This is a genomic window from Rathayibacter sp. VKM Ac-2803 (assembly GCF_009807175.1).
Taxonomy (GTDB): domain Bacteria; phylum Actinomycetota; class Actinomycetes; order Actinomycetales; family Microbacteriaceae; genus Rathayibacter.
The window spans coordinates 1-113,713 of sequence record NZ_WUCD01000001.1 but is presented as its reverse complement, the minus strand read 5'-3'; the positions used below and the strand labels follow the sequence as shown (position 1 = coordinate 113,713).

The window sequence follows — 113,713 nt, the reverse complement described above, 5'->3', positions numbered from 1 at the left end:
GAGACCACCAGGGGGACCCCGGCTTCGAGCGCACCGCCGAGCAGCAGGCGGCGTTCGAGGCGCTGATCGACTCGGCCGAGGTGCTCTACGGAGTCCCCGACGAGACCCCGTCCGCCCTCGCCCGCGCCGTCGCCGCCAACTCCGGGCTGCGCTGGGTGCAGACGATGCCCGCGGGCGGCGGCGGCCAGGTGAAGGCGGCGGGGCTCGACTCCGAGCAGCTCGAGCGGGTCGCGTTCTCGACGTCGGCCGGCGTGCACGCCACGCCGCTCGCCGAGTTCTCGGTCTTCGGCCTCCTCGCCGGAGCCAAGACGCTGCCCCGGCTGCAGTCGCTCCAGAGCGACCGCGTCTGGGGATCGCGCTGGACGATGGGGCTGCTCTCGCAGCAGACGATCCTCGTCGTCGGCCTCGGCAGCATCGGCCGCGAGACCGCCCGCCTCCTCGCGCAGTTCGGCGCCCGCGTGATCGGCACGAGCCGCCACGAGACCTCCCTCGAGCACGTCGACGAGATCGTCCAGCCCTCTGCGATCGCCGAGGTGGCGGGGCGCGTCGACGGAGTCGTGGTGACGCTGCCCGGGACCAGCGCGACCGAGAAGCTGGTCGGCTCCGACTTCTTCGCGGCGCTGAAGCCCGGGGCGACGCTCGTCAGCGTCGGCCGCGGCACGGTGATCGACGAGGAGGCGATGATCGCCGCCCTCGAGGACGGCCGCGTCGGCTTCGCCGCGCTCGATGTCGTGGCCGAGGAGCCGCTCTCCTCCGACAGCCCGCTCTGGGCGCACCCGAACGTGCTGATCAGCCCGCACACCGCTGCCCTCAACGCCGCGGAGGACCGCCTGATCGCCGAGCTCTTCGCCGGCAACGCGACGCGGTTCCTCGACGGCGAGCCGCTGATCAACCGCGTCGACACGGTCGAGTTCTACTGAGCGAGGGGTCGAATCCACCCCGAAGGCCCTGTTTCTGCGGTAAGAGGGCCACGGACGCCCTACCGTGGGACGATGGCGACCACCGATACACCTTCTTCCGCCCCCGAGAGCGACACCGCTCCGGTGGCGGCAACCACTCCCGAGGCCGATTCCGCCCCCTCGCAGACCTTCTCCGACCTCGGCCTGAGCGACCCCGTGCTCAAGGCGCTCAAGGAGGTCGGCTACGAGATCCCCTCGGCGATCCAGGCCGCGACGATCCCCTCCCTGCTCTCCGGCCGCGACGTCCTCGGCGTCGCGCAGACCGGAACCGGCAAGACGGCCGCGTTCGCGCTGCCGATCCTGTCGCGCCTCGACCTCTCGCAGAAGACCCCGCAGGCCCTCGTCCTCGCGCCCACGCGCGAGCTCGCGCTGCAGGTCTGCGAGGCGTTCGAGCGCTACGCGTCGGGCCTGCGCGGCGTCCACGTGCTCCCCGTCTACGGCGGCCAGGGCTACGGCACGCAGCTCTCCGCGCTCCGCCGCGGCGTCCACGTCGTCGTCGGCACGCCCGGCCGCATCATGGACCACCTCGAGAAGGGCACGCTCGACCTCTCGCAGCTCAAGTTCCTGGTGCTCGACGAGGCCGACGAGATGCTGAAGATGGGCTTCGCGGAGGACGTCGAGACGATCCTCGCCGACACTCCGATCGAGAAGCAGATCGCGCTGTTCTCGGCGACGATGCCCGCTCAGATCCGCCGCATCTCGGGCAAGTACCTCAAGGAGCCCGAGGAGATCACGGTCAAGAACAAGACCACGACCTCCGTCAACACCACGCAGCGCTACCTGATGGTGTCGTACCCGCAGAAGGTCGACGCCCTCACGCGCATCCTCGAGGTCGAGAACTTCGAGGGCATGATCGTGTTCGTCCGCACCAAGAGCGAGACGGAGTCGCTGGCCGAGAAGCTGCGCGCCCGCGGCTACACCGCCGCCGCGATCAGCGGAGACGTGCAGCAGGCCCAGCGCGAGCGCACCGTCGAGCAGCTGAAGTCGGGCAAGCTCGACATCCTCGTCGCGACCGACGTGGCCGCCCGCGGTCTCGACGTCGAGCGGATCAGCCACGTCGTCAACTACGACATCCCGATCGACACCGAGTCGTACGTGCACCGCATCGGCCGCACGGGCCGTGCCGGGCGCAGCGGCGCGGCGATCAGCTTCGTCACGCCGCGCGAGCGCCGACTCCTCGTCGCGATCGAGAAGGCCACCCGCCAGCCGCTCACCGAGATGCGGATGCCGAGCGTCGAGGACGTCAACGTCACCCGCCTCTCGCGCTTCGACGACGCGATCACGGAGGCGCTCGCCGACCGCGAGCGGCTCGACCGGTTCCGCGAGATCATCGGCCACTACGTCGAGCACCACGACGTGGTCGAGTCGGACGTCGCCGCCGCGCTGGCGATCGTGGCGCAGGGCGAGGAGCCCCTGCTGCTCTCGCCCGACGACCCGCGCTTCGCCCGTCGCGAGCGCGACGATCGCAGCGACAGCCGCCCGGACCGCGGCGACGACCGGGGCGAGCGCCCCGAGCGCCGTCAGCGCTCGTCGAACAGCAACCTCGCGTCGTACCGTATCGAGGTCGGCCGCCGCCAGCGCGTCGAGCCCCGCCAGATCGTGGGCGCGCTCGCGAACGAGGGCGGCCTCAACCGCGGCGACTTCGGGCACATCGACATCCGCCCGCACTTCTCGATCGTCGAGCTGCCCGCGAACCTCCCGCAGGACGTGCTCGACCGCCTCGCCGACACCCGGATCAGCGGTCAGCTCATCGAGCTGAAGCCCGACCGTCGCCCGAGCCGCGCCGGTGCCGACCGCGGCGGCCGCCCCTCGGGCCCGTCGCGCTCCACCGACCGCCCGGAGCGCAAGCCGCGCTACTGACGCGAGAGAGGCCGGACGCCACGGGTTCCCCCGAGGCGTCCGGCCTTCTGCGTGCGCTCAGCGGCGCAGTACGCGGCGGGCCAGCACGTTGCCGAGCAGCTGCACGACCTGCACGATCACGATGATGACGAGCACGGCCGCCCACGTCACCACGGGCTCGAACTGGCGGTAGCCGTACTGGATCGCGAACGTGCCCAGCCCGCCGGCGCCGATGTACCCGGCGACGGCCGACATGTCGACGATCGCGACGAAGACGAACGTGTAGCCGAGGATCAGCGGCCCGAGCGCCTCGGGCAGCAGCACCGTGCGCACGATCCGGAGTCGGCTCGCGCCGACCGAGCGTGCGGCCTCGATCACGCCGGGCCCGACGGTGAGCAGGTTCTGCTCGACGATCCGTCCGATGCCGAAGGCCGCGGCGAGCGACAGCGTGAACACGATCGCGTCGGTGCCGATGCCCGAGCCGACGACGAGGCGCGCGAGGGGCTGCGCCGCCGCGATGAAGATGATGAACGGGATCGGCCGGAAGACGTTCACGATCACGTTCAGCAGCCCGTGCACGAAGCGGTTCGCGAAGAGCGCACCGCCGCGGGTGAGCGCGAGGCCGAGCCCGATCAGCAGGCCGCCGAGCCCGCCGAACAGGAGACTCAGCGCGACGATGTAGAGCGTCTGACCGGTCGCCTCGCCGAGCTTGGGCAGCAGGGGGATCAGCGCGTCCATCGGGGCACCTCCGTGACGGTGATGCGGCCGCCGAGGCGGGCCAGCAGGGGCTCGACGGTGTCGTCGGGGGCGTCGAGCGCGACCGTGAGGTGGCCGAAGGCGCGACCGCGGACGTCCGTGATGCCTCCGTAGACCAGCTCGAGCGGCACGCCGGCGCGCGCGATCTCGGCGAAGACGTCGCCCTGCGAGGCGGAGTCGTCCGAGAACGACAGCGTGACCAGCCGGCCGCGGTGCCGCTCGCGCAGCACCGCGGCCTCGGCAGCGGACGGGATCGAGCGGACCACGGTGGAGACGAACCGCTGGGTGACGGGCTGCTGCGGGGCCGAGAAGACGTCGAAGACGGGGCCGCGCTCGACGATGCGGCCCGCCTCCATCACGGCGACCTTCGTCGCGAGCTGCTGCACCACGTCCATCTCGTGCGTGATGACGACGATGGTGACGCCGAGCTCCTCGTTGATGCGTCTGAGCAGCGCCAACACCTCGCCCGTCGTGTCGGGGTCGAGGGCGCTGGTCGCCTCATCGGCGAGGAGGATGCGCGGCGACGCCGCGAGGGCGCGCGCGATGCCGACGCGCTGCTTCTGGCCGCCCGAGAGCTGCTCCGGGTGGCTGCGCGCCTTCTCCGTGAGACCGACGAACGCCAGCATCTCGTCGACCCGGGCGCGCAGCTCGGCCCGCGGCGTGCCGGCGACCTGCAGCGGGTAGGCGACGTTCTGCCAGACGGTCTTGGAGCCGAAGAGGTTGAACTGCTGGAAGATCATGCCGATCCCCAGGCGCAGGCGCCGCAGCTCGCGCTCGGGGAGGCCCACGATCTCGCGACCGTCGATCTCGATGCTGCCGCTCGTCGCGGGCTCCAGGGCGTTGACGAGGCGCGCGAGCGTGCTCTTGCCGGCGCCCGAGTAGCCGATGACGCCGTAGACGTCGCCCGCCTCGATGTCGAGACTGACGCCGTCCACGGCGACGGCGCTCGCGCCGCCGCGCGACGTCGGCGGGTAGGTCTTGCTCACGTCGGTGAGCCTGATGAGGGCCACGGCGCTCAGCCGGCCTGGGCGGCGGTGTCCTTCTCGACGGTCTCGAGAGTCGACTGCAGCTCGTCGGCCGGAGTCGTCACGAAGATCGCGGTGCCGCCTGACTGCTCGGAGACTCCGTCGAGCACCGCCTGCGTCGTCTGGTAGATGTCGACGAGCTTCTCGTACGTCTCGTCGTCCGCATCCTCGGAGCGCGCCGCGAAGACGTTGACGTAGGGGATCGCGTTCGGGTCGCTCGGGTCGTCCTCGGCGATCGCGTCGGAGGCGGCGAGTCCGGCGCCCTCGAGGTAGTCGTTGTTGACGATCGCGGCGGCCACGTCGGGCAGCGAGGTGGCCGTCAGCGCGGCGTCGAGCGCCGTGACCTCGACCTTCGACTCGGCGGTGTCGACGTCGTCGATGCTCGAGAGGATGCTTCCGCCGTCCTTCAGCTCGACCAGCCCGGCCGACTGGAGCACGAGGAGTCCGCGCGCCTGGTTGCTCTCGTCGTCGGGCACGGCGACGGTGGCGCCCTCGGGGATGTCGTCGACGCTGTCGTACTGCGTCGAGTAGAGGCCGAGCGGGTAGATCGCCGTCGCGCCGATCGGCACGAGGTCGGCGTCGGCCGAGGTGTTGTACTGCGACAGGTAGACCAGGTGCTGGAACTGGTTCAGGTCGATCTCGCCCTCGCTCAGCGCCGGGTTGGGCTGGTTGTAGTCGGTGAAGTCGACGATCTCGACGTCGATGCCGGCGTCTTCCGCAGCCTTCTCGTAGGTGGCCCAGTAGGGGTCGCTCGCGCCGACGACGCCGATGCGGACGGTGTCGTCGGCGCCGGACGCGGCGGACGAGCAGCCGGCGAGGAGGAGAGCCGAAGCGGTGATCGCGGTGGTCGCGAGGAGGGTGCTGCGCAGGGACATGCTGTGGTGGATCCTTCCGTGGAGAGGATCCGTGCGTCACCCGGGCGGTCATCGGTCACCGCCGGCGCTGCGACCGGCCTCCGGTCGCACGTCGCCGCGACTGCGCGGATCCCGGAGGCCAACCTACGCAGGCGCGCGACGGCGCACGAAACATGCCCGTAACACGGCGACTCGGAGGGTCAGCCGGCGAGCGACTCCGCCGCGGCCTCGTGGCGCGCGAGACGCGTCGCGATCGCGTCGCGCTCGGCGCGGAGCGAGGCGATGGTCGGCGGATCCAGGCGCGGGTCGGCGATGTCGGCGAGCGGACTGGCCGTGCCGGTGCGGGCGGAGACGAGGGCGGAGTAGGCCTTCGCCGCGCTGCGCAGGTCGGCGGCGGCCCGCTCGACCTTCCGCTGGCTCGCCTCCTTGTCGGTGACGAGAGCGGCGTGCTTGTCGAGTGCCGTTATCAGTGCGCGGTGGGCGGCGTCAATCTTCTTGCTCATAGGCGCATTATGACGCAGGCCCGCCTCAGCAGGCGAGTGCCCGATCAGGGGGACCACCACCGGGTGGCGGTGATCCCCGTTCGGTGACCGCTAGGCGCGGCGGCGGCGGGTGACCAGCAGAGCCAGGCCGCCCAGGATGCCGAAGGCGGCCAGGGCGAGCGGGCCGCTCGGCGAGACGCCGGTCGCGGCGAGAGCGGGTGCGTCGCCCCCGACCGTGGCGGCTCCTCCGCGTGCCGCTGCCGCCTCGGCGGCGGAGCAGTCGGCGGTCTCGGCGATCTGGTCGTCCTCGGTCAGCGAGTAGTCGTACGAGGTGCTGGCCGTGCGACCGCTCGACTCGCCGAGCGCGACGACGCAGTAGACCTCGGCGCGCGGGTCGGCGAGCGGGTAGGCGCCGATCGCGATCGTGCTCCAGCCGACCGCGTCGGCGGCGTAGCGGAGGCGGGTGCCGCCGTCGGCGAGGCGCTGGCGCACTCCGTCGACCGAGTAGACGCTGACGGCGACGGACTCGCTCGCGCCGAAGCCCCAGACGGCGCCTCCGCTGGTGGGCTGGCCGTCGGCGGGAGCCGCCTCGGGGTAGGCGCCGACCGGCCAGATGCGCATGCCGGGGTCGGTGCGGACCTGGACGAGCGACGAGGTCGCCGTCCGACCGCTGGACGAGCCGACGGCGGTCACCGTGAAGGTGCCGAACTGGTCGGCCATCGTGCTCTCGTCCAGGCGCACGGAGGTCTCTCCGTAGAGCGGCTGGGGGTTCGCGGCGGGCGGTGACGAGACCGAGCCGTCGGGAGCCGTGAGGGTGATCGCGACCGCCTCGTCGCGGTCGAAGCCCTGGAGGACGGCGACGACTCCGAAGACCCGGAAGCCGGCGACGCCGACCTCTGCGCCGGCGGGGATCTCGGAGGCGTCCTCGGCCACGAGGAACGCCGCCGACGCGTCGGGCTGGGCGATGGCCAGCGGGACCGCGTTCGAGACGATCGGAGCGCCCGCGGCGTCGATGCCGTCGGCGACGACGGTGATCTGCTCGCCGGACCGGGGGAGGTGCGGGTCGATGTTCGTGCCGGCCGACGGGCCGTCGAGGAACAGCGGCAGCCAGTCGGTGAGCGTCGCCTCGCCGGTGGCGGACGCGACGACGGTGGTCCGGGCCTCCGCGGCCGGGCCGTCCATCATCGTGAAGACGACGACGGTGCCGGGAGCGAACCCGGTGGCGACGGCGTCGATGCCGCCGCCCCACCCCTCGGGGTTCCGGGCGGTGAGGGTTCCCGCGACGAAGGCGGTGCGCGGCAGGGACAGGACCGGGGCCGCGGCGGCGGGCGCAGCGGCGGGCGCCGGCTCGGGAGTCGCGGTGGGGGTCGCGGTCGGAGCCGGTGTGTCGGTCGGAGTCGCGGTCGGCGTCGGTGTCGGCGTCGCGGTCTCGGTCGGCGTCGGCGTCGGCGTCACGGTCTCGGTCGGCGTCGCGGTCGGTGCGTGTGTGGCGGTGGCGGTGGCTGTCGGCTCCGCGACGGTGGCCGCGGTGAGCTCGGTCGCGGTCGCGGCTGACGGGAACGCGAGTGCTCCCAGCAGTGCGGCGGTGGTGATGACGGTGGCGCTGCGGCGCCGTCGCGCTGTACGCACGAGTCCTACTCTCTCCGGGGCGCTGCACGCGCGCCCGGCTTCCCCCTGGATCGGGGGCGATGCGCCCCCCAGTGCTGATCCTGGCGGAAGCCGGGCACGCCGCGGCGGCGGCAGTGCAACGAATTCATCTCGGAAGCTCCACAACTGTCGAGAAGGCACTCGGAGAGGGGGTCGCCGCCGCCGATCGCGGCATGCTGGAGGGATGACGACCACCGACGCACCCCGACCCTCCGAGCGCCGAGCGCGCAGCCAGCACGTCCTCACGGTGCTCGAGACCGAGCGGCTCACCGAGCACCTCGTGCGCGTGCACCTCGGCGGCGACGGCTTCGACGCCTTCGTGGCCGAGGCCGACCCGGCGCGCCTCGCCGCGACCGACCGCTACGTGAAGCTCCTCCTCCCGCAGCCGGGCACGGGACTCGAGCCGCCGTTCGACCTCGACGCCCTGCGCGGCAGCGTCCCGCCAGAGGAGCTGCCGGTGCGCCGCACCTACACGGTGCGCTCGATCGGCGAGCGGAGCATCGCCGTCGACTTCGTCGTGCACGGGGACGAGGGGGTCGCCGGTCCGTGGGCCGCGGCCGCCCGGCCCGGCGACCGTCTCGCGATGTCGGCGCCCGGAGGCGCGTGGGCGCCGCGCACGGACCCGGCGGTCGCGCACCTCCTCCTCGGCGACGACTCGGCACTGCCGGCGATCGCCTCGGCCCTGGAGGCGATGCCCGCCGCGGCCCGCGGGCTCGCGCTGATCGAGGTCGGCGGGGCGGCGGACGAGGTACCGCTTCCGTCGGCGGCGGGCATCGAGATCCGCTGGCTGCATCGCGGGGGCCTCGACGCGGGTCGTGCGCTTGTGGCGGCGGTGCGTGCGGAGGCTCGTCCCGAGGGGCCCGTCGAGGTCTTCGCGCACGGGGAGCGGACGGCCATGAAGGAGCTGCGGGCGATCCTCCAGGACGACTGGGGGATCGAGCGCTCGGCGCTCTCGCTGTCGGCCTACTGGGCTCGGGGACGCGCGGAGGACCGCTTCCAGGCCGAGAAGCGCGAGCCGGTCGGGGCGATCTTCGCGGACTGACACGACGCAGGCCCGCCACCCCTCGGGGCGGCGGGCCTGCGTCGTGCCGGATCAGACGCGCTTGATCGAGATCGTCGCGCTGGTCCCGGTGTTGCCGGCCGCGTCGACGGCCTTGGCGGTCACCGGGTAGGTGCCCGCGGCGAAGCCCGAGGTGTTCATCGTGAACAGCCAGCTGCCGTCGGCCGCGGGGCCCGCCTCACCGAGCTTCGTCGTGCCGACCCAGTAGCTGACTCCGGTGACGCCGACGTTGTCCGAGGCGCGGGTCACGAAGGTGACGGTGCCCGAGACGGAGGCGCCGGAGACCGGCGAGACGATCGCGACGGTCGGCCGGGTCGTGTCGGCCGGGGCCGGAGTGGCCGTCGGGGTCGGGGTCGCGGTGGGGGTCGGAGTCGCGGTGGGGGTGGCGGTCGGAGTCGCGGTGGGCGTAGCCGTGGGGGTGGCGGTCGGCGTCGGCGCGGGCGTCGCGGTCGGCGTCGCCGTGGGTGTCGCCGTGGGCGTCGGGGTCGGTGCGGTCACTCCGCCGAACTGGTCGGCGCCCGCGGTGCGGCTGCCCATGGTCTGGCCGTCGATGTCGGTCCGGGCGCCGGTGGTCGAGCCCCATCCGGCGATCTGCGTCTGCGCCGCGTTCAGCACGTGCAGATCACCGGTCGCCGCGGAGACGAGGGCCGGCGCGCCCTGCACGTTGCCCTGCTGGTTGAGCAGCGAGGGGGTCTTGCAGAGCTTGACGTTCCAGTTCTCGACGATCGTGTTCGTCATCGGGCTGGTGCACGAGGAGAGGTAGCTGACGATGTTGCGGTCGAAGACGGTGTTCTTCGCCCCGCCGACGCGCAGCGCCCCGCTCTCGAACGTGTTGTTGCGGATGTAGATGCCGTCGGCCGACGCCTCGCGGAAGTCGGCGGACGAGCCTCCGCGGCAGTCGTCCGTGATCACGATGCAGCCCGACACGAAGTTCGACTCGACCGTGATGTCGCTCATCCCGTCGCCGCCGCCCGGCGAGAAGATGATGCCCGCGTTGTAGCAGTTGCTCAGGCTGTTGCCGCGGAGCGTGACGTCGTTGCTCTCGAAGACCTGGATGCAGTCGGCGTGCAGGCCGTTGTCGAGGTTCTGGTCGAAGTTCCGCACGACGTTGCCCTCGATCAGCCCGTTGTCCGTGCCGCCGACCTGGATGCCGTCGATCGACGAGCCGTTCTCGAAGAGGGAGTCGCGGACCACGACGTTCGCGCTGCGCACGAAGATCCCGGAGCCGTCGATGTGCATCCGGTTGACCGTGATGCCCGAACCGTAGGTGTAGAAGGTGCTCTTCGAGAAGATGTCGTTCCAGACCGTGTTGGGCGTATAGACCTTCGTCGAGCCGAGCACGGGCGAGGCGCCCGGGGCCGGCTGCACGGTGACCGGTGCGGCGACGGTGGCCCTGCCGCCCTTGAGGTCGACCTTGGGGTAGGTGCCCGAGGTGAGGAGCACGGTGTCACCGGCGGCCGCGCTCTGCACGGCGGTGGCGAGGGAGCACGGGGCGGCCGAGCTGCAGAGCGTTCCGGTGCCGGTCGGGGAGGCGTAGCGGTTCGCGGCCGCGAAGCTGGGGGCCGCCGTGAAGAAGGCGGCGATCACCACCAGCAGGGCGGCGAGAGTCGCGCTGAGCGTTCGAGTCATGGGCGTGGGTCCAATCGGGGAAGGTGTGAGCGGGGACTCAGGAGTGGGAGAGGGGGATCTGGGGGCGGCGGTGCCGGGCCTTCGGGTGACGGTTCCGTACACTGGGCGCGCATGCCCCGCGGCGGCGACCGGCCGCAGCGGACAACGACGAGGACGGCTCCGACACGGGGCCGAGGACGGTGTCGCAGTGAGCGGAACGGTTTCGCGTGTTCGGACGATGCTCGGAGGGCTGCGCAAGCGCACGGCCCCGATGCTGAAGAGCCCGGCGGTGCTCTCGCTCGGTGCACGAGCGGTGTTCGTCGACGCGCCCCGGCTGCGCGGCGCGCGGAAGTCCGGAGCCTCGACGGGACGCGCGATCCTCATCGCGCCCCCCGGAGCCGGCAACATCGGCGACGCGGCGCTCGTCGGCGCGTTCCTCGAGAACGTCGCCGGTCCGATCACGGTCATCACGCGCTACCCGGGCGACATCCGCATCCCGGCCGACCAGGCCGACCGCGTCGAGATCGTCTCGCTGGGCACCCTGCTCTACGGCGGGCTGCCGAGCTTCGTCCGCGACCTGCGCCGCTTCCGTGCGATGCTCCCCGGTGCCGCCTCGGTGTCGATCGTCGGCGCCGACATCATGGACGGCGCCTACAACTTCCGCGCCTCGACCAGCCGCGCCGTGGTCGCCCGAAGCGCCGCCTCGGCCGGAGTGGACACCCGCGTCCTCGGCTTCAGCTGGAACGGGAAGGCGCACCCCGCGGCCCTCTCTCAGCTGCGCGAGGCCGATCGCGCCGGCGCGACGCTGTTCCTCCGCGACCCGCTCTCGGTCGAGCGCGCCCGCCGCGACGGACTCGACGCGCAGGCGTCCGCCGACATCGTCTTCTCGGCCCGCTCGATCGACTCTCAGCGCGCGCAGACCGAGCTCGACGCCCTCGACACCGCCGGCGGCGTCGCGATCGTGAACGTCTCCGGTCTGATCGACACAGACCAGACCGGCGCCTACGTCGAGATCATCGGCGGGCTGCGCGAGCGCGGCTTCGCGATCGTCCTGCTGCCGCACGTGATCAAGAACGGACCCGACGACCTCGCGGCCTGCCGCAAGGTCTACGCCGCGCTGCCCGACACCGCGCAGGTCGCCTTCGTCGAGGACGTCCTGACCCCGGCCGAGGTCCGCGGCTTCACCGAGCGCGCGACCGTGACCGTCACCGGCCGGATGCACCTCGCGATCATGTCGCTGATGAAGGGCGTCCCCGCGATCACCCTCGCCACGCAGGGCAAGGTCGAGGGCCTGATGGCGATGTTCGAGCTGCCCTACCTCTGCGTCGAGCCCGGCGCCGGGCTCGCGGGCCGCGTCGGCGACGCGCTCGAGCGGGTGCTGTCGGACCGCGAGGCCGTCTCGGCCGCGATCCGCGCGAAGCTGCCCGCCGTGCAGGAGCTCAGCGCCGCCAACTTCCGCGGCCTGCCGCGCGCCTGAGCGCCGGCGGGGCTTCGCGGCGGTCAGCGGCACGGGGCGTCCTTCGGGGGCGTCGGGGTCTGGGGCGCAACCCTCACGCGACCGCGCCTCCGCGAGGAGCCGGGTCGCCTGGGCGACGGCCGGAGAGGACCCCGGCGTTCTCCGAGCGACACTATGTGCGGACCTCGAACACGCGTTCGTGATGAGGGTTCCTCCGCCCGGGTGCGCCCCATGCCGGGGCGAGGACCGGGTACGCCGCGCCGTGCACCCGCCCGAACGCGACTCGGGCGCCTCGAACGCACCTCTGAGGTGCGTCAGCGGGCGCGCTCAGACCAGGCGGCGGCCGCTGAAGCGGTCGATCGGGGCGTCGCGGCGCATGGCGCGCTCGTACATGCGGTGCAGCGGCTCCGTCAGCACGCCGTTCGTGCGGTCGAGCGAGTCCTGCCAGGCGACGATCTCGCCGAGCTGCGCGGCGAGGTCGGCCCGGAGCGCCGCCTCGTCGACCGTGGTCGAGCGCCCGCCCGCCACGACGATCCGCCCGGCCACGATCACCGCGTCGATCGACGAGCCGTTCTCGGAGTACACCAGCTGGTTCTCGAGTCGCTGGCGCGGAGTGAAGTTCAGCGTCTCGAGGTCGAAGACCACGAGGTCGGCCTGCTTGCCGACCTCGATGCTGCCGGTGACGCTGTCGAGCACGGCGCTGCGCGCGCCTCCGATCGTCCCCGCGGTGAGCACCTCCGCCACCGTCGGCCACGTCGCGATGCCGGGGTCGGTCACCTTGTGCAGCAGCGCCGCGGCCTTCACCACGTCGAGCATCCGCGGGGAGTCGCTGCTCGAGCAGCCGTCGGTGCCCAGGCCCAGGTTCACGCCCGCGTCGTGCAGCGCCCGCCACGGCGCGATGCCCGAGCCGAGCTTGAGGTTCGAGATCGGGTTGTGCGAGATCGAGGTGCCGGCCGCCGCCACGCGGTCCATGTCGGAGTCGGTCAGCCAGATCCCGTGCGCGAACGTCGTGTTGGTCGAGAGCGCGCCGATCCGCTCCATGTACTCGACCAGGGTCGAGCCGTGGAACTCCTCGCCCGTCACCAGCTGCGTCTTGGTCTCGAGCACGTGGATGTGGCACTCGGCGCCGTGCTCGAGCGCGAGCTCGGTCGCCCCGGTCAGCAGCTCGGGCCCGCAGCGCTGGGGCGCCGAGGGAGCGACCATGTAGCGGAGCCGCCCGCCGGCGCGACCGTGCTGGGTCGCGAACGCCTCGCGGCTGAACGCGAGGTACCCCTCCGTCGTCGGTCGCGCGGCCGAGCGCACAGAGTCGAGGATCTCGGCGGGCAGGTACTCCTCGACGAACGGCATCGTCTCGTAGAACGGCTTGCTGATCACGTGCCCCGAGATGTTCGCCCGGATCCCGATCTCGTCGTACGCGTCGAAGACCGCCGCGAGCTGCTCCGCGTCCTGGTCCGGGTTCTCGAGCACGTCGTCGACGAGCGTCGTGACCCCGGCCTTCAGCGACTCCAGCGCGAACAGCGACGACCGCAGCTTCACGAGATCCGGAGCGACGCGGCTGTTCCCGAGGATCGGGTACGACAGCAGCATCCACAGCTCCAGGGGCAGGTTGTCGTAGCGCCCCTTGTAGAGGTACTCCCACGAGTGGGTGTGCGCGTTGACGAAGCCGGGAGTCACCAGCCGGTCGCGGCCGTCGATGATCTCGTCGCCCGGCTCGGGCGAGAGGCCCGGGCCGATCGCGGTGATGACGTCGTCGACGATGCGGATGCTCGCCGTGATCGGGACGGCGCCCGAGACCGGGTCCATGGTGATGACGGAGGCGTCGGTGATGAGGAGGGGCATGGCGGTTCCGTTCGTGGTGCGCGGGTGCTGGGGTGCGGCGGTGAGGAGGTGCGGTCAGCGGCGGGCGGGCTCGGGCTGCGCGGCGGGCGCGGCGGCCTCCCGGCGCTCGACCCAGGCGGCGGCGTCGCCGCGCCCGAGGAGGAGGTAGGCGACTCCGGCCGACACGCCGCCGGCGAGCCACGACACGTCGATGCCGCCGAGAGCCGTCGCCGCGGGGCCCTGGAGGGCCGGCACCGAGCCGTTCATGAACAGCCAGGTCAGCGTCGCGCCGATCGCGAACGAGAGCAGCGCGCGCCAGCGGACATCCGGCAGCAGCGGCGAGCCGACCGGGGCGAAGAGGTGCCCGAACGAGCGCACGCGCGGCTCGAACACCGCGTAGTGCACGAGCACGATCGCGCCCCACGGAGCGACCCAGCCGACCAGGCCCACGAGCCAGGCGTCGAGGGTCGTCGCCAGGTCGTCCTGGAAGATGAAGAAGACCGCCGCGATGAAGGCGAGCACGCCGACGATCAGGCTCAGCGCGCGCCGGCCGAGCCGGATGTCGAGGGCCTGGGTGGCCATGCCGAACGAGTAGATGTTGAGCACGTTCGTCGCGATCGGGCCGTGCACCACGAGCAGCAGCACCGGGATCGCGAGGGCGCCGAAGTTCTCGACGATCAGCTGGCCGGGGTCGACCGAGCCGTTCTTGGTGGCGAGGGTCGCGCCGAGCACGCCCAGCCAGACGACGGGGATGAACTGGCCGAGGACGCTGGCGAAGTAGAGCTTGCGCTTCGAGGCCGTGGGGCTGACGAAGCGGGAGTAGTCGCCGGCGTAGGCCAGCCAGGTGAGGCCCCAGCCGATGCCGATCGCGGTCATGACGATCGACATGGCGGCGAGGCGGTCGCCTCCGGTCAGGGCGCCCTCTGCGGGGCCGGCGTACGACCAGTCGATGTCGAGGAAGAACCAGGCCACGATCGACATGAGCGCGAGCACCAGGAGGGTCGGCGGCACGGTCCAGCGCTCGAACGCCGCGATCGCGCGGTAGCCGAGGAACGAGATCGCGACCTGGATCGCCATGATCACGGCGGCGACGGCGATCTTCCAGCCAATGTTCGCGTCCTCCGGATCGACGATCCCGACGGAGCCGAGCAGCGCGATCACCAGGTCGAGGACGATCCAGGTGTTGATCGCGCACCAGCCGATGACGACGACGGCCTGGATGGCGGCGGGCGCGTAGTTGCCGCGGCGCCCGAAGACGGAGCGGCCGACCAGCATGCCGGTCGCTCCGGTGCGCTGGCCGAGCAGGACGAAGAAGCCGAAGACGGCCATGCCGACGACGTTGCCGAGGACCAGGACGGTGATCGTGTCCCACAGGCCGAGGCCCATGTTGACGCCGAGCGCGCCGAGCACCCAGTTGATCGGGGCGATGTTGGCGCCCGCCCAGATCCAGAACTGGCCGTCGAGGCGGGCGGTGCGGCGGGAGTCGGGGAGCGGCGTGAGCGCGTCCTCGGTGTCGTGCAGGGCGTCGGTGCTCATGGCGGTTCCTCTCGAAGGGGCGTGAGGTGGGGGCGGCGGGGGTGCGGGTCCACTCTCGTTCCGCACCGTTTCGCCGGGCGCGCCACCGTGTAAATTCGCGGTGACGCGAGAGGACGTTCTGTATGGCCTACCTGCTCGCGGACGCGCTCCGCGACCCCCTCCTCTCGGCCTCGCTGCCCGAGGTCGTCGCCGGGGGCGCCTCGGCCGATCGGGCGCTGATCCGCTGGGCGCACGCGAGCGAGCAGCTCGACATCGCCCCCCTCCTCCTGGGTGGCGAGCTGCTGCTGATGGAGGGCGCGCTCCTCTCGACCGACCAGGACCCCGCGGAGTGCCGGCGCTACGTGGAATCCCTGGTCGAGGCTCGCGTCGGGGCGCTCGCCGTCGAGCTCTCGCCGCGACTGCCCGCAGTGCCGGCGCCGATCGTGGCCGCCGCCGACGAGCGGGGCCTCCCGGTGATCGCCCTCTCGCGCCGGGTGCCGTTCGTGCAGGTCTGCGAGAGCATCAACACGCACCTCACCGAGCAGAAGTTCCGGAGCCTCCGGCTGGCGGACAGACTGTCCGCCCTGCTCAGCGACGCAGCCGCCGCCGACGCGGGCATCGGCGAGCTGCTCCGCGTGGTCTCGACCGCGACCGGCGCCTCCGCCTCGCTGGTCTCGCTCACGGGGGAGGAGATCGCGCGCGCCTCGCCGGGGCGCGGGGTCGACGACGCGCCGACGGCCGGCACCTTCTCGAACGTGCTGCGGTCGGGCGACTCGCTGCTCGGGACGCTGCACCTGCGCGCCCACGAGGCCGCCGATCTGCACTCGGTCGCCGTCGCGCTCGATCGCGCGCCGGACGTGCTGGCGATCGCGCTGCTGCGGCACCGTCCGCCGTCGGTCACCGAGCGGCTCACCGCGCAGCTGTTCACCGTCGCGACGGCCGAGCAGTCGCGGGCGGAGGCTGCGGCCGACCTGCAGATCGACGCCTTCCTGGGCAGGCTGGGTGCCTCCTCGCGCGAGCGCTACCTCGGGGTGTGGGCCGACACCGGGCACGACGACCGCGTGCTCCGCGCCCTCCGCGAGCTGCTCGGGGGCGTCGGAGCCGACCCCGGGCCGGTGCTCTGCGTGGTCGGCGCCGAGGTCCTGGCGCTGCTGCCGTTCGGCGGGGCGGCCGCGATGGAGGAGGGGCGCGCGACCCTCCTCGACCGCGGGGCGGCGCTCGGCGGCGGGTCCGGTGCCCTGGTCTGCGTCGGCAGCGGGCTCGGCGACCAGCGGCGGGTCCAGCGCGAGCTGTCGGAGGTGCGGGGCGTCCGCGACTGGGCGCCGGCGGGCGGCGGAGTGGTCGACTCCCGCCAGCACCGCCTGGCGCGCTTCGCGAGCTCGCTGCACGGAGACGTCGAGGCCGACGACCTGATCGAGGAGGTGCTCGGGGCGCTGCGGGACGACCAGCTCGTCACCCTCGAGGCGTTCGCCTCGCACTGGGGGAGCAAGACCGCGACCGCCGCCGCTCTCGGCATCGGCCGCCAGACGCTCTACGACCGCCTCGACCGGATCGAGTCGCTGATCGGCCCGCTCGACTCGTCCCCGGCGCGCACCCGCGTCGTCATGACCGCGGTCTTCCTGGACCAAGCCCGCGCGGCGCTGCCCCCGACCGCGCCGGCGCCCCGCCGCGCGTTCCCGCCGCCGTCTTCCCTACCCACCACTCAAAAGTTGCGGTAGTCGAGCGCGAGTACCGCAACTTTCGGAGTGTGGAAGGTTTCACCTGCGCGAGGTCAGGGTGAGGCGCGTCGAGACGCCAGAAGTCGTCGTAGTCGGTGCTCGAGCACGACGACTTCTGCGGAGTGATCCGGCGGTTCCGGCCAGGGCGCCCCATTCCTCAGAAGTTGCGGTAGTCGAGCGCGACTACCGCAACTTCTGGAGGGTGGGAGGTCTCGGTCAGGCCTCGTCGGCGGTGAGCTCGGTGTCGGTCTCGTCGGCGCGGTCGCGCAGGGCGTCGGCCATGGCGCCCGCGCCCTCGGAGCCGTGGTCCTGGTCGACCTGCTCGATGAGGCCGCTCAGCTTCTCGTCGTTGCTCGCGTCGTCGGCGCCGTCCATGACGGGCTGGTCCTGCTCGGGCTGGTTCTTCTCGCTCTGGCTCATCGTCGCCTCTCCGTGCGCCGGAGATCGGCCGCACGTCTCCGACGCTACGGATCGCGGGCGCCGGGCGCCGGAGGTTGACGCCGCGGCGATCACTCCTGCTTGATCAGCGTGACCGTCACCGGCGTGCTGTTCGCGGTGTTGCCGGCGGCGTCCGTCGCCCGGGCCGTCAGCGGGAACGTCCCGACGATTCCGACCGTGCTGGCGGTCAGCGACCAGGTCGACTCACCGGTCTGCACGGCGTCGCCGACCTTGAGCGTGCCCACGTAGAACGCGACGGCCGTCACTCCGGTGTCGTCGGTCGCCTCGACGCTCGCGGTCGTGATGCCCTTGATCACGGCGCCGTCGAGCGGCGAGGTGATCTCGACCGACGGTGCGGTCGTGTCCTCCTCGGGCGCCTCCGGCTGCGCCGGGCCGGTGGAGGTCGGAGTCGGCACGGGCGTCGTCGCGGTCGGCTTCGGCGTCGGAGTCGCGCTGGGCTCCTCGGTCGGCTCCGCAGTGGGCTCCGCCGTCGGGACGGCCGTGGGGGTGGTCGTCGCCGTCGTCGTCGGAGCAGGGGTCGGGGTGCCCGAGGAGCCGGCCGAGTCGGCGCCCGCGGTGGTCTTCGCGAAGGCCTGCCCGTCGATGTCCCTCGCGGCGGGAGCGCTCGAGCCCCAGCCGGCGATGACGGCGTCGTTCCCGCTGACGAGGTGCAGGTCGCCGCCGTCCTCGTCCACGAAGCGCGGCGAGCCCTGCACGTTGCCCTGCTGGTTCAGCAGCGCGGGAGCGGCGCACATCTTGGTGTTCCAGGTCGCGACGATCGTGTTGGTCATCGGGCTGTCGCACGCGGCGAGGTAGCTGACGATGTTGCGGTCGAAGGTCGTGTTCGCGGCCCCGCCGACGCGCAGCGAGCCGTCGACGAAGGTGTTGTTGCGGATCAGCAGGTCGCTGGCCGACGGCTCGCGGAAGTCGGCGGCCGAGCCTCCGCGGCACTGCGCCGTCTTGACGATGCAGCTCTGCACGAAGTTGGACTCGACGGTGATGTCGCTCATGCCGTCGCCCGCGCCCGGCGAGAAGATGATGCCCGCGTTGTAGCAGTTCGAGAGGTGGTTGCCGCGGATGGTGACGCCGTTGCTCTCGAAGACCTGCACGCAGTCGGCGTGCAGCCCGTTGTTCTTGTCCTGGTCGTAGTCGCGCACCGTGTTGTTCTCGATGAGCACGTCGGACGCGCCGCCGACCTGGATGCCGTCGATCGACGAGCCGTTCCGGAACGACGAGTCGCGGACGACCGCGCCGTCGTTGCGGACGAAGAGGCCGCCGCCGTCGAAGCTCGAGGACTCGACGGTCTGGTCGGCGCCGTAGAGGTAGAACGTCACCGCGACCGAGATCCTCGACCAGACCACGTGGGACACGTAGCTCTTGACCCGGTCGAACACCGGCGAGGCGCCGGGGGCGGGGGTCACGAGCAGGGGAGCGGCGGTCGTGGCCCTGCCGCCCTTGAGGTTCACGTCGGGGTAGGTGCCCGAGGTCAGCAGGACGGTGCTGCCGGCCGGCGCGTCCTGCACGCCGACGGCGAGGGTGCAGGGGGCGCTCTGGGTGCAGGTGGTCCCCGAGCCGGTGGGGGAGGTCCAGCGGTCGGCTCCGGCGGCGTTCGCCGCGGGGGCGACGAACAGCGTCGCGAGGAGGACGGAGAGCGCGAGGAGGACGGCACTCAGGGATCGGTGCGGCGAGAGTCTCGGGGGGAGGGCTCGGGACATGGCGGGGGATTCCGTTCGACTCGTGCTGGCGAGGGAGTCGCCCGGAGTCGGCAGGCCGCCCGGGGCCGGCCTCTCCTGAGGGAGGCGGCCCCGGGCGCGTACGGCGTTCCGGGCGGGCGGTGCGTCTGGTGGTCGTCGTGCGCTGCGGGCGATGCGGTGCCGTGGTCGCGGTCAGTCGGTGGCGGAGGAGATCAGTTCTTGATGACCAGGGTGATCGACGCGCTGGTGCCGATGTTGCCGGCGGCGTCGGTCGCCTTGGCGACGACGACGTAGGTCGCGTTGGGCCAGGTCTTGCTGTTGGCCGTCAGCGTCCAGGTGCCGTCGGCCTGCTTCACCGCGTTGCCGAGCTTGGTCGAGCCCGACCAGAAGGCGACCGAGGAGACCCCGACGTTGTCGCTGGCGTTGGCCACGAGGGTCACGGTGCCGGTGACGGTCGTCTGGCTGGCGGGTGAGACGATCTGCGCCTGCGGCTTGACGGTGTCGGTCCCCGCGGTGGGGGTCGCGGTGGCGGTCGGAGTGGCCGTCGGCTTGGGCGTCGCGGTCGCGGTGGGCGTCGGCGTCGCGGTGGGCGTCGGGGTCGCGGTGGGCGTCGGCGTCGCGGTCGGCTTCGGGGTCGCGGTAGCGGTCGGCGTGGCCGTGGGGGTCGCGGTGGGCGTGGCCGTGGCGGTGGGCGTGGCCGTCGGGGTGGGTGTCGGTGCGGTGACCGTGCCGGCCGGGACGGTGCTCACGCCGTAGCCGTAGTAGCGGCCGGAGACGGGCCTGGTCGGGTCGCCGGCGAAGGTGCGGCCGCGGTCGACCGTGGCCGACTTGGCCTGGGCGATCACCGTGCTGATGACCTGCGCGGGGGCCTTGCCGACGCAGGCTCCGCCGGAGGCGAGGCAGTCGAGGACGACACCGGAGGCGGCGGCCGTCGACATGCTCGTGCCGGTCTGGATGTAGGCGTAGGTGTTGCCCTTCTTCGTCGTGTACGGGCACGTGCCGGGGGCGGCGATGGTGTGCGCGGCGTCGGCGGTCGAGGCGAAGTTGCTGTTGATCGTGTAGTTGTCGTCCTTCGTCGTCACTCCGGAGCAGGGCACGGCTGCGAGCGAGCCGGGCTTGCCGTCGTAGTTGGCGAAGTTGGTGACGGCGAGCACCTCGTCGTAGGCGGCGGGGATGTAGCCCGCGAGGTCGGCGGTCGAGTTGCCGGCGGCGGACACGATGGTCACGCCCTTCGCGGCCAGGTCGCAGACCGACTGGTGGATCGCGTCGCCGTTCGTGCGGCCGCAGTTCTTGTCGTCGGCGCCGTTCGTGGCGAGCGACATGTTGACGACCTTGATGTTGTAGGTCGCGGCGTTCTGCGACACCCAGTCGAGGGCGCACATCAGGGTCGAGATCGTGCCCTTGTTGTTCGCGTCGAGGGCGCGGACCGAGTAGACCGGAGCACCGGGGGCGACGCCCACGGTCCCCGAGCCGTTGTCGAGAGCGGCCATGTAGCCGGACACGCCGGTGCCGTGGCCGTTGGCGTCGTCGGCGGTACCGGAGCCGAAGCAGTTGACCTGCTTGGCCAGGTTGTAGTCGGAGTGGCTGCTCACGCCGGAGTCGATGACCGCGACGGCGGGGCCGTTCCACGAGGTGACGCCGTCGCCGGCGAGCACGGGGGCCTTGTCGGCCTCGGCCGTGAGCACGTGCGAGGGGGTGGTCTGCGCAGCGCCGTCGACGACCTGGTCGGCGGGCGACAGTGCGAGGACGCGGCTGTCGGCGGCGAGGACCGCGTGCTGGCGGGCGGTGAGCGTCGCGGTGAACCCGGCGACGCCTCCGCCGTAGGACTGGTCGAGCGTGATGCCCAGTGCGCGCACGAGGCTGGTCGAGACCGCGCTGGAGTCGACGGTGACGACGTAGCGTCCGGCGTCGGCCGCCTGCGCGGGAGCGGCGGTGGCCAGCACTCCCGAGGCGATCAGTGCTGTCACAGCGGTGGCGGTCAGGAGGCGGCGCAGCCGTCCGGCGGGACGGAGCGACGAGGTGGAGCGAGAGGTCACGGAGGCCTGTGTGTTTCTGTGCGGCGGGGTGGGGCGATGGAGCGGAGCGGAGGCGCCGGGCAGGGGTGACCGACGACCGGCCGGCGCGGGGAGGCGCCGAGCGGAGGGCAAAAGGGGGTGGTAATTGCTCAAACTAGCGGGAGGAAGGTTTCCCGCGCATTACGTTTCCGAGAATTCAGGAAACGACACGCGGACGATCTGCCCCCAGAACGAGGCGGTAGACGTCGATCGTCGCTCGTGCGATGGCGTCCCACTCGAGCGCCGAGAGGTCGGCGCGGCGGTCGGAGTCGAGGCCGTCGACCCACTCGAGCGCCTCGTCGAGCACGGCGCCGTCGAAGCCGCCGTCGTAGAGCCGCACCCAGTCGGAGCCCACCAGCGCCGCCAGCTCGTGCATCGCGCCGAGATCGGGCACCAGCACGGGGCGGTCGGCCGACACCGCGAGGATCGCCGATCCGGAGTTCTGGATCGCGGAGTAGGGGAGCACCACGAGATCGCTCGCCCGCAGCCAGAGCGCCATCCGCTCGTCGCTGAGGAACGAGAGCTCGAGCCGGATGCGCTCGTCGCCGGCCGCCGCCTCCTCGATCACTCCGCGCAGCGGACCGCGGGCCGGGTTGCCGGCGACCGCGAGCTGCGTGCCGTCGTCGGCGCGGGCGCGGAACTGCTCGACCAGCGTCGGGATGTTCTTGTAGGGGCGGATCTGCCCGACCGAGACGACCAGGCGGGCGTCGGCGTCGAGCCCGAGCTCGGCCCGGGCCTCGGCCCGGCTCGGCGAGAAGTCGTAGTCGTGCCGGTAGTGGCCGTGCGGAGTCACGTAGGCGGGCACCGCGGCGAGCTCGGGGTAGGAGCGGCGCATCGCGGTCACTCCCTCCTGCGAGAGGCAGATGATCGCGTCGAGGTTCTCGGTCAGCACACGGCGGTACCAGTTGCGGAGGAACGGCGTCGCCCGCTCCTCGTGCGACGCGACGTTGTGCGCGGTCCAGATCAGCCGGGTGCCCCGGAGCCGCGCGATGCGCAGGAAGGCGAAGAAGAAGACCAGCCGCGCCACGATCCGGTAGCGGCGCACACCGCTGAGGAAGGTGAGGTCGGGCCAGTGCAGGTGCACGACGTCGACCTTCGAGACCAGCAGGCGCAGCCACGACAGGTCGCGCACCAGCACGCCCTCGGCGGTCATCGCCGTGTACAGACGGGCGTTGTACGGGTTCGCGTAGCGCGTGCGGAACGCGGGCTCCGCCTCGACCCGCAGGTGCCGGCTCACGGCGCTCTCGCCCGACAGCAGCGTGCGCAGCCGCGTGGCCAGGCGCGTGCGCAGGGTGCGCGTGCCGCCCGCGATCATCGGGCCGCCTCCGTCGACGCACCGGAGCCGGGGACGCGGCCGAAGAGGGTGCGCTCGGCCTCGGGGTAGCCGACCCGCCAGTCGCGGCGCTTCTGCCAGACCTCGGTCCAGGCGCGGCGCTTGCGGCGGGTGGCGGTCTCGAGTCCGGCGCGGACGAGGGCGCCGGCCTGCAGCAGCGCGATGCCGGCGCGGGCGGGCAGCGGCTTCCACGACAGGCGGATCATCGTGACCTTCCCGGCCATCACCATCGTCATCTTGCGCCCGGAGTTGCCCTCGGTGGCCGCGTCCCGCGTCGAGGCGCCGACGTCGTGCACGATCACCGCGGAGGGGACGATCACCGGGTGCAGGCCCGCGCGGGCGGCGCGGATCGAGAACTCCGCGTCCTCGCCGTAGAGGAAGAACCGCTCGTCGAGGCGGCCGACCCGCTCGTACTCGGCGCGCTCCATCAGCAGCAGGCAGCCGGTGATGATCGGCACCTCGCGCACGGTGTCGCGCTGCCAGCCTCCGAGCGACTCGGGGTCGAGCAGCGGGTTGCCCCGGAACACGGTCGAGAGCATCGTCGCGTAGGTCAGCAGCGACCAGAGCGTGGGCGCTCCCCAGCACGACGACGGGTCGACGGTGCCGTCGGGTCGGAGGGTGCGCCCGCCGTAGACGCCGTAGCGCGGGTTCGCGACGGCGAACTCGAGCAGCGCGCGGAACGAGCCGTCGAGCACGAGCGTGTCGGGGTTGAGCAGCAGCACGTAGCGCTCGGTCGCGGCGGCCACTCCGCGGTTCACGCCGCGCGCGAAGCCGAGGTTGTCGCCCGCCTCGATCACGGTCGCCTCGGGGTGGGCCGCGCGGATCGCCTCCGCGCTGCCGTCGGCCGAGCCGTTGTCGACCACGATCACGTGCGGCGGAGTCGGGGCGTCGCCGCGCGGGATCGAGTCGAGGCAGGCGAGGGTCTTCTCGCGGGTGTTGTAGCTGACGACGACGATCGCGAGGCCGGTGTCCGTGGTCTCAGGCACCGGGGGCCTCCGGACGCTGCCCGATGACCTTGGCGGGCACGCCGCCGGCGATGCAGTTCGCGGGGAGGTCCTTCGTGACGACCGCTCCGGCGCCGACGATCGCGCCGTCGCCGATCGTGACTCCGGCGACCACCACGACGTTCGCGCCCAGCCAGACGTCGCGGCCGATCACGATGTCGCGCTCGATCTTCGCCTGGTCCATCACCGGCGTGCCCTGGACGATCCCGTAGTTCGACGCGGTGACGGTGACGTTCGGCGCCAGCAGGCACTTCTCGCCGAAGGTGATGCGGCCGCTCGTGTTGCCGGCCCAGACGATCGAGTTCTCGCCGATGTGCGTGCCGGCGCCGAGGGTGATCCGCTCGGCGTTCCTGAAGGACACGTTCGGCGCGAAGGAGACGTCTGCTCCGCGGGTCAGCCTCGGCACCTGGTCGGCGTGGCTGTACGCGTGGAAGTGCAGCAGGCGCACGGCCTGCAGGTAGGTGCGCACCTTGGTGAGGGTGCGCAGCGGTCCGCCGCCCTGGCTCATCGGGTAGTCCCGTTCTGGTCGTCGTCGGAGTTGTGGTCGTCGTCGGAGTTGTGGTCGTCGTCGGAGTCCTGGTCGGCGGACGCGGCCGCGCCGGCGCGCCGCGAGAGGGGGTCGATCACGGGGGCGCCGATCTCGGCGAGCGACTCGGTGATCGAGTCGAGGAAGAGCGTCGTGTCGAGGTCGGAGCGGATCGAGATCGCGATGTCGAGGCGCTTGAGGAACGAGCTGGCGAACACCGCCGCCTCGTCGTCCGGCTCCGTCACGGGCCAGAGCGTCATCGAGTCCATCTCGGCCGTGCCGAACCAGCGACGGCGGAGGAAGACGGGCAGGTAGGAGGCGTAGCCCAGCCAGTCCTTCACCCCGCGGGTGATCCCGCTCTCGCCCGAGTCCACGGCGGACTGCACCTGCGCGCGCACGCTCGCGACCGTCTCGGCGATGCCGAGCGACACCGGGACGGCGACCCGCACCATCGAGACGTGGTTGCGCTTCACCGCGTTCTTCTCGCGCCGCGGCGAGACGGGGACCAGCGTCGCGATCTCGGTCCGCTCCGGGTGCAGCGCCGCGAAGGCGTGCAGCGCGAGGGCGACGGTCAGATCGGCGACCGAGCCGCCCGCGGCCCGGGCCGCCGACTTGGCGGTGGGCAGGTCGACGGTCAGGATCGCGGCATCGCGCGGCTTGATGCTGCGCTCCAGCATCCCCGAGCGGCGGATGTACGCGTCCCGCAGCGAGCGGATGTTGCGGCCGCCGACGCGGGTGATCCGCTTCTTCAGCGGCTTGCGCTTCCACTCGGCCCACTCGTCCGCCAGGGAGGCGTGCCCCGAGGCGATCTGCCGCCGCGCGGCGAGGGTGAGCGAGAGCGGGCCGCGTGGCGCGCGCGGATCCTCAGGGAACCGCATCGGCGCCCGGGTGTAGGGCTCGAACTCGACCGGAGCGTCCGAGGAGAACGCCTGGATCAGCAGGAGCCCGAACATGCCGTCGCCCAGGGCGTGGTGGATCCGCACCGCGAACCCGAGCTGACCGGTCGAGAGCTCGACCACGAGGATGTCCCAGAGGGGACCCTTGGGGTCCATCGGACCGTTGAACGCTCCCGTGAGCAGCTCGACGTGGCGCGGATCCCACTCGACGACTCCGGGGTGGAAGCGCACGTGATCGCGCACGTCGATCTCGTCGACCGACACCCACGACGGCGTGAACAGCCCGAGCGGGGCCCGGGCGAGCCGCTGCCTGACGGAGGGGGACTTGCGGATGAACTCCTCCCACGCCGAGTAGACGAGATCGCGGTCGAGCGACCCGTCCGCGCGGCGGTACGGGGTGCCGTCGACGATCATCGAGCCGGTCGGCCGGGCGACCTCGTAGACGATGGCGTTCGAGACGAACTTCTCGTCGAGGGTGCGCAGCGGCTCGGCGTGCGGGCGGCCGGAGCGGCGGGGGGGACGGGTCATGGTTGCTCCCTGCGGGCGGGTCGGGGGCGGAAGAGACGGGAGCGGGAGGGGGCGGGAGCGCTCACTCGGCGACGGGCGCGGGCGACAGCCGGATCGGCGTCGGCGGGTACTCGTCGACGAAGGTCGAGCCCGAGAGCCGCAGGTGCCGTGAGCGGAGGTAGCCGCGGAGGATCCCCTCGACCATCGCGAGCTCGTCGCGCGCTCCGCGACCCCGCTTCTTGGCCGAGCGCACGAGACGGCGGCCGCTGCGGACGGCGAGCGTCGCGGTCATCCTGCCGCCGACCAGCGGCGACATCCGCCACCACTTGCCGACCAGCGCGCCGAGCCCGAGCCCGTAGCCCCGCATCAGACGCCGATAGGCGGTGGGATTGCGCGTGTTGACGTGCAGCACGACGCTGTCGGGGACGAAGACCGCGGTGCCGCCGGCGGCGAGGGCCCGGCAGAAGATGTCGAGGTCCTCGGCTCCGGCGAGGTAGCGGCCGGCGCCGAGCGTGTCGTCGAAGCCGCCGAGCGTCTGCACGGTGGAGCGGCGGAACGCCATCACGGCGCCGTGTCCGGCGTCGAGGCCCTGCACGGTCGACCGGTAGGTGATCCGGTCGGTCGGCGGCACGTCGGTGTCGACGAGCGTGTGGTCGAGCATCCGCCCCGTGGCCACGGCGACCCGCTCGTCGGCGAAGGCGTCGAGGAGCGCCTCGATCCAGCCCGGAGTGGGGGAGCAGTCGTCATCGGTGTAGACCACGACCGGCCGGGTGCTCGAGTCGAGACCGAGGTTCCGCGCGATCGAGAGCCCCTTGGTGTCGGTGCGCACGTAGCGGACGCCGGCGGCCTCGGCCACTTCGCGGGTGCGCGAGTCGGTCGACGCGGAGTCGACGACGATCACCTCGACGGCCGGGTCGGTCCCCGCGGCGATCGCGGCGAGGGCGCCCCGCAGCATGTCGGGCCGCTCGCGGGTGCAGAGGATGATCGAGACGTCACTGAGGCTCAGGGCGCTGGGGTTCACGGGCGATGGGTCCTCGACGGGTCGGCGGCGACGGCCGGGGTGCCGACCATCCGCATGGCGGCGCGGTAGGCGGCGACGAGATCGACGCCCGCCCGCGTCCAGGTGAGCTCGCTCCGGTTGGCGAGGGCCGCCCGGCGCAGTCGTGCCAGCAGCTCCCGGTCGGAGCAGACGAGGTCGAGGTGCGCGGTCAGCGTCTCGACGTCGCGGGGCTCGTGCACGAGACCCTGCACGCCGTCCTCGAGGTTCGCGCCGGCCGCCGAGGAGACGAGCGGGACGCAGCCCGCGGCCTGCGCCTCGGAGGTGACCAGCGCGCTGCCCTCCTCGATCGTCGGCAGGATCAGCACGTCGGCCGCCTGGAAGACGGAGGTGACGTCGCTGGTGAACCCGCGCAGCTCGACGCTGGGCTGCTCGAGGAGGCCTGCGAGGCGCTCGCGGTAGCCCGGGGTGAAGTCGCCGTAGACCAGGAACCGGCCGCAGCCGCTGGCCCGCGACGCCTGCCACGCCTGCAGGGCGTAGAGCAGGCCCTTGCGGGGCTCGATCCGGCCCACGAAGACGGCGGTGAACACGTGGTCGGGGTCGTCGCGCGGATCGGGATCGATCACGTGCGCGGTGTCGACCTGGGCGCCGTAGCGGTGGCGGAGCAGCTTCTCGGGCGAGAAGCCCTTCTCGAGGAAGGTCCGCTCGACCGAGGCGGAGGGCACCAGGATCGCGGTCGCGGAGGCCCACTCCCGCTCCTCGCGCTGCAGCCGCACCGCGTTGTACGTGTGCGGGGAGCCGGGCGGCGGGGTGATGCCGAGGCGCTCGTACTCCTCGGCGACGACCTCGAAGGCGTGCGCGGTGTGCGTGTTCGGCGCCTCGCGGACCGACGGGACGCCCTGGCGGGCGGCCTCGTCGAAGGTGCGGGCCGATCCCCACGGCCAGCCGTGGACGACGTCGTAGTCGCCCTCGGCGAGGATCCGCGCGGTCACGCGGTCGTGGTGCGCGATCGAGCGGCTGCGCCCGAAGAGGCGGTGCGGAAGGCGGATGCCGCCGACCGTCAGAGTCGTCACCGCGCGGGCGACGGGCCCGAGCGGCTGGGCGATCGAGGCGGCGACGACGGTCACCCGGTGGCCTGCCTCGGTCAGCGCGCGCACCTGGTGCAGCGCGGTCCAGCCGATGCCGGGCGAGCCGATCGCGTGCGGGAAGGAGTAGAGGACCGACAGCGGAGCGTCATCGCTCGCCGAGGGCGCGACGGTGGGCGCGAGCGTCGTCAGACGGTCGTCGTGGTCGTCGTCGTGCGGGGCCGACTCGGGGTCGGCGGGGCGGTCGGGTGGGTCGGTGGCAGTGGTGGAGCACTGGTGCTCATCATCCATGCGTCTCCTGTCGTGAGGGCGGCGCGCTCAGGAATGAACAAGGACTACCATCCTCGTCCATCTGAGAGGAATGCAAGTGCGCGTCCTGCTGGGCGGGTCGGACACCCAGGAGACTTAACACACCCGCAATACTTCCGGCATCCGCATGCCGTGGGTTATGGTCACAATGAGTGTGTCGGGGCACCGCACTCGTGGGGTCCCGGTTCTCTGCCCGTTCCGACCCCCTGGCCGCAAGCCCGGAGGCGGCGCGGACGCAGCGACAGCACGTTCGACACCGCACTACGCACCAGGCTCCGTCCTCGTCCTCCGACGTCGACCGCCACACCACCCGTTCCGCCATTACCCGCCGTGATGGACGGAGGCGTTGCTCCATCGTCTGCAGCAGCATTGCATCCTCCGAGCACGCGGCGAGTCGCCCGAGGTACCACACCTCGCCGTCTGGAAGTCGAGACCGAGATGTCCGTCCCCCTTTACCTTCGAGTGCTCTGGAGCTACAAGTGGCTCCTCGCCGTGGGCCTCATCGTCTCCGTGCTGGCCGCCCTGGTCGCCGGATACACCGTCAAGGACGGGGAGATCGTCTCGCGCGCTGAGTCCGCGTACCGCTCCGACACGACGATCCTGCTGGGCGGTGGCCCCCAGAACCCGTTCCAGGCCGTCGACCCCGGTCAGACCATCACCGAGGGCACCACCGAGGCGCAGCAGAACGACCTCACGAACACCGCGGTCATCTACGCCTACCTCGTCAGCGGCTCCCAGATCCGCGCGCAGGTCGAGGCGGCCATGGGCCCCCTCACCGACACCGAGGCGCTGAGCGCGGTGCGCCGCACCACGCAGCCCGCCGGCACCGAGCAGAACCCGGGCCGCTTCAGCCTCCCGATCCTCTCGATCGTCGGTGAGTCGACCGATCCCGAGCGCGCCGTCCTCATCTCCGAGACCGCGTCGACGGTCTTCCAGAACTACGTCGCCGCCCAGCAGGACGCCTCCGGTGTCGCCCCCGAGCTGCGCGTGACCCTCGCGGTCACCGACCAGGGCACCGCCGTCGAGCAGGAGGGGTCGAACCCCATCATCCCGATCGCCATCACCGGCCTCGGCGTGTTCCTCGCCTTCATCGCCCTCGCGTTCATCCTCTACAACGTCCGCATCTCGCGGGAGCGCGTCACCGCTAACCGCAACAACGCCCGCCCGCGCGGCGAGTCCTTCCGCCGCGGCCCGGCCATCACCGGCACCGCGGGCGAGGGCCAGCGTCCCGCCGCACTGGGCACCGCCTCCGAGAACCCCGCCGCGGCGGGTGAGCTCGCCTCCTCCGGGAAGCGCAGCGCCACCTGAGGCGGGGTCCCGACATGAGCACGCAGACCGTCAAGGGACTCCCGATCCCTGTTCCCGGCAACGACGACCCGTACGCGGGCGAGATCCTCGTCCGCCGGACCTTCGGGATCCGCTCGGCCCTGGCGACCGTCCTGCTCTCGGGCGTCGCTCTGGCAGCGGTCTACTACCTCAACCCGCTCTACGCAGGGGCGGTCCTCTTCGGGATCTCGTTCCTCTACCTCACGCGCAAGCTGGTCTTCAACTGGACCGGCGCGTTCATGGTCCTGCTGCTCGTGATCATGTTCATCCCGGTGCGCTACTACGCGCTCCCGATCCCGATCGGCTTCGCTCTCGAGCCCTACCGGCTCGTGATCGTGCTGATGGTGATCTCGGGGATCGTCGCCCTGATGATCGACCCGAAGTTCGTCTGGCGCCCCGCGGCGTTCGGCTGGCCGCTCGGGATCTGGGTGGCGTCGAGCCTGCTCTCCATCGCGGCGAACGTGCAGTTCATCTCGGAGGGCGGCCTCGGCAGCGGTGTCGCCGGCGCGATCATCAACGACCTGCTGATGCTCTCCGTCTTCTACATCGCCCGTCTGATGATGCGCAGCGAGCGCATCGTCGAGGCCGTGCTGACCACGCTGGTCTGGACGGCCGTCGTGGTCGCGGTCTTCGCGGTCCTCGAGCGCGCGACGCAGCAGAACGTGTTCACCATGCTCGACAAGTTCCTCCCGCTCGAGCGCCTCGGCGCCGAGCAGGAGGCCTACCGGGCCGGCGGCTACCGCTCGTTCGGGTCGGCGCAGCACCCCATCGCCCTCGCGGTGATGTTCACGATGATGATCCCCATCGCGATCTACCTCTCGAAGTACGCCCGCTGGCCGTTCAACGAGATCAACCGCCGCATCATCTACTACGGCGTGGTCCTCGCGATGCTCCTGGGCGTCGTGACCGCGGTGTCGCGCACCGCGATCGTCACGCTGGGCGTGATGTTCCTCGTGACGCTGATCCTGCGTCCGAAGATCGGCGGATACCTCCTGCTGGGGATGATCCCCGTCCTCGGGCTCGGCTTCCTCGTCATCCCGAAGATCCTGACCGACATGATCGGCTCGTTCCTCGACCCCGAGGAGCTCATCGCGTCGCAGTACACCTCGGCGGGCATGGCCGGAGCAGGGCGTCTCGCCGACCTCGAGCCGGCGATGGCCATCGTGCGCGAGCATCCGTTCTTCGGAACGGGCATCGGCAGCCGGATCGTCGTCGGTGACGACAAGAACGCGTTCATCCTCGACAACCAGTGGCTCGGCACCCTGATGGACGGCGGCGCCGTCGGTGTCATCGGCCTCGCCGTGCTGTTCCTGGTGCCGATCGTGATGCTGCTGCGCTACTCGTTCAAGAGCACGACCACCCCGCAGTACGCGAGCCTCGCGTTCTCGATCGCGGTCCTGCTCGTCGGCTACACGATCGCCGCCTACTTCTACGACGCCTTCGGTTTCTTCCAGGCCTTCATGCTCTTCTGGGTCTTCCTGGGGATCGGCGCCTGGGTGCTCACCGAGGCACCGCGCAAGTCGGCTCGACGCCGGCTGTCGCCGGAGGACGCGGGCTACGTCTCGGCGTTCACCCGCGGCTCGGCGGGCGCTCCCGGACACGGGCCCGCCCTCGGCTCGCACGTCGGCGCCCACTCCCGGGATCACGTCGTCCGCAAGCCGGCTCCGATCGAGTCGTGAGCGTCCGCGTCAGCGTCGTCATCCCCGCGCACGACGAGGCGGCGGTGATCGGCCGGCTCCTCCGCGCGCTCGTCGACGGCGACCCGGAGGGCCGGTTCGAGATCGTCGTCGGCGCGAACGGCTGCACCGACGACACCGTCGCGGTCGCCCGCGCCGTTGATCCGCGGATCCTGGTCGCCGAGACGGAGCGCGCCTCCAAGATCGCCGGCCTCAACGCGGCCGACGCGATCGCCACGGTGCTGCCGCGGATCTACGTGGACGCCGACGTGAGCGTCTCGGCCGAGACGCTCCTCGCCCTCGGTGACGAGCTGGTCCGCCCCGGCGGCCCGCTCGTCGCCGCTCCCGAGTTCCACGTCGACACGCGCGGCGCCTCCTGGGCCGTCCGCGCGCACTACTCGATCTGGGAGCTGTCCGACTACCGCGTCAGCGGCCTGGTCGGCTCCGGGATCTACGGCCTGTCGGCCGAGGGGAGGCGCCGCTTCGGCGCGTTCCCCGAGATCATCGCCGACGACCGCTTCGTGCAGCAGCTCTTCGCACCCGAGGAGCGCGCGACCCTGCGGGGGCACACCTTCTCGGTGAAGGCCCCGCGGCGGATGCGCAACCAGCTCAAGCGCACCGTGCGGATCGCCATCGGCAACGTCCAGCTGAAGGAGTCGGGCCTCGTCCCCGACCGCCCGCAGCCCGCGGGAGCCGGACTCGTGCCCCTGCTGAAGCGGGTCCTCCGGCGGCCGTCCCTGTGGCCGGCCTTCCCCATCTACTGCTACGGCTATCTGCGACCCCGCCTCACGGCCCGGTCGATCATCGCTCGAGGAGGCGTACCCGAATGGAACCGCGACGAGACGACGCGCGCGTGACGGGGCCGACCACGTCCGGCGGCTCCTCGAGCGCGTCCCGCACCACCGACGAGCAGATCGAGGCGGCGATGGACGACACCGCCCACACCACCGAGACGCTCGCGACCGACGCGATCGCTCAGTCGCCGACGGTGGGCGACGGACCGAACCTGCCGCCCCGCTCCGACCTCGGCCACAAGGCCAGCCGCGGAGTCATCCAGACCCTCGGCGGGCTCTGGGGCAAGACGGCCATCCAGCTGATCTCGACCGTCGTGCTCGCCCGCCTGCTGTCGCCGTCGGACTTCGGTCTGCTGGCGGCCGTCACGGCCATCGTCGGAGTCGCCGACCTGGTCCGCGACTTCGGCCTCACCGGCGCGATCATCCAGTCGAAGAAGCTCAGCGACGCGGTCTGGCGCTCGGTGCTGTGGCTGTCGGTCGCGCTCGGCGTGGCGGGCACGATCGTGATCGCCGCCTCCGCCTGGCTGATCGCCGGCCTCTACCAGGAAGAGGCCCTGATCGTCCTGACCCTCGCGGTCGCTCCGACGCTGTTCCTCAACAGCCTCTGCATGCCGCTCCAGGCGCGCGTGCAGAAGGAGATGCGCTTCGGCCTGATGGCGCAGATCGACGTCGTCTCGATGCTCGTCGGCGTCGTCGGCTCGATCATCGCCGCGCTCCTCGGCTGGGGCGTCTGGTCGCTCGTCGTGCTGCAGGGCGGCGCGCTGGTCTACCGGCTGATCGCCCTCTGGGTCGCCGCCCGCCCGAAGTTCGGCCCGCCGCGGATCTCGCGCGAGGTCATCCCGCTGGTCACCACCGGCGGCAGCATCTTCGGCGTCCAGCTGCTCAACTACTTCGCCCGCAACGTCGACAACGTCCTCATCGGCGCGCAGCTCGGCGCGAACGCGCTGGGCCAGTACTCGCGGGCCTACTCGCTCTTCCTGCTCCCGCTGCAGCAGCTCAACGGGCCCCTCGGCCGCGTGGCGCTGCCGGTGCTCAGCTCGCTGCAGGACGACGGCGAGCGCTACCGCCGCTACGTCCGCGGGGCGCTGCTGGTCATCGGCTACCTGACGCTGCCGACCTTCGGAGTCCTCGCGGCCCTGTCCGGCCCGCTGGTCGAGCTGCTGCTCGGCTCGCAGTGGTCCTCGTCGGCCGTGATCCTGTCGCTGCTCTCGATCGCCGGCATCGCCCAGGGCATCGGCAACGTGCAGGGCTGGATCTACATCTCGCTCGGACGCGTCCACCGTCAGCTGGCCTACTACGTGGTCACGCGTCCGATCGTGATCGCCTCGTTCTTCGTCGGCCTGTGGTGGAACGGCGTCGAGGGCCTCGCGCTGCTCTACGGACTCACCACCCTCGCCCTGCTCGTGCCCGGCTTCTGGCTCGCCATCCGCGGCACGTTCCTCCGCGGCTCCGACATCATCGTGCCGGTCCTGCGCCCCGCGATCGTCGTGCCGTTCATGTTCGGCGCCGCCTGGGCCGTCGGGGAGTACACCGACCTCCTGCCGATCGTGCACCTGATCGTCGGCGGTCTCGCCTCCCTGGTGCCGCTCGCCCTGGCGATGGTGCTGCCGGTCTACCGCCGCGACATGAACCAGATCCTCGCCTTCGTGAAGCAGGTCAGGAAGCCCAAGCCGAAGGGGCCGAAGCCGCCCGCGGCCGTCCCCGCCACCGAAGGAGGAGCGGCATGATCCGCCGTGCCGGAGCGATCGCCGCTCTTCTGCTGTCCGCCGCTCTGCTGGCCGGGTGCACCTCCGCACCGGCTCCCGCCGAGACCACCGAGCCCGCCGCGGGCGGCCTGCCGTTCGAGGCCGGCGTCATCGCCGCGATGGGCGACTCGATCTCGGTCGGCGTCGCCGCGTGCGGGCAGAACAAGCCCTGCCCGAGCGCCTCGTGGACCACCGGCGAGGATGAGACCGTCGACTCCGTCGCCCGTCGCGCCGGCGAGGCCGTCGGCGCGGTGCCGACCATCGAGAACGTCGCCGCCAAGGGCGCCACCTCGGCCGAGCTGCCGCGCCAGGCCGAGAAGGCCGTGGCGGTCTCGCCCGACCTGGTCACCGTGCTGATCGGCGCGAACGACGTCTGCCGCAAGAACAGCAGCGACATCACGACTCCCGACGCCTTCCGCACCAGTGTCACGACGAGTCTCGCGACGCTGTCGACGGGGGCCCCGGACGCGACGATCTTCGTCTCCTCCGTGCCCAACCTGCTCGACTTCTTCGAGACCGAGCGCACCGACTCCGAGGCCGTCTCGCGCTGGTCCGGCAGCTCGAACTGCAACTCGCTGCTCTACGAGCCGACCTCGGACGCGGCGGACTCGGTCGCCCGCCGCACGAACGTGAGCGACACGATCGACGCCTACAACGCGATCCTCGCGGAGGCCTGCGGGGCCGTCGCGAACTGCGTCTACGACGGAGGCGCGCTGCACGACTTCGACGTCACCTCCGACGACATCTCGGACGTCGACCACTTCCACCCGTCGATCGCGGGCCAGGCGAAGCTCGCCGACATCGCGTGGACGGCGCTGATGGCGGGGGTCTCCTGACCCTCTGAGCCCGTCGGTGTGCACAACCGAGGGTGAGAGCGGTCATCGCGCCCCATCGGGCGACTCGGCGCCTCTGAGCCTCGATAGTGCACGCGTGAGCGCTCCGTCCGGCGGGTGACGCTCCTCCACAGGCGCTTCTGGGGCCTCGGTCGTCCCGATTCCGGACTCAGGGCCGCACGTCGTGACGGCGGCGACGCCACCCTCGGGGCATGGAACGAGTGCTGCACCTCCTGACTGCCTGGGGAGGCGTCGCGTCGGCGTCGCAGTTCGCCGGAGCGGGTGTCACGCGCCGCGCGCTCGGCGCCGCCCTGGAGTCGGGAGCCGTCGAGCGGCTGCGCCGCGGGTGGTTCGCACTCGCGACGCTGCCTGTGGACGAGCGTCGCGCCGTCGCTCTCGGCGGGGTGCTGACCTGTGCCTCCGCGCTGGCGGCGCGGGGGCTGTGGGTGCTCGAGAGCGAGCGCCTGCACGTCGCCGTGCCTCCGCACGCGTCGGAACGGAGCGCGCCTCCGGGGGTGGTGCTGCACTGGCGGTCCTGGGACGGCTGCGGGCACGAGTCGGGCTCGCTCGACGGGCTCCGCGCCTCCCTCTTGCACCTGCTGGCATGCGTTCCGCCGGAGGACGCGCTCATGACGCTCGACAGCGCCGTCAACTCGGGCGCGATAAGTCTCGACGATCTGCTCGCGCTGAAGGCACTCGCGCCCACGACGAGGGGCTGGGTGCTCGGCGAAGTGGACGGCGGCTGCCAGTCCGGGTCGGAGACCAGAGTGCGGCGGCTGGGGCAGCGACTGCGCGTCGTCGTCCGCACCCAGGTGGAGATCGAGAGGGTCGGTCATGTCGACGTCGTCTTCGGCGAGCGGCTCGTCCTCGAGACCGACGGTCGGACGTTCCACTCCGGATCCGCGCAGATCGAGGAGGACTACCGACGGAGCCTGGAGCTCGCCGCGCAGGGCTACCTGTGCATCCGCCTCTCGACGAAGCAGGTGCTGCAGACCTGGGGTCGGACGGAGACGGTCATCCGAGCGCTCGTCGACAGGCGCGAGCACCTCTGGGGGGTGCGGAGGTGAGATCGGCGTGCGCAACCGAGGTCAGGAGCGGCCGAGCCGCCTCTCGGAGGGCGACGCGCACTGTCAGCCTCGGTTGTGCACCGGCGCCGGCGTCAGACCGCGGGAGCGCTCGAGCCGCCGCCGCCCTGGGTGCGGCTCGCGGCGAAGCCGGGGCGCTTGGAGCGCACGCGGGCGGGGGAGAAGCGGAACGGGGCGACGTCCTCGACGACGCGGGTCGAGAGGCGGGCGGCGCGCAGCAGCAGCTCCTCGGTCAGCTCCTCGGGGGCCGCGGCGATCGCGAGGCCGCGGCGGTCGAGCTCACGCGCGATCTGGATCTGGTGGTCGTCGATGTGCTCGCCGCGCGCCACCAGGCGGGGGACGAGGATCGGGACCTTGCCCGCCTCGATGGCCGTGATGGCCGCGCCGGTGCCCGCGTGGGCGATGACGACGTCGGCCGCGTCGACCGCCTCCTGGAGCTCGTGGTGCGGGACGCTCACGCGGCCCTCGATGCCGTGCGGTGAGACGTCGGCGAGTCCGGTCTGCCAGAGCACCTCCGCGCCCGAGAGCAGGGGGACCGCGGCGGCGATCAGCCGGTCGAAGGGGTAGAGGTCCTGCGTGCCGACCGAGAGGACGGCGCGGCGGATGCCGCGGACCTCCCGCGCCGGACCGGTGGTGAAGGCGTCGAAGATCGAGCCGCCGAACTGCCAGCGCTGGTCGGCCCACACCGGGTACTGGCTGTAGGTGTTCACTCCGCGCAGGCGCGCCATGATCCGCCCCGTGATCGAGGGGCCGTCGGCGCGCGCCGCGCTCTCGATGTAGTGGCACTCGATCCCGCGCAGCGACGCCTCCGGCATGAAGGACACCGCCGGGCTCGACCCGGTGCTGAAGACGGCCGAGTAGTCGCCCTTGCCGATGATGCGGTGCGCGAGGAGGGCGTTCTGGGCGATCGGCAGGGTGTCGCGCGGTGCGGCGAAGCGGCTGAAGGTCACGCGCCGTCCCTCGAGGAGCGAGCGGCTCAGGCCGTTGTCGAACGTCACCCAGTGCTGCTCGGCCGGATCGATCCCGAACCGGGACGACAGCGTGAACAGCTGCTTCAGATGCCCTCCGCCGGAGCAGACGAACAGGAACTCGGACATGGTGCCCTCCTCCGCACCGGGGAGCCGATGGCCGGCCCGGGCGGATGCTGTGTAGTGGGAGATCGTGAAGGTGACGGGTGGACGGCGGCCGGGCTCAGCCCGGCACGACCTCGCCCGAGCGCGCGCCTCCGCGGTCGAGCAGGATGTCGAGGACCGTCCCGTGCCGGGCCGCCCACGAGTTGGCGTGCACCCACTCGAGGCGGTCCTCCTCGTCCGCGTGACCGTCGGCCAGGGCGTCGTCGACGACCGAGGCGAACTCCGCCATCGTCGGCACGATGCGGATGCGGTCGCTGATGCCGTGGATGGGCGGGAGGTCGACCGAGATGACGGGGCAGCCGCTCGCCACGTACTCGTACAGCTTGAGCGGGCTCATCGCCTCGGTCAGGGGCGTCCGCCGGTGCGCGAGGAGGCAGAGCTCGACGTTGCGCATCGTCGCGACCAGTTCGCGACGGCCGACGGAGTGGTGCAGGTGCACGTTCGAGAACCGCGCCAGGGGGGCGAGGTACCCGGGATCGGGCTGCGGGCCCATCAGGACGATGTGCAGCTCGGGGTGCGCGGTCGCGACCGCCACGATCCCCTCGACGTCGAGCCGGTCGTCGAGGGTGCCGACGTGCAGGGCGCGCGGGCCCGGGATGCTCCGCAGCCACTCGGGGGCCTCGGGGACCGGGCCGGTCCACTCCTCGGGAGCGACGCCGTTCGGCACCACGGCGTGGGGGCCGGTGGGGGCGATCCGGTCGATGATCTCCTGCGACACGGCGGTCACCGAGCGGCCCGAGGAGGCGACGCGGCGGTACGCCTCCTGGAACGCGGGCCAGTGGTTCTTCCACCGGGTCGAGGTGGTCCAGTCGTCGCGGGCGAAGAACATCACGTGCTCGGCCCACTCGAACGGCGAGAAGCCGGCGACGACGGGGCTCGTGGTGACGATCACCGGCCGCACCAGCTCGAGCTCGTCGGCCAGCTTGGCGATGCCCTGATCGTAGGCGCGGTACTCCCTCTCGAGGCCCGCGATGTCGGTCGGGTCGCTGCGCCGCAGGCGGAGCGGGGTGTGCAGGACGCGCGTCGGCGTCCCGGGGAACTCCACCTCCCTGCCGAGCGCGGAGCGGACGAGGTTGGTGGGCGCGAAGCGGTACGGATTGGCGACGATCAGGCGCCCCACCTGGGGGCTCTCCATCAGCGAGGTCAGGATGCGGTCCGGCGGCCGCATCATCCCCCGGCGCGCGGCATCGGTGTACGTCTCGTACGAGAAGGTGAAGACGACGTCGCGCACGAGACCGTTCCCCACGGTCGGCGCGCTCACGCGAACGTCCGGATGACGCGCGCGGGGACCCCGACGGCGACGGAGTAGTCGGGCACGTCGTCGCGGACGACCGCGTTCGCGCCGATGACGGCGCCGCGACCGACCGTGACTCCGGGCATGATGACCACGTTCTCGCCCAGCCAGGCGCCGCGGCCGATGCGCACCGGGGCGATCCGCTCGACCGGCTGGTCGCGGATGAACGTGTCCGGGTCGGAGAATCCGTGGGAGTGGTCGGAGATGTAGACGCCGCGGGCGATGCCCACGCCCTCCTCGATGATCACGCTCTTCACGGCGGTGATCGCGGTCATGTTCATCCGAACGCGGTCGCCGATGATCAGGGCCGGGGTGGGCGCGTCGGCGGAGGGCACCATCAGCATGCAGTTCGCGCTGATCAGGACGTTCTCTCCGATCGAGATGCGGCTGCCCTGCCCCGGGCCGATGCGGAACGGCAGGCAGATGCGCGAGCCCTTCCCGAAGCGGTGGAAGCCACCGGCGACGAGCTTGCTGAAGGCCAGATCGCGGGCTCGCTGAGCCAGGATCGCGAGATCCAGTCCGTTCACGGCATCAACTCCAGGTGACAGGGGCGTGCAGAACGACGGGTGCGTTCAGCGCCTGAGGCGGGGCGCGCGGCACAGCGGGTAAGCGGGCATCGCACGGGTGAGGGAACGGACCCACGATAGCGAGCGTCACCCATAGAGGGCGACCCCAGTGGTCGGGGGCTCAGACGCCCGTAACCCTGCGGAAACAGGATCGACGGCGGTGCCCCTTGCTGCGCGCTCGCCGAGGATGCAGGCGTCGGACGGGCCGCGGAGCGATCCGTCGGCCCGGAGAGCGTAAAATCGGACAGTCCGCGGAGAAGAGGAACCGGCAGGGTCCTCCCAGCCTCCGATCGGGCGATCAGCGCCGACGGACCCGGCGGCGTCGCCCGGTCCGCTCGCGACTCCCGACCCACCGCACCACCAGAGAGGCTCGACCGTGGCCCACGCCGCCGACTCCGCCGAACGGGCGAACTCCTGGACCCTCGTACTCGCCCGCGCCGCCGTCGCCGCGGCCGCGGGCTGCGTGGTCACCTTCTCCCCCGACCACAGCCCGGCCTTCGGGCTCGCCGTCTTCGCCGGGTTCGCCCTCGCGACCGGCGCGGTCTCCCTCCTCCGCGCGCTGCGTGCCGCCGACGGGCGCAGTCGCAGGGCCGCGCTCGCCTCGGCCGGCGTCACCCTCCTCGCCGGAGTCGGAGCGCTCGTCGCGCTGCCCGTCGCCGCGCTGATGCTGTTCGTCGCTCTGGTGGCCGGCTGGGCCCTCGTCTCGGGATCCCTCGAGATCACCAGCGGCCGCCGCGGTCAGGGCCTCGCCGCCCGCGACGCGGTCGTCGTCGGTGCCGGCACGGTGCTCCTCGGCGCCGCCTTCGCCCTGCTCCCTCCCCACCCCGTCGTCTCGGTCGGCCTTCTCGGCGCCTACGCCGTGATGGTCGGCGTCTACCTCGCGATCGCCGCGTTCTCGCTCAAGTGGGCCGCCGGTGCCGATGCCGTCGACACCTCGACATCCACCACCGGAGGAGACCGATGACCGCCGAAGGCCAGACCCCCGACGCCGCGGCGCCCGAGCCCGACGAGTTCGCGCCGCGCACGTTCCAGCCCACCCGCAAGGACCGCCTGCGCCCCCTCGAGCTCATCGGCTTCTCGGCCGTGATGGCGGCCTTCGTCGGCGTGGTCGTGCTGCTGTCGACCCGCGAGCCGGTCGTCGCGCTCATCTCGTTCGGAGTCGCGTTCATCGTCGTCCTCGTCGCGATCGCGATGTTCTCGCTCACCTTCAAGCCCGACGACGCCGAGATCGCCGACCTCGACGAGCAGAACGGCCGCCACTGAGTTCTCCGGGTCGGGGCGTCCTCGCCGCCCCTCCCGCGGTCGGCTCTTCGATGTGGCCGGGTTCTGTAGAGCGTCCCGCTTTCGCTGCGCGGAATCGCTTGGCACGCGATTCCGCGGTGCGCTCCGAGGTTCGGCGTACGCGGGGACCGCTGGAAGGTGACACGGGGAGAAGACGGCGTCCGCCGCCCTCCATGCTGGTCGAGTAGCCGCCGTGGGCGGCGTATCGAGACCCACCTCCCTTCGGCGATAGGCGTGCTCGCTGCCGCTCCGGCCGGCGTCGGTGGTCGGACGTACTGTGCGGGCATGGCGGAGGCGATCGGGCGGTGGTGGGAGCGGCGGCGGTTCTCGAGGGGGGTCGACGTGCCGTACGAGGTCGGGCGCTACCGGGACGCGTGGTCGTCCTATCCGGTGCTGGTGCGGCAGTACCGCCCCGAGTACAACGACGGCATCGTGCTGAGCCAGATCCCTCCGGCCGCCGACGTCTACCTGTGCTGGCTCTGCGACTCCGGGCACCTGTTCGTCGCGACCCCCGAGGAGCAGCGGCACCGCCCGGGTCGGGAGCGCCGGCGCTCGTCGTGGTGCCCCGAGTGCGCCGAGCTGGCCCGGCCCTGGACGCCGCGTGCGCATCAGGAGGAGGCGCCGCCTCCGCGTCGAGCCCCCGCCCGCGCCCCGCGGATCTGCTCGAAGACGCCGGATCTCGCGGTCGGCGAGCCGTTCGCGAGTCGGTGCGCGCCTCCGCCCGCTTCGGCCGTCGAGGCCCGGCTGCGGGCGATGCTGGCCGAGCGGCTCGAGTTCGAGCCCGGCTTCACCGCGGTGCGCCTCGGCCGGCCGTTCTTCGAGCACCTCGAGGCGTGGCCGGACATCGTGCTGGGCGAGCTGCGGGTCGCGATCGAGTACGACTCGACGGGGAGGCACGGACTCGAGCACGTCGGCCGCCGCGAGGAGGCGGACCGTCGGAAGGACCGCGCGCTGCGGTCGGCGGGCTGGGAGGTCGTGCGCATCCGCACCGGCCGCCTCCCCGCACTGGGCCCGCACGACGTGCTCGCCTCGGGAGTGTCGGCGGCCGTCGTCGAGCGGCTGCTCGAGGAGCTGCGGGTGATCCGCGGAGACCTGCTGGTCGACTCTTGGACGCGCTGAACGCCTCCGCCCTCAGCTGCGGAGCGCGAGGGCCTCGCTCCACCAGCGGCGGTGCAGCGCCCACGGGTCGGGCTCGCCCGCGCCGACCGTCTCGATGTGGCCCTCGAGTGCGGGGCTCCTGGCGAACCACTCGGTGCGCTCGAGCCGCTCGGCGGCGAACTGAGCGTGCCGGTGCTGCTCGAGCGCCCGGCCGCCGCGCTCGAACGCGAGCAGCTCCTCGTGGCGCAGCCGGTGCAGGCGCTGGCGGGGGTTGCCGCTGGTGCCGATCTTGATGCGGTCGCCGAAGCGGATGTAGTACACGACCTCGACGCGCGGCGGCGCGAGCTCGGCGTCGGGCACCTCGCCGAAGCGCCACTCGCAGGCCGCGCAGAGCCAGGCCGCGGGGAGCCGCACGCCCAGCCGGGAGCCGCAGACGAGGCACGGCGACGGCAGGGCGTCGACGACGCCGTCCTCGCGGGCGACCCAGTCGTGGGCCAGCGCGAGGTGCGCCGAGCAGAGCGCGAGCGGCGCCCCCTGCTCGGCGGGCGCCGGGCACTCGTCGATCGCGCAAGCGTTCATCCTCGGACGCTAGGCGCGACCCCCGACATCGCTCAGGGCAGGCGGTCGACCAGCTCCGAGGCCACGCCGGTGTACGCGGCGGGCGTCAGGGCGAGCAGGCGCGCCTTCGCGGCTTCGCCGATGTCGAGGGAGCCCACGAACGCCGCGAGGTCGTCGGCGCCGAGGCGCTTGCCGCGGGTGAGGTCCTTGAGCATCGCGTAGGGGTCGGTGATCTCGGAGCGGCCGGCGACCACCTCGGCGCGGATGACGGTCTGGATGGCCTCGGCGAGCACCTCCCAGTTGGTGTCGAGGTCGGCGGCGAGCGCCCTCGGGTCGAGGTCGATCTCGAGCAGGCCCCGCGCGATGTTGTCGAGCGCGAGGAGGGAGTGGCCGAACGCGACTCCGATGTTGCGCTGGGTCGTCGAGTCGGTGAGGTCGCGCTGCAGCCGCGAGGTCACCAGGGTCTGCCCGAGCGAGTCGAGCAGGGCGCTCGAGAGCTCGAGGTTGGCCTCGGCGTTCTCGAAGCGGATCGGGTTGATCTTGTGCGGCATGGTCGAGGATCCGGTTGCGCCGGCCTGCGGGATCTGGCGGAAGTAGCCGAGCGAGATGTAGGTCCAGACGTCGGTGCAGATGTTGTGCAGGATCCGGTTCGCGTGCGCCGCCTTCCCGTAGAGCTCGGCCTGCCAGTCGTGCGACTCGATCTGGGTGGTCAGCGGGTTGAAGACGAGGCCGAGGGAGGCGACGAACTCCTCCGCCAGGGCCGGCCAGTCGGTGTCGGGGTCGGCGGCGAGGTGCGCCGCGAACGTGCCGGTCGCCCCGCTGAACTTGCCCAGGTACTCCGTCGCCTCGACCTGCGCGATGACGCGCTCGAGCCGGAACGCGTAGACGGCGAACTCCTTGCCCATCGTGGTCGGCGTCGCCGGCTGGCCGTGCGTCCGGCTCAGCATCGCCTCGTCGCGGTAGCGGACGGCGAGCTCGCGCAGGGAGTCGACCACCGAGCGCAGCTTCGGCAGCCAGATCTCTCCGACGGCCTGCCGGACGACGATCGCGTAGGAGAGGTTGTTGATGTCCTCGCTCGTCGCGGCGAAGTGGGTGAGCTCGGCGATGCGGTCGAGGCCGAGGTCGGCGAGCCAGTGGCGCACCAGGTACTCGACGGCCTTCACGTCGTGGCGGGTGCGGGCCTCGAGGGTCGCGAGCTCGTCGATCTCGGCCTGGCCGAAGTCGCGGGCGCGGCGGCGCAGCTCCTCGGCGGTCGCGGCGTCGACCGGCTCGGAGCCGAAGAGCCGGCGGTCGGTGAGGGCGAGCAGCCACTCGACCTCGACGTGCACGCGCGCGCGGTTGAGCCCCGCCTCGGACAGGTACTCGCCGAGCGACGAGACGGCGCCGCTGTACCGGCCGTCGAGGGGGCTCAGCGGCTGGGTGGGGAGCGAGGTCATGCGGTGGGGCCTTCCGGGTCGCGGTGGTCCGCGCGGGCCGCGGAGCCGGCGACGGCGCCGGAGCGCGCGTCGGGGGAGTCGGGGCGGGCGGCGCGATTGCCGCGGAGCCCGGGTTCGATCTGGGCGAAGAGCGACCGGCACGCGCTCTCGATGAGCGAGAGCACCGAGTCGAACGCCGCCGCATCGGAATAGTAGGGGTCGGGCACGTCGCCCTGCGGCGAGAGGGACGGCTCGAAGGCGAGCAGGCGGCGCACCTTCTGGCGGTCGACGTCGGTGCGCGCCCACGACCGCAGTGCGCGCTCGTGGCCGTGATCGAGCGCCACGACGAGGTCGAACTCGTCGAACCGCGTGGGGTCGAACAGCTGCGCGCGGTGCGTGCCGCCGTCGAGTCCGCGGCGCTCGAGAGCATCGAGTGCGCGGTGGTCGGCGTGCTCGCCGAGGTGCCACTCCCCGGTGCCGGCCGAGCTGATCTCGATGGCGGAGGCGAGCCCGGCGCGCTCGGCGAGCGAGCGCAGCACCGCCTCGGCCATCGGCGACCGGCAGATGTTGCCGGTGCAGACGAAGCACACGGCGAAGGCCGAGGGCGCGGGGGAGCGGGGGGTCACCCGCCCATTGTGGCGCACCGCGGCTCCTCCACACCCGGTCGATCCGGCCGCTCTCCACGGGTCGGGCGGCGACCCTCCCCGGGCCCTTCGCGCTCGTCGAAGCTGGGCGCGAACGAGGTGGAACGGAGGCGGTGCGGATGGTGATCGATCAGCAGGCGGGGGTGGCGGCGTGGCCGAGCGCGGAGCTGGCGGCGCTCGCCGAGGGGATCGGCGGGGTGCGGGCGGCGGCGGCGGGCCTCCTCCCCGACGCCGGCTGGGAGGACGACGCGGCGCGCGTCTTCGCGGAGCGGGTGGGCGAGCTCCAGGGCGGCCTCGCGGTCGCCGAGGGCGCGGCGCGCGGCCTGGCGGGCGGTGGTGGCAGGTGAGCTCCGCTCTCCTCGACCGCGTCGACACCGGTGAGCTGGACGAGCGCCGGCGAGCGCTCGACACGGTGCTGCGGGGTCTCGCCGACTGCACCGGCGCCGCGGCGCGGGCGGCGCCCGCGGTCGGTGCGGCCGCGCCGGAGCGGGTCGGCGAGCTCGAGCTGCTGACGAGACGGCTGCACGGGCTCGAGGCCGAGGCTCTCCAGCTGCGGGACGCCCTCGTCGAGGCGGCCGCGGCCTACGCGCGAGCGGAGGAGGCGCTCGAGGAGGGTCCGGTCGTCGTCCCGATCCGGGTGGCGCCGCTGGTCTCGGCGGTCGTCTTCGGGCTGCGCGCGTCGGAGTCGTTCGCCCGTCGCGTGCCCGGTGCGCGCGAGGACGCCGCGCGGCTGGTCAGGGCGACGGCCGATGCGGCGTTCGGCTCGGTCGGGGCGGCGGCCCGCGTGCTGGCCGGCGACGACGGGGCCCGCGACGACCTCGCCGAGGAGAAGGACGAGCTGGTCCGCGCCCTCCTCGGCGATCCGCTCGTGGTCGAGGGCCTGCGAGCGACGATCTCGACGATCGGGCTGGGCACCGAGATCGGCGTCCTGCTGCTGCCGCCACAGGTCGCCGACGTTCTCGGCGGTCGTCCGGCCGATGAGGTGATCGGCCAGGGCGTGAGCTCGGCGGCGGGCGTGCTCGTCGTCCTCGCGACCCTGTTCGGCGTCCTCCCGGCGCCGGGCGAGCGCCGCCTGCGCATCGAGTCGGTCGAGCCGCCCCCGGTCCGGCTGGGGTCGGCGGCGTCGGCGCCGTCGAGCTGGGGCGAGCTGGCCGCTCGCATCCCTCCGAGCGATCCCGACGGTCCGCAGGTCGTGATCGAGCGGTTCGGCGAGGAGTGGCTGGTCACGCTCTCGGGAACGACCGACTGGACCGGAGACCCCGAGCAGGCCTTCGGTGCGGCGTCGAACCTCCGGGCGATGAGCGGCGGAGGCTCCGCATCGGTCGCGGGCACGCTCGCGGCGATGGAGGCGGCGGGCATCCCCGAGGGGGCGCCCGTGACGATCGCGGCTCACTCGCAGGGCGGCCTGGTCGCGCTCCGAGTGGCGCAGTCGGAGCGGTACGACGTGCACGACCTCGTCTCCTTCGGCAGCCCGGTCCGCGGACTCGACCTGCCGGACGGAGTGCGCTCGGTCTCGGTCGAGCACTCCGACGACCTCGTGCCGGCGCTCAGCGGATTCGGGCGCACCGCCTCGCAGGAGCCGGGAGTCATCGTCGTCGAGCGCGACTCGCCCGACTCGACGCCGCAGGAGAGCCCGGTGCCCGCGCACGCCCTCGAGGCCTACGTGGCGACCGCGCAGACGCTCGATGCCGATCCGCGCCTCGCCGCCTCGGGCGCCGCTCTCTTCGGGCTCTGGCGCACGCCTCCCGACTCGAGGGTCGCCGGCCGGCTGACGATGGTGCCGGTCAGTCCTCGCGGCGCCGCAGGAGCGGCCGGACGACGAGCCCGATGAACCAGTTGACGATCGCGAGCACCAGTGCGCCGAGCACGCCCCACCAGAATCCGTCGACGACGAGCCCGAAGCCGAACAGCCCGCTGACCCAGGCCGTGAGCAGCAGGAGGAGCCCGTTTACCAGGAACGCGACCAGCCCGAGCGTGAGCACGTACAGCGGGAAGGCGACCACGCGGACCACGCCGCCGACCACCGCGTTGACGACTCCGAAGATCACCGCCACCAGGAGGTACGTGAGGATCGCCGCGGTCGGCCCCTCCTCGTACGGATCCACGCGGACGCCCGACACGACGAGGGTGGTCAGCCAGATCGCGACGGCGTTGGTCAGGAGTCCGAGGAGGAGTCTGCGCATGCGACCACTATCCCGGCACGGCGCGGTGACCGCGAGCCGGAGCTCAGGTGACGGGGTCGTCGATCGACGGGGTCGGCGCCGGTGCGCAGAGGTCGGGGTCGGTGCTGCAGTCGGGGCCGGGGAGGGAGGACGGCTCGGGCTCCGGTTCGGGCTCGGGCTCGGGTGCGGGCGGCGTCGGGACCGCGGGCGGCGCAGGACGGATGGTGGCCTGGGGCGGAGCGGGAGCCGGGGCCGGCGGCTGCTCGATCGGCGCGGGCGCCGCGGGCGGTGCGGTCTCCGCGGGGGCGCTCGGGGCCGGAGCCGGCGGCTGGGTGGCCTGCGGCGGGGGCGGGCCACCGCCGCTGCCCGGAGGCGGGATCAGCGGGTCGCGCGCCTCGAGCACGTCCGCCGCGGCGGCGGCGAGGCCCGAGCGCGCCTCGACGGCCGTCTCGAGCCGGTCGATCGCGGCCGAGAGTGCGGTGCGTCGGGCGGTCGAGCCGCGGCCGGAGGCGAGCGTCGCCTCGCCGAGACCGCGCACGCGATCGGCGAGGGCGAGTGCCGCCTCCGTCGTCGCCGTCGTCGCCTCGGTGATCGCGTCGGCCGAGACGCCGCCGAGCGCGGAGTTGAGCCCGGTGAGCGCCGAGAGCAGGGTGCCGCGGAGGGCGCCCGTGACGGTCGCGTCCGTCGCCGTGAGGAGCGCGAGGGCGTCGTCCCGGGTCGCGAGGCCCGCGTCCTTCGCCGCCGTGAACTCGGCGCTGGCCGCCACCTCGACGGCGACCACGCGCGGGCTCGGTGTCGGCTCCGCGCGGTCGGTGGCGGGAGAGCAGGACGCGAGGGCGCCGGAGATCATCGCCGCGACGACGATCGCGGCGGAGGCGCGGGAGAGGGACGGACGCACAGGGCGTCGCCGCTCGGCTCGCCCTCGACTCCGCATGCTCGAACCCTAATCGGGGGGATCGCCGGCGGGCGCCCCTCGAAGGGGGACAGGAGGCATCCGACACCCGATCGTGACCCTCGCGCCGAGCGCGCCCGCCCCCTGTCGGCCCCTCGGCCTAGCATGGGGCGGGTGACCGACCAGCAGGGGCCTCCCGTCCGACTCCGCCCCGAGATCCTCGCGCTCCCGGCCTACCGGCAGGGCCGCGCCGCCTCGGCCGATGCGTTCAAGCTCTCCTCGAACGAGAACCCGTTCGATCCGCTGCCCTCGGTGCTCGAGCGCGTGCGCGGGGTCGACGACTTCAACCGCTACCCCGACGCGGCGGCGACCGCCCTGCGGACGGCGCTCGCCGAGAGCTACGGCGTCGGCATCGACGAGGTGATCGTGGGGGCCGGATCCGTCGCCGTCATCGCCCAGCTGATCAGCGCGGCCGCCGGAGTGGGCGACGAGGTCGTCTACGCGTGGCGCTCGTTCGAGGCCTACCCCTCGCTGGTCACCACCGCCGGCGCCACGAGCGTCCGGGTCCCGCTCCGCGCCGACGACACCCACGACCTCGACGCCATGGCGCAGGCGATCACCGAGCGCACGCGACTCGTCATCGTCTGCAGCCCCAACAACCCCACCGGCACGGTCGCGACGGCCGACGACGTCGCCGCGTTCCTCGAGCGCGTGCCCGCCGACGTCCTCGTCCTCCTCGACGAGGCCTACGCCGAGTTCGTGCGCGACGACCGCGCGGTCGACGGCGCGACGCTCCTCGGCCGCCACCCCAACCTGGTGGTCGCGCGCACCTTCTCCAAGGCGTACGGCCTCGCCGGACTCCGCGTCGGCTACGCGATCGGGCACCCGCGCATCCTCGACGCCGCCCGATCGACCGCGATCCCCCTCTCGGTGACCCGCTTCGCCGAGACGGCCGCCATCGCCTCCCTCGAGCACCGCGACGAGCTGCTCGAGCGGGTGCACCGCATCGTGCAGCTGCGAGACGAGCTCTGGCAGGCACTGCTCGACCAGGGCTGGACGCTCCCGAAGTCCGAGGCGAACTTCCTCTGGTTCGACACCCGCGACGAGACGGAGTGGGCCGCCGGGGTGTTCGAGCGGGCCGGAGTCGTGGTCAGGGCGTTCCCTCCCGAGGGCATCCGCGTCTCGATCGGCGGGCAGAGTTCTGTCGAGAAGCTCCTCTCCGCGGCGTCGCACATTGTCGGGTCCCTCCCCGAGGGTCATCCGGCCAGGCGGATAGGTTAGTCGGGTGGTAGCCACCAGCACGCAGTCGCCGACGGTCCAGTTCCTCACCGCGGACGGTCGCTTCTCGCCGACCCCCGCTGCCGAGCAGTACGCGTCCCAGCTCGACGGGATCGGCGAGGAGCAGCACCGCTCCTTCTACCGCGAGATGGCGGTCGTCCGCCGGTTCGACATCGAGGCGGCGAACCTGCAGCGGCAGGGGCAGCTCGGGCTCTGGGTGCCGAGTCACGGGCAGGAGGCGGCACAGGTCGGCTCCGCGTTCGCGATGCGGCCGCAGGACCACGTGTTCCCCTCCTACCGCGAGCACGTCGTCGGCAAGATCCGCGGCATCGACCTCCTCGGAGTCCTCGCACTGCTGCGCGGAGTGAGCCACGGCGGCTGGGACCCGGCCGACCCGGCCAACGGCAACTTCCACCTCTACACGCTCGTCCTCGGCTCGCAGGCGCTGCACGCGACCGGCTACGCGATGGGCCTCACCCTCGACGGAGCGACCGGCACCGGCGACCCCGAGAAGGACGCCGCGGTCGTCGTCTACTTCGGCGACGGCGCCTCCAGCCAGGGCGACGTCAGCGAGGCGATGGTCTTCGCCGCCAGCTACCAGGCGCCCGAGGTCTTCTTCCTCCAGAACAACCACTACGCGATCTCGGTGCCGGTCGCGACGCAGTCCCGCAGCCCGCTCTACCTCCGCTCCTCCGGCTTCGGCATCCCCGGGGTCCAGATCGACGGCAACGACGTGCTCGCCAGCTACGCCGTCACGGCCCAGCACCTGCAGGACGCGCGATCCGGAGGCGGCCCCCAGTTCATCGAGGCCCTCACCTACCGCATCGGCGCGCACACCTCGAGCGACGACCCGACGAAGTACCGCACCGACGACGAGCTCGCCTCGTGGGTCGCGAAGGACCCGATCACCCGCTTCGCCGCGTACCTCCGCACGGAGGGCGCGCCCCAGTCGTTCTTCGACGAGGTCGACGAGGAGGCGAGGGACTACGCCGCCGACATCCGCAGGAGGCTCCTCGCACTCGAGGCTCCGCCGGCCGACGTGATCTTCGATCACGTGTACTCGGAGCCGCACCCCCAGGTCGCCGAGCAGAAGGCCTGGCTCCACCGCTACGAGGAGTCCTTCGGAGGCGACCCGCGATGACGATCGACACGAGGACCACCACGACCCAGGCACCCCTCACCGAGGTGCAGCTGGAGTCGATGTCCATGGCCAAGGCGCTCAACGCCGGCCTCCGCCGCGCGATGACCGAGAACGACCGCGTCCTGCTCATGGGCGAGGACATCGGCCCGCTCGGCGGAGTGTTCCGCATCACCGAGGGCCTGCACGCCGAGTTCGGCCCGAAGCGCGTGCTCGACACTCCGCTGGCCGAGTCGGGCATCGTCGGCACGGCGATCGGACTCGCGATGCGCGGGTTCCGGCCCGTCTGCGAGATCCAGTTCGACGGCTTCATCTACCCGGCGTTCGACCAGATCACCTCGCAGCTGGCCAAGATGACCAACCGGCACGAGGGCGGCCTCACGATGCCCGTCGTCATCCGGGTGCCCTACGGCGGGCACATCGGCGCCGTCGAGCACCACCAGGAGAGCAACGAGGCCTACTTCGCCCACACGGCGGGGCTCCGCGCCGTCAGCCCGTCCACTCCGAACGACGCGTACTGGATGATCCAGGAGGCCATCGCCTCGGACGACCCGGTGATGTTCTTCGAGCCCAAGAGCCGCTACTGGCCCAAGGGCGACGTCGACCTGCGCTCCTCCGCCGCCCCGCTGCACGCCTCGCGCGTCGTCCGCCAGGGCGAGGAGGTCACGCTGGTCGGCTGGGGACCGATGGTGTCGGTGCTGCTCCAGGCCGCCCAGCTCGCGGGCGAGGAGGGCACGAGCGTCGAGGTCGTCGACCTGCGCTCGCTGTCGCCGATCGACTGGGAGCCGCTGCTCGCCTCCGTGCGGAAGACCGGCCGGCTCGTGGTCGCCCAGGAGGCCTCGGCGAACGTCAGTCTCGGGTCCGAGATCGCCGCGACCGTCACCGAGAAGGCCTTCTACTCGCTCGAGGCCCCCGTCCTGCGGGTCGCCGGATTCGACACCCCCTTCCCGCCCGCCAAGGTCGAGAAGCTCTTCCTCCCCGATGTCGACCGCGTGCTCGAGGCCGTCGACCGCTCGCTCGCGTACTGACGCGCCCCCCACTTCATGAACGACCGGCACAGCCAGGAGTCCCGACGATGACAGAGCAGTTCCTCCTCCCCGATGTCGGCGAGGGCCTCACCGAGGCCGAGATCGTCGCCTGGAAGGTCAAGGTCGGCGACGAGGTGGCCGTCAACCAGGTGCTCGTCGAGATCGAGACCGCGAAGTCGCTCGTCGAGCTGCCCTCGCCGTTCAGCGGCACCGTCGTCGACGTGCTCGTCGACGAGGGTCAGACCGTCGACGTCGGCACGCCGATCATCACGGTCACCTCGGGCGCCGGAACGGTCGGATCCGAGATCCCGGCGATGCCCGCGCAGGCCGCGCCCGCCGCTCCGCCCGCGCCCTCGACCACCGAGCCCGGCGAGGGGTCGGGAGCCGCTCTCGTCGGCTACGGCACCGCCGGCGGCCACGTCGCGACCCGCCGCCGCCGCACCGGCGCTCCCGCTCCGGAGGCGCCCGCGCGTCCCGCCGCGCCCGCGCGCCCCGCGTCCGTGCCCGCCGCCGCCGCGCTCCCGGTGATCGCGAAGCCGCCGATCCGCAAGCTCGCCAAGGACCTCGACGTGAACCTCCTCGAGGTGCAGGCGACCGGCCTCGCCGGCGAGGTCACCCGCGACGACGTCATCCGGCACGCCTCGCAGGCCAGCGTCTTCCGCAACATCCAGACCCCGGAGTGGGGAGACTCGCGCGAGGAGCGCATCCCCGTCCGCGGCGTCCGCAAGGCCATCGCCGCGGCGATGTCGCACAGCGCGTTCACGGCCCCCCACGTCAGCGTCTTCGTCGACGTCGACGCGACCCGCACGATGGAGTTCGTCAAGCGCCTGAAGAACTCGCCCGACTTCGCCGGCGTCAAGGTGTCGCCGCTGCTGATCATGGCGAAGGCGATCATCTGGGCGGTGCGGAGGAACCCCACCGTCAACTCCGCGTGGACCGATTCCGAGATCATCGTCCGCCACTACGTGAACCTCGGGATCGCCGCCGCCACCCCGCGCGGCCTCATCGTGCCGAACGTCAAGGACGCCCAGTCGATGAGCCTCCTCGAGCTCGCCGGCGCCCTCGAGCAGCTCACGCTCGCCGCCCGTGACGGCAAGACCCAGCCCGCCGACATGCAGAACGGCACCATCACGATCTCGAACATCGGCGTCTTCGGCATGGACACCGGCACCCCGATCCTCAACCCCGGCGAGGTCGCGATCATCGCCCTCGGCACGATCAAGCAGAAGCCGTGGGTCGTCGACGGCGAGGTCCGCCCCCGCTTCGTCACCACCGTCGGCGGATCCTTCGACCACCGCGTCGTCGACGGCGACGTCGTCAGCCGCTTCGTCGCCGACGTCGCCAGCGTGCTGGAGGAGCCGGCGCTGCTGCTCGATTGAGCGCATTCCTCCTTCGTCGTCATCCGCTCCGCGGTCGGCTCTCGCAGGTGGGTGCGTATCGCAGAGCGGGTCGCGTACCGGTACGACGAATCGCTGGGACGCGATTCGCCGGTGACCTCGGCCGCGCTCGATCGAGCGGATTCCTCCTGCGTCGTCATCCGCTCCGCGGTCGGCTCTTCGGGGTGATTGCGTTCGGCAGAGCGGGTCGCGTCCCGGTACGACGAATCGCTGACACGCGATTCGCCGGTGACCTCGGCCTTGGGCGGTAGGCGCGGAGTCGGGGTGAGGCAGGCAGTCGCTGCGAGCGGGGTGCTCGGCCCCAGCATGCTGGTCGAGTAGCCCCGCAGGGGCATATCGAGACCCGCCAGCTTCAGAAGATCAGGCTGCTGACCAGGCCTTCTGACGCTGGTGGATCTCGATACGCCCGCTTCGCGGGCTACTCGAACAGCAGGGAGGCAGGCAGGAAGGCGGGCCGGCTCATCGCGCGACGCGCGGGCAGTCAGGCGAGCGGTGGATCCGGCCGACGGTCAGTGTGCGCCGGGGCCGAACGAGTGCAGGGTGAGGTCTGTGCTCAGCAGCTCGCTCGCGAGGGCGCCGCGGACGCTCGTGCCCTGGGCGTCGAGCGGCGGGCTGATCACGGCCGCGCCGAGGCGGCCGGGGGCCGAGAGGACGACGGCTCCCGAGACGCTCGATTTCGCGGGGACGCCGACGGCGCGCATCCACCGGCCGGAGCCGTCGTAGACCCCGCAGGTCGCCATCACCGAGACGACGTCACGGGCGACTCCCGCGGGCACCACGCGCTCGCCCGTCAGCGGGTTCACGCCGCCGAGAGCGAGCGTCGCTCCCATCACCGCGAGCGCCTCCGCGTCGACCAGCACCGCGCACGCTCGGGCGTAGGCGGCGACCGCGTCGTCCGCGCCGAGGTGCAGGGTCCCCTCCGCCCGCATGAGGTGAGCCAGGGCGTGGTTGCGGTCGCCGAGCAGGTGCTCGTTGCAGGCGACGCTCTCGTCGACCTCGAGCGGCCGGCCGGCGAAAGCCGACAGTCCGTCGAGGATGCGGGCGCTGCGGCCGCGCTCGTCGCCTCCGTCGACCAGGGAGGCCGTCAGCAGGGCGCCCGCGTTGACCATCGGGTTCGGCGGGCGGCCGGTTCCGGTCTCGAGCTTCAGGGCGTCGAACGCCTCACCGGTCGGCTCGATGCCGACGCGGTCGAGCGCCTCGCCGTCGGTGTCGAGCAGGGCCAGGGCGAAGAGGAACGGCTTGACGGCCGACTGGATGCTGAAGGCGACGTCGGACCGAGCGGTCGTGCGCACCGTGCCGTCGGGGAGGGCCAGGGCGAGGGCGCAGAGATCCGGGTCGGCGGCGGCGAGCTCGGGGATGCTGTCGTCGACGACGCCACCGCTCTCCTCGAGCACCCGGCTCCGCAGCTCGTCGAGGTCGTAGGCGAGTGGGTCGGGGAGTGCGCTCATCACTCCACTCTGACAGGGGCGGCTGGGTACGGTTCAGCCGATGATCCGGCGCACCGCCTCCTCGACGACGGCGTCGTCGGCCGGCTGGTCGTCGAGCGCGCGGTGGATCGTCAGCCCCTCGGTCAGCGCGTCGATCATCCTCGCCGTCAGCGGATCGAAGTGCTGCTCGAGAGCGGCGCGGGAGCGCGCCATCCAGGTGTGAGTGATGACCCGGTACTCCGGCCGCCGTGCGGCGAGCGTGTAGAGCTCGTGGGTGAGCACGAGCTCGCGCCGGCTGCCGAAGATGTCGTGCACGACGACGTCGATCACGGCCCGGCGCGCCTCGGCGGGGGTGCCCGCGGCGTCCATCCGGCGTTTCGTCTGCGCAGCGACCGTGTCGGCGAAGCGCGTGAACGCCTCGTGCAGCAGGTCGTCCATGCCGGCGAAGTGGTAGCTCATCGACCCGAGCGGCACGTCGGCCGCGGCGGCGACGCGACGGTGCGAGGTCCCGGCGACACCCTCCTCCGCGATCACGTCGAGGCAGGCGTCGATGATCCGGTCGCGCCGTTGCGGGTCGGTGCGCCGCGGTGCCCGGTCTGCGCTCACTCGGCGATGCTCCGCAGGACGCGGGCGGGGTTGCCCACGGCGACGACTCCGGCAGGGATGTCGCGCGTGACGACCGACCCCGCTCCGATGACGCTGTCGTCGCCGATGCTGACTCCGGGGCAGACGATGACCCCGCCGCCCAGCCAGACGTTGTCGCCGATCGTGATCGGCAGCGCCGCCTCGAGCTTGTCGCGGCGCGGGCCGGGTGCGACCGGGTGCGTCGGGGTCAGCAGCTGCACGTTCGGGCCGATCTGGCAGTCCTCGCCGATCGTGATCGCTGCGACGTCGAGGGCGGTGAGGTGGTAGTTGACGAAGGTGCGCGCGCCGATCGTGATGTTCTCGCCGTAGTCGACGAACAGCGGAGGCTTCACGAACGCGCCGTCGCCCAGCGACCCGATCAGCTCGTCGAGCAGCGGGCGGGCCGCGGCCTCGTCGTCGACGGCCGCGCGGTGGTAGGCATCGGCGAGCCGGACGGCGCGCTGGGCGAGGCGGGCGCTCTCGGGGTCGTCGGCGATGTAGAGGTCGCCGGCGAGCATCCGCTCGCGGTTCGTGCGGTCGTCTCCGGCGAAGTGGTCCATGTGCACGATCGTACACATGGCGTGTACGTTCGTACACATGACTGACCTCACGCCTCCGTCCCGCGAGGCCCGACGCGCTCGCGGCGCCGTGGCCGCGCTGTTCCTCACGAACGGCGCGCTGTTCGCCAACCTCATCCCGCGCTTTCCCGAGATCAAGGCCGACCTCGGGCTCGACAACGCGGCGTACGGAGTCGCGATCGCGGCGTTCCCGGCCGGTGCGATCCTCGCGGGGCTCGCCGCCGGTTCGCTGATCCGGCGGTTCGGGAGTGGGCGCACCACGGTCGCGGGCACGATCCTCACGGCGGCCGGGACGATCGTCGCCGGGTTCTCGCCCGCGCTCCTCGCCTTCGCGGCGGCCCTCCTCGTCGCCGGCGCGACCGACGCGATCGCAGACGTGGCGCAGAACACGCACGGGCTGCGCGTGCAGCGGCGCTTCGGCCGCTCGATCATCAACTCCTTCCACGCGATCTGGTCGATCGGCGCGGTGCTCGGCGGCTCGATGGCGGCGGGCGCCATCGCGCTGGGCGTCCCCCGCTCGACCCACCTCCTGATCTCGGGGGCGCTCTTCTCGGTGGTGTCGCTCGTGGCGCTGCGCTTCTGCCTCCCCGGGAAGGACGACGAGTCCGAGCCCGGCGCGGCGCCGGCCGTTCGCGGACGCGTCACGGCGCGGGTCGGCTTCGTGCTCGCGGCGCTCGTCGCCGTCGCCATCGCGGGCACGCTCGTCGAGGACGCGGCCTCGACCTGGGCGGCCGTCTACCTGAACGGCGACCTCGGCGCCACGGCGGCGGTCGCAGCCTACGGATTCGTCGCTCTCGTCGGCGCCCAGTTCGTCGGCCGGATCTTCGGCGACCGGCTGGTCGACCGCTTCGGACAGCGCACGGTGGTGCGGGTCGGCGGCGCGATCACGGCGGCCGGGATGGGCGCGGCGCTGCTGTTCCCGTCCGTTCCCGGCACGATCCTCGGATTCGCAGCGGCCGGTTTCGGGCTCGCGACCACGGTGCCCGCCGCGATGCACGAGGCCGACGAGATCCCGGGGCTGCGCGCCGGGACCGGGGTGACCCTCGTCTCGTGGCTGATGCGGCTCGGCTTCCTGCTGTCGCCTCCGATCGTGGGCCTGGTGGCCGACGGAGCGGGACTGCGGGTGGGGCTGCTGGTGGTGCCGATCGCCGGAGTCGTGGCCGTCGTGCTCGCGGGAGTGCTCAGTGCCCGTCGCCACGAGGGGAGCGCCTCGTGATCGCCGCGGTGCTCTGGGACATGGACGGGACGATCGTCGACTCGGAACCCGTGTGGGTGCGGGCGCAGGGCCTGCTCGCCGCACGGTTCGGCTGCACCTGGACCCGGGCCGATGCGCTCGCGCTGATCGGCAGCACGATGGAGCAGACCGTCAGCGCGCTGCAGGCGGCGGGCGTCGAGCTCGATGACGACACGCTGGCCGCGGTGCTCGAGGACGATGTCCTCGCCGAGATGCGCAGCGGCCTCGTCTGGCGGCCGGGGGCGCGGGAGCTGCTGCGCGAGGTGCACCGCGAAGGCGTTCCGCAGGCGATCGTCACCACATCATCGCGCTCGGTCGCGCAGGTCGTCGTCGAGGCGCTCGCCCCGGAAGTGGTCCTCGCGACCGTCGTCACCGGGGACGACGTGACGCGGGGCAAGCCGCATCCCGAGCCGTACCTCCTGACGGCTGCGCGGCTCGGGGTCGACATCTCGCAGTGCGTGGCGATCGAGGACTCGCCGACGGGACTGGCCGCGGCCGTCGCCTCCGGTGCCGTCGCGATCGGGGTGCCGCACGACGCGCAGCTCGAGGAGGGCGGCGACCGGACGATATGGCCGACTCTGGCGGGGCGCGGTGTCGGCGATCTGCAGGAACTGGTGGCGTCGCGTCGCTGACGGCCGCGCAAGTAAGGCTGGATCCCTCGAACCGCCCGCGATCGGGAGGAATCGGCCACTCGGCCTTACTCATGAGGGAGGTGCCGGGCGCACGTCCTTCTCCGACGGAACTTCGGCTCGCAGAATCACGTTCGGCTCGCAGGAATCGAGGATTCCCACGAGCCGAACGTGATTCGACGAGCCGGAGGTGCGGCTAGGCCGTCAGCGCGACCGCCGTCCACGACACCGGGGGCAGGGCCAGCGTCAGCACGCCGTCGGTCAGCTGCGCGGAGGCGGGGCGCAGGCCGACGCGCTCCTGGTCGTCCTTCGTGTTCTTCGCGTAGGGGTCCTCGTCGAAGAGGGCCACCGCCTCCGCGACCGTCGAGACGCCGAGGCCGCTCACGTCGACCGAGACCTCGAGCGCCTCCGTGGTCGAGCGGTTGACCAGGAACACGGCGGCGCGGTCGTCGTCGAGCGTCGCGACGGCGTCGACCAGCGGCGCTTCGCCGTGCCGGGCGGTCGGGTAGGTGCCGACCTCGATGCGGGGCTCGAGCACGGCTCCGGAGGCGAGGCGCGCGGTCGTCGAGAACGGGAAGAACGTGGTCTGGCGCCACGCGGCGCCTCCGGGCTCGGTCATGATCGGCGCGATCACGTTGACGAGCTGCGCGAGCGATGCCGAGGTGACGCGGTCGGAGTTCTTCAGCAGGGTGATCATCAGGTTGCCCACGACGACCGCGTCCGCGACCGAGTAGACGTCCTCGAGCAGGCGCGGTGCGTACTCCCACTCGCGTGCGGTCTGGTCGCCCTCGGCGTCGGCCGTCTCCTTGGCCTGCCACTCCTCGAGGTACCAGACGTTCCACTCGTCGAACGAGAGCTTGATGTCCTTCGTCTTGCGCAGCTTGTGCTTCACGTGGTCGACGGTCGCGGCGACCGTGGTGATGAAGTACTCCATCTCGAGCGAGGAGGCGAGGAACGAGCCGAGGTCTCCGCCGTACTCCTGGTAGTAGGCGTGGCACGAGACGTACTCGACGTCGTCGTAGGTGTGCTCGAGGACGACGCGCTCCCACTCGCCGAAGGTCGGCATGCTCGACCCGGACGAGCCGCAGACGACCAGCTCGAGCGACGGATCGGCGATCTTCAGGGCCTTGGCCGTGCGGGAGGCGAGCTTGCCGTAGTCGTCGGCGTTCATGTGGCCGACCTGCCAGGGGCCGTCCATCTCGTTGCCGAGGCACCACATGCGGATGTCGTGCGGCTCCGCCGTGCCGTTGGCGATGCGCTGGTCCGCGAGGGCGGTGCCGGCGGACCCGTTCGCGTACTCGAGGACGTCGAGCGCCTCCATCACCCCGCGGGTGCCGAGGTTGACGGCGTACATGATCTCGCTGCCGGTCAGCTTCGCCCACTTGGCGAAGTCGTCGAGGCCGACCTCGTTGGTCTCGAGCGAGTGCCAGGCCAGGTCGCGGCGGCGGGGGCGCTCGGCGCGCGGGCCGACCCCGTCCTCCCAGCGGTAGCCCGAGACGAAGTTGCCGCCGGGGTAGCGGATCGTCGTCGATCCGAGCTCCTTGACGAGGTCGACGACGTCGAGGCGGAAGCCGTCCTCGTTCGCAGTCGGGTGCCCGGGCTCGTAGATGCCGTCGTAGACGCAGCGGCCGAGGTGCTCGACGAACGAGCCGAAGAGGCGCGGGTTCACGGGAGCGACCACCGCGGCCGGGTCGAGGGTGATGCGCGCCGAGGCGGCGGCGCGGGGGGCGTCGGTCATGGGGAGCCTTTCGGAGCGTCTCTACAACGATGGAGACAACGTTGTAGAAACGATGATGGGGAGTCGCCGGGGGCGGTGTCAAGAGCGTCGAGGTGCTGTACTGGACGGCGTGGGATCGATCGACGCGTGCGCACTCCTCGCCGACCGGGTCGACGCGATCGCGTCGCGCGAGACGCGGCCCCGGGCGTTCCTCCACGCGGTCGCGCTCGAGATCGCGGGGATCAGGGGCGGGCTGCTCGGCCCCGTCGACCTGGCCACCGGCGGTCGCAACCGGATCCGCGGCCGCGGATTCGCCCCCGCCTACGACGACGACACCCGCGGCCAGGCGAGGCACTTCGCCGGGGTCGCCGGCGCGACGCTCTTCCTCGGCGGCGGGCTCGCGCACGTGTTCCTCCGCACGCTCGGTGGCGATCGCCCGGGCAGCGCCGACGACCGGCTGACCCACCGCGCGATCGAGTGGAGCCGCCTCGTGCGCCGCGGCGAGCTGGCGATCGCGGACGCCGGCGACTGGATCCGCCGCGAGATCTGCGCCTGCGACTGACGTGCCGCCGGTCGACTCTCCGCCCGGGCCGCCGTGTCGCGACCGTCCTCCGGGGTCGGCGTCCCTCACGCTGGGGCGGACGAGAGGGGGCGCGATGGACGCGCGCGAGCACGAGGTCCGCCGGCGGATGGACCACCACGAGCTGTACACCGACTCCGGCGAGGGGCTCGAGGCGCTCGAGGAGGAGCGGCTCCGCGGCAAGGAGCTGGCCCACGCGTACAACGCGACCGGCCCCCGCGACGCCGAGGAGCGCCGGCGCCTGCTGCACGAGCTGTTCGAGGCGGTCGGCGAGGGCGCCTGGATCGAGCCTCCGCTGCACGTCGCCTACGGCAACCGCGTGCGCCTGGGCGATCACGTCTACGTGAACTTCGGCCTCACCCTGGTCGACGACGTCGAGGTCGTGATCGGCGATCGCGTGATGATCGCCCCGAACGTCACGATCAGCACGACGGGCCACCCCGTGCACCCGGAGCTCCGCGCGGACGGCACCCAGTTCTCGGCCCCCGTGACGATCGAGGACGACGTGTGGATCGGCGCGGGCGCGATCCTCCTGCCGGGCGTCGTGATCGGCGCGGGGTCGGTCGTGGCCGCGGGGGCGGTCGTGACGGCGAGCGTGCCTCCGATGGTCGTCGTCGGCGGAGTGCCTGCGCGCGTGCTGCGCCCGATCGGCGAGGCGGACCGAGGCGCGTGGGAGTACCGGGCGCCGCGGACGCTCGCCTGAGCGGAGATCAGCTCGAGGCCGTCGACTCGCGCTCCTGCACGGTGAACGCGGCCTCGTGCCGACGGGGCGGAGCCGTCGCCGTGCCGTCGATGCGCGCCTGCAGCACGTCGACGGCGGTCTGCGCGATCTCGTCGCGGCCGGGGGAGATGCTCGAGAGGCTCGGCACCGAGTAGGCCGACTCGTCGATGTCGTCGAAGCCCATCACCGCCACGTCGGCGGGCACGCGGAGGCCGGCGTCCTGGAGGGCGCGGATCGCGCCGAGGGCGAGGGTGTCGTTGAAGGCGAAGACGGCGTCGAACGCGACTCCGGAGGCGATGATCCGGCGCATCGCCGCCGCTCCGTTCGCGCGGTGCCACGGTCCGGAGGCGCCCACCAGCCGCTCGTCGAAGCCCACGCCGGCCGCCTCCAGGGCCTCGCGGTAGCCCTGCGTGCGCAGCGGGGCGGAGCCGACCTGCTCGCCCTCGTGGGCCCCCAGGGCGAGGATCCGCCGGCGCCCGGAGGCGAGGAGGTGCGCCGTCGCGGCGCGGGCCGCGGCCACGTTCTGCATCGTGACGTGATCGACGCGGTCGGTGAAGATGCGCTCGCCGAGCAGCACGAGCGGATAGTCGACGGCCAGCTCCGGCTCGTCGGCGCTGCCGAGGCCGAGCGGGCTGAAGAGCAGCCCGTCCGTCAGCTGACGGCGGGCGCTCGTGAGGACGCTGCGCTCGCGCGCGGGGTCGCCCTCGGTCTGCTCGATCAGGACGGTGAGCCCGCGCCGGTCGGCGGCGCGCATCACGCTGTCGGCCAGCTCGGCGAAGTAGGGGAGGCTCAGCTCGGGCAGGGCGAGCCCGATCACTCCTGTGCGCCCCCGACGGAGGCTGCGCGCCGAGAGATTGGGGCGGTAGCCCAGCTCGGCGATCGCCGCCTCGACGCGCGCCCGCGTCTCGGGGCGGATGTGCGGGTAGTCGTTGATGACGTTGGAGACCGTCTTGATCGACACCTCCGCCACGCGGGCGACGTCGTGCAGGGTGACCGCCACGTTCCTCCTCGGCCGGCTCGGATCGCCCCAACCTACAACGTTGTATCGCAGACAGCACATACCGTCACGACCGGGCGCTGCTCGCGATTTTGACAATCGTTATCAATAGCCGCTACCGTGTGGGCACCCCGACCGTCCGGCCTCGGACCTAGATTGGCTCCCCACCGTGAAGACCCGCACCCTCCCGCTCGCCGCCCTGCTCGGCGCCTCCGTCCTCGCCCTGACCGCGTGCTCCGGCACCGGTGCCGCGTCCGACGCCGCGACCGACGGGCTCGTGCAGATCGTCGCCTCGACCGACGTCTACGGCGACCTCGCCGCGAGCGTCGGCGGCGACCTCGTCGAGGTCACCAGCATCATCGACAGCCCCGACAAGGATCCGCACGAGTACGAGGCCACTGCGCGCGACCAGCTCGCGCTCTCCGGCGCCGCGCTCGTGATCGAGAACGGCGGCGGCTACGACCCGTTCATCGAGACCATGCTCGACGCCTCCTCCTCCCACGCGCCCGTGATCACCGCCACCGTCTCGGCCGGCCTCGAGGACGAGCACGACCACGAGCACGAGGGCGAGGAGGCCGATGCCGCCGACGACGGCCACGAGCACGCCGCGTTCAACGAGCACGTCTGGTACGACCTCGACGCGGTCCGCGACGTCGTCACCGTGATCGGCGACCAGCTCTCGAGCATCGACCCCGGCAACACCTCGACCTACACCGCGAACGTCGCGACCCTGAACGAGCAGATCGACGCCCTCGTCGAGCGGGAGGCGTCGCTGAAGGGCGCTCTCGGCGGCCGCTCGATCGCGATCACCGAGCCCGTCCCGCTCTACATGACCGACGCGCTGGGTCTCGTGAACGCGACTCCGGAGGCGTTCAGCGAGGCGGTCGAGGAGGGCACCGACGTGCCCGCGACCACGCTCCAGGACACCCTCGCCCTCTTCCCGGGCAGGGCCGTCGACGCCCTGGTCTACAACGAGCAGACCGAGAGCGCCCAGACCGACGCGCTGCTCGACGCCGCCGAGGCGGCCGGCGTCCCGGCCGTCGGCGTCACCGAGACGCTGCCCGACGACGCCGGCGGGTACGTCGGCTGGATGACCGCGAACCTCGACGCCATCGAGGGAGCCGTCTCGTCGTGACACAGGACGACCCGACCTCGGGGCCCGTCTCCTCGGAGGCGGGCCCTTCGGTGCTGCAGCTGCGCGGCGCCGGGCTCCGCTTCGGCGACCGCGAGCTGTGGAGCGGCGTCGACCTCGACGTGCAGGCGGGCGAGTTCGTCGCGGTGCTCGGCGCGAACGGATCGGGCAAGACGAGCCTGCTGAAGGCCGTGCTCGGCCAGCAGCCGCTGAGCGAGGGCGAGCTGCGCGTCCTCGGTGCGCCGGTGCACCGCGGCAACCGCCGCATCGGATACATCCCGCAGCAGAAGCTCGCCGACGACGGCACTCCGCTGCGGGCCCGCGACCTGATCGGCCTCGGGATCGACGGCCACCGCTTCGGCCTCCCGCTGCCCTCGCGCTCGCGGCGCGCCCGGGTCGACGCGCTGCTCGAGGCGGTCGGCGCCACCGCCTTCGCCGACGCCCCCATCGGCAGCCTGTCCGGAGGCGAGCAGCAGCGCGTCCGCGTCGGACAGGCCCTCGCGGGCGATCCCGCGCTCCTGCTCTGCGACGAGCCGCTGATCTCGCTCGACCTCGCGCACCAGCGCGCGGTGAGCGAGCTGATCGACCGGCACCGCCGCGAGCGGGAGCTCGGCGTCCTCTTCGTCACGCACGACGTGAATCCGGTGCTCGGGATGGTCGACCGCGTGCTGTACCTCGCCGGCGGCAGGTTCCGCGTCGGGACCCCCGACGAAGTGCTGCGGTCGGAGGTGCTCAGCGAGCTCTACGACGCGCCCGTCGACGTCATCCGCGCCCGCGGCCGCGTGATCGTGGTCGGCGCCCCCGACCACAGCCACGCCCACGAGCACGAGCACGAGCAGAGGGAGGAGCGCGCATGACCGACGACGTCTGGTCGCAGATCTTCGACTTCTCGGACTACGGCGCGCTGCTCGCGCTGCTGATGAACTCGGTGATCGCCGGGGCCGTCCTCGGTGTCGTCGGCGGGCTCATCGGCGTCTTCGTGATGTCGCGCGACATGGCCTTCGCGGTGCACGGGATCAGCGAGCTGTCGTTCGCGGGTGCCTCCGCGGGGCTCCTGCTCGGCGTCGGAGTCGTGCAGGGCTCGATCATCGGCTCGCTCGTGGCGGCCCTGCTGATCGGGCTGCTCGGCGCGCGGGCGCGCGACCGCAATTCGATCATCGCCGTGCTGATGCCTTTCGGCCTGGGCCTCGGCATCCTCTGCCTCGCGCTCTACCCGGGCCGCAGCGCCAACAAGTTCGGCCTGCTGACCGGGCAGATCGTCGCCGTCGACGACCCGCAGCTCGGCTGGCTGATCGCGATCTCGATCGTGGTCGTCATCGGGCTCGCGCTGATCTGGCGCCCGCTGACCTTCGCGAGCGTCGACGCCGACGTCGCCGCGGCACGCGGGATCCCGACGCGCGCGCTGTCGATCGCCTTCATGCTGCTGCTGGGCCTCGCGGTCGCCGTCTCGGTGCAGATCGTCGGCTCGCTGCTCGTGCTCGCGATCCTGGTCACTCCTGCCGCCGCGGCGCTGCGCCTCTCGGCGTCGCCGGTCGTGGTGCCGCTGCTCAGCGTCCTCTTCGCCGTCGGCGCGCTCGTCGGCGGCATCCTGCTGGCGCTCGGCGGCTCCGTGCCGATCAGCCCCTACGTGACGACGATCTCGTTCACGATCTACGTGGTCTGCCGGATCATCGGACGCAAGGGCGTCCGACGGACCGCGCGTCTCGGGGTGGGCGCGTAGCGTGGGTCGGGTGGAGAAGAAGGACGGAACGCCGGTGGTCAAGCGCAACACGTGGCAGCGCGAGGCCGTGCGCGAGGCGCTGACCGGGCGCGACGACTTCGTGAGCGCGCAGGGGCTGCACAGCGCGCTGCACGCCTCCGGATCGCCGATCGGGCTCGCCACGGTCTACCGGGCGCTGTCGGACCTGGCCGGCGAGGGCGAGGCCGACTCGCTGCAGTCGCCCGAGGGCGAGAGCCTCTACCGGGCCTGCACGCCGGGCACGCACCACCACCACCTGATCTGCCGGCGCTGCGGGCTGACGGTCGAGATCGCGGCCGACGAGGTCGAGACGTGGGCCCGCTCCGTCGCGGCGCAGCACGGCTTCACCGAGGCGCACCACGTCGTCGACGTGTTCGGCTTGTGCGCCGACTGCACGCGCGCCCTGGCCTGACCGCCCTCTAGCCGACCGTCACGATCGGCGGGACGGAGCGGCGCGCCTGGCGGAGCCAGACGAAGAAGCCGGTCAGCGTGAACGCGCCGTAGAACACGTACATCAGCCCGGAGGCGTAGTAGCCGGCCGAGAACAGCAGCGGCACGCCGACCAGGTCGACCGCGACCCAGATCAGCCAGAACTCGACCCAGCCCTTCGCCATCCCGTAGGTGGCGAGCAGCGAGCCGACGAAGATCCACGCGTCGCTCCACACCGGCTCGTACGAGCCGAGGGCGCGGAACACCGGAGTGAGCACTGCCGTGCCGCCGATCATGCCCAGCACGAGCAGGCCCCGCGTGCGCCAGGAGGCCCACCGCGGCTCGATCGCGGCCGTCGCCGCCTCGGGTCGGTGGGTCCAGCGGTACCAGCCGTAGACGCTGACGATGATGAACATCACCTGCCGCCCGGCCTGGCCGAGCAGGTTCACGGGGTTCGGAGTGTCGAACAGTGCGCCCATGAACACGGTGAAGAGCAGCACGTTGCCGATCAGCCCGACCGGCCACGCCCAGACCTTCCGGCGCATACCGCCGAGCGCGCTGAGCAGGCCGAAGACGTTGCCGATCACCTCGCGCCAGAGGATCGTCTGGTCGCCGATGACGAGCTGCGCGTCGAACAGCCAGCGCACGATGTCCATGTGATCCCTTCGGGACGGTGTCGGTTGCCCCAACGATGGCGGAGTGCCGGGCATTCCGTGATCAGGCGCGGCCCTTGTTCACTTTTAGCGCGGAAAGGCAAACAAGGACTACCGTTGTTCACATGTCCGCCTGGCCCGCTCTCGACCACGAGTCGGTGCCGTGGACCTCGCAGCTCCGGCGCGACGATCTGACGCGACGGCAGTGGGACGCCAGCCGAGGCCCGTACACCGCCTCGATCCCGCCGCGGATCGCGGACGTGCCGGTGCAGATCAGCCCTGCCGTCGCGGCGGAGGCGGCCGACGCCTCCGCGCTGCTGACCCGCTTCGACGCAGAGCTCGGCGCGTCCGTCCTGCCGTTCGCCTCGATACTCCTGCGCAGCGAGTCGGCGTCCTCCTCGCAGATCGAGAACCTGACGAGCGGCGCACGGGCGATCGCCGAGACCGAGCTCGGTGAACGCGACACCGGCAACGCCGCCCTGATCGTCCGCAACGTGCGGGCGATGACGGCGGCGCTCGCGCTCACCGACGGCATCGACTCCGACGGCATCATCGCGATGCACGCGGCGCTGCTCTCGGGTCACGCCCCCGAGCTGACCGGCGCCTACCGCTCCCAGCAGGTGTGGATCGGCGGATCGAGCGTGAGCCCGCACCAGGCGGGTTTCGTCCCGCCGATCCCCGAGCGTGTCCCGGCGGCCATGGACGACCTGATCGAGTTCATCGCACGATCCGATGTGCCCGCGCTCGCTCACTCCGCGATCGCGCACGCGCAGTTCGAGACGATCCATCCGTTCCCCGACGGCAACGGACGCACCGGTCGAGCGCTCGTCCAGGCGATGCTCCGGACAGCCCGGCTCACGCGAACCGTCACCGTGCCGGTGTCGGCCGGGCTGCTCCATGACGTCGACGCCTACTACGCGGCGCTCGGTCGGTATCGAGAGGGCGACGTCGACGCGATGGTGCTGGCGTTCAGCGATGCCTCGGTCTTCGCGGTCCGCAGCGGACGGGAGCTCGCCGAGGACATCGAGGGGATCCGAGGCACCTGGCGGGACGCGCTCGCGGGGCTCCGGTCGGATCACTCGGCCAGGCGCGTCGCCGATCTCGCGCTCGAGCAGCCCGTCCTCTCGGGTCCCGTGGTCGGCTCGCGACTGGGCATCTCTGCTCCGGCTGCGTATCGAGCGCTGGATGCGCTCGTCGAGTGCGGGGTCCTGCGTCCGGCCGACTCGCACCGGCGCAATCGGATCTGGATCGCCGACCGGATGATCGCGGCGCTCGACGCCTTCACCGAGCGGGCTGCGCGCAGGCGCATCGCCGGCGGAGAGCCGCGCCCGTAGGCTGGCCCGATGACCTCTCGGGTGCGCCTGCTGCTGGCGTCGTCGCATCCCGGGCCGACCGTCACCGTGACCGTGCTGGCGACCGTGATCGCCGTCGCCTCCGGCCACGCTCCCGGGATCGTGCTCCTCGTCGCGCTCGCCGTCGTCGCCGGGCAGCTGTCGATCGGCCTCGCGAACGACTGGATCGACGCCGACCGCGACCGGGCCGTGGGCCGCACCGACAAGCCGGTCGCGCTCGGGCGCATCAGCGTGGGCGAGGTGCGGGCGGCCGCCGTCGGCACCGCGGCGATCGCCGTCGTGCTCTCCCTCTTCCTCGGGCCGATCGCCGCTGCGGCGCACCTGGTGCTCGTCGGCGCGGGATGGGCCTACGACGCCGGGCTCAAGCGCACGGCCTTCTCGGTGGTGCCGTTCGTCGTCGCGTTCGGCCTGCTGCCGGTCGTCGCGGTCTCGGCGGGCGGCGACCAGCTGCCGGCCGCGTGGGCGATCGCGACCGGAGCGGTCTTCGGCGTCGCGATCCACTGCACGAACGTCCTGCCCGACCTCGTCGACGACGCGGCGACCGGCATCCGCGGGTTCCCGCACCGCCTCGGGCTCCGGCTGTCGGGCATCGTCGCGTTCGGCTCGCTCGTCATCGCGGCGGTGCTCGTGCTCGTCGGCCAGGTCGTCGGCGACGAGCCGGTGCGCGGCGGCGGAGTCGCCCTCGCGGTCGCCGGGACCGTGGTCGTGATCGTCCTCGCGGCCGTGGGCATCCGCCTGGTGCTGACGGGGCCGCCGAGCAGGACGCTGTTCCGGCTGGTGATCATCGCGTCGCTCGTGCTGGTGGTCGAGCTCGGCCTCTCGGGCGCACGCCTGGTGGCCTGAGAGCTCAGGACCAGCGCATCGCGTAGACGCGGGCGAGCAGATCCGCGGAGGGGAGCGCCAGCGCCGCCCGGAGCCCCGCCTCGCGACTCACGCGGGCGACGCCGCGAACCGGGCGCCCCAGCGCCATGTTCGCCTCCGCCTGGCGCGCCGCCCGGCGCGCGACGACCGTGCGGCGGCGGGCGAAGTCGGGCCACGGCCCGGCGGCACCACCGCGGACGGCGTCGGTGAGCAGGGGAGCGAGCTCGGCCGCGTCGAGCCAGCCGAGGTTCATGCCCTGGCCGCCGATCGGGCTGATCTCGTGGGCGGCGTCGCCGATCAGCACCACACGGCCGATCCCGATGCGGTCGGCGGTGCGGCGCCGGACGCCGAAGCCGCTGGTCATGGTGCAGGTCGCCGGATCCGGCTCGGCGCCGGTCCGCGAGCGCACGACGGCCGCGAGGGCCGCCGCTACCTGCGGATCCGCGCCCCCCGACGGATCCTCGAGCGGCTCGGCGCCCCGGAGCGCCACGTACCGGCGGCGCGCGCCCGGCAGCGGGAACGACTCCACGACGCCGTCGGGGCCGACGTCGACCAGGGCCGACGACTCCCGCGACGCCGGCTCCGGATCGGCGAAGTCGCCCATCACGTAGCGGTCGGCGTAGTCGCGGCCGCTGGTGCCGATCCCGAGCAGCTCCCGCACGGTGCTGCGCGCCCCGTCGGCGCCGACGACGAACGACGCGCGGATCGACACCGTCCCGCCGCCCTCCGAGGCGCCCGTGACGTCGACGTGGTCGCCGGAGCGCTGCAGGCCGGTGATCGCGACGCCGGTGCGCAGGGCGCCGGGGGAGGAGGCCCGCAGCCGGTCGCGCAGGATCGCCTCCGAGCGCGACTGGTCGAGCGTGACGACGTAGGGATGCGTGCTCGAGGCCCGCGCGAACGACAGCGTGCCGAGGGTGCGACCGCGGCTCCGGGCGACGCCCTCGCGCACGCGCACGCCCTCGGCGAGGATCGGATCCGCGGCACCCACGGCGGCCAGGGCGTCGAGCGACGGCGGGTGGATGCCGATCGCGCGCGACCCCGACGGCACGGCGGTCCGCTGCTCCCAGACCGTCACGTCGACGCCGTTCGTCGCGAGCAGGGCGCCGAGGAAGACCCCGACCGGTCCGCCGCCGACCACGAGCACGTCCGTCCGTGATGCCGTCATGGTCCCGAGCCTACGGAGCGGAGGCGGATCAGGACTCGGGTTGCGCTCGGCGCCACCAGCGTCGTCGAGTCGGCGGCGGAGGCGGGGCCGGGAGCGAGCGCGCCGCCCGCCGCTCGGACCATGCGGCCACCTCCGCCTCGACGTCGCGGAGCGCGGTCACGACGGGCGGTCCGCCGAGGAGCTGCCGACGCGCCTCGACGACGCGGCGGTTGAAGTCGACGAGCGCCGCGCGCACCTCGGACTCGCGGACGAGGCGGTCGAGCTCGCCGTCCAGCCGGCGGTCCTCGGCGCGGAGGAGGAACGCCGCGGGTCCGAGACCGGTGAGGTTCTCACGCTCGATCTTGCGGCGGATCCACCAGTCGGGATCGTGGCTCTCGCCGAGACCCTCGAGCGGCTTCCCCGCGCCGGGCAGCCCGTCGAACTCGCCGCGCCGGATCGCCTGCTGGATCGCGGTCTCGATGAAGGCCGCTCGTTCCTGGGCGTCCTCGGGGATCGACGGCGGGCGCTCCTCCTGCTCGGCCACCGCTGTCAGGCCTCCGCCGGGAAGCCCGGGAGCCCGTCGATGCTCCGCGCGTTGCGGGTCGCGCGGTACTCGGCCATGCCGTCCGGGCCCTTCTTCTCGGCCTGCAGGCGGAGGAGGTCGCGCTCGGCGGTCAGCTCCATCACCGGGACGCCCCAGCCGCACGCGTCGCTGATGCGGGTGAGTGCGACCGTGATGACGGCGCGGGTGCTGGGGTTCTCGGGGTGTTGCGCCACGACCTCGTCGAACTCGGGCGAGCCGGGCAGGTGGACGGAGCCGAGCCCGTGCAGCCGCACGATCCGCGGGCGGCTCCCGAAGGACGAGAACATCAGGCACACGCGCCCGTTCTCGCGGAGGTGCGCGATCGTCTCGACTCCGCTGCCGGTGTAGTCGACCCAGCCGACCCGGTGAGGCCCGAGGACCGAGAACGAGTCGAGGCCGCGCGGCGAGATGTTGACGTGACCCTCGGCTCCGAGCGGCGCGGTCGCGACGAACCACATCGGCTGCTCACGGATCCAGCTCGTCAGGTTCTCGTCGAGGGAGTCGAAGATCGCAGCCACCTCTCGAGGGTAGGACGTCGGAGTCGGCGAGCGGCAGTGTCAGGCCTGCGGCGGTGACTCGTCCCGCCGGCGGCCGAGCAGCAGGCCGGCGGAGAAGGCCAGCACGAGCGCTCCGAGCACCACGAGTGCTCCGGCGGTCGCGAGGCCGCGGGTGACGACGAAGGCGTCGGAGGGCGAGAACGTCGTCTCCGAGAGCGGCGCGTACGCGAACCAGCCGAAGCTGACGGCGCTCGGCGTCGTGACGCCGACGACCGCGCCGATCACGATGAGGGCGACGCCCGCTGTCGGGAGGATCCAGTGCAGGAGCCGTCTCACGCGACGGCCTCGGGGACGGCGACTCGGCGCGCGCTGGTGAGCGGAGGGCGCCGGGAGCTCTGCACTCCGGCGATGAGGACGACTCCGAGGATCGCGATCATGAGCGGTTCGCCGAGCGAGAGCGCGGCCGTCGCGAGCGCGATGCCGGGAGTCGGCTCGTCGCGGGGCATCGTCTGCATCAGAGCGGAGCTCAGCGCGCCGAGGAGTAGGGCGCTGCCCGCGACGCGACGCCAGGTGCCGACGACGAGGCCGCTCGCGAGAGCGCCGATCGAGAGGGCGGCGATGCCGAGTGCCAGGAGCGCGGCGTCGGCCGCGACGGACGGGTCGAGGGCGAAGGGCAGCAGGCCGGAGTCGTGCGGCTGCCAGAGCCTCGCCGCCACCGCGAGCAGGATCCCGGACGGCACGCCCAGCCACCGCCAGACGCCTCCGCGACGGCTGACCGCGATGCCGACGAGGAGCCAGCCGAGCCCGGCGAGGGCGGTCAGAGCCAGAAGATCGAAGGCGGACGAGTCGGTGCGGAAGACGAGGGCGCCCCCCGCCGCCTGCACACGGTCGCCGCCGAACTCGACGGCGATCGCGAGCCCCCGGACGCCGCAGACGACGAGGATCAGCCCCGCGGCGGTCGTCAGCCGGTAGCCGCGACTCATGCGGGGAGGAACACCCCGGCCGCGCGGTCCTTCACCACCGAGCCGGCCGGCAGCACTCGGCCGCTCATCGCGATGTAGACCCCCGGCGGCAGCAGCTGGACGGCGGCGACGGCGGCGCCGAGGTTGAAGGCGGCGTCGCTGTCGCGCATCCGCGCGGGCTGCATCGCCCCGGTGAGGACGACCACGCGGTCGCGCACGGTCCCGATCGCCTCGGCCGACGCCGTCATGGTGTCGGTGCCGTGGGTGATCACGATGCGGTCCTCCTCAGCGCCGAGCACCCGCTCGCGCAGCAGCGCGCGGTCGGCGTCGTCGAGGTCGAGGCTGTCCTTCGCGAGGACCCGCTCGACGCGGAACTCGAGCGTCGACAGGACGGGCTCGAGCAGGCGCGGCGCGGTCGGCTCGCCGATCTCGAGCTCGCCCGCGAGCGAGTACTCCTTGTCGATCGTGCCGCCGGTGGTGAGGAGGAGGATGCGGTCTGTCACGCGCTCAGACTAGGACGAGCCTCGGACACCGGCGCGGGATCGCGCCTGCGGGCCGGCTGCCCGCTCCGAGCACGTTCGTGCGAAAACGCCCGGACGCCCGGGGCGCCTCCGCCGGGACCGCCACGATGGAAGCCATGTCGACTTCCGCGATCCCCGTCCTCCGCACCGGCGCCAAGGTGCTCCTCGGCTCCGCTCTCCTCTTCGCCGGGGTGAGCCACCTGACCCGGGCGAGGGAGGAGTTCCAGGCGCAGGTGCCCGAGTGGGTGCCGCTCGACAAGGACACCGTGGTGCTCGCCTCCGGAGTCGTCGAGATCGGCCTGGGCGCGTCGCTCGTGCTCGCGCGCCGCCGCGCCCCGCTGGCGGGAGCGGCCGCGGCGGCCTTCTTCACGGCGATCTTCCCGGGCAACATCTCGCAGTGGCTGACCCGCACGAGCGCCTTCGGCCTCGACACCGACCGCAAGCGCGCGGTCCGACTGCTGTTCCAGCCCGTGCTCGTGGCGTGGGCGCTGTGGTCGACGCGGCGGCCCCAGCGCTGATCCGCCGGGCGGGCGCTCAGGAGGCGGGGACGAGGTTCCAGCGGGCGGTCAGCAGCTCGAGCCCCCTGTCGAAGACCGCCGACCACGCCGTCTTGTCGTGGGCGCTGTCCGGGACCTCCATGTAGGTCGCGTCGATGCCCGCGGCCTTCGCGTCGGCGTAGAGCGTCTTGACGCCCGCGACGAACGAGGTGTCGTCCGCTCCCACTCCGAACAGGGCGAAGCTGTCGGCGTAGGGCGCGTTCTCCGCGAGGATGCTCGCGGGCTTGGCCGCCTCGTAGGCCGCCGCGCTGCCGCCGAAGCCCTCCTCGACGGTGGTCGCGTCGTCGCCGAGGGTCGGCGCGATTTCTCCCGAGGCGACGATGATGTTGCCGAACAGCTGCGGGTAGCCCGCGCCGAGCTGGATCGCGCAGGTGCCGCCCTGCGAGAGGCCGCCGATCGCCCAGTCGCTCGCGTCGCTCTCGACCGGCAGGTGGCTGCGGATCCAGTTCGGCACGTCGACGGTGAGGTACGTCGCCGAGTTCCCCAGCGGGGAGTCGACGCACATCGGGTTCGCCGACGGGTCGCCGAGCTGATCGGGCGAGACCACGATCGGCGCGAGTCCGGCGTGCGCGGCGGCGTAGTCGTCGAGCGACTTCTGCAGGTTCTCGGTCGAGAGCGGATCGGAGGGGGAGCCCGGCTGCCCCGAGAGCATCACCATCACGGGCAGGAGCGGCGGGTCGTCGACGAGCGCGGCAGGGGGCAGGTAGACCACGGCGTCCCGGGCGGCGAACGTCGAGGTGGTGCCCGGGATGCTCACGGTCGAGACGGCGCCGACGGACGGCATCCCGGCGGGGGCGGTCCACTCCGCGAGACTGGGGTGGTCGCCGCTGGGGACGGCGATCGGATCGCTGATCGTCGGGTAGGGGCTGATGCCGAGCGCGCTGCGCACGGTCGGGTACTGCCCGAAGTCGATGTTCACGGTCATCGCCGCCGTCGCGATCACGAGCACGCCGACCCCGAGAGCGGCGACAGCCCGGCGCAGCCGCCGGGTGCCCAGCGCATGGAGCAGCACGACGGCGACCAGCAGCAGCCCGCCGAGACCGAGGCCGACCCAGACGCGGGTCACCGGGGTGAAGTCCACGCCGAACGGGCCGTCGGTGCCGTCGAGCAGGGCGGCGAGGGCGGCTCCGGCGAGGGTGCCGGTGACGAGGGCGGCGGCGGCGAGCACGAGGCGCCGGCGCCGGCCGTGGCGGTGGGCCCTGGCGAACGCGGTCGTCAGCAGGAGGAGGGAGAGCCCGGCGACCGCGTACACGCCGATCACGAGGGGGCCCGACACGAGGCTGAGCCCGAGGAGTGCGTTCATGCGTCGGTCCGGTCGTCGAGTCGTCGGAGCGCCGCGACCCGCGGCGACGGTCAGTCTCGTCCCGCTCTCTGGAGGAGATCTGGACGTTTCCTGGGGAGGATGCGGCGCACACTCCGCCGCTCAGCGCCATCCTCCTCCCCAGGCGCCGATTCTCCGACAGGCCCACAGACCCGGCGCAACCCCGCGCGCGGCCGCACCGGCCCGCCTAGCGTGGAAGAAGAAGACGCACCCTCACGAAGGAGCTCGACCCATGACGCAGAACCGCCGCCCCGCACCCCTTGGAGAGTCCGCATGAGCCGCGGTGTCGCGGTCGTCACCGGAGGCACGGCCGGTCTCGGCCGGGCGACGGTGCGCGAGCTCGCGTCGCGCGGGTGGGACGTCGCCGTGCTCGCACGCGGCGAGGACGGCCTCGCCGCCACGCTCGCCGAGATCGAGCAGGCCGGGCGGCGCGGGCTGGCGATCCCGACCGACGTCGCCGACCGCGAGGCCGTCGAGAGCGCGGCCGACCGCGTCGAGTCCGAGCTGGGCCCGATCGACCTGTGGGTGAACGACGCCATGGTCGGCGTCTTCGGCGAGTTCCTCTCGACCGAGCCCGCCGATTTCGAGCGCGCGGTGGCCGTCAACTTCTTCGGCTTCGTCAACGGCACGCGCGCCGCCCTGTCCCGGATGACGCCGCGCGACCGCGGCCACGTCATCCAGGTCGGCTCCGCGCTCGCGCACCGGGGCATCCCGCTCCAGGCCGCCTACTGCGCCTCCAAGTTCGGCGCGCGCGGCTTCACCGAGTCGGTCACGGCCGAGCTCCTGCACTCCAAGAGCGCGGTCAGGCTGTCCGAGGTCGACATGCCGGCGCTCAACACGATCCAGTTCAACTGGGTCAAGTCGCAGCTGCCGCACCACCCGCAGCCGGTGCCGCCGATCTACGAGCCCGAGGTGGGGGCGATCGCGATCGCCGACGTCGCCGACAAGCCGCGCCGGCGCACCTGGGTCGGCGAGCCGACGGCCGGGACGATCCTCGGCGATCGCTTCGCCGGCGCCTTCATGGACTGGTTCCTCGCCCGCAGCGCCTTCGACGGCCAGCAGGCTCCCGACAAGAAGGAGCCGATGCTGCCCAACAACGTCTACGAGCCCGTCCCGGGCGACCACGGGGCGCGCGGGCTGTTCAGCGACCGTGCGCACACCATGACTCCGCAGATCTGGATGATCAGGCACCGCGCGATCAGCTACGCGGGCGCGGCCGTCGCCGTCGCCGCGGGCGCCGTCGGGGCCGTCGCGGCGCTGCGGAGGAAGTGAGCATGGTCGACGCCGTCGTGGTCGGAGCGGGGCCGAACGGGCTCGCCGCCGCCGTCACCCTCGCCAGGGCCGGGCTCTCGGTCGCCGTGCTCGAGCGCAACGACACCATCGGCGGCGGCGCGCGCACGTCCGAGCTGACGCTGCCCGGGTTCCACCACGACGTCTGCTCGGCGGTGCACCCGATGGCGCTCGCCTCCGAGTTCTTCCGCCGCTTCGCGCTCGATCAGCGGATCGACCTCCGCGTCCCCGAGATCTCCTACGCGCACCCGCTCGACGGGGGTCGGGCGGGCATCGCCTACCGCGACATCGAGCGGACGGCCGGGCGGCTCGGGCGCGACGGCGCGGCCTGGCGCTCGCTGATGGCGCCGCTCGCCGAGCGCGCCGACCGCGTCGCCGGCTTCACCAACGATGCACTGCTGCGCGTGCCGACCGACCCGGCGACGATCCTCCGCTTCGGCCTGCGCGTGCTCGAGCAGGGGTCGCCGCTCTGGAACCTGCGCTTCAGCGAGGAGGTGGCGCCGGCGATGCTCGCGGGCGTCGCGGCGCACGCGATCCGCCCGATGCCGAGCCTCTCGACGGCGGCGGCGGCCCTCGCGCTCGGCTCCTACGCGCACGCCCGCGGCTGGCCCGTGCCGATCGGAGGCAGCCAGGCCATCGTCGACGCGATGGCCGACGATCTCCGCGCCCACGGCGGCACGATCGAGACCGGGGTCGAGGTCACCTCGCTCGCGCAGCTGCCCTCGGCGAAGGCGGTGCTGCTCGATCTCACTCCCGACGCGCTGCTCGGCCTCGCGAGCGACCGGCTGCCGAGCGCCTACGCGAAGGCCCTCCGCCTGTTCCGCTACGGCAACGGAGTCGCGAAGGTCGACTTCGCGCTCGACGGACCGGTCCCGTGGACGAACCCCGAGGCCGCCCGGGCGGGCACGCTGCACGTCGGAGGCACGCGTGCCGAGATCGCCGCCGCCGAGCGCGACGTCGCCCAGGGCCGGCACAGCGAGAACCCCTACGTGCTCGTCGCGCAGCCCTCGCTCGCCGATCCGGGCCGGGCGCCCGCGGGCAAGCACGTCCTCTGGGCGTACACCCACGTCCCGCGCGACTCTCCGGCGCACCAGCGCGAGGCGATCACCGCGCAGATCGAGCGCTTCGCCCCTGGGTTCCGCGACCGGATCCTCGCCGCCTCCTCGATGACGGCGCGCGACATGCAGGCCTACAACCCCAACTACCTCGGGGGCGACATCGCCGCCGGGGCGGCCGGGGTCGCCCAGCTGATCTCACGCCCCGTTCCCTCAACCGATCCCTGGCGCACCCCCGCGAAGGGCCTCTACCTCTGCTCGTCCTCGACCCCGCCCGGGCCGGGCGTGCACGGGATGGGTGGCTGGCACGCCGCCCGGAGCGCGCTGCGCCACGAGTTCGGCATCCGGACGACGCCCGATCTGGCACCCTGAGGAAGGAGCACCCGCTCGCCGAGCGCAGTCGTCACGACCGTCTGCGCCGGGATCCTCACGACAAGGAGCCCGCGATGTCCCGCAACACCCGCGTCATCCACTGCCCACCCGAGTCCGTCTTCGCGGTCTTCGCGAACGGATGGCTCTTCCCCGGCTGGGTGGTGGGGTCGTCCAGGATGCGCGAGGTCGGCCGCGACTGGCCGCACATCGGCTCGAAGCTGCACCACTCGTTCGGAGCCTGGCCGCTCGTCATCGACGACGAGACCACCGTGCTCGAGTGGGACCCGTCGCGCCGCTTCCTGATCCAGGCGGCCGGCTGGCCGATGGGCGAGGCGCGGGTGCTGCTCGAGGTCGAGGAGCACGCCCGCGGCTGCCGGGTGCGCATCCACGAGACCGCGGTGAAGGGGCCGGGGACGCTGATCCCCAAGCCGCTCCTGCACTCGTTCCTCTGGATCCGCAACATCGAGACCCTGAGGAGGCTCGCGCACATGGCCGAGGCGGGCGCCAACGGGCGCACCCTCGAGCCGGCCGCACTCGCCTCGCCGCGCGACCGCGAGGGAGTGCCGACGAAGAAGCGCGTCCTGCCCCGCCTGCTCGGCACGATCGCCTCGGTGGCGATCGGATCGCTCGCGTTCCGCGCGGCGATCGCCGCGGTCAGGCGCGCGCGCGACTAGCGCTCAGACGATCCGCTCGATGAGCCGCACGTGGTGCACCGCCACCCGGGTCGGCTCACCCGCGAAGGCGGCCTCGCGCTCGGGGGAGACCAGGTACACCGACTCGATCTCGGCGAACGCCGCGGCGTCGCCCGGGGCGCTGACGGCCCAGACGAACTCGTTCACCTCGCGGTCGGCGTAGGCGAACTCGATCCGGAATCCGTTCGCCTCCCGGGCCGGGACGATCTTCGCGCGGTACCAGGCGAGGAAGTCGTCCATCACCCCGTCCACCAGCTCGTAGCGGCGGAGTTGAATGGTCCGGGACTCGTCGTTGTCGCTCATGCGGTCGACGCTACCCGAGGCCCCCGCACACCCACCCACCAACGCCCGAGGAGGCACTCCCTGGATCCCCGCCGTCAACGCGCGATCGCCTTCCTCGTCGCGGGCTGCTTCTTCATGGAGAACCTCGACGCCACGATCGTCACCACCGCGGCCCCCGCGATCGGCGCCGACCTGGGCGTCGACTCCGCGGCCGTCGCCATCACCGTCACCGCGTTCCTCCTGACCGTCGCCGTCCTCATCCCCGCCTCGGGCTGGCTCAGCGAGCGCTTCGGGGTGCGCCGCGTCTTCACCCTCGCGATCGCGATCTTCACCGTCGCGTCGCTGCTCTGCGCGCTCAGCCCGACCCTGCCGCTGCTGGTGGCCGCGCGTGTGCTGCAGGGCGTCGGCGGGGCGCTGATGGTGCCGGTCGGCCGACTCGCGGTCCTGCGCGTGACTCCTCGGGAGGGGATCATCCGCGCCATCGCGATCCTCGTCTGGCCCGGCCTCGTCGCGCCGATCCTCGCGCCGTTCATCGGCGGTCTGCTGACCACCTACGCCTCCTGGCACTGGATCTTCCTGATCAACCTGCCGCTCGGCGTGGTCGCGTTCGTGATCGCGCGGCGGATCATCCCGGCGACCGCCGAGGAGGCGCCGCCGCCGCTCGACGTCGTCGGCCTCGTGCTCGTCGCGATCGGCCTGGGCGCGCTGGTCGGCGCCTCCGGACTCGTCTCGGCCGACTCGATCGACCCGCTGGCGCTCGCCCTCGCGGTCGGAGGCGCAGCCGTCACCCTGGTCGCGGTCCGGCACCTGCTGCGCACGCCGCACCCGCTCGTGCGCCTCGACGCGTTCCGCTTCTCGACCTTCCGCGTCGCCAACGCCAGCGGATCGCTCTACCGCGCGACCATCAGCGCCGTGCCGTTCCTGCTGCCGCTGCTGTTCCAGGACGCCTTCGGCTGGGACGCGGTGCAGGCCGGGTCGGTGGTGCTGGCGCTGTTCGTCGGCAACCTCGCGATCAAGCCCGCGACGACGTGGCTGCTGCGCACCGCCGGGTTCCGCGCGGTGCTGGTCGTCTCGAACGTGGTCGGGGTCGCCTGCATGGCGGCGATGGCGTTCCTCACCACGGACGTCCCGATCGCGGCGATCGTCGCGCTTCTGGTGCTCAGCGGCGTCGCGCGGTCGGCGGGCTTCACCGCCTACAACACCGTCACCTTCGCCGAGGTCCCGCCCGAGGGGATGTCGGGCGCGAACACGCTGAGCGCGACGACGCAGCAGGTCGCCGCCGGCTTCGGAGTCGCCGCGGGCGGCATCGCGCTGGCCGTCGGGTCGGCCTTCGGCCCCGGCCTCGTGCCCTACCGGTTCGCGTTCCTGGCGATGGCCGCGCTCACCCTCGTGCCGCTGGTCGCCGCCGCCCGGCTGCCCCGTGACTCCGGGAGCGCTCTGACCGGGTGACCTGAGCGGATCAGAGGGCGCCCTGCGAAGGGGTGCCGGCGGGGATGGGGGCCAGTCGGACGATGCGCGGGGGCTCGGCCAGCAGGCCCTCGAGCGCCGCGTTCATCCGGGCGACGGGCTCGCCCGCGCCGTGGGTGTCGAGATCCTCGGCGGTGGTCCACTTCTCGATCATCACGACGGTGCCGTCGGGCGCGTGGTGGATCGAGTACAGCTCGCAGCCGGGCTCGGTGTGCACCTCGGCGATGCCGGCGCGGAGGGCGTCGACCATCCGGTCGAGGGCTCCCTCGGCGGGGGTGAAGACGACGTGGACGACGACGGGCTCGGTCATGGAGCTTCCTTCCAGAGGCGGTCCGCCCACCGTACCCCGAGGGGGTCAGCCCAGGCCCAGCGCTATCCCGTCGAGGATGTCGTGCGCGGTCGTCGTGACCGTGTCGAGCCCCGGAGACGCCGCCTGCGCCGCGCGCAGCACCTCGCCCCAGATCAGCGCCCCGGCCGCCAGCACGTCCTCGCGACCGCTCCGGACGTACGGCAGCGCCGCCGCCTCGGCGGGCGAGAGCGCGGCGAGCTCGTCGCAGGCGGCGAGCACCTCGGCGATCGGCAGGGTGGCCTCGAGCGCCGCACGGTCGTAGACCTCGAGACGGAGCACGTGCGCCGTGATCGTCAGCACGGTCGCCGCGACTCCGACGACGCTGCGGGCGGCAGCCAGGTCGACGGAGGAGGCGGCCAGCGCGGCCCGCACATCGCCGCGGATCGCCTCCCGCTCGGCCGCCGTCGGCGCGGCGGCCCGCCGGTGCCGCTCGGTCAGCCGGACGCTGCCGACGTCCATCGAGTGCGCCTGCTCGGGCGCTGCGCCGCCGAGGACCAGCTCGGTCGATCCGCCGCCGAGGTCGACGACGAGGACGGGCCGGGCGGAGTCGACGGCCGAGACGGCGCCGCGGAACGAGAGGGCCGCCTCCTCCTCGCCGCTGATCGTCTCGGGGCGGACCCCGATGATCTGCTCGACCTCGTCGAGGAACACGCCGCGGTCGGCGGCGTCGCGGGTCGCCGAGGTCGCGACGAAGCGGAGTCGCTCGGCGCCGGCCTCGCGCGCCAGCCCGGCGTACTCGCGGGTGACGGCGAGGGTGCGCTCGAGCGCCGCCGGGTCGAAGCGGCCGGTGCGGTCGACGCCGTGCCCGAGCCGCACGATCTCGGTGCGCCGCAGCACGTCGACGAGCGCACCGCCCTCGACGTCGGCGATCAGCAGGCGGAGGGAGTTCGTGCCGCAGTCGAACGCGGCGACGCGGGCGGGAGTGGGCATGAGCCCATTCAAGCGCCTGGCGACGGCGACGATAGATTGGCGGGACCGTCGTCGAAGGAGCACCCGTGCACGATCACCACGTCCGCGTCCACCGCAGCGACGAGGAGCTCCCGCGTCACGGGCAGCTCGCCCACGCGCTCGCCGAGGTCGCCGCCGATCCCGTCGAGGTCGATGCCGACGTCGCCGAGATGGTGGTCAACCGCGTCATCGACAACGCCGCCGTGGCCGTCGCCTCCCTGCTCCGCCGCCCCGTCGTGGCCGCCCGGTCGCAGGCCCTCGCGCACCCCGCCTCGATCGGCGGCGACGGCGCGAACGTGGTCGGAGTCGACCCCGCCCGCCGCGTCTCGCCCGAGTGGGCGGCGTGGGCCAACGGAGTCGCGGTGCGCGAGCTCGACTACCACGACACGTTCCTCGCGGCCGAGTACTCGCACCCCGGCGACAACATCCCTCCGCTGATCGCGGTCGCCCAGCACGCCGGAATCGGCGGCGCGCAGCTGCTGCGCGGCATCGTGACCGGCTACGAGGTCCAGGTCGACCTCGTGCGCGCGATCAGCCTGCACCGGCACAAGATCGACCACGTCGCGCACCTCGGCCCCTCGTCCGCCGCGTGCATCGGCACGATGCTGGGCCTCGACGTCGGCACGATCGAGCAGGCGATCGCCCAGGCGCTGCACACCACGACGGCCACGAGGCAGTCGCGCAAGGGCGAGATCTCGAGCTGGAAGGCGTACGCCCCCGCCTTCGCAGGCAAGGCGGCGATCGAGGCCGTCGACCGGGCGATGCGCGGCGAGACCAGCCCCTCGCCGATCTACGAGGGCGAGGACGGCGTGATCGCCTGGCTGCTCGACGGGCCCGAGGGCTCGTACGACGTTCCGCTGCCCGATGCGGGCGAGTCGAAGCGCGCGATCCTCGACACGTACACGAAGGAGCACTCGGCCGAGTACCAGGCGCAGGCGCTGATCGACCTCGCCCGCCGCCTGCACCACGCGCACCCCGAGGCGGCCGACCCCGAGCGCGTCGAGCGGATCGTCATCCACACCTCGCACCACACGCACTACGTGATCGGCTCGGGCGCGAACGACCCGCAGAAGTACGACCCCACCGCCTCGCGCGAGACGCTCGACCACTCGGTGCCCTACATCTTCACCGTGGCGCTCCAGGACGGCGCCTGGCACCACGAGCGCAGCTACGCACCCGAGCGCGCCGCCCGCCCCGACACGGTCGCGCTCTGGCAGCGCACCACGACCGAGGAGGACGCGGAGTGGACGCGCCGCTACCACTCCGTCGACCCCGCCGAGAAGGCGTTCGGCGCGCGCGTCGAGATCGTGCTCACCGACGGCACGACGATCGTCGACGAGATCGCGGTGGCGGATGCGCACCCGCTGGGCGCCCACCCGTTCACGCGAGAGCAGTACATCGCGAAGTTCCGCACCCTCGTCGAGGGCGTCGTCGAGAGCGACGAGATCGAGCGCTTCCTCGCCCTCGCGCAGCGCCTGCCCGAGCTGACCGCGGAGGAGGTCGGGCGCCTCACGGTCGTCGCGGCCCCCGGCGTTCTCGCCTCGGTGGAGTCGCCGCGCGGGCTGTTCTAGCGGACAGCGCGCTCAGAGCAGCGCGTCGGTCAGGTGGTCGGGCGTGCCGAAGCGGTGCGCGGTGATCGAGACGGCCTGCTCGCGGACGAACGGGAGCAGCTCCAGGCGCCCGGACTCGGTCGCGGGACCGGCGTAGACCGCGAGGTCGGGGCGTCCCTCGGTGACCGCGGTGACGGAGGAGGCGGGAGCGCCGAGCAGGCGGACCCGGCCGGAGCCGTGGGCGCGCACCCGCGCCTCCCACGCGGCGGAGTCCTCGACGACGACCGTGGACGCCACGTCGGCGACAGCCGCGGCGAGGCGGGGAGGCAGCGCCGTGTCGCTCGAGACCTGCACCCGTGCCCCAGCGGTGGCCGCAGCGGCGGCGACGGTGGCGAGCGCGCCCAGCGAGCCCGGTGAGGCCAGCCGCACCAGCACCGCGGAGTCGTACGGCCGGTGCCGGAAGACGTTGCGCTCGGCCGAGAGGCCGGTGACGTCGCTGCTCCTCGAGAAGTGCGCGTCCCACGCCGCCGCGATGCTGCGCGCGGCCCGTTCGACCGACTCCGCCTCCGCGACCGGCAGCTCGGCGCGAGCCGCCATGACGAGAGCGGCGGCGCGGGGGCTCGCGGGCGTCGTCGCCGCCGATGCCGCGGGAACCCACGAGCCCAGGGCGAGCAGGTAGTCGGGGCCGCCCGCCTTGGTGCCCGGGCCGACCGCCGACTTCTTCCAGCCGCCGAACGGCTGGCGCTCGACGATCGCGCCGGTGATGCCGCGGTTGACGTAGAGGTTGCCCGCCTCGATCGTCTCGAGCCAGGTGCCGATCTCGGCCGGGTCGAGCGCGTGGAGACCGGAGGTGAGGCCGTAGTCGACGTCGTTCACGACCGCGATGGCGTCCTCCAGCGAGTCCGCGGTCATGATCCCGAGCACCGGTCCGAAGTACTCGGTGCGGTGGAACTCGGAGCCGCGCCGCACGCCGTCGCGGACGCCCGGGCTCCACAGCATCCCCGAGGCGTCGAGCCGGCGCGGCTCGAGCAGCCAGGTCTCGCCCGCGCCGAGCGTGGTCAGCCCGCGCAGCAGCTTGCCCGCGGCCGGCTCGATCACCGGACCCATCCGGGTGGCGGGGTCGGTCGGGGAGCCGACCGTGAGGGAGGCGACCGCGTCGAGCAGCTGCGCGCGGAACCGCTTCGAGCGAGCGACCGAGCCGACGAGCACGACGAGCGAGGCGGCCGAGCACTTCTGGCCGGCGTGGCCGAAGGCGCTCGAGACGACGTCCTTCACCGCGAGGTCGAGATCGGCCGACGGAGTGACGATGATCGCGTTCTTGCCGCTCGTCTCGGCGAGCAGCGGCAGATCGTGGCGGAAGGAGCGGAAGAGCTCTGCCGTCTCGTACGCGCCGGTGAGGATCACGCGATCGACGGAGGGGTGCGCGACCAGGTCGCGGCCGAGCTCCTCCTCGGGAAGGCGGAGCAGCAGCAGCGCCTCGCGCGGGACTCCGGCGGCCCACAGCGCCTCGGCGACGACCGCACCGCAGCGCGCGGTCGGCCCGGCGGGCTTGAGTACCACGGCCGAGCCGGCGGCCAGTGCGGCGAGCACGCCTCCGGCCGGGATCGCGACGGGGAAGTTCCACGGCGGAGCGACGAGCGTGAGCTCGGCGGGAGCGAACCGGGCGCCGTCGAGGTCCTCGAGCTCGCGGGCGCGCTCGGCGTAGTAGTGCGCGAAGTCGATCGCCTCCGACACCTCCGGGTCGCCCTGGTCGATCGTCTTGCCGGCCTCGGCCGCCATCACCTCGAGCAGGTCGGCGCGGCGCGCCTCGAGCTCGTCGCCGGCGCGGTGCAGGATGCGGGCGCGCTCGTCGGCGGGCACGGAGCCCCAGCCGGAGGCGCGGGTCGCGGCGATCCCCGCCTCCAGCTCGTCGCGGGTCGAGATCGTGGCCGCGGTGATCGCGTCGGCCCCGAGCCGCGACGACGGCACGCGCGCCAGGATCTGCGTCGCCCACTCCCGGTTCGCCGCGACGGACGGGTCGGTGTCGGGCGTGCTGCGGAAGTCCCCGAATCCCGGGCGCCCCGACGCGGTGAACCGGTCGGCGACCCGGTGCGCGGGTGGCACCGCCCCGTCGAGCGCGGTGACGGAGGCGCGGAACCGCGACTCCTCCCGCGCGAAGAGCGCCTCGTTCGACTCGAGCTCGAAGACGGCCGACATGAAGTTCTCGCTCGACGCCCCCTCCTCGAGCCGGCGGATGAGGTACGCGATCGCGACGTCGAACTCGGCCGGCGCGACCACCGGCGTGTAGAGCAGGAGCGACCCGACCGTGCGGCGCACCGCCTCCGCCTGGCCCTGCGCCATGCCGAGGAGCATCTCGTACTCGATGCCGTCGCGGACCCCGCGCTCGCCGGCGAGCAGCCACGAGTAGGCGACGTCGAAGAGGTTGTGCCCGGCGACGCCGAGGCGGACGTTGCGGATCCGCTCGGGGTGCAGCGCGTAGTCGACGACGCGCTTGTAGTGGGTGTCCGAGTCCTGCTTCGTGCTCCAGGTGGCGAGCGGCCAGCCGTGCACCGAGGCCTCGACCTGCTCCATCGGCAGGTTCGCGCCCTTGACCAGGCGCACCTTGATGCCGGCGCCGCCGCGGGCGCGACGGGCGGCGCTCCACTCCTGCAGGCGGATCATCGCCGCCAGCGCGTCGGGCAGGTAGGCCTGCAGCACGATGCCGGCCTCGAGGCTCGAGAACTCGGGGCGGTCGAGCAGGCGGGTGAAGACCGCGATCGTGAGGTCGAGGTCCTTGTACTCCTCCATGTCGAGGTTCACGAACTTCTGCGGCGACGCGGCCGCGGCCCGCGCGAACAGCGGAGCGAGCTCGTCGACGATGTCGTCGACCGCCGCGTCGAACGCCCACGGGTTGTGCGGGGCGACTGTCGAGGAGACCTTGATCGAGACGTAGTCGACATCGTCACGGGCGAGGAGGCGGTGGGTGCCCTCGAGGCGGCGCTGCGCCTCCGCCCGGCCGAGCACGGCCTCGCCGAGCAGGTTCATGTTGAGCCGCACGCCCTCGCGGCGGATCTTCGCGATCGCCGGGCCGAGCCGCGAGTCGGTCGCGTCGATGATGAGGTGGCCGACCATCCGCCGCAGCACGCGCCGCGCGATCGGCACGACCACGTCGGGCAGCAGCGGAGCCACCACGCCGCCGAGCGCGACGGCCCCGCGCATCGGGGCGGGGAGGAACGCGGGGACCCCGCCCGCGATCGAGCGGAGCGCCGCGGCGGCGACCCGCGTGTCCTCGGGCCGCACGACTCCGTCGACGAAGCCGACCGTGAAGTCGAGGCCGGACGGGTCCTTCAGCACTCCCGCGAGCTGCGTCCCGGAGGCGTCCACCGGGATCTGCGCGGCCTCGCGCAGCCAGCGGCGCACCAGGGCGACGCTCTCGTCGACCAGTCGCGGGTCGACGGAGTCGGGGGAGGGTCCGGTCGGGCGGGCGGGGGCGGCGAGGTCGGTCACGGGGATCTCCTTCAGGGGCGGTGACCTCAGTATTCGTCCGCTGTACCGTTGAGCAGAAGCGATCGTTCCTTACCGGTACCGGTCAGCTGAAGTGATCGATGGGAGTCTCCGATGCTCGACGTCCGCCGCCTCGTGCTGCTGCGCGAGGTCGCCATCCGCGGCACGCTCGCCGCCGCCGCCGAGGCCCTCGCCTACAGTCCCTCCGCGGTGTCGCAGCAGCTGAGCGTGCTCGAGCGCGAGACCGGCGTCGAGCTGCTGCGCAAGGTCGGGCGGCGGGTGCAGCTCACCCCGCAGGCCGAGATCCTGGTCGAGGCGGCGGGCGAGGTGCTGGCGCTGCTCGAGCGGGCGGAGGCGGCGCTCGCCGCGTCGGGCGAGTCGGTCACGGGCCGCGTCCGGGTCGCGGTCTTCCAGTCGGCCGCGCTCGCGCTGATGCCGGGCGCGCTGCGGGCGATCGCCGAGCGCGCGCCCGAGGTCCGGGTCGAGATGGTGCAGCGCGAACCGGAGGGGGCGCTGCACGAGACGTCGTGGGCGCGCGAGTTCGACCTCGTCGTCGCCGAGCAGTACCCCGGCCACTCGGTGTCGTGGCTGCCGGGCCTGGTGCGCGCCGACCTCACGACCGACGCGATCCGCCTCGCGGTGCGCCACGACTCCGCAGCGCTCTCGTTGGGCGACGTGCGCGACGCCGCCTGGGTGATGGAGCCGCGCGGCACCGCCAGCCGCCACTTCGCCGAGCAGCTCTGCCGCGTCGCCGGCTTCGAGCCCGACGTGCGCTTCGAGACCGCCGACCTGCAGGCGCAGATCCGCCTCGTCGCCTCGGGCAACGCCGTCGCGCTGATGCCCGACCTGGTCTGGGCCGGCGAGACCCCCGACTGCCGCCTGCTCGACCTGCCGGGCCTGCCCCGCCGCACGATCTTCACGGCGCAGCGGGAGGCGGGACTGGCGTCGCCGGCGGTGCGGACCTTCCGCGAGTGCCTGGCCGATGTCGCCGACGCGCACGCCTCGGCCTGACCAGTCAGGCGCTCGCCGCCTCCGGCGCCGGGATCGCCGCGAGCAGCGCCCGCGTGTACGGGTGCTGCGGGTCGTCGAAGATCTGCGCCGGGGTCCCCGACTCGACGATGCGGCCCTTCTGCATGACGTGCACGGTGTGCGAGATCATCCGCACCACCGCGAGGTCGTGGCTGATGAAGAGGTAGCTCACCCCGAGCTCGCGATGCAGGTCGGCGAGCAGCGCGAGGATCTGCTCCTGCACGAGGACGTCGAGGGCCGAGACCGCCTCGTCGAGCACGACCAGCTCGGGCGAGAGCGCGAGGGCGCGGGCGATCGCGACGCGCTGCAGCTGCCCGCCCGAGAGCTGGCGGGGCAGCTTCGCGGCGGTCTCGGGAGGCAGTGCGACCTGCTCGAGGAGCTCCTCCACGCGCGCCCGCCTCGTCGACGGGTCTCCGATGCGGTGCAGGAGGAGCGGCTCCTCGATGGAGCGGAAGACCGTGTACCGCGCGTCGAACGAGCTGTACGGGTTCTGGAAGACCGGCTGCACGTGGCGCCGGAAGTCGGTCAGGTCGGCGCCGCGGAGGTGCGCGACGTTCCGCCCGCGGAACTCGATCGCGCCGGTCGTCGGCTCCTCGAGCCGCAGCACCAGCTTCGCGGTCGTCGACTTGCCCGACCCCGACTCGCCGACGACGGCCACCGTCCGCCCGCGCGGGATGTCGAACGACGACGACTCGACGGCGGTGAAGGGCTTCGCGCGGCCGAGGCCCGAGCGCACCGGGTACTGCTTGCCGACCTCGCGGAGGGTGACGAGGGACGCCTCCGTCTCCCGAGGAGCCTCCGCCACGAGCCGCTCCGAGGTCAGGTTCGGCGCCGCGGCCAGCAGCCGCTGCGTGTACTCGTGTGCCGGGTGGCGGAGGATCTGCGCCGCGTCGCCCTGCTCGACGACCTCGCCGCGGAACAGCACGAGCACGCGGTCGGCGCGCTCGGCCGCGAGCGCGAGGTCGTGGGTGATCAGGATGACGGCCGTCCCCATCTCGGCGGTCAGCTGCTCGAGCTGATCGAGGATGCCGCGCTGCACGGTGACGTCGAGCGCGCTGGTCGGCTCGTCGGCGATGAGCAGGCGCGGCCGGCAGGCGAGGCCGATCGCGATGAGCACGCGCTGGCGCATGCCGCCCGAGAGCTCGTGCGGGTACTGGCGCGCCCGCCGCTCGGGCTCGGGGATGCCGACCATCTCGAGCAGCTCGATCACGCGGGCCCGCGTCTCGGCGCGACCCGCCCGGCCGTGCACGAGCAGTGCCTCGCCGATCTGCGCTCCGATCCGCTGGAGGGGGTTCAGGTTCGACATCGGATCCTGCGGGACGAGACCGATGCCCGCCCCGCGCAGGGCGGTCATCCGCTTCTCGGTCGCCTGCGCCAGATCCTCGCCCTCGAACAGGATCGAGCCCGAGGCGATCCGGCCGTTCTCGGGGAGGAGGCGGTTGATGCTCGCTGCCGTCGTCGACTTGCCCGAGCCCGACTCGCCCACGATCGCGATCGTCTCGCCGGCGTGCAGATCGAGGTCGAGGTGGCGCACGGCCTCGATCTCGCCCGCCGGCGTGCCGAAGGCGATCGTCACATCCCGCAGCGAGAGGAGCGGCTCGGCCACTACAGGGCCTCGGCGGTCTCGAGCTCCCACGACGACTCGATCTCGGCGAGGTCGACGACCTCGCCGAACGACCAGGCGATGCCGAACAGGGCGTAGTGGTTGCGCTCGGCCGTGAACTCGGCGACCGCGTCGCGCACCACGTAGGTGCCGTAGTCGCGCTGGCCGGCGTCGCGGGCGGTCGACTCGACGCAGATGTTGGTCGTCACTCCGCAGATCACGACGTTGCGGATGCCCATGCCGTTCAGCACGGGCTCGAGGCGGGTGCCGTAGAAGGCGCTCGGGCGCGACTTGTCGATCACGATCTCGTCGGGCCGGGCCTCGAGCTCGGGGATCAGCTCGATCTCGTCTGTGCCGGCGCCGAGCGAGTTCGACGCGATCCGCTCGGCCGCCTTCGCTCCCCGGACGGGGCCGAAGTCGACCATGCCGGGCATGTAGACGTAGCGGGTGAAGATCACCGGCACTCCCGCGGCGCGGGCGGCCTTGACCAGGCGCACGGTGCCGGGGATGGCGTCGCGCAGTGGCGTGACGTCGATGCCCGAGCGGCCGAGCGAGTCGTCGTTGTCGAAGAAGGCGCGCTGCATGTCGACGACGATGAGGGCGGTGCTCTCGCGGGGGATGGTGGTCATGTGATTACTCCTGATCAGACGTGGTTTCTCAGTTGAAGACGATCATGCCGTCGGGTCGCGGGGTCCAGTCCAGGCCCTGCGCGACTCCGTACGTGTAGGTGTCGGTGAACAGCGGCGCGTAGTAGGTGTTCTCGTCGACCAGCGCCGAGATCTGCGCGAAGTCGTCGGCGCGGGCGGTCTCGTCGGCCTCACCGGTCTCGTCGGCGAGCAGCTGGTCGATCGCCGGGTCGGAGCTGTAGCCCTGGCCGCCGGTCTTCAGCAGCATCGTGAGCGGCAGGTCCGCGTCCATCACCGACGGCGCGAACGCGTAGAGGTAGAGGCCGGGCAGCGCGGCCGAGAACCAGTTGCCGCTAAAGGTGTTCGCCTCCTGGCCGTCGAGCTCGATCGTCAGGCCGACGTCCTCGAGCTGGCTCGCGATCGCCTGCGCGATCTGGTCGATCTGCGGGAGCCCCGCCGTCGGGTACGAGAGTGTGATCGGGCTGCCGTCGTAGCCGGAGGCGGCGATGAGCTCGCGGGCGGCGTCGGCGTCGGTCTCGGTCGCGGGCAGCGACTCGTCGTAGCCGAACGAGACGGGGGCGATGAGCTGCGCGGTCGGAGTGACGGACCCGTTGAGCAGGTCGTCGCTGATCGCGTCGCGGTCGATCGCCAGGTCGACGGCCTCGCGGACCTCGGGGTCCGAGAGCCACGGCGCGGTCGCGTTGAAGCCGGTGTAGAGCACCCGGTTCGACTCCTGCTCGACGACGTCGACGGTGCCGGAGCCCTCGACCGCGGCGACGTTCGAGGGGCCGAGGAGGGCCAGGTCGAGATCGCCCGACTGCACCGAGTTGGCGCGGGTCGTCTCGTCGGGGACCGGCTGGAAGACGACCTCCTGGTACGCGCCCGCCTCGCCCCAGTAGTCGTCGTTGCGCTCGAGCGTGATCGAGTCGCCGTTCACCCACGAGGCCACGGAGTAGGGGCCCGAGCCGACCGGCGCCTTCGCGAACGCGTCGGCGCCCTCGGCCTCGTAGACGGCCTTCGGCACGATCGGCACCAGGGTCACCTGGCGGTCGAAGGGCGCGAACGGCGTGTTGAGGGTGAAGGTGACCTCGTTCTCGCCGGTCGCGGCCACCGAGTCGATGGCGGTCATGTAGCCGCCGAGGTTCGAGGCGGGGTCGGCCATCGCGGTCTCGTAGGTGAAGACGACGTCCTCCGGGGTGACGGGGCTGCCGTCCTGCCAGGTCGCGTCGTCGCGCAGGGTGAAGACCCAGCTCGTGAGGGAGTCGTCGTGGGTCCACTCCGTCGCCAGGCGCGGCGAGACGGTGCCGTCGGCGTCGACCTGGGCGAGCTGGTCGAACACGTTGTAGAAGATGTTCAGAGCCGGCAGCTGGGTGTCGTAGAGCGGATCGAGCGACGACGGCTCACCGGTGAGGGCGACGGTGATCGACTCGGTGTCGGCGGCCGAGGCGGAGCCGTCGTCGAAGCTCGCGCAGCCGCCGAGGGCGAGGGCGGCGGCGCCGACGAGAGCGACGGCGGCGAGCGTGCGTCGGGGGTGTGCAGGGGTCACGGGAGGGGCCTTTCGGGTGGGGGAGGGGGTCACGGGCGCGGGCGGGCGCCCTGCGAGACGAACTGGACGCCTCCGATGACGAACAGGATCATCAGGGCGGGAAGGAGGGTGAGCGCGGGATCGGTCTGGAGGTACTTCTGGCCCTCGTTGATCATCAGACCGAGGCTCGGAGTGGGCGGCTGGATGCCGAGGCCGAGGAAGCTCAGCGACGACTCGATGGTGATGACCACTCCGATCTCGAACGCGGCGAGGATCAGCACCTGGGGGAGGACGTTGGGCAGCAGGTGCTTGCGGACGATCCACCAGCCCCCGCCCCCCGCGGCCGTGACGGCGCTGACGAAGTCGCGCTCGCGCAGCGACACCGCGAGCGAGCGGGTGACCCGGCCGTAGCCGACCCAGTTGGTGAGACCGAGCAGGGTCACGAGCAGCAGCGGGCTCGAGCCGAGCGCCGCGACGAGCACGATCAGCAGGAGCACGACCGGGATGGCGAGCTGCACGTCACCGACGGCCATCAGGACGCTGTCGAGGCGGCCGCGCCGCCAGCCCGCCACGAGTCCGATGCTCAGCCCGACCAGTGCGCTGATCGCGACCGCGCCGAACGCGACGAGCAGCGACACCCGAGTGGCGACGGCGAGGCGGCTGAGGGTGTCGCGCCCGAGCGCGTCCGTGCCGAGCAGGTGCGCGGGGTCGGTGAACGCCGGGGCGCGACTGCCCGCCAGATCCTGGGAGTAGGGGTCGAAGCCCGGGAGGAACGGCACGACGACCACGACCAGCGCGACGATCGAGAGCATCACGACGGCGATCGCCACCGAGGGCCCCGGGAGCCGAGCGGCCGCGAGCTGCCAGCGCGTGCGCGTCCGGATCGTCTCGGTGGTCACGACAGTCTCACTCTCGGGTCGAGGACCGCGTAGAGCAGATCCACGACCAGGTTGATGACGATGAACAGCAGGGCGATGACGACGACTCCGGCCTGCACGATCGGGTAGTCGCGCTGGGTCACGCCCTGCACGATCAGGCGCCCGAGGCCGGGCCAGTTGAAGACGGTCTCGAGCACCACGAGCCCACCGACGAGGACGCCGAGGTTGATGCCCGCGACGGTGATGATCGGCAGCAGCGCGTTCGGCAGCAGATGCCGGATCACGATCCGCCCGTTCGAGACGCCCTTGGCGCGGGCCGTGCGCACGAAGTCGAGCGAGCGCGTCTCGTCGAAGGAGGCGTTGAAGAGGCGGAGGTAGAGCGCCACCTCGAACGTCGCGATCGTGATCACCGGGATCACGTAGCTCGCGTAGGAGGTGCGGCCGAGCGCGGGCAGGAGGCCGAGGCCGACCGAGAAGACCAGGATCATCAGGATCCCGAACAGGTACGGCGGGACGGCCTGCCGGAGGGTGGCGGCCCAGAGCATCACGGTGCGGAGGCGGCGGTCGCCGGTCACCTCGGCCAGGACGGCGAGGCTCGTGGCGAGGACGAAGCCGATCACGAACGAGGTGATCGCGAGCTCGAGGGTCGCGGGCAGCCGGTCGAGCACGAGGGCGAGCGCGGGCTGCCCCTGCCGGATCGACTCTCCGAGATCGCCGCGGAGGATGTCGGCGAGGAACGCGCCGTACTGCACGATCAGCGGGCGGTCGAGCCCGAGGGCCTGGCGGACGTCGGCGACGTCCTGCGCGGTGGCCTGGTCGGGGAGCATCAGGCGGACGGGATCGCCGGTCATCCGGGCGAGCACGAACGCGAAGGTGAGCACGGCGAGCAGCGTCAGGACCGCCCTGACGGCGCGCCGGCCGAGGAATCGCAGCACGGCCGTCACCTCCTCTCGTGGGCCGGGACGGGTGCCCGGTCGATGAGTCAGGAGCGTAGGAGCCGCGGTGACGCCCGCTGATTGCGGCGGCGTGAAGCTTGGATTGCGCAGCCCTCGATCGCCGCCGTGGCGCGGATCGGGGCGGTGTCCGCCACTCGGCGCGCGTGTCGGCGGAGATCCAGATGCGGCCGCTCCCCCCCCCCCTGCTGGTCGAGTACGCCCGCTGCGCGGGCTGCGGGCTCGATCAGCGAGGATGGGCGGAGGCGGCGGAATCGGGAGGCGGATTCGTGAGTGGGGGTCGCGCAGGAGGCGAATCCGGGGCGGGAAGCGCGTGATCACGCGGATCCGCGGCCCTCGCGAACGGCGCGAGAGCGCCTCCGCCCGACCGTCGTGGATCCCGCCACCGGCGCAATCCGGATTCAACATTCGACTGTCAGGATCGTGCCCGACCCCGCCGTGCTCTTCTGACCGAAAGGACTTCTGCGCCATGAGTCTCGAGACCTACTCGCCCGATCCGCAGCTGCTCCGCCAGGCCTTCTCGCACTTCCCGTCCGGAGTCGCCGCCTTCGCCGCGGAGGTCGACGGGAACCTCGAGGGGATGGTCGCCTCCTCCTTCTCGGTCGGCGTCTCGATGGACCCGCCGCTGGTGATGTTCGCCATCCAGAACTCGTCGACCACCTGGCCGGTGCTGCGCGCGGCGGGTCGTCTCGGCGTCTCGGTGATGGGAGCCGGCCACGACGGCGCGGCGCGGCAGCTCGCCTCCCGCAACAAGGCCGGCCGCTTCGAGGGCCTCGAGATCGAGAAGAGCGAGGCGGGCGCCGTGTTCGTGCACGGGTCGCCGCTCTGGCTCGAGTGCTCGATCTTCCAGGAGATCCCGGCGGGCGACCACCACGTGGTGCTGCTGCAGGTCACGGCCCTGCACAACGACGAGACGATCGAGCCGCTCGTGTTCCACGGCTCGGCGTTCCGCCACCTCCGCTCGGTCGCCTGAGCCCGAGGGCCGGCGGTCAGCCGGTGCTCACGTGCACCGTCTCGCCCTCGAGGACGAACCGGAGCGCGCTGCCCTCCGAGAAGGCGTCGCGCAGCTCGTCGGGCTGCGCGGCGGTGACGATCAGCTGCGCCACTGCGGGGAACGGGCCGGCGGTGCAGCCGCTGTACGACACTCCGCTGTAGGCGAGCCCGCCGTACGCGTCGCCGTCCGACGTGGCCGACTGCAGGACGTAGATGCACGAGCCGCCGTCCTCGCCGCTCGGCTGCTTCAGGACCCTGAGCCCGTGGAAGTCCTCGGAGACCAGGGAGTCGGCCAGGCCGCTGTTCACCCAGCCCGGGACGTCGCCGCTGTTCGTCAGCGTCAGGGTCGCCACCTCCCGCCCCGGCGGGCCCGAGCGATCGGCCACCCAGGCGGTGACGCCGGCGGTCGCTCCGGCGGCGAGCAGCGCGCTGGCGAGGATCGAGGCGGTCCAGAGCAGGGCGATCCGCCGGCGGGGTGCAGGAGGGGGAGCGGAGTCGGCCTCCGGTACTCCGCTCTCCTCCGGCGGTGATGCAGCGGGCTCCTGTCCAGCCGGCCGCTCCTCGTCCGGGCGCTCGCCCGCCTCGAGAGCGCGGAGGCGGGCGAGGGCCTCGGGATCCCGGTCGATGTCGGGGGCTCGGCCGTAGGCCCGCCGTCTCAGCTCGGCGAGCTCGTCCGGTCGCGGTTGGTCCATGCTCCGGATTCTGACAGCGGCGCCACCCGTTGTGGTGCGGGTGGCAGCAGTCCCGAACGCGGAGAACCACCTAAGATCGCCCCGCGCACTGAGAGGACCCGCCGTGCCCTTCGCCGACCAGCTGATCGACTCCGGAACCGCCGACGACCTCGCCGCCGCCGTGGCGCTGGTGTCGCCGCCCGGTGCTCCCGCGCTGGCGGCTGCCGGCGCCCGCCTCGCCGGCCTCGCGCTCCGGGAGCGCGCCGACCTGCTGCGCGACGCCCTGCTCGCGGACGTCCCCGGGAGCTACGCGGATCTGGCGTCGGTCGTCCGCGCGGCGCGCTCGGCGACTCCGACCTTCCGCGGCTGGATGATCTGGCCGGTCACCGCGGCGGTGGCGAGCAGGGGCGTCGCCGACGACTCCTTCGACGACGCGCTGGCGCTGCTGGCGGAGCTGACCGGCCTCCTCACCTCCGAGTTCGCGATCCGCACCCTCCTCCGCCACGACCTCGACCGCGCGCTCGGCACGATCGCGACCTGGACGGCCTCGAGCGACGAGCACGTGCGCCGCCTCGCCTCGGAGGGCACGCGCCCGTACCTGCCGTGGTCGGTGCGCGTCCCCGAGCTGACGGGCCGACCCGGTGTCACCGTGCCGATCCTCGACGGCCTGTACCGCGACGAGTCCGAGTACGTCCGGCGCTCGGTCGCCAACCACCTCAACGACCTCAGCCGCGACGTCCCCGAGCTCGTCACCGCGACGGCCGTGCGCTGGCTCGCGGACCCCGACGAGCACACGGCGCGGGTCGTGCGCCACGGCCTGCGCACCCTGGTCAAGCGCGGCGACCCGGGTGCGCTCGCTCTGCTGGGCTTCGCCTCCGCGGGCGACGCGCTCGAGATCGACGGACCGCACCTCGACCGCGCCGTCGTCGCGATGGGCGAGTCGGTCGAGTTCCGCGCGGGCCTCCGCAACACCGGCGGCGACGACCTGCGCCTGGCCGTCGACTACGTCGTGCACCACCGCAAGGCCAACGGCGGCCAGACGTCGAAGACCTTCAAGCTGACGACCGCCACCGTTCGTCCGGGGGAGACGCTCGAGGTGCGGCGCGCGCACTCGTTCCGGGCGATCACCACGCGGAGGTACTACGCCGGAGCGCACGCGATCGCCCTGCAGATCAACGGCGTCGAGACGGAGCGCGCGGTCTTCGAGCTCGTGGGGTCTGCAATTGGCCCTTTTTTGTGAAAGGGCCGCCATCTTAAGCTCCTAATGAAAGCATATTTAGTTTTCGACGGAGGACCGGGCGCTAGTTGGCAGATAACTGAGAAAACGCGACGGGGTAGCCACTCGCATGCCGTAGCGAGTTCGACGCTGACGAGGTCTCGTGAGAAGCAGAGATCTCCGTGCCCGGGTAATGGCAACATAGAAAGTTCGCAACTCCGCCTCGGCGTCCTCGGCGGTACGTGCTCGAAAATCCGGAATCTGTCCGTCGTTCATGCCGACGATCACGACAGCCTTAAACTCACGACCCTGTGCTTTATGGATGGTGAGAAGTTGCACGCCGCTCAGCGCGGCTCCACGCTGCCGGTGCGAGCAAAAGCGACGGAAGTTACTCCATGTTTGAGCAATTTTGTCGGTGACTGTTGTAAAGTCGAGCCAGGCAGCGCGAAGCTCTGCTGAATCAGCTTCCCAGCCTGCCAACTCAGCGACATCTGCAGATCGAGGAACTTCAATCTCACTTAGGCGCGCGAGCAGTTCCGCAATAGAGTTAGCCTCGAATAATCTCGATACTGAGGCCATCATCTCATTGGGCTGATCGCGAATTGCAACTCTGACCTGTTGGGGCGTTACCAGCTCCTCTTCTGGTACGGCAAGAAGTCTACTTAGGCGCCATCGAGTCGAAACCTGATCTGGTGCCGCACGAAGTGCAATAATCTCTAACACGAGCCGACCGACGGAGCCTTCGAGCCAATCGCCGGAGCTGCTTGACGCAGCATATTTTATCTGACGACCGTCGAGGGCCAACGCTACCTCGCGAAGCGTGGAGGCCGACCTTCCCAGTATCGCAATTTCATCCTCCTTGATCGATGGCGATTCACCAGGAGCAAGCGAATGTTGGGGCAGTCCTTCTCCCAGAAGCGAAGCGACCCAGTCCGCGACGAACGTCCCTTCGGCGGCCTCGTTCTCTAAAGCCTGGAAGCTAAGTGCCCCGGCCGCAGGGTGGGTTCGAGTTGGAGCCAGACGCTGGTCGAGGTCCCGCGCAACGCTATCGCTTAGGGCGCTCAAGACCCGAGCAGAACGAAAATTCTCTTGCAACCTGATCACCTTTGCAGAGTGGTCGGCAACGAAACGCTTGAGTAGGCTCGGGTCGGCGCCGGCAAAGCTCACAATTGATTGCTTGTCGTCTCCGACGAGCACTGCGGCCGGTCCTTCTCCCTCCTGGCCAAGCAAGTCGGTCAGCAGTCGATACTGAGCCGGAGTCAGATTCTGCGCCTCGTCGACGATGATATTCGAGTAGGTGCGATGAATTTGCCGACGCACACTCTTTAGGTCAAGCAATTCGTGTGTCGCATCAAAAAGTGCCGGATAATCGAGACCGGGGAGGCTTGACAGTGCGTTGCGCCAGTTCGCAACGTTCTCGGTCGGTTGGAGGCGCGCGCGGCTCAAATCCACTTCACGTAAAAAAGCAAGGGCGTCCTCGGAAGGGGCGAGTCTTTCACTCGCTAGCCACCTCGCGAGGAGTTCAACGCGATCTTCGTCGCGGACCAGTAGCTCCGGATCGATCGGGAGACCAATTCGGGTTCCGTGCTGCTGCACGAGTGCATGCGCGAAACCGTGTAGTGTCTCGGTGGTTACCAATTCTCCCAGCGAACCCGCGCGCAGCCGAAAACGGTTGCGTAATTCCTCCGCGGCTTTGTTTGTATAGGTTAGAGCGAGAATCCGGCTACTACCATCAGATGACTCCAAGAGGCGTAATACGCGGCGCGCGACGATTTCCGTCTTTCCGCTACCAGCGCCCGCGAGCACAACAATGGCGCCCTCATTCGAGTTGACTGCATGCGCTTGTTCGGCAGTAAGCAGAAAATCGCTTCGATCCTGTGTCAAGATTCGTTCCCTACGCATTCGATGAGCTCTTGAATTGGTGCCGGCCAATCGGAAGTTGAAGGATACAACCGGATCAATTCTTGAGCGAGATATCGGCCGGAACTGCCCTTCGCTTGTTTGAGAACCTCTTTCGTTGACCCTGTCATTCCGGGGCGCACGATATCGCAGGCTCTTCGGCACAAATTTTCGTCGAAGTCAAGCAGCATGTCCTCTATCGCTCCTGCTTTTGGGGTGCCGTCGGCGTTGACTCCGTTAATCCAGATAACGGCAATGTCATAGCTGCCAGCAATTCTGCGGAGAGCATCGACCGCAGATACGCCGGCGTTATCGCTATCGGCGAAGACGATGCACGGCATTCGAGTCATTGCGGCAAACTTTACAATTGCTTTCGCAAGCTCTCCATTTAGACTTCCTGCGTCGACCGATGCGACGCCGTGTGACCGATGCTTGATCGCATGACGGAGTATGACCGGTAAGAAGCCGCGCTCAGTTGCGCCGTCGCCAAGAATGACGGTACTCGCGAATAGCAACTCTCCGAAAGGGCGCTCAACGAGGCGCCTAATCTTTTCCATCTCAGCGGTATGTAAAGCCGGTCGGAATGCGCGATGCGTCGCGGTATTTGAATCAGTCGCCGGACCGAGATCGACGACGTGAATATCATTATCACGAACTTGCATTAGCCGGATAGCCCTCGGCTCTATCGCGGTTACAAGGTGGGCAGAGTGTGTGCTCACAATTTTCTGCCCTCGAAGGTGGTGTAAGAGGTCGGGTAGCTCCATCGATGCCTGCGGATGCAGATGCGCTTCCGGCTCCTCAACGAGAGTGACGGGCATTGCTGAGACCGCGCTTGTATCCTTCCCAAGTCTCCTGTCATACAACACTCCTTGAACTTGCAGTGAGGACAGACTGCGCGACCCCGCGCCATGTAGCCGAATGGGAAGCGGGCCAGACCCTGTATCAAGGTCGATCGAAACGAGTCGACTCAGTTCGTCGAGGTTAGACGGCAGTGGATTGAGCGCGGGCTCTCCGATGCTTCCGACGATTTCATGAAGGCGTCCTAGTTCTTCAGTCACCGATTTGAGAGTCGCGCTTTCGCTTAGAATGCGACTATTCAGCGCCGCGAGGTCGAGCTCGAGTGTGGTCCGAATCTCCTTGGGCACCTCAAGATCCGCGAGAACACGCCGGATATTCGATCCTTGACGACCAAGTTCATCGCGAAGGTCGCGACCTGTGTTGACAAAGTCGACCGCGAAAGCACGCCGTTGTCTAGTTGACATTGTCGTTGCTGCACCGGAGGCGAGCCAGGTCTGATCACCTTCGCTATAGGTTAGGAAGCGCGACTCTGACCTTGCTCCTAACCCCTCTGCCGATCTGGACACTGTCGTCCGCCATCCCAACCGTTCACGTAGAGGGTCTTCCGACAAGGGCTGTATTTGCCCCTCGTAGAGGGCTGTGAACCCAGCGGAGAACTCGTGGTCATCCGATTGCCCGGCTGGCGGCTCCGGCGCGACAATGATGTCGATCTCAGGTTCAGTAGAACTCCCGGCGGTGAAGTCGTCAACTTCTGCCGATCGACCGCCGAGAGCGAGTTGTAGCGCAGACATCACCCGGGACTTCCCCGCATTGTTGCGACCCGCGAGTACGGTGAGGTCTGCTTCTAGCTCAAGCTGCACATTGGTGATTCCGCGAAAGCCTCGTATTATCACGCGTTCGACGTAGAACCCGCGGGGCGCATCAGGCTGAAGTGTGGACACACTGGGAATCTAGCTCCTCCCGGCTCTGCGCAGGTGCAACGAAGGACGCGTGGTGGTCGTCAATACCTTCGGCGCAGGACGTGCGGATTCGCGCGGTGAACGGCACCGGTCGTGCTGGGAGCGACTTGTGTTGCGGTGGGAGGGATGTAAGCAACATGCAGAAGCATCTCCGCTGTCTCTGTTGCACGGACCTTGTGTCACGAAGGGTTCGAATACGGTGACTCATTCCAGGTCGCGCAGCCGCACCGCCGGCAGCAGCGCCAGCGCCGCGAGCGCCACCCCGGCGGCGACGGCCGACAGCGCGAACACCAGCGGCAGCCCGAGCGCGTAGGCCTCCGCCTCCGACGCCCCCGCCCGCGTCAGCACCGCGAGCCGGGCCGACAGCGCCGCGCCGTAGCCGACGAGGCCGACGGTGCCGCCGAGGGTGAAGAAGAACACGATCGCGGCGCTCACCGAGCCCGTGCGGCCGAGCGGGGCGACGGTCTGCGCGGCGAGCACCAGGTTCTGCAGGGTCATGCCGAGGCCGGCGGCCAGCAGCAGCGCGCCTCCCAACGCCAACGGGAGGGGAGCGAGCGGCGCCAGGGCGAGCGCCGCGTTCCCGAGGAGCATCGCCGACGCGGCCAGCAGCAGCACTCCCTTGAGCCTGCCGGTCCGGGTGATGCGGCGGCCTGCGGTCCAGGAGGCGACGACCGCGCCGAGCGCCATGGGCGCGAGCAGCAGGCCGGCCGGGGCGGGGTCGATGCCGAGGCCGATCTGCAGGTACTGCGTGACGAAGACCGAGCCTCCGAACAGGGTGGAGCCGAGCAGCAGGGCGGCCGACGCGCAGACCAGCGTCACCCGGCCGCCGAGGAGCCGCAACGGGATGATCGGCGCGGCGACCCGCAGCTCGACGATCACGAGGGCGATCAGGGCCGCGGCGCCGAACGCGCCGAAGCCCAGCAGGGCGACTCCGAAGGAGCGCTCGCCCAGGAGTGTCAGCGCGATCAGCGCCGCGGGGACACCGGTCGCGATCAGCAGGGCGCCCGCGTAATCGGTCCGGCCGCCGCGTGACGTCAGGGGCAGGCGCACGTGCAGGGAGGCGGTCAGCACCGCGAAGGAGGCGACGGCGAGGGGCAGCGCCACGACGAAGCACCAGCGCCAGCCGAGGGTCTGCACGACCAGGCCGCCGACGATGGGGCCGAGGATCGTCGCCGAGGTCTGCAGCGCCTGCAGCGATCCGTTGACGCGGCCGCGCTCGCGTAGCGGCACGAGCAGGGCGACGGCGGCCATCGAGACGGCGGCGGTGCCTCCGAGGCCGATGCCCTGCAGCGCCCGCGCCGTCAGAAGCACGGCCGTCGACGGGGCGAGCGCGGCGAGCAGCGAACCCGCGATGAAGACCGCGATCGCGCTCTGCAGGATCCGCTTCGGCGCGACCAGGTCGGCGAGGCGACCCCAGAGCGGAGTCGTCGCGGTGTTGCCGAGGATCGTGGCGGCCACCAGCCAGGTCGAGAGGCCGGCGGCTCCCTCGAGGGAGCGCATCACGGTGGGGATGCTGGTCGCGACGATCGTCGCCGAGAGGCCGGCGACGAACTGGGCGATCATCAGGCCCGCGAGCGGCGCGCGCACCTCGCGCGCCAGGGCCGGTGCGGCGACTCCCGCGGTCACGACCCCAGGCCGGCGCCCGCGAGGACGGCCGCGGTGAACTCGCGAGGAGCCCTGGCGGGGAACTGGCCGCTCACCGGCATCTCGACGACGCGGGTGCCGGGCATGTCGGTGAACTCGATCGGGATGTCGAGGGTCATCCGCGCCCACGGCGGGCGCAGCACGGTCAGCTCGACGCCTGCCTCGACGAGCGCGAGGTTGTCGGCCCAGGTCGTCGCGCGGCCGCGGAACACCGCGGGGTAGATCGAGTTGTAGCGCTCGAGGTTGCCGAGGGTGTCGGCGACGCAGCCGATCAGCGCGCGCGGATCGTCGGTGCCGTAGAGGCCGATGTTCTTCTGCCACAGGTACTGCAGCACGGCGCCGTCGGCCGTGACGGGCAGCTCCGGCGCCCAGTTCTCGGCCCAGTACTCGGTCGACTCCTCGTCGGGCTCCTCGAGGGCGTAGAGCACGGCGCGCCGCACGCGGCCGGTGCCGAGGAGCGACACCGCCAGCGCCGTCGCGAGCGAGCTGCCGGTCTTCATGCCGACGGGCACGAACTCGTCCACGCCGAGCGCGTCGAGCGCCTGCACGAGGATCCGCGCGTACTCGGCGAGCGGCTGATCGGCGGGCGCCGAGTCGCTCTGGCCGAAGCCGGGGGTGTCGAACGCGATCGTCGTCGCGTGCGTGCCGAGCGCCTCCAGGACCGGCTCGTAGACGGCGGAGGTGCGGGGCGACTCGTGCAGCAGCACGAGCGCCGGAGTGCCGGTGCCGCTCCTCCGGTAGTGGATCTGACCCCAGTCGGTGTCGACGTATCCGCGCACGGTGGCCCTCCTGGGCATCAGAACTCGAGCAGGTTGTCGCGCAGCTGGTCGAACGAGTACTCGCGTCGCGTGAGTCCGCGGCGCTGCAGCTCGGGGACCAGTCCGTCGCAGATCTCGGCGATGAAGCGGCGGGTGACGCCGCTGGTCGAGATGAGGAAGCCGTCTCCGCCGGCGACGCGCATCATCTCCTCGAGCTGATCGGCGACCGTCTCGGGAGTGCCGGCGATGACCGGGCCGTTGCCGACTCCGCGCGAGACCACGGCCTCGCGGAGCGTCTTCGTGGCGTTGCGCGTGACGAAGTCGCTGAGCTGCTGCGTGCCGTTCGTCTGCAGCTCGAGGGAGCCGAGCGGCACGTCGAGCGGGACCTGCGCGAAGTCGATGTCGGTCGACTTCGCCATCGCGGCGAGGTGCACCTCGATGTTCTCGGCGATGTCGTCGCGGCGCAGGCGCACGCGCTCCTCCGCCTCGGCCTGCGTGGATCCGACGATCGGGCCCACTCCGAAGAGCACCTTGATGTCGTCGGGGTCGCGGCCGAACGAGATCGCCGCCGCGCGGACCTTGTCGCGGTAGGCCTTCATCGACTCGGCCGTGGCGTGGATGGCGACGATGGTGTCGGCGTACTTCGCGGCGAACGCGATGCCGCGGGGCGAGCCTCCGGCCTGCGAGATCACCGGGCGGCCCTGCGGCAGCGGCCCCGTGTTGAGCGGGCCGCGGCTGGAGTAGTGGCTGCCGCGGTAGTCGGCCCGGCGCACCTTCGTGTGATCGGCCCAGTAGCCGGTGTCGGAGTCGGCGACCACGGCGCCCGGCTGCCAGGTGTCCCAGAGTGCGATCGACGCCTTCAGGAAGTCCTCGGCGACGTCGTAGCGCGAGTCGTGCTCGTCCATGCCGTCGAAGCCGTAGTTCTGCAGCGCGCGGTCGGAGGTGCCGGTGACGACGTTCACGCCCATCCGGCCCTTCGAGACCTGGTCGATCGACGCGGTGAGGCGCGCCAGCATGTACGGGTGGTAGGCGAAGGTGCCCGCCGTCGCGATGATCCCGAGCCGCTCCGTCGCCTGCGCCAGGAGGGTCGCGGTGACCATCGGATCCTGCCGCGGGGTCTGGAACGCGTGCTTGAGGTAGAGCTCCATCGAGTCGCCGTAGCGGTCGCCGACGAAGGTGTTGTCCTCGATCAGCACGTAGTCGAAGCGCGCCCGCTCCATCGCCCGCGCGAGGTCGACGAAGATCTCGGCCTGCTGCCACCGCGTGCCGATCGCGCCCGAGAACTCCTGACCCCAGGCGGGCACCGAGGTGCCGTTGAGGAACCAGCCGAGGTGGAACGGGGCGACCATCAGAACGCCGCCAGGTTCGCCTTGAAGGTGGGCTCGTCGTAGGAGGAGCGGATCAGGCCGCGGCGGCGGAGCGCGGGGGCGAGCCCGCTCGCGATCTCGTCGATGTAGCGGCGCGAGTGCGTGCGCACCGGCTCGCCGCGGACGAGGAAGCCGTCCCCTCCGACGAAGTCCACGACCTCCTCCATCTGCTCGGCGACGGAGTCGGGCGTGCCGACCAGCTTCACCGACTCGGACGACTGGCCCATCAGCGCCTCGCGGATCGTCTTGCCGGCGGCCCGCTTCTTGAACGATGCGAGCCCCGACTGGTGGCCGTTGGTCGTGACGTCGTCGGGCAGCGGCTGATCGAGGTCGAACTGCTTGAAGTCGACCTCGGTGGTGATCGACATGATGCCGAGGACCGTCTCGATCTGGTCCTGCGTGAGCTCGTAGCGGCGGCGCGCGAGCTCCTCGGCGTCGGCCTGCGTCTCGCCGAGCACCGGCTGGATGATGTACATCACCTTCACGTCGTCGGGGTTGCGGCCGTGGGCGGCGGCACGGGCGCGGATGTCGTCGCGGTACTCCTTCATCCCCTCCACTCCGCTGGGCTGCGAGAGCAGCACGTTGGAGTGCTTGGCCGCGAAGTCGCGACCGGCGGGGGAGCCGCCCGCCTGGCAGAGCACGGGGTGCCCCTGCGGGCCGGCGGGCAGGTTGAGCGGGCCGCGGACCTTGAAGTACTTCCCCTCGTGGTGGATGGGGTGCACCTTCGTGTGATCGGCGAGGACGCCGGTCTCGCGGTCGGCGACGATCGCGCCGGGCTCCCACGAGTCCCAGAGCGCCTTCACGACGGTGACGTACTCCTCGGCCATCGCGTAGCGCTCGTCGTGGGGGAGCAGGTGGTCGAGACCGTAGTTCTGCCCTGCGAGATCCTCGGAGGAGGTGACGATGTTCCAGCCGACCCGGCCCTTCGTCAGGTGGTCCATCGTGGCCATGGTGCGGGCGAGGATGAACGGCGGGTAGAAGCTGGTCGACATCGTCGCGATGAAGCCCATCTTGGAGGTGTGCTGCGCGAGCACCGGCAGCAGCGGCACGGGGTCGCCCTTGGGCGAGTGCAGCCCGTGCTTGAGGTCGTTCTCGGTCGTGCCGCCGTAGGTGTCGGAGACGAGAGTCGAGTCCTCGAACATCATGAAGTCGAAGCCGGCCCGCTCGAGCTGACGCGCCATGTCGATGTAGTAGTCGCCGTTCAGCCAGGTCGTCGGAGTGTCGGCCGCCCACGGACTCTTCCACGCGGGGGTCTTGAACGGGGTGAACCAGGCGAGATGGAACGGGGTGACCATGGGATCGGGCTCCTTCGGAAGTGTCGCGTGCCTGCGGCGGTGCCGGTGCCGCTGATCTGGAGGCCATTCCACAGGGCGCAGATTTCGCCGGGACCGCGGCGGGGTGCCGATCTGATTGCGCAGTGCCCGGGCGGGGGGATCGGGAGAGGATCGGGCGCTGACCGGGGGTTCTGCGGATCGGCGCGCGGGAATTCGCCGGGAGGCGGGTGCCGCCCGCGCGGGTCGCGTCGGCGCTCGCCGCGGTATCCGCCGGGCGGATCCGGTCGGAGCGCGTCGAGTCGCGGCCGCGAGCGAGGAGGCGCTGGGCGCGTCAGAACGGCGGTGGTGTCCCGGTGGAGCGGGGCGGCTGCGGTGAGGGTGCGAAGAGCGGATGCTCGCGGAAGGCGGGCCGGGCGGGTGCGGGCGGGAGGAGTGCGGGTGGTCGGGTGGTGACGTGGCGTCCGGTGGGGGTGGTCCAGTCGGCGGTGCCGTCGGCGTGGAGGCGGTAGGTCCAGCGGTCGCCGTGGCGGACGTGGTGGTGGGCGGTGCAGAGGCTGAGGAGGTTGTCGAGGGAGGTGTCGCCTCCGTTGCGCCATTCGAGGGTGTGGTCGGCTTCGGCGGTGGAGGCGGGGCGGGTGCAGCCGGGGAAGCGGCAGGTCCGGTCGCGCAGCTGCAGGTGGAGGCGCATCCGCGGGGGTGGGACGCGGTGGGTGCGGCCGACGGAGACGACGGCGCCGGTCTCGGGATCGGTGAGGACGCGGGTGAAGGTCGCCGCGACCCCGACGAGGTGGCGGGCGGTGTCGGCGGGGATGAGGCCGTAGCCGTCGAGATCGGCGGGCGCGTCGTCGACGCCGGCGGCGGTGCTCGCTGCCAGGGTCAGCCGCACCTCGGGGCGCACACCCGGAACGAAGGTCGGCGGCGCCTCGGTCCCGTCGCTGATCGGTGTCGTGCCGGCGACGTCGCCGTCGCAGAGCAGATCGGCGAGCGCGTCGGCGCGCAGCTGCGCGAGGGTCCGCTCGTCACCCTGAGCGGTATGAGCACCGCGAGCGACGTCGCCGTCGCTGTCGCGGAGCGTGCGGGCGATGCGGTCGAGGCGGCTGTACGCCGCGAGCGCGGCGGCTGCCGGAAGCAGGGCGCTGAGCGTGGCCATTCCGTCGATCTCGGGGGTGAGCCACACTCCGCGGTCCTGCTTCGCGCGCGTGTGCCGCTCGGCGAGCGGCTCGGTGTGCAGCTCGTCGCGGAGCCTGTCGAGCGCGCGGCGCAGCTGGGTCGGAGTCCTCGAGAGGGCGAGCTCGGTGGCGCGCTCGTCGAACTCGGCGAGCGACTCCTTCGGCAGCGACGCGGCGACCGAGCAGATCACCTCGCCCGCCCGCCACCGGATCCGGGCCGCTGCGAGCGCGGCGCGGGTGAGCGGCAGGTCCTCGACCAGCAGGTGGGCGCGCTCGAGCTCGCGCGACAGCTCCCACTCGGACACCCCTGATCCGTTGGCGAGCTCGGCGCGGAGCGAGCGCTCGACGAGGGTGTTCGACTCGCTGCTCGACAGGCCACCGCGGGCGAAGGAGAGGGGGATCGCGAGTGCCCGGTGGTAGACGTCGTACAGCCGTTCGGCGGATGCGAGGAAGTGCATCGACGCGTTGCGCGCGAGCCGGCCGACGTCGTCGGCGCCCTCGCGGATCGCGTCGAGTGACGCCTCCGCGGGTCTGGTCGGTGCTGCAACTGCCATACGGATATTGAAGCAGGGAGGACCGACATCGGAGCGGGCGCAGGGCCCGAACGGGACGACTCGCGGGGCGGGAGGGGCTGTGGAGGAGGCTTCGGGGGCGGGATGGCGGACGTTGCTAGGGAGGTGGGTCTCGATACGCCGCCTGCGGCGGCTACTCGACCAGCAGGGATGGCGGCGGGCGGAGGGCGGCGGGCGTCGGGGAGGCGTGGGCTCGTGGGCTCGGGCTCACGGGCGGGCCCCGTCCCTCGCTGATCGAGTAGCCGCGGCACGCGGCGTATCGAGATCCACCAGCTTCAGAAGGCGAGGTTCGAAGTCTCGTCCGCGGGCGGAGATGGGTCTCGATACGCCGCCTGCGGCGGCTTCTCGACCAGCAGGGATGGCGGCGGGCGGAGGGCGGGGGGCGTCGGGCGGAGGGCGTCGGGGAAGCGTGGGCTCATGGGCTCACGGGCGGGCCCCGTCCCTCGCTGATCGAGTAGCCGCGGCACGCGGCGTATCGAGATCCACCAGCTTCAGAAGGGCGGATTGGAAGCCTGATCCGCTGGCGGAGATGGGTCTCGATACGCCGCCTGCGGCGGCTACTCGACCAGCATGGAGGGCGGCGTGCGGCGGGGAGACAGCAGGGAGGGCGCGCTGGTCGCCCTCACGGCGCGGGAGGAGGACGCGGCGAGGCCGGCCGTCGCGGCGAGGTACGCGACCTGCAGGGCGGTCCGGGGGGCGAGCGTCTGCGACCACTCGAGGGGACCGCCCGAGTGAGCGAGGGTGTCGTTGGCGGGGGACGTCGCGACGAGCAGGGCCGAGAGGCCGGTCGCGGCCCAGGGGGTGAGGCGTGACGAGAGCATCGCTGTGGCACCGGCGAGCTCGAGCACTCCGGTGGCCGAGACGAGGAGCTCGGGCGCGGCCAGCCGCTCCGGCACCATCGCGATCATCTGCTCGCGCTTGCCGACGAAATGGCTGACGCCGGTGACGGCGAACATCGTTCCGACCGCGACGCGGAGGGAGGCGACGACTCGAGGCCGCCGGTCGGGTGCGCGCAGGGCGGTCGCGCCGAGGGCGCTGCAGAAGGAGGCGGACAGGACGACGAGGGGGACCGCGGGGTACCGCGTGCCCCCGCCCGATCACACCGCCGCGGCCGCCTGCTCCCTCGACCAGGCCGCCGCCGCCGCGAGCTCCTCGGGGTCGACCGGCGCGGCGGCCCCGCCACCGGGCTGCGCCGCCAGCCACTCCTCGGTCGCCACCGGCACCGGGTGCTTGTAGTCGCTCGTGACGGTCGTGTACAGCGAGCCGCCGAGGCGCGCGACCGGGCGGTACTTCGCGATGTCGATGCGCCCGCTCGGGTCGAGGATCCCGTCGTCGGCGTGCACCGCGAGCACCTGGCCGAAGACCACGTTCGCGTCGTACACCTCGGTCTCGCGCAGCAGCACGCACTCGAGCGCCACCTTCGCCATCGCCAGGCGCTTCGGCCGGACCCTGGTCGAGTCGACGACCTCGAGACCGAGCAGCTCGGCCTCGTCGACCGACGGCGGAGTGATCGCCGCCGTCGCCGTCTCGACCTCGGCCTGTCCGTCGGTGACCAGGTTCACCACGAACTCGCCGGTCTCGCGGATGTTGTCGTGCGAGTCCTTCTCTCCGGTGAACGAGATCATCAGCGTCGGCGGGTCCATCGTGACCAGGGTGAAGTACGAGAACGGGGCGAGGTTGCCCACTCCGCTCGCGCTCTCGGTGCCGACCCAGGCGATGGGTCGCGGCACGACCGCGTTCTTCACCATCCAGATGAAGTCGTGCGCCGCTCCGGTGTCGTCGGCGAGGTACATGCGTGCTCCTTCTTCTCGATCTCTCGGCTACTGCCAGCTCGCCTCGCGCCAGTCGACATGGCCGTCGGCGCGCGGCGTCCAGTCGAGGCCGGGGGCCACTCCGTAGGTCGCGACGGTGTAGTCGATGTTCGCGAGGTGCGTGCGCTCGGCGTTCAGCGCCCAGATCTCGGCGATCACGTCGTTGCGGGCGTCGGTGTCGACCGTGGCGTTGGCCTCGACGATCAGGGCGTCGACGTCGGGGTCGGAGAAGATCGCGTAGCCGGTGGGGCCGTAGAGGTAGTTCAGGGTGGTCGAGGCGTCCATCATCGACGGCGAGAACTGGGTGATGTACATGCCCGGGTGCGACTTCGACGAGGTCAGCAGCACGTAGGAGGAGTACTCCACACCCTCGAGCTCGACGGTGATGCCCACCTCGGCGAGCTGCGAGGCGATCGCCTGGGCGACCTCGGCCGAGTTCGGCACGTTGCCGCCGGTCGGGTACTGGAAGGGGATCGCACTGCCGTCGTAGCCGGAGGACTCGACCAGCTCGGCGGCCGCGTCGGGGTCGTAGGCGAGGTCGGGCAGCTCTGCGTCGAAGCCGTTGACGTTCGGGGCGACGGAGGAGGCGTTCGCGACGGTCGCGTAGCCGTCGTGGATCGTCTCGATGATGGTCTCGCGGTCGATCGCCATGCTGATGGCGTTGCGCAGGTCGGCGTCGGCGAGCGGGCCGCCGGAGGTCTCGTTGAAGCCGACGTAGATCAGCTGGTTCGACTGGCCCTCGGCGACGGTGTAGCCGGAGCCGTCGACGGAGGCGACCTGAGCGGGGGTGATCGCGGTGAGGTCGATGTCACCCGACAGCAGCCCGTTCAGGCGCGCGTCCGGGTCGGCGATCGGCTCGACGGTCACGTTCGCGATCGAGGGCTCGCCGCCCCAGTAGTCGGGGTTCGCGGCGAGCTCGGTCGAGACGCCGGGGGTCCAGCTCTCGAAGGTGTACGGGCCGGAGCCGATGGGCGCCTTCGCGAAGCCGTCGGAGCCGACCTCGGTGTAGTACGCCTCGGGGACGATCGAGATGTAGTACGCGCGGCGGGTGAAGACCGAGTCGCCTGCCGTGAGCTGGAAGGTGATCTCGGTGTCGCTGGTCACCTCCATGCTCGCGATGTTGTTCGTGTAGATCTTGTTCAGCGAGTCGGGCGAGTCGATGACCGCCTGGAAGCTGAAGCGCACGTCCTCGGCGGTGACGGGCGTGCCATCGGTGAAGGTCGCGTCGTCGCGGAGGGTGAAGGTCCAGGTCTTCGCGTCGTCGCTCGCGGTCCACTCCGTCGCGAGGCGCGGCTGGAGCTCGCCGTCTCCGTCGACCGTCGTCAGCTGGTCGTAGACCGCGTGGAAGATGTTGGTGCTGTAGAGCCCGTTGTCGATCACGGGATCGGCGTTGGCCAGGTCGCTCGGCTGGGCGACGACGATCGAGTCCCTCGACCCGCCTCCCTCGCTCGAGGAGGCCTCGCCGCTGCACGCGGTGAGGAGGAGGGCGACCGCGGCGGCGGAGGCCACGGCGGCGGAGTGCCGGGTGCGTCGGAGCATGGGGGAGTGCCTTTCGTCGAGGGCCGGGCGCGCGGGAGCGGAGCCGGCCGGCGCGGGAGAGCGCGGGAGGAGCGGGAAGGCGGTGCTGTGGAGCGGGTCAGGCGGCGGCGGGGAGGGTGCGCCGGCGGCGGGTGGGGTCAGGGACGGGAGCGGAGGCGAGGAGGGAGCGGGTGTACTCGTGCTGCGGAGCGTCGAACACGGAGGCGGTCGGCCCGGTCTCGACGAAGACCCCGCGGTGCATGACCGCGACGTCGTCGGCGAGGGCCCTGACGACCGAGAGGTCGTGCGAGACGAAGAGGTAGGCGAGCCCGAGCTCGGACTGCAGCTCGGTGAGCAGCGCCATCACCTGCGCCTGGATCGACACGTCGAGGGCCGAGGTCGGCTCGTCGAGCACGAGCACGTCGGGCTTCAGCGCGAGCGCGCGGGCGATGCCGATCCGCTGCCGCTGGCCGCCCGAGAAGTCGGCGGGGCGGCGTTTCGCCGACTCGCGGGCGAGCCCGACCTGCTCGAGCACCTCGGCCACGCGGGCGGCGGAGTAGCGGCCGTTGATGCGCAGCGGCTCGGCCACGATCTCGTGCACCGTCAGGCGCGGATCCAGCGACGAGTACGGATCCTGGAACACCGCCTGGATCGACGAGCGCAGCGGCCGGCGGGCCCGGTCGCTCAGCTCGGAGACCTCGGTGCCGCGGTAGCTCACCGATCCGGCGGTCGGCTTCTGCATCCCGAGGATCGTGCGGACCAGCGTCGACTTGCCGCAGCCCGACTCTCCGACGAGCCCGAGCGTGCGGCCCGCCTCGAGGCGCAACGAGACGCCGTCCACGGCGCGGAACGGCTCGGCCGCCCGGCCCCAGGCGCCGCGCTGCGGGAAGTGCACGCTGACCTCCGACACCTCGACGACGGGCTCGGCGTGCGGGTGCGAGACCGAGGTGACGACCGGCGCGACGGCCCGCGCCTCCGTGCCCGTCACCGGCAGGATGCTCGCCAGGAGCCGCTTCGTGTAGTCGTCCTGCGGGTCGCGGAAGACGTCGATCGCGGTACCGCTCTCGACGATCCGCCCCTGGTGCATCACCAGCACGCGGTCGGCGTTCTCGGCGACGAGGCCCAGATCGTGGGTGACCAGCACCAGGGAGGAGCGGAGGCGCTCGCGCACCTCCTGGAGCACGCGCATCACCTGCGCCTGCACCGTGACGTCGAGCGCCGTGGTCGGCTCGTCGGCGATCAGCATCCCCGGCTCGTGCGCGATCGCCATGGCGATCATCACCCGCTGGCGCTGACCGCCCGAGAGCTCGTGCGGGTAGGCGCGGAGCCGGCGCTCGGGATCGGGCAGGTGCACGAGCTCGAGCAGCCGCAGCGACTCCGCGCGCACCTCGGCCTTCGAGAGGCCCTTCCGGTGCAGCGTGATCATCTCGGCGATCTGGGTGCCGATGCGCATCACCGGGTTCAGCGAGGTCATCGGGTCCTGGAAGATCATCGAGAGCGAGCCGCCGCGGATCGAGCGGAGCGTCGCCTCGTCGACCGCGCGCAGGTCGACTCCGCCGAGCAGGATCTCGCCGCTCGTCACCCGCACCCCGCGGGGCAGGAGGCCCATGGTCGAGAGCATCGTCATCGACTTGCCCGAGCCCGACTCGCCGACGATCGCGACGACCTCTCCGGGCATCACGTCGAAGCCGATGCCGTCGACGAGGTGCACGGGCGCGTCCTTCGGGCCCGCCTCGATGACGAGGTCGCGGACGCTGAGGACGGGGACTGCTTCTTCGGGGGGCATGCGCTACTCCGCCTTCTGCGACTGGACGCCGGTGAGGCGCTGGCTCATGAACTGGAGCCCGGCGACGAGCATGAAGAGCATCAGGCCGGGGAGGATCGTGATCATCGGGCTGTCGCGGAGGTAGGTCTGACCCTCCTCGATCATCCCGCCCCAGCTGGGGGTGGGCGCCTGGATGCCGAGGCCGAGGAACGACAGCGCCGCCTCGAGCAGCACGATCACACCGAGGTCGAACGGCACGAGCACCGCGAGCGCGGGGATCACGTTGGGCACGAGGTGCTTGCGCAGGATCCAGCCGTGGGTCGCTCCGTGCGTCTTCGGCGCCCAGATGAACTCGCGCTCGCGGAGCGACCAGGCGGTCGCCCGGGCGACGCGGGCGTAGCCGACCCAGTTGGCGACTCCGATCACCACGATCAGCGTCAGCACGCTCGGGCCGATCGCCGAGACGATGGCGATCAGCAGCAGCATGATCGGGATCGCGAGCTGGATGTCGGACAGCGCCGAGATGACGGTGTCGAGCCGCCCGCCGAAGTAGCCGGCGATGAGGCCGAGCGTCACGCCGATCAGCAGGTTGAGCGCCACCGCCGGCACCGCGATCGACAGCGACACCCGGCCCGCGACGGCGAGGCGCGAGAGCATGTCGCGGCCGAGCGCGTCGGTGCCGAGCAGGTGCGCCGGGTCGGCGAGCGGCAGCAGGAAGCGCCCGCGCAGATCCTGGGTGTCGGGGTCGAAGAACGGCAGCAGCGGCACGAGCACGATCGTGAGGACCACGAGGGCGACGAGCGCGGTGGCGACGTAGAACGACGCGCTCAGCGGAGTCTGCGACGAGCCGGGCTGCGGGCGGCGGAACAGCCACCGGACCCGCTGGATCGCGAGCGCCTGCGTCGAGGTGCGGGCGGAGGCGGGGGTCGGCACCGCGATCGGCTCGCGCACGTCGGTGGTGGCGGGCTGCGGAGGGACGCGGGGGCTCACTGGAGTCTCACTCTCGGGTCGAGGGCGGCGTAGAGGAGGTCGACGACGACGTTGACGAGCACGAAGAACACGGCGATGACGAGGATCGCCGACTGCACGACGGTGTAGTCGCGGGCCGAGATCGACTGCATGAGCAGCTGCCCGACTCCGGGCCAGTTGAAGACCAGCTCGACGACGACGGTGCCGCCCAGCAGGGCGCCGAGATTGAGGCCCGCGACCGTGATCACCGGGAGCAGCGCGTTCGGGAGCATGTGCCGCAGGATGACGATGCTGCGCCGCTGCCCCTTCGCGTAGGCGGTGCGCACGTAGTCCATCCGGTACTGATCGGCGAAGCCGGTGTCGAGCAGGCGGATGTAGAGCGCGAGCTCGAGGGTCGCGATCGTCACCGCGGGCAGGACGATCGACAGCGGCGAGTTGTTGCCGAGCGCGGGGAGGACCCCGAGGCTCACCGCGAAGACCATCACCAGCAGGATCCCGAACCAGAACGACGGGATCGCCTGGCGGGCACTGGCGAACCAGAGCACCGCGTTCCGCAGCCGCGACGAGTCCGACAGCTGCAGGATCAGCACGACCGCGAACGCCAGCACGAGGCCGAGCACGAAGCTCGTCAGGGCCAGCTGGAGGGTCGCGGGCATCCGCTGCAGCACGAGCTCGAGCGAGGGCGTGCCCTGGCGCAGCGAGTCGCCGAAGTCACCGGTGAAGGCCCGCGCGAGGAATCCCGTGTACTGGAAGAGAAGGGGCTGGTCGAAGCCGAGGCTCGCCGAGAGGCGCGCGATGTCCTCCTGCGACGCCTCTGGCCCGAGCAGGAGCGCCGCCGGGTTCCCCGAGAGGCGCACGAGGAAGAACGCGACGGTCACGACTCCGAAGACCGTGACGAGGCCCTGGACGAGCCGTCGTGTGACGAAGCGGACCATGATCGCTCTCCTCGTGCTGGGGGTGCGCGCAGGAGCGCGACCGGTGCTGTCGGGACGTGATCAGTACAGCCGGTGGGTATTTCGGGAGGGGGTCGTCGCCGTCAACACCTGATTGCGCATCGCGTCATCGACGCGGAAAAGGGCGCTGACCTGGCTCTTCGAGTGCCGTGGCCGTCAATTCGCCGGTGCGGTGTCGGCGGCGCGCTGTGCGACGGGAGGGGCGGTGAAGCGCATCGCCTCCACATCCGGGTCCTCGGCCCAGAGCGCGACGCGATCGCCGCGGTAGTGGCCGTAGGCGAGGATCTGCGGCACGCCGGCCGCGTCGCGGACGAGGGTCTCGCGGGTGAGGATCGCGGCGCCCTCCTTGAGGCCGAGGATCCGCGCCGTGCGCTCGTCGGCGTTGACCGCCTCGACCGTGGCCTCGACCTGGTTGCCGGGGGCCGCGCGGACCGAGTCGATGAAGGGGAGCGGATCCGGACGCGCACCGGGCGGCGTCGTGCCCGCGATCGGGTGGTAGCCGACGATGATCCCCGCGGGGACGCCCTCGATCGTCACGAGCTGCTCGGCCATCACGACGCGGTCGCCGTCGAGCTCGAGGCGCTCGCGGATGTGGCGGTGGGCGATCACCTCGCTGACGTCGGTGACCTCGCACGTCATCTCGAGACCGCCCGGGTGCTGCACCGAGTCGGAGCCCAGCACCCAGCCGCTCGTGGGCAGGAGGGAGAGGAGGGGGAGCTCCCAGATGCTGCCGACGACGTTGGTGCCGATGCGCTGCCGGCGGCGGATGAGCCCCTCCGAGCCGAGCTGCTGCAGGGCGCTGCGGATGGAGTTGCGGCTCATCATCATCGACATGACGAGGTCGTGCTCCTCGACCAGGTCCTTCTCGGTGATCAGACCGCGGCGGATGCTGGCGCGCAGCAGGGCGTGGGCGCGGCGGGGGCTGCTCTGCAGGAGCTCGCGGATGCGGCGCTGGCTGCCCTCGCGGGCGCGGCCGAGGGCCTCCGCGAGCTCGAAGTCGTCGTCCATCGTGTGCCTCCTCGGGGGGCGGTCGGCCCCGAATACCCACCGTAGGTGGGCTTCTGAGGCCCTGATCGCGTGTCGCGTAAACCCTGGGTTACAGCCGCCCGCGTCAGCTCTCGGGTGCGCGCTCCGACCGCACGGCCGACTGGAGCTCCTGCGTGCTCGGGTAGGCCCAGCGGAGGTAGTCGAGCGGGAGGCGGCTGCGCTCGGCGACGCTCTCGTGGGTCGCCTCGCCGTCGATCGAGCCGGCGAGGGCGGCGAGCCGCTCGGCGGTGCGGCGGCCGGCGGACTCCGCGTCGCGGGGGCGGCGCGCGCCGACGGGGTGCCTGCGCCCGCGGTGCTCGGGACCTGCGGCGTCGGGCCGGGACTCCTCGCGGGCCCAGGTGCGCGTCGCGGCGACGTCGCGCTGCAGCTGCTCGACGAGCGCCTCGGCCCCGCGGTAGCGCCGCTGCGGGCGCAGCTTCGCGTGCAGCTCGACGGTGATCGCGTGTCCGTACAGGTCACCCGCGAAGTCGAGGAGGTGCGCCTCGAGGAGGCGGACGCCGTCGCGGCCGTAGAAGCTCGCGCGGCGGCCGATCGAGACGGCGGCGAGGTGCTCGGAGCCGTCGGTCGCGTCGATCACCGTGCCGGCGTACACGCCGTCCGAGACGCCGCCGTCGGCGAGCGGCAGGTTGGCCGTCGGGAAGCCGAGGAGGCGGCCGCGCTGGTCGCCGGGGACGACGACTCCGCTGATGGCGGTCGGGGTGCTGCTCTCGCGGGTCATGCGGTCTCCTCGGCGTGGTGTGAGCCCAGTCAACCCGCCTCGCGTTTCGCCGTGATGACCGGCGTCGCACCGTCGTATTGCGCCGCCCCGCACCGCGGTGCCGCCTCGCCCCGACCCGCATTCCGCCTCCCCCTCGAGCGTCGGTTCCGGTGGGCGCGCGAGGATGGGGGCATGGACGACTTCGCTTCCGCGGCTCCGCGCCCGCCCGTCGCTCACCGGATCGGCGCCCGCGTGAGCACCGTCCTGCTGCGCGGCGCGCGCGCGGTCGACGCGCGGACGGACGCCCGCGACGCCTGGATCCTCCTCGACGGCGAGCGCATCGGCGCGGTCGGCTCGGGGCCCGGCGCCCCGGCGGCCGATCTCGTCGTCGACGCGGGGGAGGCGACGCTCGTCCCCGGCTTCATCGACCTGCACGGCCACGGCGGCGCGCACGGATCGTTCGACGACGGACCCGATGAGATCGCCGCCGCCCTCGCTCTGCACCGCCGGCACGGCACCACCCGCTCGGTGCTCAGCCTCGTCGCGAACCCGCTCCCCGCCCTGGAGCGCTCGCTCGCCACCATCCGCGCGGCGATGACCCGCGATCCGCTGATCCTCGGCGCGCACCTCGAGGGTCCGTTCCTCTCGCCCGGCAACCACGGCGCCCACGATCCGCAGAGCCTCCTCGCGCCGACGCCCGAGCACGTCGCGGCCCTGCTCGCGAGCGGGGACGGGGTGCTCCGCCAGATCACGGTGGCGCCCGAGCTCGAGGGCGGGCTCGACGCGATCCGGCGCATCGCCGACGGAGGCGTCGTGGCCGCCGTCGGCCACACCGTCGCGTCGTACGCGCTCACCCGCGAGGCGTTCGCGGCGGGAGCGACGGTGCTCACGCACGCCTTCAACGCCATGCCCGGCATCCACCACCGCGAGCCGGGCCCGGTCGTCGCGGCCGCGGAGGACGAGCGGATCACGCTCGAGCTCATCCTCGACGGCGTCCACGTGGCGCCTCCCGTCGCGCGGACCCTCTTCGGGGCCGCCCCCGGCCGGGTCGCGCTGATCACCGACGCGATGGCCGCCGCGGGATCCGCCGACGGCGCCTACCGCCTCGGCTCCCTCGCCGTGAGCGTCGTCGACGGCGTCGCGCGGATCGAGGGGACCGGCACGATCGCCGGCTCGACGCTCACCCAGGACGCGGCGCTCCGGATCGCGATCGAGCAGGTCGGCCTCGGCCGGCAGGAGGCGGTCGCCGCCCTCACCGAGACTCCGGCCAGGGCGCTCGGCCTCGACGACCGCCTCGGCCGCCTCGCGCCGGGCTTCGCGGCCGACGTCGTGGCGATCGCGCCCGACCACTCGGTCGTGCAGGTCTGGGCGGCGGGCGAGCGGCTGGTCTGAGGGCGGGGTCGCTCAGCGGTGCAGGCACGGCCGCCTCCGCACTACCCCCCTGACAGCGGAGACGCCCGGGCGTACCGTCGCGGGATGTCGAAGTCGAGCACGAAGTCGAGCACGCACGTGCACCGCATCCGCAAGACGCTCTACGAGGCCGAGCTCGAGCGCCTGCAGATCGAGCTGGTCACCATGCAGCGCTGGGTCATCGAGACCGGCGCCCGTGTCGTCGTCGTCTTCGAGGGCCGCGACGCCGCGGGCAAGGGCGGGGCGATCAAGCGGATCATGCAGTACCTCAACCCGCGGGCGGCGCGCGTGGTCGCGCTGCCGACGCCGAGCGAGCGCGAGAAGGGCCAGTGGTACTTCCAGCGCTACCTCGAGCGCCTGCCGACCACCGGCGAGATCGTGCTGATGGACCGCTCCTGGTACAACCGCGCCGGGGTCGAGCGGGTGATGGGCTACTGCACGCCCGAGCAGTACCGGCTGTTCCTGCGTCAGGCTCCCGTGGTCGAGCGGATGCTCGTCGAGGACGGCATCATCCTGATCAAGTACTGGTTCTCGGTGTCCGACGACGTGCAGGAGGAGCGCTTCCGCTCGCGCCTGGAGGATCCGATGCGGCGCTGGAAGCTCTCGGACACCGACCTCCAGTCGATCACCCGCTGGGAGGACTACTCGCGGGCCAAGGACGAGATGTTCGAGGCGACCGACCACGCCGACGCCCCCTGGTGGACCATCCCGAGCGACGACAAGCGCTCCTCGCGGCTGAACGCGATCACGCACCTGCTCTCGCAGATCCCCTACGAGCACCGCGACCCCGAGCCGATCGAGATCCCGCCCCGCCCGACCTCCGACACCTACGAGCGCCCGGCGCGCGACCGGTTCCGCACCGTGCCGGACCACGCGCACACCCTGAGCTAGGAGTCCCGGCAGCCCACGGATCCATCCGTCGCCGACGACCCGTCCGAGTC

At 72.0% G+C, this 113,713-nt stretch carries 104 protein-coding genes (1 of these 104 cut by a window edge); 41 read left to right on the top strand and 63 right to left on the bottom strand.

The window, feature by feature from the left end; all coding sequences use genetic code 11:
• Positions 1-920: the 3' portion of a D-2-hydroxyacid dehydrogenase gene (locus GRS96_RS00525; protein ID WP_204162007.1), read on the top strand. The gene continues 133 nt to the left of window position 1, outside the view; 920 of the gene's 1,053 nt are visible here — the last part of the coding sequence; the start codon falls outside the window, past its left edge; the stop codon is at positions 918-920.
• Positions 921-992: 72 nt separating this feature from the next.
• The gene (locus tag GRS96_RS00520; protein ID WP_159987433.1) at positions 993-2,819 is read left to right on the top strand and encodes a DEAD/DEAH box helicase; all 1,827 of its coding nucleotides are present in this window, start codon (positions 993-995) and stop codon (positions 2,817-2,819) included.
• 57 nt (positions 2,820-2,876) lie between these two features.
• Here the strand turns inward: GRS96_RS00520 and GRS96_RS00515 are convergent, their stop codons facing one another.
• The 5 genes from GRS96_RS00515 to GRS96_RS00495 all read right to left on the bottom strand — a co-directional run bounded on the left by GRS96_RS00515 (position 2,877) and on the right by GRS96_RS00495 (position 7,544).
• Positions 2,877-3,536, bottom strand: coding sequence for a methionine ABC transporter permease (locus GRS96_RS00515; protein WP_159855520.1), 660 nt, complete (start codon positions 3,534-3,536; stop codon positions 2,877-2,879).
• Entirely contained in the window at positions 3,524-4,564 is a 1,041-nt protein-coding gene (locus tag GRS96_RS00510; RefSeq protein ID WP_159987432.1) for a methionine ABC transporter ATP-binding protein, read from the bottom strand. Before GRS96_RS00510 ends, GRS96_RS00515 begins: the two co-directional genes overlap by 13 nt.
• 5 nt (positions 4,565-4,569) lie before the next feature.
• Positions 4,570-5,454, bottom strand: a complete 885-nt coding sequence (locus GRS96_RS00505; RefSeq protein ID WP_159987431.1) for a MetQ/NlpA family ABC transporter substrate-binding protein — start codon at positions 5,452-5,454, stop codon at positions 4,570-4,572.
• A 179-nt stretch (positions 5,455-5,633) separates the two neighbouring features.
• Positions 5,634-5,936, bottom strand: a complete 303-nt coding sequence (locus tag GRS96_RS00500) for a hypothetical protein (RefSeq protein WP_159987430.1) — start codon at positions 5,934-5,936, stop codon at positions 5,634-5,636.
• A gap of 90 nt (positions 5,937-6,026) precedes the next feature.
• Entirely contained in the window at positions 6,027-7,544 is a 1,518-nt protein-coding gene (locus tag GRS96_RS00495) for an LPXTG cell wall anchor domain-containing protein (RefSeq protein WP_159987429.1), read from the bottom strand.
• Between the two features lie 202 nt (positions 7,545-7,746).
• On the opposite strand from GRS96_RS00495, the gene GRS96_RS00490 reads away from it, so the two are divergent.
• A complete protein-coding gene (locus GRS96_RS00490; RefSeq protein ID WP_159987428.1) occupies positions 7,747-8,604 on the top strand; it encodes a siderophore-interacting protein in 858 nt (285 codons plus the stop codon).
• Positions 8,605-8,655: 51 nt separating this feature from the next.
• On the opposite strand, the gene GRS96_RS00485 is transcribed toward GRS96_RS00490, so the two are convergent.
• Positions 8,656-10,251 carry an Ig-like domain-containing protein gene (locus GRS96_RS00485; RefSeq protein WP_159987427.1) on the bottom strand — a complete coding sequence of 532 codons (1,596 nt, stop codon included), beginning with the start codon at positions 10,249-10,251 and terminating at the stop codon, positions 8,656-8,658.
• A 187-nt stretch (positions 10,252-10,438) separates the two neighbouring features.
• Here GRS96_RS00485 and GRS96_RS00480 point away from each other — a divergent pair, with 187 nt between their 5' ends.
• On the top strand, positions 10,439-11,707 hold the full coding sequence (locus GRS96_RS00480; RefSeq protein WP_159855534.1) for a polysaccharide pyruvyl transferase family protein: 1,269 nt from the start codon (positions 10,439-10,441) through the stop codon (positions 11,705-11,707).
• A gap of 306 nt (positions 11,708-12,013) precedes the next feature.
• Here the strand turns inward: GRS96_RS00480 and GRS96_RS00475 are convergent, their stop codons facing one another.
• Together GRS96_RS00475 and GRS96_RS00470 are read right to left on the bottom strand one after the other, a co-directional pair.
• Complete coding sequence (locus GRS96_RS00475) at positions 12,014-13,525, bottom strand: amidohydrolase family protein (protein ID WP_159987426.1); 1,512 nt, start codon at positions 13,523-13,525, stop codon at positions 12,014-12,016.
• A gap of 54 nt (positions 13,526-13,579) precedes the next feature.
• The gene (locus tag GRS96_RS00470; RefSeq protein ID WP_159855538.1) at positions 13,580-15,040 is read right to left on the bottom strand and encodes a purine-cytosine permease family protein; all 1,461 of its coding nucleotides are present in this window, start codon (positions 15,038-15,040) and stop codon (positions 13,580-13,582) included.
• Positions 15,041-15,162: 122 nt separating this feature from the next.
• Between GRS96_RS00470 and GRS96_RS00465 the strand changes: the two genes are divergently transcribed.
• Positions 15,163-16,737, top strand: a complete 1,575-nt coding sequence (locus GRS96_RS00465; protein WP_159987425.1) for a PucR family transcriptional regulator — start codon at positions 15,163-15,165, stop codon at positions 16,735-16,737.
• 216 nt (positions 16,738-16,953) lie between these two features.
• Here GRS96_RS00465 and GRS96_RS00460 read toward each other — a convergent pair whose 3' ends face one another.
• The 9 genes from GRS96_RS00460 to GRS96_RS00420 form a co-directional block, all read right to left on the bottom strand.
• The gene (locus tag GRS96_RS00460) at positions 16,954-17,157 is read right to left on the bottom strand and encodes a hypothetical protein (RefSeq protein WP_159987424.1); all 204 of its coding nucleotides are present in this window, start codon (positions 17,155-17,157) and stop codon (positions 16,954-16,956) included.
• 89 nt (positions 17,158-17,246) lie between these two features.
• Complete coding sequence (locus GRS96_RS00455) at positions 17,247-18,890, bottom strand: right-handed parallel beta-helix repeat-containing protein (RefSeq protein ID WP_159987423.1); 1,644 nt, start codon at positions 18,888-18,890, stop codon at positions 17,247-17,249.
• 191 nt (positions 18,891-19,081) lie between these two features.
• Positions 19,082-20,905: an Ig-like domain-containing protein gene (locus GRS96_RS00450; RefSeq protein ID WP_159987422.1), complete on the bottom strand. Its 1,824-nt coding sequence runs from the start codon at positions 20,903-20,905 to the stop codon at positions 19,082-19,084.
• A 175-nt stretch (positions 20,906-21,080) separates the two neighbouring features.
• Positions 21,081-22,238: a glycosyltransferase family 4 protein gene (locus GRS96_RS00445; RefSeq protein ID WP_159855548.1), complete on the bottom strand. Its 1,158-nt coding sequence runs from the start codon at positions 22,236-22,238 to the stop codon at positions 21,081-21,083.
• The gene (locus GRS96_RS00440; protein ID WP_159855550.1) at positions 22,235-23,242 is read right to left on the bottom strand and encodes a glycosyltransferase family 2 protein; all 1,008 of its coding nucleotides are present in this window, start codon (positions 23,240-23,242) and stop codon (positions 22,235-22,237) included. The genes GRS96_RS00445 and GRS96_RS00440 overlap by 4 nt, the downstream gene beginning before the upstream one ends.
• Positions 23,235-23,768, bottom strand: coding sequence for an acyltransferase (locus tag GRS96_RS00435; RefSeq protein WP_159855552.1), 534 nt, complete (start codon positions 23,766-23,768; stop codon positions 23,235-23,237). Before GRS96_RS00435 ends, GRS96_RS00440 begins: the two co-directional genes overlap by 8 nt.
• Positions 23,765-25,210 carry a wax ester/triacylglycerol synthase domain-containing protein gene (locus tag GRS96_RS00430; RefSeq protein WP_159987421.1) on the bottom strand — a complete coding sequence of 482 codons (1,446 nt, stop codon included), beginning with the start codon at positions 25,208-25,210 and terminating at the stop codon, positions 23,765-23,767. The genes GRS96_RS00435 and GRS96_RS00430 overlap by 4 nt, the downstream gene beginning before the upstream one ends.
• 61 nt (positions 25,211-25,271) lie before the next feature.
• Complete coding sequence (locus GRS96_RS00425; RefSeq protein WP_159987420.1) at positions 25,272-26,210, bottom strand: glycosyltransferase family 2 protein; 939 nt, start codon at positions 26,208-26,210, stop codon at positions 25,272-25,274.
• On the bottom strand, positions 26,207-27,562 hold the full coding sequence (locus tag GRS96_RS00420) for a glycosyltransferase family 4 protein (RefSeq protein WP_159855558.1): 1,356 nt from the start codon (positions 27,560-27,562) through the stop codon (positions 26,207-26,209). Before GRS96_RS00420 ends, GRS96_RS00425 begins: the two co-directional genes overlap by 4 nt.
• A gap of 456 nt (positions 27,563-28,018) precedes the next feature.
• Between GRS96_RS00420 and GRS96_RS00415 the strand changes: the two genes are divergently transcribed.
• The 6 genes from GRS96_RS00415 (at position 28,019) to GRS96_RS00390 (ending at position 35,021) form a co-directional block, all read left to right on the top strand.
• Positions 28,019-28,888: a hypothetical protein gene (locus GRS96_RS00415; protein WP_159855560.1), complete on the top strand. Its 870-nt coding sequence runs from the start codon at positions 28,019-28,021 to the stop codon at positions 28,886-28,888.
• Positions 28,889-28,902: 14 nt separating this feature from the next.
• On the top strand, positions 28,903-30,585 hold the full coding sequence (locus GRS96_RS00410) for an O-antigen ligase family protein (protein ID WP_159855562.1): 1,683 nt from the start codon (positions 28,903-28,905) through the stop codon (positions 30,583-30,585).
• The gene (locus tag GRS96_RS00405; RefSeq protein ID WP_159855564.1) at positions 30,582-31,439 is read left to right on the top strand and encodes a glycosyltransferase; all 858 of its coding nucleotides are present in this window, start codon (positions 30,582-30,584) and stop codon (positions 31,437-31,439) included. The genes GRS96_RS00410 and GRS96_RS00405 overlap by 4 nt, the downstream gene beginning before the upstream one ends.
• On the top strand, positions 31,409-33,103 hold the full coding sequence (locus GRS96_RS00400; protein ID WP_159987419.1) for a lipopolysaccharide biosynthesis protein: 1,695 nt from the start codon (positions 31,409-31,411) through the stop codon (positions 33,101-33,103). Before GRS96_RS00405 ends, GRS96_RS00400 begins: the two co-directional genes overlap by 31 nt.
• On the top strand, positions 33,100-33,957 hold the full coding sequence (locus GRS96_RS00395; RefSeq protein WP_159855566.1) for a GDSL-type esterase/lipase family protein: 858 nt from the start codon (positions 33,100-33,102) through the stop codon (positions 33,955-33,957). The genes GRS96_RS00400 and GRS96_RS00395 overlap by 4 nt, the downstream gene beginning before the upstream one ends.
• A gap of 209 nt (positions 33,958-34,166) precedes the next feature.
• A complete protein-coding gene (locus tag GRS96_RS00390) occupies positions 34,167-35,021 on the top strand; it encodes a type IV toxin-antitoxin system AbiEi family antitoxin domain-containing protein (protein WP_159855567.1) in 855 nt (284 codons plus the stop codon).
• A gap of 92 nt (positions 35,022-35,113) precedes the next feature.
• On the opposite strand, the gene GRS96_RS00385 is transcribed toward GRS96_RS00390, so the two are convergent.
• From GRS96_RS00385 to GRS96_RS20820, 3 genes are all read right to left on the bottom strand, one after another.
• Positions 35,114-36,136 carry a glycosyltransferase gene (locus GRS96_RS00385; RefSeq protein ID WP_159987418.1) on the bottom strand — a complete coding sequence of 341 codons (1,023 nt, stop codon included), beginning with the start codon at positions 36,134-36,136 and terminating at the stop codon, positions 35,114-35,116.
• Between the two features lie 94 nt (positions 36,137-36,230).
• A complete protein-coding gene (locus tag GRS96_RS00380; protein WP_159855569.1) occupies positions 36,231-37,433 on the bottom strand; it encodes a glycosyltransferase in 1,203 nt (400 codons plus the stop codon).
• Positions 37,430-37,993, bottom strand: a complete 564-nt coding sequence (locus GRS96_RS20820; protein ID WP_159987417.1) for an acyltransferase — start codon at positions 37,991-37,993, stop codon at positions 37,430-37,432. The genes GRS96_RS00380 and GRS96_RS20820 overlap by 4 nt, the downstream gene beginning before the upstream one ends.
• Before the next feature lie 415 nt (positions 37,994-38,408).
• Between GRS96_RS20820 and GRS96_RS00370 the strand changes: the two genes are divergently transcribed.
• The 3 genes from GRS96_RS00370 (at position 38,409) to GRS96_RS00360 (ending at position 40,432) form a co-directional block, all read left to right on the top strand.
• On the top strand, positions 38,409-38,996 hold the full coding sequence (locus GRS96_RS00370) for a DUF308 domain-containing protein (protein ID WP_159855571.1): 588 nt from the start codon (positions 38,409-38,411) through the stop codon (positions 38,994-38,996).
• Positions 38,993-39,295, top strand: coding sequence for a hypothetical protein (locus tag GRS96_RS00365; protein WP_235021907.1), 303 nt, complete (start codon positions 38,993-38,995; stop codon positions 39,293-39,295). Before GRS96_RS00370 ends, GRS96_RS00365 begins: the two co-directional genes overlap by 4 nt.
• 303 nt (positions 39,296-39,598) lie before the next feature.
• On the top strand, positions 39,599-40,432 hold the full coding sequence (locus tag GRS96_RS00360; protein ID WP_159987416.1) for a hypothetical protein: 834 nt from the start codon (positions 39,599-39,601) through the stop codon (positions 40,430-40,432).
• 12 nt (positions 40,433-40,444) lie between these two features.
• On the opposite strand, the gene GRS96_RS00355 is transcribed toward GRS96_RS00360, so the two are convergent.
• The 3 genes from GRS96_RS00355 to GRS96_RS00345 are packed head-to-tail and all read right to left on the bottom strand — an operon-like array spanning position 40,445 to position 43,010.
• The gene (locus GRS96_RS00355) at positions 40,445-40,990 is read right to left on the bottom strand and encodes a GIY-YIG nuclease family protein (RefSeq protein WP_159987415.1); all 546 of its coding nucleotides are present in this window, start codon (positions 40,988-40,990) and stop codon (positions 40,445-40,447) included.
• Between the two features lie 32 nt (positions 40,991-41,022).
• Positions 41,023-42,405, bottom strand: a complete 1,383-nt coding sequence (purB, locus tag GRS96_RS00350; protein WP_159855574.1) for an adenylosuccinate lyase — start codon at positions 42,403-42,405, stop codon at positions 41,023-41,025.
• Positions 42,402-43,010: a low molecular weight protein-tyrosine-phosphatase gene (locus GRS96_RS00345; RefSeq protein ID WP_204162006.1), complete on the bottom strand. Its 609-nt coding sequence runs from the start codon at positions 43,008-43,010 to the stop codon at positions 42,402-42,404. The genes purB and GRS96_RS00345 overlap by 4 nt, the downstream gene beginning before the upstream one ends.
• 137 nt (positions 43,011-43,147) lie before the next feature.
• On the opposite strand from GRS96_RS00345, the gene GRS96_RS00340 reads away from it, so the two are divergent.
• Together GRS96_RS00340 and GRS96_RS00335 are read left to right on the top strand one after the other, a co-directional pair.
• The gene (locus tag GRS96_RS00340) at positions 43,148-43,375 is read left to right on the top strand and encodes a hypothetical protein (protein WP_159855575.1); all 228 of its coding nucleotides are present in this window, start codon (positions 43,148-43,150) and stop codon (positions 43,373-43,375) included.
• Positions 43,372-44,859 (top strand): hypothetical protein, encoded by a 1,488-nt coding sequence (locus GRS96_RS00335; RefSeq protein WP_159987414.1) that lies wholly within the window; start codon positions 43,372-43,374, stop codon positions 44,857-44,859. Before GRS96_RS00340 ends, GRS96_RS00335 begins: the two co-directional genes overlap by 4 nt.
• Here the strand turns inward: GRS96_RS00335 and GRS96_RS00330 are convergent.
• Together GRS96_RS00330 and GRS96_RS00325 are read right to left on the bottom strand one after the other, a co-directional pair.
• Positions 44,813-45,211: a phage holin family protein gene (locus GRS96_RS00330; RefSeq protein WP_159855577.1), complete on the bottom strand. Its 399-nt coding sequence runs from the start codon at positions 45,209-45,211 to the stop codon at positions 44,813-44,815. The two genes, GRS96_RS00335 and GRS96_RS00330, sit on opposite strands and share 47 nt — an antisense overlap.
• A 43-nt stretch (positions 45,212-45,254) precedes the next feature.
• Positions 45,255-46,088, bottom strand: coding sequence for a hypothetical protein (locus GRS96_RS00325; RefSeq protein WP_159987413.1), 834 nt, complete (start codon positions 46,086-46,088; stop codon positions 45,255-45,257).
• Positions 46,089-46,247: 159 nt separating this feature from the next.
• Here GRS96_RS00325 and GRS96_RS00320 point away from each other — a divergent pair, with 159 nt between their 5' ends.
• The 4 genes from GRS96_RS00320 to GRS96_RS00305 are packed head-to-tail and all read left to right on the top strand — an operon-like array spanning position 46,248 to position 50,905.
• Positions 46,248-47,363 (top strand): histidinol-phosphate transaminase, encoded by a 1,116-nt coding sequence (locus GRS96_RS00320; protein ID WP_159987412.1) that lies wholly within the window; start codon positions 46,248-46,250, stop codon positions 47,361-47,363.
• Between the two features lie 4 nt (positions 47,364-47,367).
• Positions 47,368-48,501 (top strand): thiamine pyrophosphate-dependent dehydrogenase E1 component subunit alpha, encoded by a 1,134-nt coding sequence (locus GRS96_RS00315; RefSeq protein WP_159987411.1) that lies wholly within the window; start codon positions 47,368-47,370, stop codon positions 48,499-48,501.
• Positions 48,502-48,560: 59 nt separating this feature from the next.
• Positions 48,561-49,526 carry an alpha-ketoacid dehydrogenase subunit beta gene (locus GRS96_RS00310; RefSeq protein ID WP_442966630.1) on the top strand — a complete coding sequence of 322 codons (966 nt, stop codon included), beginning with the start codon at positions 48,561-48,563 and terminating at the stop codon, positions 49,524-49,526.
• 47 nt (positions 49,527-49,573) lie between these two features.
• On the top strand, positions 49,574-50,905 hold the full coding sequence (locus tag GRS96_RS00305; protein WP_159987409.1) for a dihydrolipoamide acetyltransferase family protein: 1,332 nt from the start codon (positions 49,574-49,576) through the stop codon (positions 50,903-50,905).
• A gap of 527 nt (positions 50,906-51,432) precedes the next feature.
• Here the strand turns inward: GRS96_RS00305 and glsA are convergent.
• Genes glsA through GRS96_RS00290 form a run of 3 tightly spaced genes read right to left on the bottom strand, consistent with a single transcriptional unit; the run spans position 51,433 to position 53,540 of the window.
• Positions 51,433-52,371 (bottom strand): glutaminase A, encoded by a 939-nt coding sequence (glsA, locus tag GRS96_RS00300; protein ID WP_159853203.1) that lies wholly within the window; start codon positions 52,369-52,371, stop codon positions 51,433-51,435.
• A gap of 33 nt (positions 52,372-52,404) precedes the next feature.
• A complete protein-coding gene (locus GRS96_RS00295) occupies positions 52,405-52,956 on the bottom strand; it encodes a TetR/AcrR family transcriptional regulator (protein ID WP_159987408.1) in 552 nt (183 codons plus the stop codon).
• Positions 52,953-53,540 carry a sugar O-acetyltransferase gene (locus GRS96_RS00290; RefSeq protein WP_159989194.1) on the bottom strand — a complete coding sequence of 196 codons (588 nt, stop codon included), beginning with the start codon at positions 53,538-53,540 and terminating at the stop codon, positions 52,953-52,955. The genes GRS96_RS00295 and GRS96_RS00290 overlap by 4 nt, the downstream gene beginning before the upstream one ends.
• A gap of 31 nt (positions 53,541-53,571) precedes the next feature.
• Here GRS96_RS00290 and GRS96_RS00285 point away from each other — a divergent pair, with 31 nt between their 5' ends.
• The gene (locus tag GRS96_RS00285; protein ID WP_159987407.1) at positions 53,572-54,768 is read left to right on the top strand and encodes an MFS transporter; all 1,197 of its coding nucleotides are present in this window, start codon (positions 53,572-53,574) and stop codon (positions 54,766-54,768) included.
• The gene (locus tag GRS96_RS00280) at positions 54,765-55,418 is read left to right on the top strand and encodes an HAD family hydrolase (RefSeq protein WP_159987406.1); all 654 of its coding nucleotides are present in this window, start codon (positions 54,765-54,767) and stop codon (positions 55,416-55,418) included. Before GRS96_RS00285 ends, GRS96_RS00280 begins: the two co-directional genes overlap by 4 nt.
• A 193-nt stretch (positions 55,419-55,611) precedes the next feature.
• Here GRS96_RS00280 and arfA read toward each other — a convergent pair whose 3' ends face one another.
• Positions 55,612-57,153, bottom strand: coding sequence for an arabinosylfuranosidase ArfA (gene arfA / locus GRS96_RS00275; protein ID WP_159987405.1), 1,542 nt, complete (start codon positions 57,151-57,153; stop codon positions 55,612-55,614).
• A 109-nt stretch (positions 57,154-57,262) separates the two neighbouring features.
• Between arfA and GRS96_RS00270 the strand changes: the two genes are divergently transcribed.
• A complete protein-coding gene (locus GRS96_RS00270; protein ID WP_159987404.1) occupies positions 57,263-57,694 on the top strand; it encodes a hypothetical protein in 432 nt (143 codons plus the stop codon).
• A 94-nt stretch (positions 57,695-57,788) separates the two neighbouring features.
• The gene (locus GRS96_RS00265; protein ID WP_159987403.1) at positions 57,789-58,415 is read left to right on the top strand and encodes a sugar O-acetyltransferase; all 627 of its coding nucleotides are present in this window, start codon (positions 57,789-57,791) and stop codon (positions 58,413-58,415) included.
• Between the two features lie 7 nt (positions 58,416-58,422).
• Here GRS96_RS00265 and GRS96_RS00260 read toward each other — a convergent pair whose 3' ends face one another.
• Positions 58,423-59,433, bottom strand: coding sequence for a LacI family DNA-binding transcriptional regulator (locus GRS96_RS00260; RefSeq protein ID WP_159987402.1), 1,011 nt, complete (start codon positions 59,431-59,433; stop codon positions 58,423-58,425).
• Positions 59,434-59,599: 166 nt separating this feature from the next.
• On the opposite strand from GRS96_RS00260, the gene GRS96_RS00255 reads away from it, so the two are divergent.
• From GRS96_RS00255 to GRS96_RS00240, 4 genes are read left to right on the top strand one after another with little or no spacing between them, the layout of a single operon-like run.
• On the top strand, positions 59,600-60,565 hold the full coding sequence (locus GRS96_RS00255; RefSeq protein WP_159987401.1) for a metal ABC transporter substrate-binding protein: 966 nt from the start codon (positions 59,600-59,602) through the stop codon (positions 60,563-60,565).
• Positions 60,562-61,419, top strand: coding sequence for a metal ABC transporter ATP-binding protein (locus GRS96_RS00250; RefSeq protein WP_204162005.1), 858 nt, complete (start codon positions 60,562-60,564; stop codon positions 61,417-61,419). Before GRS96_RS00255 ends, GRS96_RS00250 begins: the two co-directional genes overlap by 4 nt.
• Positions 61,416-62,282, top strand: a complete 867-nt coding sequence (locus tag GRS96_RS00245) for a metal ABC transporter permease (protein WP_159987400.1) — start codon at positions 61,416-61,418, stop codon at positions 62,280-62,282. Before GRS96_RS00250 ends, GRS96_RS00245 begins: the two co-directional genes overlap by 4 nt.
• A gap of 34 nt (positions 62,283-62,316) precedes the next feature.
• Complete coding sequence (locus GRS96_RS00240; protein ID WP_159853309.1) at positions 62,317-62,712, top strand: Fur family transcriptional regulator; 396 nt, start codon at positions 62,317-62,319, stop codon at positions 62,710-62,712.
• Between the two features lie 7 nt (positions 62,713-62,719).
• Here GRS96_RS00240 and pnuC read toward each other — a convergent pair whose 3' ends face one another.
• Positions 62,720-63,385 carry a nicotinamide riboside transporter PnuC gene (gene pnuC / locus GRS96_RS00235; RefSeq protein ID WP_159853185.1) on the bottom strand — a complete coding sequence of 222 codons (666 nt, stop codon included), beginning with the start codon at positions 63,383-63,385 and terminating at the stop codon, positions 62,720-62,722.
• A 122-nt stretch (positions 63,386-63,507) separates the two neighbouring features.
• Here pnuC and GRS96_RS00230 point away from each other — a divergent pair, with 122 nt between their 5' ends.
• Together GRS96_RS00230 and GRS96_RS00225 are read left to right on the top strand one after the other, a co-directional pair.
• Positions 63,508-64,716 carry a Fic family protein gene (locus GRS96_RS00230; protein WP_159987399.1) on the top strand — a complete coding sequence of 403 codons (1,209 nt, stop codon included), beginning with the start codon at positions 63,508-63,510 and terminating at the stop codon, positions 64,714-64,716.
• Positions 64,717-64,725: 9 nt separating this feature from the next.
• Positions 64,726-65,577 (top strand): UbiA family prenyltransferase, encoded by an 852-nt coding sequence (locus GRS96_RS00225; protein ID WP_159853181.1) that lies wholly within the window; start codon positions 64,726-64,728, stop codon positions 65,575-65,577.
• Between the two features lie 4 nt (positions 65,578-65,581).
• Here the strand turns inward: GRS96_RS00225 and GRS96_RS00220 are convergent, their stop codons facing one another.
• Genes GRS96_RS00220 through GRS96_RS00195 form a run of 6 tightly spaced genes read right to left on the bottom strand, consistent with a single transcriptional unit; the run spans position 65,582 to position 69,284 of the window.
• The gene (locus GRS96_RS00220; protein WP_159987398.1) at positions 65,582-66,760 is read right to left on the bottom strand and encodes an FAD-dependent oxidoreductase; all 1,179 of its coding nucleotides are present in this window, start codon (positions 66,758-66,760) and stop codon (positions 65,582-65,584) included.
• A gap of 28 nt (positions 66,761-66,788) precedes the next feature.
• Complete coding sequence (locus tag GRS96_RS00215; RefSeq protein ID WP_159853307.1) at positions 66,789-67,292, bottom strand: J-domain-containing protein; 504 nt, start codon at positions 67,290-67,292, stop codon at positions 66,789-66,791.
• Positions 67,289-67,840 carry a pyridoxamine 5'-phosphate oxidase family protein gene (locus GRS96_RS00210; RefSeq protein WP_159853177.1) on the bottom strand — a complete coding sequence of 184 codons (552 nt, stop codon included), beginning with the start codon at positions 67,838-67,840 and terminating at the stop codon, positions 67,289-67,291. The genes GRS96_RS00215 and GRS96_RS00210 overlap by 4 nt, the downstream gene beginning before the upstream one ends.
• A 39-nt stretch (positions 67,841-67,879) precedes the next feature.
• Positions 67,880-68,155: a hypothetical protein gene (locus GRS96_RS00205; RefSeq protein ID WP_159987397.1), complete on the bottom strand. Its 276-nt coding sequence runs from the start codon at positions 68,153-68,155 to the stop codon at positions 67,880-67,882.
• Positions 68,152-68,802: a hypothetical protein gene (locus tag GRS96_RS00200; RefSeq protein ID WP_159853173.1), complete on the bottom strand. Its 651-nt coding sequence runs from the start codon at positions 68,800-68,802 to the stop codon at positions 68,152-68,154. Before GRS96_RS00200 ends, GRS96_RS00205 begins: the two co-directional genes overlap by 4 nt.
• Positions 68,799-69,284 (bottom strand): asparaginase domain-containing protein, encoded by a 486-nt coding sequence (locus GRS96_RS00195; RefSeq protein ID WP_159853171.1) that lies wholly within the window; start codon positions 69,282-69,284, stop codon positions 68,799-68,801. Before GRS96_RS00195 ends, GRS96_RS00200 begins: the two co-directional genes overlap by 4 nt.
• Positions 69,285-69,418: 134 nt before the next feature.
• Between GRS96_RS00195 and GRS96_RS00190 the strand changes: the two genes are divergently transcribed.
• Entirely contained in the window at positions 69,419-69,820 is a 402-nt protein-coding gene (locus GRS96_RS00190) for a DoxX family protein (RefSeq protein ID WP_204162004.1), read from the top strand.
• Positions 69,821-69,836: 16 nt separating this feature from the next.
• Here GRS96_RS00190 and GRS96_RS20770 read toward each other — a convergent pair whose 3' ends face one another.
• The gene (locus GRS96_RS20770) at positions 69,837-71,162 is read right to left on the bottom strand and encodes an alpha/beta hydrolase (RefSeq protein ID WP_159987396.1); all 1,326 of its coding nucleotides are present in this window, start codon (positions 71,160-71,162) and stop codon (positions 69,837-69,839) included.
• Between the two features lie 291 nt (positions 71,163-71,453).
• On the opposite strand from GRS96_RS20770, the gene GRS96_RS00180 reads away from it, so the two are divergent.
• The 3 genes from GRS96_RS00180 to GRS96_RS00170 all read left to right on the top strand — a co-directional run bounded on the left by GRS96_RS00180 (position 71,454) and on the right by GRS96_RS00170 (position 74,571).
• Positions 71,454-72,452 (top strand): SDR family oxidoreductase, encoded by a 999-nt coding sequence (locus GRS96_RS00180; RefSeq protein WP_159853168.1) that lies wholly within the window; start codon positions 71,454-71,456, stop codon positions 72,450-72,452.
• 2 nt (positions 72,453-72,454) lie between these two features.
• Positions 72,455-73,897, top strand: a complete 1,443-nt coding sequence (locus GRS96_RS00175; protein ID WP_159987395.1) for a phytoene desaturase family protein — start codon at positions 72,455-72,457, stop codon at positions 73,895-73,897.
• Between the two features lie 74 nt (positions 73,898-73,971).
• Complete coding sequence (locus tag GRS96_RS00170) at positions 73,972-74,571, top strand: SRPBCC family protein (RefSeq protein WP_159987394.1); 600 nt, start codon at positions 73,972-73,974, stop codon at positions 74,569-74,571.
• Positions 74,572-74,574: 3 nt separating this feature from the next.
• Here the strand turns inward: GRS96_RS00170 and GRS96_RS00165 are convergent, their stop codons facing one another.
• Positions 74,575-74,892: a hypothetical protein gene (locus GRS96_RS00165; protein WP_159853166.1), complete on the bottom strand. Its 318-nt coding sequence runs from the start codon at positions 74,890-74,892 to the stop codon at positions 74,575-74,577.
• Between GRS96_RS00165 and GRS96_RS00160 the strand changes: the two genes are divergently transcribed.
• Positions 74,860-76,320 carry an MFS transporter gene (locus GRS96_RS00160; RefSeq protein ID WP_442966216.1) on the top strand — a complete coding sequence of 487 codons (1,461 nt, stop codon included), beginning with the start codon at positions 74,860-74,862 and terminating at the stop codon, positions 76,318-76,320. The two genes, GRS96_RS00165 and GRS96_RS00160, sit on opposite strands and share 33 nt — an antisense overlap.
• 10 nt (positions 76,321-76,330) lie before the next feature.
• Here GRS96_RS00160 and GRS96_RS00155 read toward each other — a convergent pair whose 3' ends face one another.
• Both GRS96_RS00155 and GRS96_RS00150 read right to left on the bottom strand, forming a co-directional pair.
• Positions 76,331-76,648, bottom strand: a complete 318-nt coding sequence (locus tag GRS96_RS00155; protein ID WP_159853164.1) for a putative quinol monooxygenase — start codon at positions 76,646-76,648, stop codon at positions 76,331-76,333.
• 45 nt (positions 76,649-76,693) lie between these two features.
• Complete coding sequence (locus GRS96_RS00150) at positions 76,694-77,617, bottom strand: Ppx/GppA phosphatase family protein (RefSeq protein ID WP_159853163.1); 924 nt, start codon at positions 77,615-77,617, stop codon at positions 76,694-76,696.
• A gap of 65 nt (positions 77,618-77,682) precedes the next feature.
• On the opposite strand from GRS96_RS00150, the gene GRS96_RS00145 reads away from it, so the two are divergent.
• Positions 77,683-79,206, top strand: a complete 1,524-nt coding sequence (locus GRS96_RS00145) for an MmgE/PrpD family protein (RefSeq protein ID WP_159987393.1) — start codon at positions 77,683-77,685, stop codon at positions 79,204-79,206.
• A gap of 12 nt (positions 79,207-79,218) precedes the next feature.
• Here GRS96_RS00145 and GRS96_RS00140 read toward each other — a convergent pair whose 3' ends face one another.
• Positions 79,219-82,671 (bottom strand): bifunctional proline dehydrogenase/L-glutamate gamma-semialdehyde dehydrogenase, encoded by a 3,453-nt coding sequence (locus GRS96_RS00140; protein ID WP_159987392.1) that lies wholly within the window; start codon positions 82,669-82,671, stop codon positions 79,219-79,221.
• 111 nt (positions 82,672-82,782) lie between these two features.
• On the opposite strand from GRS96_RS00140, the gene GRS96_RS00135 reads away from it, so the two are divergent.
• Positions 82,783-83,679, top strand: a complete 897-nt coding sequence (locus GRS96_RS00135) for a LysR substrate-binding domain-containing protein (protein WP_159987391.1) — start codon at positions 82,783-82,785, stop codon at positions 83,677-83,679.
• Between the two features lie 4 nt (positions 83,680-83,683).
• Here GRS96_RS00135 and GRS96_RS00130 read toward each other — a convergent pair whose 3' ends face one another.
• Genes GRS96_RS00130 through GRS96_RS00110 form a run of 5 tightly spaced genes read right to left on the bottom strand, consistent with a single transcriptional unit; the run spans position 83,684 to position 89,264 of the window.
• A complete protein-coding gene (locus tag GRS96_RS00130) occupies positions 83,684-85,303 on the bottom strand; it encodes an ABC transporter ATP-binding protein (RefSeq protein ID WP_159987390.1) in 1,620 nt (539 codons plus the stop codon).
• Positions 85,303-85,929, bottom strand: coding sequence for a cysteine hydrolase family protein (locus GRS96_RS00125; RefSeq protein WP_159853154.1), 627 nt, complete (start codon positions 85,927-85,929; stop codon positions 85,303-85,305). Before GRS96_RS00125 ends, GRS96_RS00130 begins: the two co-directional genes overlap by 1 nt.
• 28 nt (positions 85,930-85,957) lie before the next feature.
• On the bottom strand, positions 85,958-87,472 hold the full coding sequence (locus GRS96_RS00120) for an ABC transporter substrate-binding protein (protein ID WP_159987389.1): 1,515 nt from the start codon (positions 87,470-87,472) through the stop codon (positions 85,958-85,960).
• Positions 87,473-87,501: 29 nt separating this feature from the next.
• Positions 87,502-88,350 (bottom strand): ABC transporter permease, encoded by an 849-nt coding sequence (locus GRS96_RS00115; protein WP_159987388.1) that lies wholly within the window; start codon positions 88,348-88,350, stop codon positions 87,502-87,504.
• Entirely contained in the window at positions 88,347-89,264 is a 918-nt protein-coding gene (locus GRS96_RS00110; RefSeq protein WP_159853148.1) for an ABC transporter permease, read from the bottom strand. The genes GRS96_RS00115 and GRS96_RS00110 overlap by 4 nt, the downstream gene beginning before the upstream one ends.
• A 487-nt stretch (positions 89,265-89,751) precedes the next feature.
• On the opposite strand from GRS96_RS00110, the gene GRS96_RS00105 reads away from it, so the two are divergent.
• Positions 89,752-90,255, top strand: coding sequence for a flavin reductase family protein (locus GRS96_RS00105; protein ID WP_159853146.1), 504 nt, complete (start codon positions 89,752-89,754; stop codon positions 90,253-90,255).
• A 16-nt stretch (positions 90,256-90,271) separates the two neighbouring features.
• Here GRS96_RS00105 and GRS96_RS00100 read toward each other — a convergent pair whose 3' ends face one another.
• On the bottom strand, positions 90,272-90,967 hold the full coding sequence (locus GRS96_RS00100; protein WP_159853144.1) for a hypothetical protein: 696 nt from the start codon (positions 90,965-90,967) through the stop codon (positions 90,272-90,274).
• Positions 90,968-91,070: 103 nt separating this feature from the next.
• Between GRS96_RS00100 and GRS96_RS00095 the strand changes: the two genes are divergently transcribed.
• Positions 91,071-92,186 carry a DNA alkylation repair protein gene (locus GRS96_RS00095; RefSeq protein WP_159987387.1) on the top strand — a complete coding sequence of 372 codons (1,116 nt, stop codon included), beginning with the start codon at positions 91,071-91,073 and terminating at the stop codon, positions 92,184-92,186.
• 36 nt (positions 92,187-92,222) lie between these two features.
• Here GRS96_RS00095 and GRS96_RS00090 read toward each other — a convergent pair whose 3' ends face one another.
• From GRS96_RS00090 to GRS96_RS00015, 15 genes are all read right to left on the bottom strand, one after another.
• The gene (locus GRS96_RS00090; RefSeq protein ID WP_159987386.1) at positions 92,223-94,046 is read right to left on the bottom strand and encodes an ATP-dependent helicase; all 1,824 of its coding nucleotides are present in this window, start codon (positions 94,044-94,046) and stop codon (positions 92,223-92,225) included.
• The gene (locus tag GRS96_RS00085; RefSeq protein ID WP_159987385.1) at positions 94,043-95,800 is read right to left on the bottom strand and encodes an ATP-dependent nuclease; all 1,758 of its coding nucleotides are present in this window, start codon (positions 95,798-95,800) and stop codon (positions 94,043-94,045) included. The genes GRS96_RS00090 and GRS96_RS00085 overlap by 4 nt, the downstream gene beginning before the upstream one ends.
• Before the next feature lie 222 nt (positions 95,801-96,022).
• Complete coding sequence (locus GRS96_RS00080; RefSeq protein WP_159987384.1) at positions 96,023-97,444, bottom strand: MFS transporter; 1,422 nt, start codon at positions 97,442-97,444, stop codon at positions 96,023-96,025.
• A complete protein-coding gene (locus tag GRS96_RS00075) occupies positions 97,441-98,241 on the bottom strand; it encodes an alpha/beta fold hydrolase (protein ID WP_159853138.1) in 801 nt (266 codons plus the stop codon). Before GRS96_RS00075 ends, GRS96_RS00080 begins: the two co-directional genes overlap by 4 nt.
• Positions 98,242-98,258: 17 nt before the next feature.
• Positions 98,259-99,569 carry an NtaA/DmoA family FMN-dependent monooxygenase gene (locus GRS96_RS00070; protein WP_159987383.1) on the bottom strand — a complete coding sequence of 437 codons (1,311 nt, stop codon included), beginning with the start codon at positions 99,567-99,569 and terminating at the stop codon, positions 98,259-98,261.
• On the bottom strand, positions 99,569-100,882 hold the full coding sequence (locus GRS96_RS00065; RefSeq protein ID WP_159853134.1) for an NtaA/DmoA family FMN-dependent monooxygenase: 1,314 nt from the start codon (positions 100,880-100,882) through the stop codon (positions 99,569-99,571). Before GRS96_RS00065 ends, GRS96_RS00070 begins: the two co-directional genes overlap by 1 nt.
• A 310-nt stretch (positions 100,883-101,192) precedes the next feature.
• Positions 101,193-102,584: an HNH endonuclease signature motif containing protein gene (locus tag GRS96_RS00060; RefSeq protein ID WP_159987382.1), complete on the bottom strand. Its 1,392-nt coding sequence runs from the start codon at positions 102,582-102,584 to the stop codon at positions 101,193-101,195.
• A 575-nt stretch (positions 102,585-103,159) separates the two neighbouring features.
• The gene (locus GRS96_RS00055; RefSeq protein ID WP_268893231.1) at positions 103,160-103,618 is read right to left on the bottom strand and encodes a DoxX family protein; all 459 of its coding nucleotides are present in this window, start codon (positions 103,616-103,618) and stop codon (positions 103,160-103,162) included.
• 81 nt (positions 103,619-103,699) lie between these two features.
• Positions 103,700-104,395, bottom strand: a complete 696-nt coding sequence (locus GRS96_RS00050) for a flavin reductase family protein (RefSeq protein WP_159987380.1) — start codon at positions 104,393-104,395, stop codon at positions 103,700-103,702.
• 27 nt (positions 104,396-104,422) lie between these two features.
• Positions 104,423-105,952 carry an ABC transporter substrate-binding protein gene (locus GRS96_RS00045; protein WP_159853125.1) on the bottom strand — a complete coding sequence of 510 codons (1,530 nt, stop codon included), beginning with the start codon at positions 105,950-105,952 and terminating at the stop codon, positions 104,423-104,425.
• Positions 105,953-106,049: 97 nt separating this feature from the next.
• Positions 106,050-107,717 (bottom strand): ABC transporter ATP-binding protein, encoded by a 1,668-nt coding sequence (locus GRS96_RS00040; RefSeq protein ID WP_159853123.1) that lies wholly within the window; start codon positions 107,715-107,717, stop codon positions 106,050-106,052.
• 3 nt (positions 107,718-107,720) lie between these two features.
• Positions 107,721-108,686, bottom strand: a complete 966-nt coding sequence (locus tag GRS96_RS00035; RefSeq protein ID WP_204162002.1) for an ABC transporter permease — start codon at positions 108,684-108,686, stop codon at positions 107,721-107,723.
• Positions 108,683-109,600 carry an ABC transporter permease gene (locus tag GRS96_RS00025; RefSeq protein WP_159853117.1) on the bottom strand — a complete coding sequence of 306 codons (918 nt, stop codon included), beginning with the start codon at positions 109,598-109,600 and terminating at the stop codon, positions 108,683-108,685. Before GRS96_RS00025 ends, GRS96_RS00035 begins: the two co-directional genes overlap by 4 nt.
• Before the next feature lie 174 nt (positions 109,601-109,774).
• Positions 109,775-110,626, bottom strand: a complete 852-nt coding sequence (locus GRS96_RS00020; RefSeq protein ID WP_159853115.1) for a GntR family transcriptional regulator — start codon at positions 110,624-110,626, stop codon at positions 109,775-109,777.
• Positions 110,627-110,729: 103 nt separating this feature from the next.
• Positions 110,730-111,383, bottom strand: a complete 654-nt coding sequence (locus tag GRS96_RS00015) for a riboflavin kinase (protein WP_159853113.1) — start codon at positions 111,381-111,383, stop codon at positions 110,730-110,732.
• Between the two features lie 171 nt (positions 111,384-111,554).
• Between GRS96_RS00015 and GRS96_RS00010 the strand changes: the two genes are divergently transcribed.
• Complete coding sequence (locus GRS96_RS00010) at positions 111,555-112,754, top strand: N-acetylglucosamine-6-phosphate deacetylase (protein WP_159987379.1); 1,200 nt, start codon at positions 111,555-111,557, stop codon at positions 112,752-112,754.
• Positions 112,755-112,838: 84 nt separating this feature from the next.
• Positions 112,839-113,663, top strand: a complete 825-nt coding sequence (gene ppk2 / locus GRS96_RS00005) for a polyphosphate kinase 2 (RefSeq protein ID WP_159987378.1) — start codon at positions 112,839-112,841, stop codon at positions 113,661-113,663.
• Positions 113,664-113,713: the final 50 nt, after the last annotated feature.

Coding starts and splice junctions, on each gene's coding strand:
- GRS96_RS00245 (WP_159987400.1), top strand. CDS start 61,416: ATGACCGACGACGTCTGGTCGCAGATCTTCGACTTCTCGGACTACGGC.
- GRS96_RS00415 (WP_159855560.1), top strand. CDS start 28,019: ATGTCCGTCCCCCTTTACCTTCGAGTGCTCTGGAGCTACAAGTGGCTC.
- GRS96_RS00410 (WP_159855562.1), top strand. CDS start 28,903: ATGAGCACGCAGACCGTCAAGGGACTCCCGATCCCTGTTCCCGGCAAC.
- GRS96_RS00285 (WP_159987407.1), top strand. CDS start 53,572: ATGACTGACCTCACGCCTCCGTCCCGCGAGGCCCGACGCGCTCGCGGC.
- GRS96_RS00170 (WP_159987394.1), top strand. CDS start 73,972: ATGTCCCGCAACACCCGCGTCATCCACTGCCCACCCGAGTCCGTCTTC.
- GRS96_RS00020 (WP_159853115.1), bottom strand. CDS start 110,626: ATGGACGACGACTTCGAGCTCGCGGAGGCCCTCGGCCGCGCCCGCGAG.
- GRS96_RS00155 (WP_159853164.1), bottom strand. CDS start 76,648: ATGACCGAGCCCGTCGTCGTCCACGTCGTCTTCACCCCCGCCGAGGGA.
- GRS96_RS00015 (WP_159853113.1), bottom strand. CDS start 111,383: ATGACCCGCGAGAGCAGCACCCCGACCGCCATCAGCGGAGTCGTCGTC.
- GRS96_RS00265 (WP_159987403.1), top strand. CDS start 57,789: ATGGACGCGCGCGAGCACGAGGTCCGCCGGCGGATGGACCACCACGAG.
- arfA (WP_159987405.1), bottom strand. CDS start 57,153: ATGACCGACGCCCCCCGCGCCGCCGCCTCGGCGCGCATCACCCTCGAC.
- GRS96_RS00445 (WP_159855548.1), bottom strand. CDS start 22,238: ATGATCGCGGGCGGCACGCGCACCCTGCGCACGCGCCTGGCCACGCGG.
- GRS96_RS00420 (WP_159855558.1), bottom strand. CDS start 27,562: ATGGATGATGAGCACCAGTGCTCCACCACTGCCACCGACCCACCCGAC.
- GRS96_RS00515 (WP_159855520.1), bottom strand. CDS start 3,536: ATGGACGCGCTGATCCCCCTGCTGCCCAAGCTCGGCGAGGCGACCGGT.
- GRS96_RS00520 (WP_159987433.1), top strand. CDS start 993: ATGGCGACCACCGATACACCTTCTTCCGCCCCCGAGAGCGACACCGCT.
- GRS96_RS00360 (WP_159987416.1), top strand. CDS start 39,599: ATGGCGGAGGCGATCGGGCGGTGGTGGGAGCGGCGGCGGTTCTCGAGG.
- glsA (WP_159853203.1), bottom strand. CDS start 52,371: ATGAGCGCACTCCCCGACCCACTCGCCTACGACCTCGACGAGCTGCGG.
- GRS96_RS00390 (WP_159855567.1), top strand. CDS start 34,167: ATGGAACGAGTGCTGCACCTCCTGACTGCCTGGGGAGGCGTCGCGTCG.
- GRS96_RS00220 (WP_159987398.1), bottom strand. CDS start 66,760: ATGACGGCATCACGGACGGACGTGCTCGTGGTCGGCGGCGGACCGGTC.
- GRS96_RS00025 (WP_159853117.1), bottom strand. CDS start 109,600: ATGGTCCGCTTCGTCACACGACGGCTCGTCCAGGGCCTCGTCACGGTC.
- GRS96_RS00040 (WP_159853123.1), bottom strand. CDS start 107,717: ATGCCCCCCGAAGAAGCAGTCCCCGTCCTCAGCGTCCGCGACCTCGTC.
- GRS96_RS00175 (WP_159987395.1), top strand. CDS start 72,455: ATGGTCGACGCCGTCGTGGTCGGAGCGGGGCCGAACGGGCTCGCCGCC.
- purB (WP_159855574.1), bottom strand. CDS start 42,405: ATGACCTCGCTCCCCACCCAGCCGCTGAGCCCCCTCGACGGCCGGTAC.
- GRS96_RS00045 (WP_159853125.1), bottom strand. CDS start 105,952: ATGCTCCGACGCACCCGGCACTCCGCCGCCGTGGCCTCCGCCGCCGCG.
- GRS96_RS00475 (WP_159987426.1), bottom strand. CDS start 13,525: ATGCCCCTCCTCATCACCGACGCCTCCGTCATCACCATGGACCCGGTC.
- GRS96_RS00060 (WP_159987382.1), bottom strand. CDS start 102,584: ATGGCAGTTGCAGCACCGACCAGACCCGCGGAGGCGTCACTCGACGCG.
- GRS96_RS00460 (WP_159987424.1), bottom strand. CDS start 17,157: ATGAGCCAGAGCGAGAAGAACCAGCCCGAGCAGGACCAGCCCGTCATG.
- GRS96_RS00200 (WP_159853173.1), bottom strand. CDS start 68,802: ATGAGTCGCGGCTACCGGCTGACGACCGCCGCGGGGCTGATCCTCGTC.
- GRS96_RS00050 (WP_159987380.1), bottom strand. CDS start 104,395: ATGTACCTCGCCGACGACACCGGAGCGGCGCACGACTTCATCTGGATG.
- GRS96_RS00135 (WP_159987391.1), top strand. CDS start 82,783: ATGCTCGACGTCCGCCGCCTCGTGCTGCTGCGCGAGGTCGCCATCCGC.
- GRS96_RS00190 (WP_204162004.1), top strand. CDS start 69,419: ATGTCGACTTCCGCGATCCCCGTCCTCCGCACCGGCGCCAAGGTGCTC.
- ppk2 (WP_159987378.1), top strand. CDS start 112,839: ATGTCGAAGTCGAGCACGAAGTCGAGCACGCACGTGCACCGCATCCGC.
- GRS96_RS00355 (WP_159987415.1), bottom strand. CDS start 40,990: ATGAACGCTTGCGCGATCGACGAGTGCCCGGCGCCCGCCGAGCAGGGG.
- GRS96_RS00230 (WP_159987399.1), top strand. CDS start 63,508: ATGTCCGCCTGGCCCGCTCTCGACCACGAGTCGGTGCCGTGGACCTCG.
- GRS96_RS00320 (WP_159987412.1), top strand. CDS start 46,248: ATGGGGCGGGTGACCGACCAGCAGGGGCCTCCCGTCCGACTCCGCCCC.
- GRS96_RS00225 (WP_159853181.1), top strand. CDS start 64,726: ATGACCTCTCGGGTGCGCCTGCTGCTGGCGTCGTCGCATCCCGGGCCG.
- GRS96_RS00105 (WP_159853146.1), top strand. CDS start 89,752: ATGAGTCTCGAGACCTACTCGCCCGATCCGCAGCTGCTCCGCCAGGCC.
- GRS96_RS00500 (WP_159987430.1), bottom strand. CDS start 5,936: ATGAGCAAGAAGATTGACGCCGCCCACCGCGCACTGATAACGGCACTC.
- GRS96_RS00150 (WP_159853163.1), bottom strand. CDS start 77,617: ATGCCCACTCCCGCCCGCGTCGCCGCGTTCGACTGCGGCACGAACTCC.
- GRS96_RS00505 (WP_159987431.1), bottom strand. CDS start 5,454: ATGTCCCTGCGCAGCACCCTCCTCGCGACCACCGCGATCACCGCTTCG.
- pnuC (WP_159853185.1), bottom strand. CDS start 63,385: ATGGACATCGTGCGCTGGCTGTTCGACGCGCAGCTCGTCATCGGCGAC.
- GRS96_RS00485 (WP_159987427.1), bottom strand. CDS start 10,251: ATGACTCGAACGCTCAGCGCGACTCTCGCCGCCCTGCTGGTGGTGATC.
- GRS96_RS00490 (WP_159987428.1), top strand. CDS start 7,747: ATGACGACCACCGACGCACCCCGACCCTCCGAGCGCCGAGCGCGCAGC.
- GRS96_RS00065 (WP_159853134.1), bottom strand. CDS start 100,882: ATGGTCACCCCGTTCCATCTCGCCTGGTTCACCCCGTTCAAGACCCCC.
- GRS96_RS00395 (WP_159855566.1), top strand. CDS start 33,100: ATGATCCGCCGTGCCGGAGCGATCGCCGCTCTTCTGCTGTCCGCCGCT.
- GRS96_RS00435 (WP_159855552.1), bottom strand. CDS start 23,768: ATGAGCCAGGGCGGCGGACCGCTGCGCACCCTCACCAAGGTGCGCACC.
- GRS96_RS00010 (WP_159987379.1), top strand. CDS start 111,555: ATGGACGACTTCGCTTCCGCGGCTCCGCGCCCGCCCGTCGCTCACCGG.
- GRS96_RS00340 (WP_159855575.1), top strand. CDS start 43,148: ATGGTGATCGATCAGCAGGCGGGGGTGGCGGCGTGGCCGAGCGCGGAG.
- GRS96_RS20770 (WP_159987396.1), bottom strand. CDS start 71,162: ATGAACGCACTCCTCGGGCTCAGCCTCGTGTCGGGCCCCCTCGTGATC.
- GRS96_RS00165 (WP_159853166.1), bottom strand. CDS start 74,892: ATGAGCGACAACGACGAGTCCCGGACCATTCAACTCCGCCGCTACGAG.
- GRS96_RS00100 (WP_159853144.1), bottom strand. CDS start 90,967: ATGGACCAACCGCGACCGGACGAGCTCGCCGAGCTGAGACGGCGGGCC.
- GRS96_RS00180 (WP_159853168.1), top strand. CDS start 71,454: ATGAGCCGCGGTGTCGCGGTCGTCACCGGAGGCACGGCCGGTCTCGGC.
- GRS96_RS00330 (WP_159855577.1), bottom strand. CDS start 45,211: ATGCGCAGACTCCTCCTCGGACTCCTGACCAACGCCGTCGCGATCTGG.
- GRS96_RS00385 (WP_159987418.1), bottom strand. CDS start 36,136: ATGTCCGAGTTCCTGTTCGTCTGCTCCGGCGGAGGGCATCTGAAGCAG.
- GRS96_RS00305 (WP_159987409.1), top strand. CDS start 49,574: ATGACAGAGCAGTTCCTCCTCCCCGATGTCGGCGAGGGCCTCACCGAG.
- GRS96_RS00430 (WP_159987421.1), bottom strand. CDS start 25,210: ATGACCCGTCCCCCCCGCCGCTCCGGCCGCCCGCACGCCGAGCCGCTG.
- GRS96_RS00125 (WP_159853154.1), bottom strand. CDS start 85,929: ATGACCACCATCCCCCGCGAGAGCACCGCCCTCATCGTCGTCGACATG.
- GRS96_RS00365 (WP_235021907.1), top strand. CDS start 38,993: ATGACCGCCGAAGGCCAGACCCCCGACGCCGCGGCGCCCGAGCCCGAC.
- GRS96_RS00465 (WP_159987425.1), top strand. CDS start 15,163: ATGGCCTACCTGCTCGCGGACGCGCTCCGCGACCCCCTCCTCTCGGCC.
- GRS96_RS00455 (WP_159987423.1), bottom strand. CDS start 18,890: ATGTCCCGAGCCCTCCCCCCGAGACTCTCGCCGCACCGATCCCTGAGT.
- GRS96_RS00310 (WP_442966630.1), top strand. CDS start 48,561: ATGTCCATGGCCAAGGCGCTCAACGCCGGCCTCCGCCGCGCGATGACC.
- GRS96_RS00070 (WP_159987383.1), bottom strand. CDS start 99,569: ATGGTCGCCCCGTTCCACCTCGGCTGGTTCCTCAACGGCACCTCGGTG.
- GRS96_RS00400 (WP_159987419.1), top strand. CDS start 31,409: ATGGAACCGCGACGAGACGACGCGCGCGTGACGGGGCCGACCACGTCC.
- GRS96_RS00470 (WP_159855538.1), bottom strand. CDS start 15,040: ATGAGCACCGACGCCCTGCACGACACCGAGGACGCGCTCACGCCGCTC.